Below are 113,096 nucleotides of genomic sequence, written 5' to 3'. Positions count from 1 at the left end.
AAACCCCACTTGCTGATTTCCGGGTCGGCGGTGGGATGGTACGGCGATGGCGGCGAGCGTGAGTTGACCGAGGATTCGCCACCGGTCAGCGAGGACTTCGCCAGCCAGCTGTGCATCGCCTGGGAAGAGACCGCACAACGCGCCGAGGCCCTGGGCCTACGCGTGGTGCTGGTGCGGACCGGGCTGGTGCTGTCGGCCGAAGGCGGCTTTTTGTCGCGCCTGCGCCTGCCCTTCAAAGCGGGGCTGGGCGGGCCTATCGGCAATGGCCGGCAGTGGATGTCATGGATTCATATCGACGATCAAATCGCGCTGATTGATTTTCTTCTGCATCAGAATATGGCCAGCGGTCCTTATAATGCCTGCGCGCCAAAACCGGTGCGCAATCGCGAATTTGCCAAGACGCTGGCCGGTGTCCTGCGCCGTCCGGCTTTCATGCCCCTGCCATCGTTCGTGTTGAAGGTCGGGCTCGGTGAGTTGTCGCTGTTGCTGTTGGGCGGCCAGCGGGTGACCCCGATGCGGTTACTGGCGGCAGGCTTCACCTTTCGTTTCACTGATTTGCGTGCGGCTCTGGACGACTTGTCCAGCCGCCTTTGAAATAGGACGTTGCATGACCGATCACGCGTTGCTCCTGGTCAACCTGGGTTCACCCGCTTCCACACAGGTAGCGGACGTGCGCAGCTACCTCAATCAATTCCTGATGGACCCTTACGTCATTGACCTGCCGTGGCCGGTGCGGCGCCTGCTGGTGTCGTTGATCCTGATCAAGCGCCCGGAACAGTCGGCCCATGCCTACGCCTCGATCTGGTGGGACGAAGGCTCGCCGCTGGTGGTACTCAGCCGACGTTTGCAGCAGGCCATGAAGGCGCAGTGGACCCAAGGCCCGGTCGAACTGGCGATGCGCTACGGCGAGCCGTCGATCGAGACGGTGCTGACTCGCCTGGCTGCCCAAGGCATCAAGAAAATCACCCTGGCGCCGTTGTATCCACAGTTTGCCGACAGCACCGTGACCACGGTGATCGAGGAGGCCAAGCGGGTAGTGCGCGAGAAAAAACTCGAGGTGAGGTTCGCGATTCTCCAGCCGTTCTACGACCAACCGGAATACCTCGACGCCCTGGTGGCCAGCGCCAAACCGTACCTGGCGCAGGACTACGACCATCTGTTGTTGAGTTTTCACGGCCTGCCGGAGCGGCACTTGAAGAAGCTCAATCCGGGTCATTGCTTTGAAGGTAATGGCGATTGCTGCGCCGCAGCGCCGGCAGAGGTGCTTGCCACCTGTTATCGCGGCCAGTGCCTGCGTACGGCAGCTGCGTTTGCCGAGCGCCTGGGCTTGCCGGAAGGCACGTGGTCGGTGTCGTTCCAGTCGCGCCTGGGGCGTGCCAAATGGATCGAACCCTACACCGAAGCGCGTCTCGACGAGCTGGCGAAAAGTGGGGTGAAGAAGATTCTGGTGATGTGCCCGGCGTTTGTCGCCGACTGCATCGAAACCCTGGAAGAGATCGGTGACCGTGGCCTGGAGCAGTTCCGCGAGGCGGGGGGCGAGGAGTTGGTACTGGTGCCGTGCCTCAACGATGAGCTGCAGTGGGCGCAGGCGTTGAACACCCTGTGTGAAAGGGCGCCAGTGGTTTTGTAGAAGGCCAAAAGCATCGCGGGCAAGCCATGTTCCTGTAGGAGCAAGGCTTGCCCGCGATAACGTTCTTTCAGGCAGTAAAGCCCTTAGAGCAGCGGCTCATCCGGCTGTTTTTTCTTCCAGCCGTCGTTGCCCGGCAACAGCAGGTTCAACCCGATCGCGACAATCGCGCACAGGGCGATGCCCTTGAGGCCGAAGTCGTCGGGGCCGGTGCCGGTGCCGATCAGCACACCGCCGATCCCAAACACCAGGGTGACCGAGACAATCACCAGGTTGCGCGCTTCGCCCAGGTCGATCTGGTGGCGGATCATGGTGTTCATGCCCACCGCGGCAATCGAGCCGAACAACAGGCACAGGATCCCGCCCATCACCGGTACTGGAATGCTTTGCAGCAGCGCACCGAACTTGCCGACAAACGCCAGGCTGATGGCGAAGATCGCCGCCCAGGTCATGATTTTCGGGTTGTAGTTCTTGGTCAGCATCACCGCGCCGGTAACTTCGGCGTAGGTGGTGTTGGGTGGGCCGCCGAGCATGCCGGCTGCCGTGGTAGCGATACCGTCGCCAAACAGGGTGCGATGCAGGCCCGGTTTTTTCAGGTAGTCGCGACCGGTCACGCTGCCGACGGCGATGACCCCGCCGATGTGTTCGATGGCCGGGGCCAGCGCCACCGGGACAATGAACAGGATCGCCTGCCAGTTGAACTCCGGTGCCGTGAAGTGTGGCAAGGCAAACCAGGGCGCGGCAGCGATCTTCGCGGTGTCGACGACACCAAAGTAGAACGCCATGCCAAAGCCCACCAGCACCCCGGAAATGATCGGCACCAGGCGGAAGATGCCTTTGCCGAACACGGCCACGATCAAGGTGGTCAGCAGCGCCGGCATCGAGATCATCATCGCCGTCTGGTAATGAATCAGCTCGCTGCCGTCACCGGCCTTGCCCATGGCCATGTTCGCGGCAATCGGCGCCATGGCCAGGCCGATCGAAATGATCACCGGGCCAATCACTACCGGAGGCAGTAGGCGGTCGATGAAACCGGTGCCCTTGATCTTCACGGCCAGACCCAGGAAGGTGTAGACAAAACCTGCCGCCATCACGCCGCCCATGGTTGCCGCCAGGCCGAACTGGCCCTTGGCAAGAATGATCGGGGTGATGAAGGCAAAGCTCGAAGCCAGGAACACCGGCACTTGGCGCCCGGTAACGAGCTGGAACAGCAGAGTCCCCAGGCCCGCCGTGAACAGCGCGACGTTGGGGTCGAGGCCGGTAATCAGCGGCATCAACACCAGCGCGCCGAACGCCACGAACAGCATCTGGGCGCCCGACAGGACCTGGCGCCAGAGCGGGTCGTTGAACTCATCCTGCATGCTCACGCGTCCTTCTGCTTGGTGCCGAAGATCTTGTCGCCAGCATCGCCGAGGCCCGGAATGATGTAGCCGTGTTCATTGAGTTTTTCGTCAATCGAGGCGGTGTAGATGGTCACGTCCGGGTGAGCCTTCTCGACAGCCGCGATCCCTTCGGGGGCTGCGACCAGGACCATGGCGCAGATGTCCTTGCAGCCGGCTTTTTTCAGCAGGTCGATAGTGGCAACCATGGAACTGCCGGTGGCGAGCATCGGGTCGATGATCATGGCCAGCCGTTCGTCGATTTCTGGAACCAGTTTTTCCAGGTAGGTGTGGGCTTCGAGGGTTTCCTCGTTGCGGGCCACGCCCACGGCGCTGACCTTGGCGCCCGGGATCAGGCTCAGGACACCTTCGAGCATGCCGATGCCGGCGCGCAGGATAGGGACCACGGTAATTTTCTTACCGGCGATTTTCTCGACCGATACGGTACCGCACCAGCCTTCGATGTCGTAGGTTTCCAGGGGCAGGTCCTTGGTTGCCTCGTAGGTCAACAGGGCACCGACTTCCTGAGCGAGCTCACGGAAATTCTTCGTGCTAATGTCGGCGCGGCGCATAAGGCCAAGTTTGTGTCGGATCAGCGGATGGCGGATCTCACGGATGGGCATAGGGAAAGGCTCCGGCGGCGGGCAAAAAAACCGGCCTAGATTAATCTATCCGGGGTTGTTGTCCTATAGACATTCAGAACGTTAGTCCAGAAACGCTTGATTCGACCGGTCGGGATGCGTACCTTTGCTCGCTTTTCCGAATCCGCCACCCCTTGGAGAGCACCATGTCCGCTGATCTCGAGCATATCCGTCAAATCATGCGAGAGGCTGACTGCCTGTACACCGAAGCTGAAGTCGAGGCGGCTATCGCCCGTGTCGGTGCGCTCATCAATGAACAGCTGGCTGACAGCAATCCCGTGGTGTTCTGCGTGATGAACGGCGGGCTGATCTTCTCTGGCAAGTTGCTCACCCATCTGCATTTCCCGCTGGAAGCGTCCTATCTGCACGCCACGCGCTATCGCAACGAAACCAGCGGCGGCGATCTGTTCTGGAAAGCCAAGCCGGAAGTTTCGTTCATCGACCGTGACGTGCTGATCATCGACGACATCCTCGACGAAGGGCACACCCTGGGCGCGATCATCGACTTCTGCAAACACGCCGGTGCCCGCAAAGTGCACACCGCGGTACTGATCGACAAGGACCACGACCGCAAGGCGCGTCCGGACCTGAAGGCCGATTTCGTCGGGCTGCCTTGCATTGACCGTTACATCTTCGGCTACGGCATGGACTACAAAGGCTACTGGCGCAACGCCAACGGGATTTTTGCCGTTAAAGGTATGTAAGCCGGAACGCCCCGCAGCTTTCTCGATCAGGCACTCGTTGCTCAATGGGTCGAGAAGGCTGCACCACCGGACGCAGGCTGCGTCAGCTGCTACAGTGCTGGGCCCGATTCTGGAGCCCGTCATGAGCCTTTTGATCCGCAGTTGCGCCGTTCTGTTGCTGAGCCTCAGCCTGCCACTGGCGGCCGCGCCTGCGGTCATGCACGGGCAATTCCTGCCGCCCGACGACCTGACCCTGCGCGACACCTCGCCCGAGCAGCAGCAACTGTTGCAGGTCACCGAGTATTCGGTGGTGGTTGGCAGCCAGCGCCAGTCCAATCAGCAGCCGATCCCGGTGACTTCGCCGGTGCTGATTCGCCTCAAGGGCAAGCCCCTGAACAAGGGGGCCACCATCAGCCAGGTGCTGGTGAATTTCGACGGCGAAAGCAAAAGCCTGAAAAAGCCGATCTACGACGCCAATACCCGCACCCTCACCCTGTTTTACCCCATGGCCCAGTACCGGGTGGTGCTGGACCTGTTGCGCAACGACACGGTCTATTGTCAGTTTCTCAGCTACGCCAATGGTCACATTTGGGCAGACCTGCACACGGGTGCAGTGAAGCGTGGTCGTTGAGGCATCGGGCAGGGCGGGGGTAAACTGCCTGCCCCGTGAAATGTCTGCGAGCTGGAGTCGGCAATGCGTAAAGATAAGAAACAAGTGATTGGTGACGAGATCGGCGATGAGCAGATCAAGTTGTTCCTCGATTTCGAACCGGTTGACGCGACTTCACCGTCCCAGCACAAGTTGATCAAGGCTTATCGCGGCCTGCGCATCGACGATTTCGAGCGTTTCCTGACGTTCTTTGTCGAAGCCGGCTACGACCTGGACGGCAAGGATGAGCATGGCCAGACCTTCGCCGAAGTGATCAAGGACCAGCGCAACAGCGCCGAGTACATCGAGCTGATCGAAAAAGCCCGCGGCTGAGCTTTTCCCGGCCATAAAAAAACGCCCCGTTCTCATTGAGAGCGGGGCGTTTTTCATGGGCGAGGATCAAGCGAAGCTTGGAGTCTCGCTGCTGGCTTCCACCAGCTCCAGGGCGACGTTGTTCTGCGCGTTGATCTTGCGATACAGCGCAGCGTCGGTTTCCAGGACTTTTTCACGGGCCGGGAAAATTTCCGCGAGTTTGCCAGCCCATTCGCCCTTGGTTTTGCCCGGGAAGCATTTCTCGATCAGCTCGAGCATGATCGAAACGGTCACCGAAGCACCTGGCGAAGCGCCGAGCAGGGCGGCCAGCGATCCGTCCTTGGCTGCGACCAGTTCGGTGCCGAACTGCAGCACGCCGCCTTTTTTCGGGTCTTTCTTGATGATCTGCACCCGTTGGCCGGCCACTTCCAGGCGCCAGTCTTCGGCTTTCGCTTCAGGGTAGAAGCGACGTAGCGACTCCAGGCGTTGTTCCATGGATTGCATCACTTCGCTGACCAGGTACTTGGTCAGGTCCATGTTGTTCTTGGCCACGGCCAGCATCGGTCCGATGTTACCGGCACGTACCGACAGCGGCAGGTCCATGAAGGATCCGTGCTTGAGGAACTTGGTGGTGAAACCGGCGTATGGCCCGAACAACAGGGACGTCTTGCCATCGACCACACGGGTGTCCAGGTGCGGTACCGACATGGGCGGCGAACCTACCGCGGCCTGGCTGTAGACCTTGGCCTGGTGATGCTTGACCACTTCCGGGTTGTCGCAACGCAGCCACTGGCCACTGATCGGGAAACCGCCGAAACCTTTGCTTTCCTCGATGCCCGAGGCCTGCAGCAACGGCAAGGCCGCGCCGCCGGCGCCGAGGAACACGAACTTGGCGTCGACTTCACGGCTGTTGCCGCTGTTGACGTCCTTGATGCTGACGGTCCAGCCGTTGGCATTGCGCTTGAGACCGGTCACGCGCTTGCAGTACTTGACCTGGGCATCGCCGGCGCTGGTCAGGTGCTTGAGCAGTTGATTGGTCAGGTTGCCGAAGTTGACGTCGGTGCCGTTGATCACGCGGGTCGCGGCGAGGGTCTCGCCAGCGTCACGCCCAGGCATCATCAAGGGCATCCACTCGGCCATCTTGGCCTTGTCTTCGGTGTATTCCATGTCGGCGAAGGCATGGTGCTTCTTCAGCACGTTGAAGCGTTCCTTGAGGAACGACACGCCAGCGTCACCCTGCACGAAGCTCAGGTGCGGGACCGGGCTGATAAAGGATTTCGACGAGCCGAAGGTGCCTTTGCGGGTCAGGTAGGACCAGAACTGCTTCGACACCTCGAACTGGGTGTTGATGTGCACGGCCTTCTTGATGTCGACGCTGCCGTCAGCGGCCTGTGGTGTGTAGTTCAGCTCACACAGGCCGGCGTGACCGGTACCGGCGTTGTTCCACGGGTTGGAACTCTCCGCGGCCCCGGAATCCATCAGCTCGACGACTTCCAGCTTGATCGCGGGGTCGAGCTCTTTGAGCAGTACAGCGAGGGTGGCACTCATGATGCCGGCCCCAACCAGTACTACGTCGACTGCTTCGTTATGCGCCATTTAACGCGTCTCCAAAATCTGCAGCACCAAATTGTCGGCATAGCTGCCAGGAGTTACGGGGCATGCTCTGTAGAGCCCCAGGTCACCCATGGCCAGGATCGCCATGTCCGAATCTTCGCAATTTATCGCAACTTCGACAGACGTTACCTACTGGCCTCAGGGTTCCCATGAACTCATTTCAGCGCGCGGCAGGCAATTCGACTTATGGTCGATACGTCCGTTTGTGCAACCAAATCCGTAGCGGACAGGCTTCAGGCTCCGGTATTCGAGGCGTATCCGGTCCTGTGTCGTTGGGCTGTTGTAGACGCTAATGGTGCATATTCAGACGCAAAACTATTCATTTGCTCGCCACACTCTTGTGAAGTTGTGAAAACCCGTTTTTTCACGCTCTTTTGAAGACGTGAACCTCAAAAAGGGCTATCTGCGCCTGGCACCGGACCCGCGTTAAAAACGGGCAAACAGCTCAGTGGCCGAGCGTCATGACAGCTCTGCAGATTCGCGAAAAGTGGTGGTTTGCAAGATAAACAGCAAGCTCGCCAGCTTCACTCGATCTGTGTGGGCGGCTCTCTGTGGGCGGTGCGGGGGTGCCAATACGCAGGTATCAGCGGTGCTGCGAGGCCCGATCAGGAGACGTCCTTATAATCGGGGGGAGATTGTAGCGAAGAAACGCAGGGAAATGGTCGTGTTTAATGACTTTTATTAGCCGTTCGGTCAGCCGGCCAGTGCCGAGTGCAACCTGAGGCGACGAATGCGCGGGCTCAGGCGGGCGCTGGCGGGCAGTGGCTGGTGCAACCAGTGGGGGCGAATCTCGTTGATTTCGACCCAGCCATCGCCCATCGGAGGCATCTGGCAGTGCTTGAATGCTAGGCAGCGTTCGGCGCTGTCGAGTCGGGCGAAGTAACGATAGGTGCGGCGTGGAGCGAAAAGCGACCAGAGAAAATGCATGGCGATGCCCTCGTTCAGTGACAGCGTTGAAGTTAGCAGTGTGGCATGACACTCCCGTGACCGAGCAGTCGCGCGCGATGACATTGCACAAGTCTTCAGCCGGTGTTCAGGGTTGCTGGTTTGCAGCCGGTGCCGACCGCTATACTGCGCGTCTGTCTGTGCCTGATTCTGGAGAGAAACGCATGTTGCAACGCCTGTTGTTCGGTTTGATCACTGTGACCAGTTTGACCCTGGTTGGCTGCGCCCACAGCCCGCAACAACTCGCCCCGGAGCCGAAGCTGACGACTCAGTTGGCACCGGTCGGGCGTGGCCAGCCGGTGGTGGTGAAGGTGGTGGACGGTCGTCCGTCGCCGACCCTGGGCACCCGTGGTGGTTTGTACCCTGAAACCAGCGCGATCACAGTGCAGAGCGCGCAGATCCTGCCCAAGCTACAGGCCCAGGCCGAAGCAGCTGTGCGGCTGCTGGGCTTCACCCCGACCGCCAATGCGCTGAATGCCCCGCAGTTGACGGTGACCCTGGCGGAACTGAAGTATCAGTCGCCCAAGGAAGGCATGTACGTGACCGAGGCCACCATTGGCGCGACCTTCCGCTCTGATGTGCAGAACGCCGGTCGCCGTTACAGCGGGCGTTACGGTGCCTCGCTGGACCAGCGCTTTGGCATGGCGCCGAACCAGGAGACCAACACCAAGCTGGTCAGCGATGTGTTGAGTGATGCGTTGACCCGCCTGTTCAAGGACCCGACTGTGGGTCAGATCCTGGCCGAGTAACGCTTTGTAGTGCGTTTACCAAACCCGGTGCCAGTCATGGCCCGGGTTTTTTAATGTCTGTGGGAGCCGCTCACGCTGCCTGCGAATAGAAATCCAGCACGCTCACTCCGGTCAGCAGGTCGGTTTCCGGCAAGTCGGCATGCTGGTGTCCGCCCAGGGCGCAATACACCAGCCAGTGACGATCCTGGACATTGAAGGCCAGGCTGCCGACGAGGGCCTGTTGTTCGTCGGTTGGGGTGATGAGGTACAGGCGGTCCTGGTTTTCGGCGTGCAGCATGACAAGCTCCGTGTCGGTTTCGAGGGGCGACAGACTGGCGTATTTAGATGACGAAGCCGTGACGCAGAACATTAGTCAGGCAGATGTTTCGTTTTTTGTCGGAAAGCCCGGGCAGACAGTGCGGGTTTGGGTAGAATTCGCGCCGCGCATGCCCTGTTTCGATTGAGGTCCACGATGTCACTGCAACTCTGGTCGCTGTTTTCCGCTCATCCCGCCAAGCTGATCAACCTCCTCGCACTGCTGTTCGCCTGCCCGGGTGGTTGGCTGCTTCACTCGACCCGTCGCCGCGAGCAACAGGCGCGGGCCAGCCTGGCAGCCCAGGCCGGGCGTGCCAGTGCCGACAACCAGATGCATCTGGCGAGCATCGCCACCTTGCGCATGAATCGGGTCTTCTATGCTTTTGGTTTCGCCTGCCTGGGCCTGGCGCTGCTGGTGTCGTGGATCAGCACCCGGGTCTGATGCACAGATAAAAAAACGGCGCTCAAGGCGCCGTTTATTATTGCCGGCAGAGCCCTACAGGGGGAGCCCGGCCTTGACCCGATACTGGTTACGCACAGGGGTGGCGTACTGCAGCACCAGGAACGGACGGTGCTCCTCGGGGCACGCCGCGAGGCGGTCTTGCCATTCTTGCCGGGCCTTGGCCAGTTCGTCGGCCGGGAACAGCTCGGCGGCACTCGGCACGCTCAATTGTGGGTCGGCGTCCTGCCACTGGGCGTAGGCCAGGTGGTGCACCGGGAACAGGCGGTAGCCACCGAGAATCTGCCGGTCCATCTCGATTGCCAATTGCTTGGTGTCTTCGAATCGCTCGCTGATCGGCGCGGCAAAGTTCACGTGGACCCGGCCCTTGTAGCCGGTAATGCCCTTGGCGATGCTTACGTCATCTTCGCCGGGCTCCTTGGTGTAGCTGCCGGTGGTGGCGCGGATGTACAGCTCGCGAGCCTTGGCCTGGTCGCACGGGTCGTACTCGTAGCTGATCGAGACCGGGGTCAGGTTCAGCGACAGGATCACCTCGGCAAACGGCTCGTCCTTGCGGCTCATGTGGAACATCTTGAGGATTGCCGATTCGGTACGGTCGTCACCGTCCTTGGCGCGGCCTTCGGCCTGGGCGATCCAGATCGATTGGCAATCGTTGCGAATCGAGTGGTTGATATACGCCGACAGCAATTGATAGGCCGCCATCTTCTCCCGTCGACCGCTGATGGAGCGGTGCACGATGAAGCTCTTGTTCAGGCGCATCAGGTCGCTGACGAAGGGCTTTTGCAGCAGGTTGTCGCCAATCGCGATGCGCGGCGTGGGCAGGCCTGCGTGATAGATCGCGTAATTGACGAAGGCCGGGTCCATCACGATGTCGCGATGGTTGGCCAGGAACAGATAGGCACTGCCGGACTTGAATTGCTCGACACCGGTATAGGTCACGCCGTCGGTGGCGCGCTCGATGGTGTGGTCGACATAGAACTCGACTTTGTCCTGCAAAGTGGCAACCGAGCTGACACCCGCGAACTCACGGCGCAGCCGATGAGCTATAAGGGGTTTGAGCATCCAGCCCAAGGCGCCGGCAAACCGCGGAAAGCGAAAGTGGGTGAGGATATCTAGAAACGCCTTGTCGCTCAGCAGCCGTGCCAGCACCGCTGGGACTTCGCTGTCGTCGTAAGGTCGGATGGCATCGAATTCGCCCATCATGCTCTCTTGTTAGAAACGGCTAGGGTAAGTAATGGATTGGATCAAATCCACACAGGGTACGGTCTGAAAAATCTGCTCAAACAAAAATAGCCCTGCAAATAGACCGGCGATTATACGCACAAGTCACTTGGGAGACCGCGATGCTGGAAACCGAGCACTATGAGTGCCCTTATTGTGGTGAAGACGCCGAAGCGGTCCTGGATTTGTCCGGGGGCGACCAGACGTATGTCGAGGACTGCCCGGTGTGTTGTCGGCCGATAGTGTTCACGCTGCAGACCGATGGTCAGGAATGGATGCTCGAAGTTCACAGTGAAAACGAGTGAGGAGTGGCCTCTATGCAGCGCATCTACGAGCCGGAAAACCTGATGGAAGGTGAGTTGCTGCAAGGGATGCTGGCCAGCGAAGGGGTCGAGGCCCATCTGGTGGGGCGTGATCTGCTCGGGGCGGCAGGGGAGTTGCCGGTGTTCGGCCTGCTGGGCCTGGCGGTGGATAATGATCAGGCGCAATACGCCCGTGAGCTGATCGCCGCGTACAATGCGGCGTTGCCGATGCCCGGCGACGAACCGGATAGCTTCCCGGGCGTGCTGGTCTGTTAGGCTGACGTTCGTTTGATCAAGAGTCGTGTTGCCCCATGTGTGGACGTTTTGCCCTGTTTCGCTGGAACCCCGCGTTCGCGGCCTTGCCCGGTTTTCCGGCCGATCAGCAGGCGCAGTGGAATATTTCGCCGAATGCTTCGGTGCTGATCCTGCGTGCCGAAGCCGGTGAGCGCACGTTGGCACGTGCCCGTTGGGGTTTGACGCCGCCCTGGCTGACTGACCTGTCGAAGACGCCGGCCCATGCCCGGGCGGAAACTGTCGCCGAACAGCCGATGTTTCGTGAGGCCTTCCGTCAGCGGCGCTGCCTGCTGCCGGCCAACGGTTTTTACGAATGGCGCGGCACCGCGCGCAAGCGCCCGTATTGGCTGACTCCGGGTGAGGGATCGTCGCTGTTTTTTGCGGCCATCTGGGAAGCCTATCCAGTGCAGGAACAACTGTGGTTGAGCACGGCGGTGATTACCCAACCGGCGGCCAGCCAACGGCGACCATTGATTCTCGACGCAGCCGGCCAGGAGGCCTGGCTTGACCCGCAGACTCCGCTGCATGCCCTGCAGGCACTGCTTGCCAGCGAGCCCGCGGCCCTGCGTGAGCGGGTCCTGGCGAACCTGGTCAATGACCCCAAGCTCAATGCCCCGGAGTGCCTGACCCCAGGTTGAGTCGCTGCGCCACGTTTCACTCGGTAAATGATGGGTTGCGCGTCTGTTACATCTGGCGCCGACTCCCGCCACCGCCTACGATACGCGCCATGTTTTCAGGGAGTGTATTCATGAACAAGAATTGGGTTGTGTGCGCGCTGGGCGTCAGTCTGTTGCTCAGTGGTTGTCAGTCGGTCAACACCACCAGCGGTGGGGCCGTGGGCGTAGAGCGCTCGCAGTGGATGTTCAGCATGCTGTCGACCGATGAGGTCAACCAGATGTACGCCCAGTCTTACCAGAAGACCGTGGGCGAGGCGGGCAGCAAGGGCGTGCTGGACAGGACCAGCAGTGATGCCAAACGGGTCCAGGCCATCGCCACTCGTCTGATCGCCCAGGCGCCGGTATTCCGTCCGGATTCGGCGCAGTGGAAGTGGGAAGTCAACCTGATCAAGAGTGATGAACTCAACGCCAACTGCGGTCCTGGCGGCAAGATCATTTTCTACACCGGGCTGATCGATACGCTGAAACTTAACGACGATGAAATCGCCGCGATCATGGGCCATGAAATCGCCCACGCCCTGCGCGAGCATGGCCGTGAAGCGATGTCCAAGGCCTATGGCATCGAAATGGCCAAGCAGGGCGCGGGTGCCTTGCTCGGTCTGGGCCAGGACACCCTGGCCCTGGCCGATACCGTGGCCAACTACGGCATGACCTTGCCCAACAGCCGGGCCAACGAGAACGAAGCCGACCTGATCGGCCTGGAGCTGGCGGCCCGTGCCGGCTATGACCCGAACGCCGCGATCACCTTGTGGAACAAGATGAGCAAACTGAACGAGGGCGCGCCGCCGGAGTTCATGAGTACGCACCCGGCCTCGGCCAGCCGGATTTCCTCGTTGCAGGCGGCGATTCCGAAAGTCATGCCGCTGTATCAGCAAGCCAAGAAGTCCTGAGGAGTGTGCGGCGCTTGTAGCGCCGCGCCATCCGTCTTAAACCCAGCCACTGCTCTGCATCGCCTTGTACACCGCGACGATCGCCAGGATCAGGAATGCCGATGCCGCCAGGCGTCGGATCAGGGTCAGGGGCAGTTTGTCTGCGGCAAAGTTGCCCGCCAGCACCACCGGTACGTTGGCGATCAGCATGCCGACGGTGGTGCCGATGATCACCAGCCACAGTTCAGGGTATTGCGCTGCGAGCATCACCGTGGCGACCTGGGTCTTGTCCCCCATCTCCGCCAGGAAGAACGCGATCAGCGTGGTCAGGAACGGCCCGAACTTGCGGGCGGTGCTGGTCTCGTCGTCATCCATCTTGTCCGGCACCAGGGTCCACAGCGCGGTGGCGGCAAAGCTGGCGGCGAGAATCCAGTGCAGGGTCGCATCCGAGAAGAAGCTGCCGAACCAGGCACCCACGGCGCCAGCGGCGGCGTGGTTGGCCAGGGTCGCGGCGACAATGCCGGCGATGATCGGCCAGGGTTTGCGGAAGCGGGCGGCGAGAATAAGCGCGAGCAGTTGCGTCTTGTCGCCGATTTCGGCCAAGGCAACGATTGCGGTAGGAACGAGTAGCGAATCCAGCATCAGGGTTTTCCTAAGGGGCGGGTCGACACGGCTATGACACGTACAGCCTTCCCGCCCCGGGTAAGGTGTGCGTGTCATAGGTCTTGTCAAACCCTGCGGTCCGTCTGTGCGGACGCTTGGGTCGCATACGCCATGGCCTGTTGACCAAGTATGTTGACGTATGCCGGACGAGCATGGCGCTCGTGGGAGACTACTCCCCTAGGACGGAGCGGATTCTGCCTAGGCAAAATCCATTCGGCAAGCCTTCTTTTTCATCCGGTGTTTCAGCCGCGCTTGGCCCGGTAGATGCGGAAACCCTGTCCTTCGGCCTTGATCGAGCACTGCCCCAAGTGCTCTTCGATCAGCGGCTGGTACTTCAGGAAACTGTTGGCTACCAGTCGTAGTTCGCCGCCAGTTTTCAGATGTTTAACCGCTTTTCGCAGCAAGTTTTCCGTGGCGAAGTAGTCCGTGTGGACACCTACATGGAACGGTGGATTGCTCAGGATCGCACTCAATCCCATGGGGGCAGCGTCGATGCCATCGCCGGTCAGGACTTCGGCTTCAAGACCATTGGCTGCCAGGGTCAGGCGGCTGCTGGCGGCGGCAAAGGCGTCGACGTCGAGTAGGGTCACGGTGTTGTGCGGATAACGGCGCTTGACCGCCGCGCCCAGTACGCCGGCACCACAACCGAAGTCCAGCAGATGGCCGCTGGGCAGCTTGTCGAGATGCTCGAGCAGCAGGGCACTGCCGCGATCCAGTCGACCGTGGCTGAACACGCCCGGCAGGCTAATGACCGTCAACGGGCCTTCGGCCAGCGGCAACTCATACGTCTGTGCCAGGCTTTCCAGGGACTTGGCTTGAGGTGCATTGGCCACGGTCACTTGCCACAACTGGCAGTGCCGCGCGCTGTCGAGCTTGCGTGGTTTACCGAATGGGTTGAGCTGCTTGGCGGCGCCTTCGATGCCGCTGCGTTTTTCCCCCACCAGGTACAGTTCACAACCGGCCAGGCGCGAGGCGAGGGCGTTGAGGATGTAGTCGGTCAGGTCCTTGGACTTGGGCAGGAACAGCACCGCCGTTGCAAACTCACGCGTGGGCGCGTTCACCCCGAAATGGCTGCGCTCGGCAAAACGCGCGTCCAGGGCCGCCTGATCGCCGGCGTGCCAGCACCAGCCATGGGCGTCGGGCAACTTTCCCAGCAAGTCGTCGGCAGGCAAACCGGCCAGCAGCACGTTGCCTTGAAACAATTCAGCCTGTCGAAGCAGTACTTCACTGCGCGGATCCATACTCTGCTCCTAGAAAAAAAGTGCGGCAGTTTATCAACTGACGACCCGCAGCGGTGTACCGCTGAAAAAGCCCCGGGCATTTTCGCGCAACTGGCCGACGATCCGCTGGCGCGCTTCGCGGCTGCCCCAGGCGTTGTGCGGGGTGACGATCAGGCGCGGGATATCGCTGGCCAGCAGCGGATTGCCGGCGGTCGGCGGCTCGACGCTCAGCACATCGCTGGCTGCCCCTCCCAGATGGCCACTGCGCAAGGCATCGGCTAACGCCTGTTCATCGATCAGGCCTCCGCGCGCCGTGTTGACCACGAAAGCGCCGGGCTTGAGCAGCGCCAGTTCGCGGGCGCCAATGAAGTGGCGAGTGTGTTCGTTGAGCGGGCAGTGCAGGGTCAGGGCGTCGACCTGGGGCAGCAACTCATCCAGCGGCATCCGGTCGATCCGGGCTGGGCGGCCGGGAAGCTGGCCCGAGACCACCCGCATGCCAAAGGCTTCGGCCAGTCGCGCCACCGCACCGCCCAGTTCGCCGTGGCCGAGCAGGCCGAGGGTTTTGCCCTGCAACTCGACAATCGGGTAGTCCAGCAGGCAGAACTGTTTGGCCTGCTGCCAGCGGCCTGCGTCGACGGCTTTGCGATAGTCACCCAGGCGGGTAGCCAGGTTGAGCAGCAGCATGATCGTGTGCTGGGCCACCGACGGTGTGCCGTAGCCCTGGCAGTTGCACACGGTAATCCCCTGGGCGCGGGCGGCGGCGAGGTCGACGTTATTGGTACCGGTGGCGGTGATCAGGATCAGTTTCAGGTCCGGATTGGCGGCCATGGCACTGGCATCGATCATTATCTTGTTGGTGATCGCCACCGTGGCGCCTTGCAGGCGTTCGGCCACTTGTCCGGGTTCGGTCTGGGCGAACAGTTGCAGTTCGCTGAAGCAGTCGCGCAATGCACTGAGGTCGAGGTCGCCCAAGTCCAGTGATGGGTGATCAAGGAAAACGGCGCGGCGATTGTTCGTCATTAACTGTACCTTTTGCGCGTGAGTCTGAAGGCGTAATCTGCCGAGCCTACCAGATGAAATAAATAGTTACGCTTGCCCTCAAGGAGCTCCAATGTACTGGACAGAGTTTTTGACCGTTGCCCTGATTCACCTGCTGGCCGTCGCAAGTCCCGGTCCGGACTTTGCCGTGGTGGTGCGCGAGGCCGTGACCCACGGTCGGCGCGCGGGTACCTGGACGGCGTTGGGGGTAGGCAGCGCGATCTTCCTGCACGTGGGTTACTCGTTGCTGGGCATCGGCTTGATCGTGTCGCAGTCGATCGTGCTGTTCAACGCCCTGAAGTGGCTGGCGGCGGCCTACTTGCTGTACATCGGCTACAAGGCCCTGCGCGCGCAGCCGGCCAAGCCAGCCACTGAAGACCTGCACAAGGAAGCCGGCGTTCGTACGGCGCGCGGCGCCTTTACCTCGGGCTTCGTCACCAACGGCCTGAACCCCAAGGCCACGCTGTTCTTCCTGTCCCTGTTCACCGTGGTGATCAACCCGCATACGCCGCTGTCGATTCAGGCCGGCTATGGCATCTACCTGGCCGTGGCGACTGCCATCTGGTTCTGCCTGGTGGCGATGCTGTTCAGCCAGCAGCGAGTGCGCGCCGGTTTTGCCCGCATGGGGCACTGGTTCGACCGCATGATGGGGGTGGTGCTGATCGCCATCGGTGTGAAGCTGGCCTTTACCGAGATGCATTGATCGCGCTGAGCTGATTCAGCGCGCCGAGGTATTCCCGGGGGTTGTGCCCCAGCAACCGCCGGAACATCGCGCTGAAGGCTCGGGCACTGCCATAGCCCAATTGATCGGCAACGCTCTGCACGCTTTGCCCGGCGATCAGTCGCGGCAGGGCTTCCATCAGGCGCAGTTGCTGGCGCCAGGCGTTGAAACTCATCTTCAACTGTTGCTGGAACAGTCGCGCCAGGGTGCGTGAACTGGCGCCGACCTGTTGCGCCCAATCTTCCAGGGTATTGGGATGGTCGGGAGTTTGCAGCAGGGCCATGCAGATCCCTTGCAAGCGTCGGTCCTCGGGCATGGGGATGTGCAGCGGGAGGTTTTCCAGGCCGGCAATTTCTTCGAGCATCAACTGTTGGATCAGCGGGTTCTTTGCATGGCGGGGGGCTTGCACCGCCTTCAGGATCAGCTCGCGCAGCAACGGGGTGACGGCCAGTACGCAGCATTGGCTGAGGTTGGCGGGCGACAGTTCGGGGTCAATGAACAGCGAGCGCATGCACACCTTGCCCGACATGAAGATCTCGTGCTCGATCCACGGTGCAATCCACACCGCCCGTGTCGGCGGAATCACCCACGCACCTTGGGCCGTGACCACGCGCATGGTGCCGCACATGGCGTACAGCAATTGCGCCTCGCGATGGATATGTCGCTCCTGATGCGCGCCATCCGGGTAATCCCGCGGATGGGCGCTGACCGGGCCATGGTGGAAGTGGCTGATTAACATTGTCTGATTCGATGAGTTTGTTGTCAGGAATGCGTGTTATTGCCAACTTAGCATAACGCCACACCCTCAACGAATAGTGTGCCGCCATGCATCAACCCAGAAATGTCATCCGCTACATCAACGCCGCCCATGTGATCGACCACATGTTCATGCTGATTTTCCCCGCCGCCGTGCTGGGCATGACCGAGGTCTTTGGCCTGGACTACGCCGCCATGATCGGCCTGTCCCTGGGTGGGTTCATTGCCTTTGGTGCCTGTTCGCTGCCGGCGGGTTGGCTGGGCGACCACTGGAGCCGACGCCAGATGATGCTGGTGTTTTTCTTCGGGATTGGCGCCTCGGCGATTTTCACCGGTCTGAGCAGCTCTGCGCCGATGCTGGTCCTGGGGTTGACGCTGATCGGGGTGTTTGCTGCGATTTATCACCCGGTGGGCACTGCGATGCTGGTGGCCTACGCCCAGAACCGAGGCCGGGAAATTGGCATCAACGGCATGTGGGGCAATCTGGGGGTGGCGTTTTCGGCCTTGGTCACCGGTTTGCTGGTGGCGCAGTTTGGCTGGCGTTCGGCGTTTATCCTGCCGGGTGTCGCCGCCATCGCCCTGGGCATCGGCTTTGCCTTGCAGGTACGCGAGGAGCCGATTCCCGTGCGCGCCCATGCCCCGCTCAAGGGCGCCGCGGGCCAGCGGATCTCCATGGTCATGGTGTTCGGGGTACTGGCCCTGGCTACCGCCACGGGTGGCGTGGTGTTCAATGCCACGACCATGACCTATCCGAAGTTGTTCCAGGAACGCCTGCATGACCTGTTCGCCTCACCGCAAACCCTTGGGGTGGTGGTCAGCCTGGCTTACGCCTTTGGCGCGGTGGCGCAGTTGAGTATCGGTCGGGTGTTGCATCGCTTCAGCCTGAAATGGCCGTTCATGCTCCTCACCCTGTGCCAGGCCCCGCTGTTGTTTGCCATGGCTTATGTCGAGGGCTCGGCCGTCATAGTGCTGGGTGCCGCCTTCATGTTCGTGGTGTTCGGGCAGGTCACGGTGAATGACGCGATGGTCGCCAACTTCGTTGCGCCGCAATGGCAATCGCGGGTGTTCGCCTTGCGCTACTGCCTGTCCTTCGGTGCCAGCGCCACGGCCATCCCATTGATTGCCTTTGTCGAGCCCCGCCAGGGTTTTGTCGGGCTGTACCTGATCCTGGCCGGTTTTGCTGCTTTGACCTTCCTCTCGGCGCTGATATTCCCACGCACACCGGCCGAGGCAGCAGTAGGACAAGCGGCCTGACGGAGGGCGTCTTTTCCACAGCGGTGCTGGCTTAGAGCCAGCATTTGCCCTGTTCTCAAATCATTCCTTTGGCTGATTTAGCGCGCGTCCAGGCTGACTAAAGTGCAGTCTTTACGCCAAGACCGTGCAGTCAGATGAAAGGGATGCTTATGTTGCAGACTCGCGTTATTCCGCCAGCCGAAGGTGCTTATCGATACCCGCTGTTGATCAAGCGATTGCTGATGTCGGGCAGTCGGTATGAGAAAACCCGCGAGATTGTCTACCGCGACCAGTTGCGCTACAGCTATCCGACCCTGATCGAGCGCGTCGCGCGGCTGGCCAACGTGCTGACGGCGGCAGGGGTCAAGGCCGGTGATACCGTGGCGGTGATGGACTGGGACAGCCATCGTTACCTGGAATGCATGTTCGCCATCCCGATGATCGGCGCGGTGATCCACACCATCAACGTTCGCCTGTCGCCTGAGCAGATCCTCTACACCATGAACCACGCCGAGGACCGCTTCGTGCTGGTCAACAGTGAGTTCGTCGGGTTGTACCAGGCCATCGCCGGGCACCTGACCACGGTGGAGAAAACCCTCCTGCTCACCGACTTGCCGCAAAAGACTGCCGAGCTGCCAAACCTGGTGGGTGAGTACGAGCAACTGCTGGCGGGGGCGAGCCCGCAGTACGATTTCGCCGACTTCGATGAGAACTCGGTAGCGACTACCTTCTACACCACCGGCACCACCGGCAACCCCAAGGGGGTGTACTTCACCCACCGGCAACTGGTGCTGCACACCATGGGCGTGTCGACGATCATGGGCAGCATCGACAGCGTGCGCCTGCTGGGGACCAACGATGTGTACATGCCCATCACCCCGATGTTCCACGTCCACGCCTGGGGCCTGCCTTATGTGGCCACCATGCTTGGCCTCAAGCAGGTCTACCCTGGCCGTTACGACCCGGAATACCTGGTGGAGCTGTGGCGCAAGGAAAAAGTCAGCTTCTCCCACTGCGTACCGACCATCCTGCAAATGCTGCTCAACTCCAAGGCGGCGCAAAACACCGATTTTGCGGGCTGGAAAATCGTCATTGGCGGCAGCGCGCTGAACCGTGCGCTGTACGAAGCGGCCAAGGCCAAGGGGATTCAGCTCACTGCGGCCTACGGCATGTCGGAAACCGGGCCGCTGGTGTCCTGTGCCCACCTCAACGATGAGTTGATGGCCGGTACCGAGGACGAACGCACCACCTACCGGATCAAGGCCGGGGTGCCGGTGCCATTGGTGGATGCGGCAGTAATCGACGCCGAGGGTAACTTTCTGCCGGCCGATGGCGAGTCCCAGGGCGAGTTGGTGCTGCGCGCACCGTGGCTCACCGAAGGTTATTTCAACGAGCCGCAGAAGGGCGCAGAACTCTGGGCCGGGGGCTGGCTGCATACCGGGGACGTCGCGACCCTGGACAGCATGGGAGTGATCGACATCCGCGACCGGATCAAGGACGTGATCAAGACCGGCGGCGAGTGGATCTCGTCCCTGGACCTCGAGGACTTGATCAGCCGGCACGTGGCGGTACGTGAAGTAGCAGTAGTGGGCATTCCCGATCCGCAGTGGGGAGAGCGCCCGTTTGCCTTGTTGGTGATCCGTGAGGGCCACGTGATTGGGGCCAAGGAACTCAAGGAGCACCTCAAGCCATTCGTCGAATTGGGCCACCTGAGCAAGTGGGCCATCCCGAGTCAGATCGCCCTTGTTACGGAAATTCCCAAGACCAGTGTCGGCAAGCTCGACAAGAAACGCATTCGCCTCGACATCACACAGTGGCAGGCCAACAACAGCACCTTCCTGTCGACGCTTTAAGTCTCCTGTGTCGTGCCCGAAAGGGCACGACACGCCCACCAAGCAAGCGCTTGGCTTGTTAATTCCGAATTTTCAGCCATCCTTGCCGTGCCGGCATCTGCCGGACTGGCAGAAGGACCGTTCCAGAGTGGTTGGGGGCTGCAAATCACACTTTAGAGGGATCAAGCAGTACAGCCTGCTGGATATAGTCCGTTCAAGGATTTTTAAGAGCGAGACGCACGCACGAACAGGGGCGATGCAACTTTGGATGACTTCGCGAGCGCATGGCTCACTGTCCTCCAGAGCGTTTTTAAAAGTGCTCACTGCCATAACAATAAAAGCACATGGAGTAGCGTCGATGACATCAGTAAACCAGTTCTGGCGCCGGGCGAAACTGCCCTTGGCGGTCAGTCTCGCCTCTACGCTCGCCGGGCCTGCATTCGGCGTCAGTTTCAACGTTGGTGAAATCGAAGGTCAATTCGACTCGTCCCTCTCGTTGGGCATGAGTGTGTCGACCCAATCGCCAAACAAGAACCTCATCGGCGTCAACAACGGTGGGCACGGTCTGTCCCAGACCTCCGATGACGGCCACTTGAACTTCAAGAGCGGGCAAGCGTTCTCGAAGATCTTCAAAGGCATTCATGACCTTGAACTGAAGTACGGTGACACCGGCGTGTTTGTCCGGGGCAAGTACTGGTATGACTTCGCGCTGCAGAACGAGGAGCTGGAATTCAAGGACGTCAGCAACGACAACCGCAAGGAAGGCGCCAAGTCCTCCGGCGGGCAGATCCTCGACGCCTTCGTCTACCACAACTACGCGATTGCCGATCAGCCGGGCTCCGTGCGTCTGGGCAAACAGGTGGTCAGTTGGGGTGAGAGTACCTTCATCGGCGGCGGCATCAACTCCATCAACCCGATCGATGTGTCCGCATTCCGTCGTCCGGGTGCCGAGATCAAGGAAGGCCTGATCCCGGTCAACATGTTCTACGTGTCCCAGAGCCTGACCGAAAACCTCTCGGCCGAGGCGTTCTATCAACTGGAATGGGACCAGACCGTTGTCGATAACTGCGGCACCTTCTTCTCCCAGCCGGACATCGTCGCCGACGGTTGCGACAACAACCTGCGCGTACTGAACAAGCGCTCGACCCTGCCGGCTGCAGCCCTGGGCCCAGCAGCTGCACTGGGTGTCGACGTCAACGAGGAAGGCGTGCTGGTACGTCGCGGTCCGGACCGCGATGCACGGGACAGCGGCCAGTGGGGCGCATCCTTCAAGTACATGTTCGACCCGCTGGACACCGAGTTCGGTGCTTACTTCATGAACTACCACAGCCGGGCACCAATCTTCAGCGCCACCGGTGGCCCGCAATCGATTTACAACCTTGCCTCGTCGCTTCAGGGGCCGATCGCCCGTCTGGCGCCATTGCTGGTAGCAGGTAACTCGCAGTATTTCATCGAGTATCCGGAGGATATTCGTCTGTACGGCCTGAGCTTCTCCACCACTTTGCCAACCGGTACGGCGTGGCAAGGCGAGGTCAGCTACCGTCCTAACGCACCGGTGCAACTGAACTCCACGGATATCCTCTTTGCCGGTGTGACGCCGTTGCCGGGCTATCAAAACGCATCGCTCTTGCAGGGCACTCCGGGTAGTGACCTGCACGGCTACCGCCGCAAGGAAGTGACTCAGTTCCAGACTACCTTGACGCACTTCTTCGACCAGGTCATGGGCGCCAGCCGCCTGACCCTGGTGGGTGAAGTCGGCGTGACCCACGTTGGCGGGCTGGAAAGCACCTCGGACGTGCGTTATGGCCGTGACCCTGTCTACGGTCCGGGCGAACTGCCAGGCGGCACTTGCCAGGCCCTCAACGCCAGCACCATTGCCGGTGCAGGTCCGGGTGCTGCGACCAACAACGCCACGCGCAATTGCACCGACGAAGGTTTCACCACCTCGACCTCCTGGGGCTACCGTGGTCGTGCGATCTGGGATTACAACGACGTATTCGCCGGGGTCAACCTCAAGCCGAACGTGGCCTGGTCCCATGACGTCAGCGGCTACTCGCCTGGTCCTGGCGGCAACTTCGAGGAGGGTCGCAAGGCCGTCAGCCTGGGTCTGGATGCCGAGTACCAGAACACCTACACCGCGAGCCTGGCCTACACCAACTTCTTCGACGGCAAGTACACCACCGTGGATGACCGTGACTTCGTCGCGCTCAGCGTCGGCGTGAACTTCTAAGCACTGCTTCTTCAGGACGAACAAGAAATGAAAATAACCAAGAATCTGGTGTACGTCGCAGGACTGGGGCTTTCGTTGCTGGCGACCGGCGTCATGGGCGCCGTTCCGGCAGCCGAAGCCGATAAGCTGGGCAAGAGCCTGACGCCGATGGGCGCAGAAATGACCGGCAATGCCGACGGCTCGATTCCGAGCTGGAAACCCCTGGCCAAGAATGCCGGCACGGTAGACAGCAAGGGCTTCCTGTCCAATCCCTATGCCAGCGAGCAACCGCTGTTCACCATCACCGCGCAGAACGTCGACAAGTACAAGGAAAAGCTGGCGCCGGGCCAATACGCGATGTTCAAGCGTTACCCGGAAACCTTCAAGATGCCGGTGTACACCTCTCACCGTGGCGCCACCGTGCCGCCTGAAGTGTTCGCGTCCATCAAGCGCAACGCCACCAACACCACCCTTGTATCGGGTGGCAACGGCCTGGAAAACTTCGAAACGGCCGTGCCGTTCCCAATCCCGAAAACCGGTGTGGAAGTGATCTGGAACCACATCACCCGCTACCGTGGTGGCAGCGTGACCCGCCTGGTCACCCAGGCCACGCCGCAAGCCAACGGCTCCTACAGCCTGGTGTACTTCCAGGACCAGTTCGTGTTCCGCGACAAAATGAAGGACTACGACCCGAAAAACCCGGGCAACATCCTGTTCTACTTCAAGCAGAAAGTAACCGCGCCGGCGCGTCTGGCTGGTGGTGTGCTGCTGGTCCACGAGACCCTCGACCAGGTCAAGGAGCCGCGTTCGGCGTGGGTCTACAATGCCGGCCAGCGTCGTGTGCGCCGTGCCCCGCAAGTGTCCTATGATGGCCCGGGTACTGCAGCCGACGGCCTGCGGACCTCCGACAACCTGGACATGTTCAACGGTGCACCGGACCGCTACGACTGGAAGCTCGAAGGCAAGAAAGAGATGTACATCGCCTCCGACAGCTACAAGCTTGACGATCCTAAGCTCAAGTACTCCGACATCATCAAGGCCGGGCACATCAACCAGGACCTGGCCCGCTACGAGCTGCGCCGCGTGTGGCATGTGGTTGCGACCCTGAAGGAAGGCCAGCGTCACATCTACGCCAAGCGTGACTTCTACATCGACGAAGACACCTGGCAAGCCGCGGTAATCGACCACTACGACGGTCGTGGTCAACTGTGGCGCGTGGCCGAAGCCCATGCCCAGGACTACTACGACAAACAAGTGCCGTGGTATGCCCTGGAAACCCTCTACGACCTGCAGTCCGGCCGTTACCTGGCACTGGGCATGAAGAACGAAGAGAAACAGGCTTACGACTTCGGCTTCACCGCCACCACCAGCGATTTCACCCCGGCCGCACTGCGTCAGGAAGGTGTTCGCTAATACGCTGCACCAGAGGCCGCATCCTCGAAAAACGCCCCGACTGGTTCGGGGCGTTTTTTTTGCCTTGGATAAAGTGATCGACACCCACCGAATCGGTGACGACGCCAGAGGGCGCTCAGACTTTTTGTAGCCATTTGTAGCAATTGCCTTCAAACCCTGGCGGTTTGCCGCTAGTCTGCGGACATCTGCAATGCCGACAACAGCACTTCAATAAGAGTTGGCTATGACTGACCTGTTCCGAATCCACAGCCCTCCTGGCCCGGCCGTACCGATGCTGGAAGGACGCTTTTACCGCCCCCCCTTGCCCGACGGCCACATTCTGCGGCCGCGGTTGTGCGAGCGGCTGAGTGCCGGTTTGACCGGGCGACTGCTGTTGGTCAGCGCCCCGGCCGGGTTTGGTAAAAGCTCACTGGCGGTGGAGTTCTGCCAGAGCCTGCCGGACCACTGGCAAAGCCTGTGGCTGGGACTCAGCCCGCGAGACAATGACCCGGGGCGTTTTCTCGAGCGGTTGCTCGAAGGCCTGCAGCACTATTTCCCTCGGCTGGGCGCCCAGGCCCTGGGCCTGCTGAAAATGCGCCAGCGTCATCAACCGTTCGCCTTCGAAGAGTGGCTGGACGGGCTACTCGACGAATTGGCGGTCCAGCTCTCGCCCAGCGCCCCATTGTTGCTGGTGCTGGATGACTATCACCTGGCCCAGGGCCCGGTGCTGGACCGCTGCCTGCAGTTTTTCCTCAATCACCTGCCCGATGGCCTGCTGGTGCTGGTGACCAGTCGCCAGCGGCCAGACTGGCACCTGGCTCGTTTACGCCTGTCGCGGCAATTACTCGAACTGCACGAGCAGGACCTGCGCCTGACGCACGACGAATCCCTGGCCCTATTGAACCGGCACAGCAGTTCGCTGCGTGGCGAGGCGCTGGAAAGCCTGATTGAGCGCAGCGAAGGCTGGGTGGCGGGGCTACGCTTCTGGTTGCTCGCGGCGTCGGAAGCCGGCAATGGCGCAACACTGCCACCGCCACTGCACGGTGGTGAAGGGCTGATCCGCGACTACCTGCTCGAAGAAGTCATTGATTGCCTGCCCGCCGAGGTCCAGGCCTTCCTCTACGACACCGCGCCCCAGGAGCGCTTTTGCAGCGAACTGTGCGACGCGGTGCGCGAAGCCCACGACAGTGCGCAAATCCTGCGTTACCTGCTGTCCCACCAGGTGTTCCTGGTCCCGCTCGACGAGCAGGGGCACTGGTTCCGCTATCACCACCTGTTTTCCGACCTGCTGCGCAGCCGCCCGACCGTTAACGCCATGGTGCCCGTCGCCAGCCTGCACCTGCGGGCGTGTCGCTGGTTCAATGCCCAGGGCCTGCTCGACGAAGCCGTAGAGCAGGCCTTGCGGGCCGGGCACTTGGATGTGGCGGCGAACCTGGTGCAAAACCTGTCCGAAGAACAACTGCTGGCCGAACAGAACGTCGGCATGTTGCTGCGCTGGAAAATGGACTTGCCCGACAGCCTGCTGGTCAGCACCCCACGGCTGATCGTGCTGTACAGCTGGGCCCTGGGCCTGGCCTGCCAGCTGGATGCTGCGCAAGAGTTGGCCAGCCACCTCAGCCGGTTCCTGCCGGCGCCTTCGGCCACTGCGCAAAAATCCATGTTGGCGCAATGGTTGGCCTTGAGCGGGATCATCGCCCGTGGCCGCGGCCAGCGCGACTTGACCTTGCTGTACTGCACCGAGGCCCTGCAAAGCCTGCCGCACAAACGCTATGGCCAGCGGCTGATGTGCCTGTCGACCCTGTCCAACCTGGCCATCGCCGACGCCGACCTGTGGCGTGCCCGAGAGCTGAACCGCGAATCCCTGGAGCTGGCACAACGGGTCGGCAATCCCCTGTTCGAAGCGCTGGCCCATTACGACCGCGCCCGGGTGCTGCAGGCGCGAGGGGAAATCCTGCGCGCCCTGGACGAAGTCCACCAGGGCCAGCAACGCTTGCAGGGCCTGTCGCCGCAACGGCTGTATGCGGTGCGCGCGCGCCTGACCCTGTACGAAGGCTTCCTGCTGGTCCTGCGCCTGCAACCCGAACTCGGGCTTGCCCGCCTGCACGCCGGCCTGACGGAAGCACGGGCCTGCCGCGACATCAGCGTGCTGATCGGCCACAGTGTGATCGCCCGGCTGGAAGGCAGCCGGGGCGAGTTTGCCAAGGCGTTCGCCGAACTGGCCGAGGCCGAGCGGCTGATGCACATCTGGGACGTGCCGCCGATCTACTACCTGGCCATGCTGACCTTGGTCAAATGTGAACTGTGGCTGGCCCAGGGGCGTACCGACCTGGCCGGCGCCTGGCTGACACGCCTGGGCCAGACCTACAACGGAGAACAGGCCGCGGCGCCCCCCGAATTCCACCCGCAAATGCCCCTGCACATCGAGTTGCAGCAAGCCCTGCTGGAGTCGATGCAAAACCAGCCAATGCTGGCCGAAGGGCGTCTCAATGTCTTGTTCGAGCATGGGCAAAAGAGTGGGCGGCAGATGCTCAGCGTGATGGCGCTGATTCAGAAAGTCAGCCTGTTGCTGGGCCATGGGCGCGAGCCAGAAGCACGTCGGGCCATGGCCCAGGCGTTCGAGGCCGCCAGCGGTGGCGTGTTGCAGCCTTTTGATGGGTTATTGCGCGAGCGACCGGACTGGCTGCGTGAGCAACTGGCCCACTGTCCACCCACGGCTCTGCGCCAGAGCCTGATGGAACACTTGCCTCACGTCGCGATTCGCGAAAGCGTTGAGAGCCAACCCGGCGGCGAAGCCCTCAGTGTTCGTGAGCAAGCGGTGCTGCAACTGATTGCCCGGGGCTGTTCGAACCAGGAAATCAGCGATCAGTTGTTCATCTCGTTGCACACGGTGAAAACCCACGCCAGCCACATCAACAGCAAGCTCGGCGTCGAGCGTCGCACCCAGGCCGTGGCCCGGGCGAAAGAACTGGGACTGTTGGCCTGACCAGGGCTCGTCACATCAGGCCGATCCCAGGGCCTTGGCCGTCAACTGCTCCCGGCAGTAATCGGCAAACAACTGCGCCGGCTTGGTCAATTGCCCGCGCTTGAGCCAGGCGGCCACCAACCCGGAACCGGTGACGTCTTCGACGATGTCCACGCACACCACTTTTTGTCCATCGTAGGTGCATTGCGAATGTGGCCGGGTGACCAGGATCGAAAAACCGAAACCTTGGCCGACCATGCCACGCACCATCTCGATCGAGGGTGAGCTGAAGGCGATTCGTGGGGTCAGCCCCAGCTCATCGAACAGGCTGACGAAGTAGGTCCGGCTCGGCTGCACATCCAGCAGAATCATCGGCTCCAGGCACAGGTCGCGCAGTGACACCTGGGCCTGCTGGGCGAAGCGGTGATCGGCCGGCAGCAGGGCATAAGGGCGTTGCGCCGGCATCAAGGGTTCGGTCTGGATGGTGCCATCCAGGTCGTGCTCATAGAGGATCGCCAGGTCAAAGGCGCCCGACGTCAACCCCTGCACCAGCTCCTGCTGTTCGCCATCGCGAATACGGATCTCCACCCCCGGGTACAGCGCCGAAAACCCGGCCATCAGTTGCGGCAGGTACAACGGTGCCACCGTCTCGAAGCAGCCGATGTCGATCTGCCCGGACACCACATCGTTGTCGGCCAGGGCGTTCTGCTCGAACTCCTTGGCCATGCGCAGCAGCTCCTGGGCCTTGCGATAGAAGCGTGCGCCGCTGGGGGTGAGGGAGACGCCCTGGGCGTGATGGCGGATCAGCAACTGCACCCCGAAGCTGTCTTCCAGGCCCTTGATGGCCGTGGAGATCGACGGCTGGGCGATGTACAGCTTGCGCGAGGCCTCGGCGACGCTGCCGCATTCCACGGTAGTGATGAAGTACTTCAGTTGACGCAGATTGTAGGCAGCCACGGCAAACCTCGGGGTGATGGGGCAGGTGTCGGTCTCGACCGCTGATCCCAAGCAATTTGCGCACCGCCCAGGTCCGCGTGGGCGACGATTGGGTCATGCCTGAACAATAACCACATGACGCGCGCATGGGGGAAATCGCTGCCTAGTTTTTTCATCGCCTGCGAACACATTTTTACTATTTTTGCCCTGCGGGTACCTGGGCCACTATCGATCACCACAACGGAGAACTGGCGATGACCACCCCACGTGAAACCCGCGACTACCAGGCCGCCGACGCTGCACATCACATCCACGCGTTCGTCGATCAGAAAGCCCTCAACGACGAAGGGCCGCGCGTGATGGTGCGAGGCGAGCGCCTGCACCTGTGGGACAACGACGGGCGGCGTTACCTGGATGGCATGTCGGGGCTGTGGTGCACCAATCTGGGCTATGGGCGCAAGGACCTGGCCGCCGCGGCGACCCGGCAACTCGAGCAGTTGCCGTACTACAACATGTTTTTCCACACTACCCACCCGCAGGTCATCGAGCTGTCGGAGCTGCTGTTCAGCCTGTTGCCGGGGCATTACAGCCACGCGATCTACACCAACTCCGGTTCCGAAGCCAACGAAGTGCTGATCCGCACCGTGCGCCGTTACTGGCAAGTGCTCGGTAAGCCCGAGAAGAAGGTGATGATCGGCCGCTGGAACGGTTATCACGGTTCGACCCTGGCGGCCACGGCGCTCGGCGGCATGAAGTTCATGCACGAGATGGGTGGCATGCTGCCGGACATCGCGCACATCGACGAGCCGTACTTTTTTGCCCATGAAGGCAACCTGACCCCGGCCGAATTTGGCCTGCGGGCGGCGCAACAACTGGAGGCCAAGATCCTCGAACTGGGGGCCGACAAGGTTGCCGGATTCATCGCCGAACCCTTCCAGGGCGCGGGCGGGATGATCTTCCCGCCAGAGAGCTACTGGCCGGAAATCCAGCGCATCTGCCGCCAGTACGACGTGTTGTTGTGTGCCGACGAAGTGATCGGTGGCTTCGGTCGCACTGGTGAATGGTTCGCCCATGAGCACTTCGGATTCGAGCCCGATACCCTGTCGATCGCCAAGGGCCTGACCTCGGGTTACATCCCCATGGGCGGGCTGATCCTGTCGAAGAAAATGGCTCAGGTGCTGGTGGAGCAGGGCGGGGTATTCGCCCACGGCCTGACCTATTCCGGGCACCCAGTGGCCGCCGCGGTGGCGATCGCCAATCTCAAGGCACTGCGCGATGAAGGAGTGGTCACTCGGGTCAAGGAGGACATCGGGCCTTACCTGCAACAGTGCCTGCGCGAGGTGTTCGGCCAGCACCCGCTGGTGGGCGATATCCAGGGCGTGGGCATGGTCGCGGCCTTACAGCTGGCCGAGGATCGGGGCAGTCGTAAACGGTTTGTCAACGAGAATGACATCGCCTGGCGCTGCCGAACCCTGGGCTTTGAAGAGGGAGTGATCATCCGCTCCACCCTGGGGCGCATGATCATGGCCCCGGCGTTGATCGCCAGCCGCGAAGAAGTCGACGAACTGGTCGCCAAGACACTGCGGGCACTGGATCGCACGGCGCAGGAGTATGGCCGGCTCTAACCCTTTCTGAAGGTCTTGTCGCGGGCGAGCCTTGCTCCTACAGTTCACCTCGGTCTTGTCGCGGGCCTCCTGTCCGCCAGGAAAATTCAAACGCAAGAAACGTAGTTCTTGCGTTTGAACCCTGGATTACCCTGAATACGTTCTCTGACAACTCAACGACCGCACCTGAACAGTCGGATCCAGGAGTCACCCATGTCATACGTATTCAAACGGATGCCGTCACCGGTCGGCACCCTGACCCTGATCGCCAGCGGCGACAAACTCTGCGCGATCCTCTGGGAAAACGAACGCCTCAACCGCGTGCGCATCGGCCCGCTGCAGGAAGATATCCACAGCCCGCTGCTGCAGGAAACCGAACGCCAGCTGCAGCAGTACTTCGCCGGTGAGCGCGAGCACTTTGACCTGCAACTGGACTTTGTCGGCACCGAGTTCCAGCAAAAGGTCTGGCAGGCCCTGCTGACCATCCCCTTCGGCGAAACCCGCAGCTACAGCCAGATCGCCCAACAGATCGGCAACCCCAAGGCCGTCCGCGCGGTGGGCGCCGCCAACGGCAAGAACCCGATCTCGATCGTCACCCCCTGCCACCGGGTGATTGGCGCATCAGGCAGCCTGACCGGGTTTGCCGGCGGCCTGGAGGCCAAGCAGTACCTGTTGGGGCTGGAGGGGAAGGAGACGTTGCAGTTGGCGTTTTGAGAGGGGATTAGATACGCGGCCCTTCGGCTACGGGTGTCGACGCCGCCACTCATCGACCACATCGCCCAGGGTTGCAGGCGTTCCGCTGCGGATCCAGGCCATGAAGTCGCGGTCGAAGCGGAAGTCTGCGCCGCAGTGCTCGTGCATGAAGCGACGGACGTTCTGGGTGTTTTTGTAGTGTTTGTCGAGCGGGGTTGCGGTTGTCAGTAGTTCGCTGTGCCAGTTGAACGTCATGGGTGTGTCCGTGTTGGGGCGGCAGTTCAGGCATTGGCGAATGCCAGGGCCGGGGGCGTTTTGTTACCGGCCTGCCATCGGCGATTGTCGCGGGCTGTGCCAGAATAGCCGATCCATTTTTTCCAGGAACATCCATGGACGCTGCCAAACCCGCGCTGATCCGCGAAACCTTCCCCGTCGGCCCGTTGCAGTGCAACTGCACGATCATTGGCGACCCGATCACCAAAAAGGCCATCGTCGTCGATCCGGGTGGCAATCATGAATTGATCCTGGCGCGCCTCGAGGCCCTGGGCCTGAAGGTGGTGAGCATCATTCATACCCATGCGCACCTGGATCATTTCCTGGCTTCGGGCCAGTTGAAGGAAAAAACCGGTGCTACCCTGCATCTGCACAAGGAGGATCAGTTCCTCTGGGACAACCTGGAGATGCAATGCCAGATGTTTCGCGTGCCCTATACCCCGGTGCCGTCTCCGGATCGCTGGCTGGATGATGATGAAGAGCTGGCGTGCGGCTGTGGTGTCGCGTTGCACACACCAGGTCACACACCGGGCTCCATGAGTTTCTGGTTTGCAGAGGCTAAGCTGCTGATAGCCGGCGACACCTTGTTTCGGCGTGGGGTAGGGCGCACGGATTTGTGGGGCGGTGACCAGGCGACTATCGTGCGCTCGATCAAGCAACGCCTGTACACCCTCGATGAAGAGGCGACGGTGGTCACCGGGCATGGTCCCGATACCCGCCTGGGCGACGAGATGCGTGAAAATCCGTTTGTCCGCGCCTAGGACTGCCGGTGTTACAGGTCGCCACGGAATTTTTGTCGGTTGCCGTGTTCCAACGCCCGCAGGGGTCCATTGCTAACGTCCGCTGCACCACAGAATGTAAAAGTAGGAGCTCTCCATGTTCACCTCGCGTCGTTTGATTATTGTCGCAACTGCCGTGGCCTTGTTGTCGGGCTGTGCGTCCCCTAACCCTTATGACAACCAGGGTCAGGCCGACGGTGGCTCCACGGGCATGAGCAAAACCGCCAAGTACGGTGGCTTGGGAGCCCTGGCTGGCGCCTTGGCGGGTGCTGCCATCGACCACAACAACCGTGGCAAGGGGGCGCTGATCGGCGCCGCCGTGGTCGGTGCTTCCGCCGCCGGTTATGGCTACTACGCCGACCAGCAGGAAAAGAAACTGCGCGCCAGCATGGCCAACACCGGGGTTGAAGTGCAGCGCCAGGGCGATCAGATCAAGCTGATCATGCCGGGCAACATCACCTTCGCCACCGATTCGGCGAACATCGCTCCAAGTTTCTACCAGCCGCTCAACAACCTGGCCGGCTCGCTGAAAGAGTTCAACCAGAACCAGATCGAAATCGTTGGCTACACCGACAGCACCGGCAGCCGCCAGCACAACATGGACCTGTCCCAGCGTCGTGCGCAAAGCGTGGCGACCTACCTGACGTCCCAGGGCGTCAGCGGTGCCAACCTGTCGGCACGTGGCGCAGGCCCGGACAACCCGGTTGCCAGCAACGGCGACGTCAACGGTCGGGCGCAGAACCGCCGTGTCGAGGTCAACCTCAAGGCAATTCCTGGCCAGCAGTATGGCGGCCAGCAGCAAGGGCAAGTGCAGCAGTACCCATGAACATCTGACTGAACCCCAGGTGTCAGACAAGCCCGCCCGGTCCTGGTGACCGGGCGGGCTTTTTTATGGCCATTGACGGCCTCTCGTGGGCAAGACCCACAGGCACAAAAAAGCCCCCGGGCAATCACTCGTCCGGGGGCTTTTGGCGATCGCCTGAAAGCGTATTACTTCTTCAGGCCGTAATGCTCATCGAGCATGCCCGGTGCGTTGGGCGTTTTTGGCGCGTAGTCGCGAGGTGGTTCCTGGTCGCGCGGTGGCGTCAGGCGTTCCCGTGGGGCCTGGGCGGCATCGGCGTGCAGCGCGGCCAGCAGGCGTTGGCGAGTCTGCTCGTCCAGGGCCAGCCGGTTGGCACCCTCGGCGAGGTGGTCTTGTACTTCCTGGTAGCTCTGGGTGAGTTTTTTCACCAGCGTTGCGGTGCTGTTGAAGTGGGTGACCACTTCATTCTGATAGCTGTCAAAACGTTCCTGAATGTCATCCAGCTGACGCTGCGTGCTGTTAGGCACGGCATTGGGCAGCAGACGCGCAACCAGGAATCCAATAGCGACACCGGCAACCAGGGCAAGAGTCGGCAACAACCAAACTAAGAGCGAGTGTTCCACGAGTCCTTCCTCTATAAACGGCTTTGCTTTACGTTAACGGCTCGGACCTGCGCTGTATACCGCGACGAGATCGCAATCATGCCAGGCGCAGACTTTTAGCTAGACGAGTCGACCCTTCGAGAGGTCACGGAGTTCCTTCCTTGCTTATGCGTGAAACCCCTGTAGAGATTGCTGGCCCGGTGGGTCAATTGGAAGCCTTGTACCTGGATTCCCCCGAACCACGTGGCCTGGCGCTGATCTGCCATCCCAATCCGGTGCAGGGCGGCACCATGCTCAATAAAGTGGTTTCGACCCTGCAGCGCACCGCGCGCGATGCCGGCTTTATTACTTTGCGATTCAACTACCGTGGCGTGGGTGCCAGTGCCGGCAGCCATGACATGGGCACTGGTGAAGTCGATGATGCCCAGGCGGCTGCCCAATGGCTACGGGCCCGGCACCCTGACTTGCCCCTGACCTTGCTCGGTTTTTCCTTCGGCGGTTTTGTCGCGGCCAGCCTCGGTGGGCGCCTGGAGGCCAAGGGCGAACCCCTGGCCCGGCTGTTCATGGTGGCACCGGCGGTGATGCGCCTGGGGGATCAGGACCCGTTGCCGCAGCACGGCGCCCTGACCCTGATCCAGCCGGAAACCGACGAAGTGATCGACCCGCAGCTGGTTTACGATTGGTCCGCGGCCCTTGATCGCCCCCATGAGCTGCTGAAAGTGGCAGAATGCGGACACTTTTTTCACGGCAAGCTGACCGATCTCAAGGATCTGCTGCTGCCGCGCCTTTCGAATTGATAGCAGTCTGATAAGCGATTACCCATGACTACTCGTACGCGCATCCTCACCGGCATCACCACCACCGGCACCCCGCACCTGGGCAACTACGCCGGGGCGATCCGCCCGGCGATCGTCGCCAGCCGCGACAGCAATGCCGATTCGTTCTATTTCCTGGCCGACTACCACGCCTTGATCAAGTGCGACGACCCGCTGCGTATCCAGCGCTCGCGCCTGGAAATCGCCGCGACCTGGCTGGCCGGTGGCCTGGATGTGGACCGGGTAACCTTCTACCGTCAGTCCGATATCCCGGAGATTCCTGAGCTGACCTGGCTGCTGACCTGCGTCGCGGCCAAGGGCCTGCTCAACCGTGCGCACGCCTACAAGGCGTCGGTGGACAAGAACCTGGAGACCGGCGAAGACCCGGACGCCGGCATCACCATGGGCCTGTACAGCTACCCGGTGCTGATGGCCGCGGACATCCTGATGTTCAACGCGCACAAGGTGCCGGTCGGCCGCGACCAGATCCAGCACGTGGAAATGGCCCGCGACATCGGCCAGCGCTTCAACCACCTGTTCGGCCAGGGCAAGGAGTTTTTCACCATGCCCGAGGCGCTGATCGAAGAAAGCGTCGCCACCTTGCCCGGCCTGGATGGGCGCAAGATGTCGAAAAGCTACGACAACACCATTCCGTTGTTCACCAGCGCCAAGGACATGAAGGATGCGATCTCGCGCATCGTCACCGACTCCCGCGCCCCAGGCGAAGCCAAGGACCCGGACAACTCGCACCTGTTCACCCTGTTCCAAGCGTTCGCCACTGCGGCCCAAGCCGCTGAGTTCCGCAGCGAACTGTTGCAGGGCCTGGGTTGGGGGGAAGCGAAAAATCGTCTGTTCCAGCTGCTCGACAGCGAACTGGGCGAGTCCCGCGAGCGTTATCACCAACTGATTGCGCGCCCATCGGACCTGGAAGACATCCTGCAGGTCGGTGCGAAAAAAGCCCGCGCCGTGGCCACCCCGTTCCTCAACGAACTGCGTGAGGCGGTCGGCCTGCGTTCTTTCGTCAATCAGACGCAAGTCGCTGCCAGCACCAAGAAAAAAGCCGCCAAGGCCGCGCGTTTTGTCAGCTTCCGTGAAGACGACGGCAGTTTCCGCTTCCGTCTGCTGGCGGCCGATGGCGAGCAACTGTTGCTGTCGCGCAACTTTGCCGATGGCAAAGCCGCAGGGCAGGTGACCAAGCAGCTGCAATCCGGCCAGGCGCTGGATGTGCGCAGCGACGACCTGGGTTTCAGCGTCTGGCTCGAAGGCGCGTGCGTCGGCGACAGCCCGGCCTTTGCCGACAGTGCAGCGCGGGACCTGGCCATCGACGCCCTGCGGGTCGCTCTGATGCCAGTCCAGGAATAATCAGCGGCGCGGCCCGACCAAGGGCCGATTGCCATTCTTTCGGGCCGTCGCTACAGTGACGGCCCGTTTTTGTTGCCTTGCTAACGAATTATGACGCCCCTAGAACGATATCAAGCTGATCTCAAACGTCCGGAGTTCTTCCATGACGCCGCCCAGGAAACTGCCGTGCGTCATTTGCAGCGCCTGTACGACGACCTGGTTGCAGCCTCGCAGAACAAGCCGGGCCTGCTCGGCAAGCTGTTCGGCAAGAAAGACCAGGCGCCGGTCAAGGGCCTGTACTTCTGGGGCGGCGTAGGTCGCGGCAAGACTTACCTGGTCGACACCTTCTATGAAGCACTGCCGTTCAAGGAAAAGACCCGGACCCACTTCCACCGCTTCATGAAGCGCGTGCACGAAGAGATGAAGACCCTCGGTGGCGAGAAGAACCCGCTGACCATCATCGCCAAGCGTTTTTCCAACGAGGCGCGGGTCATCTGCTTCGATGAGTTCTTCGTTTCCGATATCACCGACGCGATGATCCTCGGCACCTTGATGGAAGAGTTGTTCAAGAACGGCGTGACCCTGGTCGCGACTTCCAACATTGTGCCGGACGGCCTGTACAAGGACGGTCTGCAACGTGCGCGGTTCCTGCCGGCGATTGCGCTGATCAAGCAGAACACCGACATCGTCAACGTCGACAGCGGCGTCGATTACCGTCTGCGTCACCTTGAGCAAGCAGAGCTGTTCCACTTCCCGCTCGACGAAGCGTCCCACGAGAGCCTGCGCAAAAGCTTCCGCGCGCTGACACCGGAATGCACGGCCGCGGTGGAAAACGACGTGCTGATGATCGAGAACCGCGAGATTCGTGCCCTGCGTACGTGTGACGACGTGGCCTGGTTCGACTTCCGCGAACTGTGCGACGGCCCACGCAGCCAGAACGACTACATCGAACTGGGCAAGATCTTCCATGCCGTGCTGCTCAGTGGCGTGGAGCAGATGAGCGTTACCACCGACGACATCGCCCGACGTTTCATCAACATGGTCGACGAGTTCTACGACCGTAACGTGAAACTGATCATTTCTGCCGAAGTCGAGCTCAAAGACTTGTACACCGGCGGTCGCTTGAACTTCGAGTTCCAGCGCACCTTGAGTCGCCTGCTGGAGATGCAATCCCACGAGTTCCTGTCGCGGGCGCATAAGCCGTAAGGTGTTTCGGAATATAAAAAAGGGCCTGCGATTGCAGGCCCTTTTTTGTCAGCGCAAATCCTCCGCCCACAGGTTTGTACATTGTTTTGAAGTCAAATATCTTCGTTGAGATACTGCGCAAGCTCGTGCTGCCGTTGGCAACCAAGCAGCAACCAAAGCAGAATTCTGGCTTTTCGCGGACATAGAAAACCCGCCATCGATGCCCCCTTGCGGATCAAGTCCATTTCACCACCGCCAAAACCGTAAGAGGCACGTGCGGTGGAGCCGGAGCCGGTTCGGGTCGCAATGATCACCGGGATTCGTTTGGCAATATGCTCAATCGTTGTCGCCCAGCGCTGCGAGATGTGGCCAGCGCCGAAACCGCCGATCACCAGCCCGTCGTAATCGAGTGCGAGAATATTTTCCAGTAGCAGGGTGTCGGCCGAAAGTGAGGCCTCAAGTAGTGCAACTTTCTGTGTGGTCCGTTGCGGCATCGGTAACACCGTGCGCGGCCCCGGCGGGCGCAGGTAGCGAACACGGTCTTCCACCAGTAGGCCCGCGGGCCCCACGACTGGAGAGGAAAACGCCTGCAATGCCAGCGAATCGGTTTTGCGTACGCTGCACGCTTGATGAATCTGTCCGTTCATTACGACCTGGACACCGCGCTGCCGGCTGTTCTGCGCCAAGGCAACGCGACATGCATCCAGTAGATTGGCCGGTCCATCGGCACCTGGCTGCGCTGCGGAACGCATGGCACCGGTCAGCACCAAGGGGGTGTCGTAAGGCCACAGGTAATCCAAAAACACCGCGGCTTCTTCGAGTGTGTCGGTGCCCTGGGTTATCACGACCCCAACGGCGCCCTGTTTGACCTGAAACTCAGCCCAGGACAATACGTTCAGCAAAAACTCGAAATCCAGGGACGCACTGGGCAGCAGGCCGAGGGTCTCGACGGTGACTCCGGCCAGTGTCGTCAGTTCCGGTATGGAAGTCAGCAGGGCTTCGCCGCTGACGGTCGGGATGACGCCTTCACCGGCATTGCTCGCTTGCATGCTTACCGTGCCGCCAAGTGCCGCGATGGACAGTTTGGGCAGGTCCATGGGATACCTCGCTTGTTTGTAATGGAAAGTGGCTGTATCCGCTATTGAGGCCGCGATACAGCCGAATGGCTGGGGCATTAATCAGCGATCAGAAAACCGATCAGCGGCACGATCAGCAGTGTACTGATGGCCATCGACAGTACATTGGCGATGTAGGCATGCATGTCGGCCGGTAATTTCCTGGCAATCACACAGGCCAGCGGTGGTGCGAGCAATGCCCCCAGCAGTGCACTTGAGACGATTATCTGCCAGCTGCCGCCATAGGCCAGGATCGCCGCGGGCACCACTGAAACCAGCGGGATGTAAGTGGGATACCAGCCGCGCAACATCCATTGTCGACGCCAGATCAGCACGCCGATGGCCGAGGCTAATGCCTGCGCGCCAATGATGTGCAGCAACAGGCCTGATCCGTACGCGGGGCTTGAAGGGTTCAAGCTGTACGCCAGCAGTGCACCCAGTATCAGGCCAAGGCTGGCCAGCTCATTGCCGAAGAACGGTGCTTCGGAAAAGTCCGCCAGAATCCGGCGCAGGCTCCAGATAACGCCATAGTCGGGCGCCTTGGCGGGGGCTATGGAGGCGGGTGGCGTTTGCGACGACCTGGATTTCACCAGGTTCGGCCAATAGCGGCAGAGCAGAAACGCCAGGACGCTGGCAACCGCCATGCCCAGCACATTGCCAATCACTGCAGGCAAGGCCAGGGGTTGGCACACGTAGTTGACGATCAGTAGGCACATCGGTGTGACGAGTACGGCGCCCATGAGTGCGCCGTTGATCGTGACCTTCCAGCCTCCGCCAAACATCAGCACCATCGCCGCTGGCAGCGAGACGAATGCTACGAATGTGGGTTGCCAGGTTGTGGCTGTCACCGTCCAGCCCCACAGCAGATTGCTCAGCAGCAGCCCGAGCAACGAACTGGTGACCAGCCAGGGCCAAAGTCCCGTTCCATAGGAGATGGCAAACCCTTGCCAGGATTTCCCCGTTCGATTCGCCCAGTAAGCCAGATAAGCGCCCGCCAGCAGGCCGATCGAGGCGAACTCGTGCTTGTAGAAAGCCACCTCGCTGATGTCACCTAACACCCAACGCAACCAGGCACTCGGTTCGGGTAGCAGCGATACCATGTCGCCGTACCCGGGCCAATGCGCTCCCCAGAAAGTCCGGTTGCTGAAAGAAAGCCAGACGATCAGCAGTGTCGCGCCGATCATTAGCAGGGCGACGGCTGTATCAATCGGTGATTTGCGCGATGGTTGGTTTTTGTCGGTTGTAACTTCCATGCGATAGGCCTCCTGATCAACGTGGGAGGCAAGGGTGTTGGGTGTAGCCGAGCATCTGATCGTAAAGATCGGCCCGACGATCGCGATGCAGATCGTTCAGGTTGTTCCAGATGGGCGCACTGCGGGAGCTGGTCAGGTCGACATCGGCAAACAGGATTTCCTGCCTGTCTGCCGAAGCCACGGCGCCAATCGGCCAGCCGTTGGTTCCGGCAATCAGCGAGCAACCCAGATAGCGTGCGCCGCGCTCCTCGCCGATCCGGCTGGCGGCAGCGATAAACACGTTGTTGACGTGAGCGGCGGTCATCGTCAGATAAGACGCCATGCACTTACCGGCATCGTCGAACAGCGGCGGCGGTGTCCAGACCCAGTTGTTCAGGCTGCAAATGATGTCTGCGCCTTGTTGGGCGAGGATCCGTGGCACCTCCGGGAACCAGATGTCCCAGCAGATCAATAGCCCGATGCGGCCGATCGGTGTGTCGAAAACCGGGAAACCCAGGTCGCCGGGGGTGAACCAGAGCTTCTCCAGATTCCACAAATGGGCTTTGCGGTATTTGCCGATAAAACCATCTGGTCCCACCAGAACGCCGGTGTTGAAGAGTCGCATGCCGTCGCGTTCGGCGAGACCGGCCACGAGGTAAACGTTGTGCTCGCGGGCGAAGTCGATCCAGCTCTGCACGCTTGGCCCGTCAGGAACCGCTTCGGCATGGGCGAAGGCATCCTGTCGATTGCTGAAGAAATAGCCGGTATTGGAAAGTTCGGGCAGAACGATGAGATTCGCACCTCGGTTTACCGCTTCAAGCGCCAATTCCAGGCTGCGACGCAGATTACCTACACATTTTTCGATGCCGACTTGTGGATCGAATTGCACGACTGCTACACGAACAGGGCTTGTTGGCTCATTCATTTTCGTCGTTCCTCTTTTTATTGTTTTTCAAGCTGTTAAATGGCGTGTGTATGAGAGAGGAATCAGGAATGGGGTGTAAGTCAGCTACTTCCGTTTAGGTCGTAGTCCTTGTCCGAAAATGGATCAGAGTGATGTTTGATGGCCCTGGGTAGTCGGCGCGAGAGGTAGAGCCATGTATTGCGTGCATGGCTCTGAAACGGGGGGATCAGATTTTGATTTGGTAGTGCGGGTAGTCGCTCAAGGAAAATCCGCCATTGAACGTCGCGGCGGTTTTGTTGCAGATATGAATCACTGCATCGACAGCACCGCGAAAACATGGCTCCGTCCAACCGGCATCGACGGAAAATGACTCGCCGGACAAATACAAGCCTGAAACATGAGCAAAGTCCCGGTTGTACTTCATCAGGCTGACGGCATCGTAGTAGGTGCCCGGTCGGTAAAGCTTGGCACAGCCCAGAGCATTTTTATCAGTGATCCAGCGCTGAACCACGGCTTGCTCAATGCCGATGTAGGGAGAGATTTTTTCCTGGACGTTGGCAGAGTTCATGAGTATGCGATCCAGCTCTTCGGCGCATCTTGATACCAGCTCCTTATCGCTGAATGAGGCGAGTTTGGTTGCGTCATCTTCCCAGGTATAACTCAGCAGGATGCAGTCATAGCTGTAATTGTCGTTGTAGCGGTAGGTATAGACATCGTGGATGAAACTGTCGGTTACGATGGCTTGCGGGATGTTTTTGTTTTTCGAGAGAAATGATTTTTTCAGCGGTGCAAACACTTTGCAGCTAGTTTCCCAGTGTGCGGTTTTGTAGGCGTTAATCGTCTCGAAAGGCAGCATCTCCCGGGTGAAATTTTCGAGCTTGATTCGAGTTTCAATCAGCCAGGAGGGTAGTGTCATGATGACCGAGTCAAAGTCATCAAATTGCTCCTGGATTTGCTCGGGTTGATTGTGTTTCCAGTTGTAATGGACGCGTATTTTTTGATTGGTCAGCTTTTCCAGTTTTGTAACGGATGAGTCGGTGAGAAGCCCATTGCTTCTTTCGAGGCAATGTTCGTAGATGGACTTTCCGGTTTCATCGGTTTTCACAAACAGCAGGCATTCGTCCAAAGCGGCGAGACCGATGTAGCGGGGCTTGTCAAAACTCTGCCCCATTGAGTCAAAAACGGCTTCGCTATTCAGGTAGGGCGAATCCAGTGGATCGCCGTTTGAGTCCACACGACCATGGATCAGTTGCAATTGGCTGCTGAAACCGAAAATCGCAGTACGCAGAGGGTAGAGGCAGCAGACGTCATAAAAAGCTCCCCAGCTACCGTCACCTATACCTATTGCGTAAAAAATTGCGGACTCTTGCGCAGACATTCCCATTCCGCCGAAATCCCCGGGTGAGCGGGCATCCCAAGCTTCCAGTGCTGGCATGCTGACCAGGTCGCGGAACGAGACACTCTCGTATTTTTCAACGATAGAAGCCCATATGGCTTCCCATTCCTGGCTCGCGTAGAGCTCAGCAACGTGGCGGGTCATGCGATCGGCAAAGGCTTTCCATTTGGAATAAACCTTTTGCAACTCATCGCCGGGAGGCGGTGTGACGCCGTCTTCGTTTTTCCATATCAACATTTGCGGCGCCGATCCGCCGCCCATGCTGCCCTCCCGGAGATAGATGCCTGTCGAGTTAACCCATTGGCTGCCGGGGTTGGCGAAGTCTGAAAACGCCAATTCAAATTGATTGGCGTAGTAAGCCATCAGCGACCGACCTTCTGTCGGTGGCTCATCCGCCCATTTCAAACGGTGTATGGCTTGCTGTCGAGTTTCGGCTGCCGGGAACGGTCAGATGCCTGCCGCCGATGCGCCTGGATTGCTCGATGAGAGTGATATGGGTAAAGCCGCAGCGATAGAGCTCTCTGGCGGCGGTCAGGCCTGTGACGCCGGCGCCGATGATGCAGATTTTATGTTGCGGGTCAGTTGCCCTGGCGATGCCGTTTTCCTGCTCTACCAGTGCACGATAGTCAAAGCACAAATCCGGCGGATTGGGAAAGCGAGCCGCCCATTTATTTTTAGCCGAGCGCTTTGTTCGGTCGGTCTCCTTGGCGATGTATGAAGGGTAGTTGTAGCTTGATCCGATAGTCATGTTTGATCTTCCCTGATGGTCTGCAGGGAAGATGTTGAAGTTTTTAAGGGGTTGCGTCTGTGGGTAGGGTTGGGTTCTCCGGCGCTATGTATTCCGCTTTTTGCGTAGGAAAATGCACAGCGAAAGAACTGCGTGGCCGGCGCAAGATTCTGTGTGGAAGCGAGCAGGCTCGCTTCCACATTCGGTTGGTGTTCGGCTACGCCGCCTGCTGAAACTGCTGCCGGTACTGGTTGGGCGACAATTCGGTGTGCTGGCGGAACAGTCGGGCGAAGAAGCTCGCATCGTCGTAGCCGACTTCGTAGCTGATGGTCTTGATGCTCTTGCGGCTGCCGGACAGCAAGCCCTTGGCGGTTTCGATGCGCAGGCGTTGCAGGTAGTGCAGCGGCTTGTCGCCGGTGGCGGTCTGGAAGCGACGCATGAAGTTGCGGATGCTCATGCCGTGCTCGCGGGCGACGTCTTCGAAGCGGAACTTGTCGGCAAAATGCTCTTCGAGCCAGTGCTGGATCTGCAGGATGATTACGTCCTGGTGCAGCTTCTGTCCGCCGAAGCCGATGCGGCCGGGGGAATAGCTGCGTTGCACCTCATACAGGATGTCGCGGGCCACGGCCTGGGCCACATTGGCCCCGCAGAAGCGCTCGATCAGGTAAATGTAGAGGTCGCAGGCCGAGGTGGTGCCGCCGGCACAAAACAGGTTGTCGGCGTCCGTTAGGTGCTTGTCCTTGTTGAGCTGGACCTTGGGGAAACGCTCTTCGAAAGTGTTGAAAAAGCGCCAGTAGGTGGTCGCTTCCTTGCCATCGAGCAAGCCAGCCTCGGCCAGCCAGAACACCCCGGTGGCTTCGCCGCAGAGCACTGCGCCCCGTGCATGCTGCTCACGCAGCCACGGCAACACCTGTGGATAACGCTGGCACAACGTGTCGAAGTCGTCCCAGAACGCCGGGAGGATGATGATATCGGCATTTTCCAGGCCGCCGTCCACCGGCATCAGCACATCGCTGAAGCTGTTGACGGGCTTGCCGTCGGGGCTGACTACACGGGTTTCAAAGCCGGGGGTCAGGCCCTGGCCCTGTTGCTTGCCGTACCGCAGGCTGGCCAGGTGGAAAAAATCCTTGGCCTGCATGAGGGTGTAGGCAAACACCCGGTCGATCGCCAGGATGCTGACGCGCCGCAACGGCGCAGAAGATTGGATAGACATAATTCAATTTATTCTTATAGGGGAAAGTGGTCACCAAGCGGCTGGATCGTCTTATTTTTTGGCGGATGTGTCCAGTGTCCCGTTACAGGTGGTGGGATTAGTCTCTGGCATACATTTTCGTTCAACAATAACGACAGGTGCCCCGATGATCCCTAGAACCTTGTTCAGCTCCGAGCACGAATTGTTTCGCGATAGCGTGCGCACCTTCCTCGAAAAGGAAGCCGTGCCGTTTCATGCTCAATGGGAAAAACAGGGCTACATCGACCGCAAGCTGTGGAACAAGGCGGGGGAGGCGGGGATGCTCTGCTCCCATCTGCCGGAGGAGTACGGCGGCCTGGGGGCGGACTTTCTCTACAGCACGGTGGTGATCGAGGAAGTCGGGCGGCTGGGCTTGACCGGCATCGGCTTCTCCCTGCATTCGGACATCGTTGCGCCGTATATCCTGCATTACGGCAGTGAGGCCTTGAAACACAAATACCTGCCCAAGCTGGTTTCGGGCGAGATGGTCACGGCCATTGCCATGACCGAGCCGGGCGCGGGGTCCGACCTGCAAGGGGTGAAGACCACCGCGGTGCTGGATGGCGACGAATATGTGATCAACGGCTCGAAGACCTTTATCACCAACGGCTACCTGGCGGACCTGGTGATTGTGGTCGCCAAGACCGATCCCAAGGCGGGGGCCAAGGGCACCAGCCTGTTCCTGGTGGAAGCCGACACCCCGGGCTTTGCCAAGGGCAAGCGCCTGGAAAAGGTCGGCATGAAGGCCCAGGACACCTCCGAGCTGTTCTTCCAGGACGTCCGGGTGCCCAAGGAGAACCTGCTGGGGCAGGCCGGGATGGGCTTCGCCTATCTGATGCAGGAGTTGCCACAGGAGCGCCTGACGGTGGCCGTAGGCGGCCTGGCGTCGGCGGAGGCCGCCCTGCAATGGACCCTGGATTACACCCGCGAGCGCAAGGCGTTCGGCAAGTCGATTGCGGACTTCCAGAACACCCGCTTCAAGCTGGCGGAAATGGCCACTGAGATCCAGATTGGCCGGGTGTTTGTCGATCGCTGCCTGGAACTGCACCTGCAAGGCAAGCTAGACGTGCCGACGGCGGCGATGGCCAAGTACTGGGGCACTGACCTGCAATGCAAGGTGCTCGACGAATGCGTGCAGTTGCATGGCGGCTACGGCTTCATGTGGGAATACCCGATCGCCCGGGCCTGGGCCGATGCGCGGGTGCAGCGGATTTATGCGGGGACCAACGAGATCATGAAGGAGATCATTGCCAGATCATTGTAGGAACAGCTCGCTCGCGATGGTCGTCAACGATAGCGTTGAAAGCCTGGCACCCAGGGTGTGCTCAGGCTTTTCGCGAGCAAGCTCGCTCCTACAAGTGGGGGTTATGGCGCCGGGTTCGGGTGATCCTGGTGGATCGCCTCGATCCCCGCCAGCACTTCATCCGACAGCTTCAGGTCGAAGCTGGCAATGTTGCTGTCCAGTTGTTCGATCGTGGTCGCCCCGATGATGTTGCTGGTGACGAACGGTTGCTGGGTGACGAAGGCCAGGGCCATTTGTGCCGGGTCCAGGCCGTATTCACGGGCCAGCGCGACATAACGGCTGCAGGCAGCTTCCGATTGCGGGTTGAAATAGCGACTGAAGCGACTGTAGAGGCTCAGGCGGCCTTTTGCCGGGCGCGCGCCACCTTCGTATTTGCCTGACAGGAAACCGAACGCCAGCGGCGAGTAGGCGAGCAGGCCGCATTGTTCGCGGATGGCGATTTCCGCCAGGCCCACTTCAAAGCTGCGGTTGAGCAGGTTGTAGGGGTTCTGGATGGTCACCGCACGCGGCCAGCCACGGGCTTCGGCCAGGGCGAGAAAACGCATGGTGCCCCATGGGGTTTCGTTGGATAGGCCGATGTGACGGATCTTGCCGGCCTTGACCTGTTCATCCAGGGCTTGGAGGGTATCCTCAAGCGGCGTCAGGTTGACTTCGCTCTTGTGCTTGTAGCCCAGTTGGCCAAAAAAGTTGGTGCTGCGCTCTGGCCAATGCAACTGGTAGAGGTCGATCCAATCGGTTTGCAGACGCTTGAGGCTGGCGTCCAGGGCCTGGACGATGTGTTCGCGGTTGTGCTTGAGGTGACCGTCGCGAATATAGTCGATGGTGTTGCCGGGGCCAGCGATCTTGCTGGCCAGGATCCAGTCGGCTCGGTCGCCACGGCTCTTGAAGTAGTTGCCGATGTAGCGTTCGGTGCTGGCGTAGGTTTGCGCCTGGGGTGGGACCGGGTACATCTCGGCGGTGTCGATGAAGTTGATCCCGGCGCTCTTGGCTCGCTCGATCTGCGCGAAGGCCTCTGCCTCGCTGTTTTGCTCGCCCCAGGTCATGGTTCCGAGGCAGATGGCACTGACATTCAGGTCGGTGCGGCCTAGCTGGCGATAGTCCATCGGGTGCTCCCTTGGCAAAACAATCATAAAAGCAGGTTGAAAAATTTTTCGCAATCTGCATAATTGCGCACCTCTTTCTGCAGTGGAAGTGATGCGCCGCCGCCGAAGAATCTTGCCGTTGAACGGACGCGCCGACCCGAGCCCCCGATAGCGTCTGTACCCGGCTGCCTTTGACTTGTCAAAGTACGCACTATTCAGTAAGATCCGCCGTCTAATTTACAGGGCGGCCCCTGAGGCTATAAAGAATGAAAACTTTTACTGCTAAACCGGAAACAGTACAGCGCGACTGGTTTGTCGTCGACGCTGCAGGTCAGACCCTGGGTCGTCTGGCCACCGAAATCGCGAGCCGTCTGCGTGGCAAGCATAAAGCTGAGTACACTCCTCACGTTGACACCGGCGACTACATCGTCGTTATCAATGCCGAGCAGATTCGTGTAACCGGTGCTAAAACCACCGACAAAATCTACTACTCCCACTCCGGTTTCCCGGGCGGCATCAAGTCGATCAACTTCGAAAAGCTGATCGCTAAAGCCCCTGAGCGCGTGATCGAGACCGCGGTTAAAGGCATGCTGCCTAAGAACCCACTGGGTCGCGACATGTATCGTAAGCTGAAAGTCTATGCGGGCGCTGTTCACCCTCATACTGCTCAGCAGCCCCAAGAACTGAAGTTTTAACGGAATAGTTCATTATGTCGGCGACTCAAAATTACGGCACTGGCCGTCGCAAGACCGCAACCGCACGCGTTTTCCTGCGTCCGGGCACTGGTAACATCTCCATCAACAACCGTTCGCTGGAAAATTTCTTCGGTCGCGAAACTGCCCGCATGGTAGTTCGTCAGCCGCTGGAATTGACTGAGACTGTCGAGAAGTTCGACATCTACGTCACCGTGATCGGTGGTGGTGTAAGTGGTCAAGCTGGCGCAATCCGCCACGGCATCACTCGCGCTCTGATGGATTACGACGAAACTCTGCGCGGTGCACTGCGTAAAGCTGGCTTCGTAACCCGTGACGCGCGTGAAGTTGAACGTAAGAAAGTTGGTCTGCGTAAAGCGCGTAAGCGTCCGCAGTACTCGAAGCGTTAATTCGCTTTCGCGTTCAAAGCGCCCAGTCTCCTCGCGGAGCTGGGCGTTTTTTATGGGCGATGATTTTTGGTGTGACAACTTGCCACATCCGCAGAAGCCCTATACTACAAGGCTTGGCGGTACCCATGGGTGGTAATTACCTTGTCAGAATTGGGGCTTTTCATTACCATTCTGCAAAATTTTTATAAGTTCAGATTTTTACTTAGTAGATGCCTGATTTAACAGGCCACAAAGCTGATGGGAGAGGACTGGATGAGCAATGACGGCGTGAATACAGGCCGGCGTCGCTTCTTGGTAGCAGCCACATCCGTGGTGGGTGCTGCAGGAGCGGTGGGGGCTGCGGTCCCGTTCGTGGGGTCGTGGTTTCCCAGTGCCAAGGCGAAAGCCGCAGGTGCACCGGTGAAAGTGAATGTCAGCAAAATCGAGCCAGGTCAGCAAATGATTGCCGAATGGCGCGGTCAGCCGGTATTCATCGTCCGCCGCACCCAGGAGATTCTGGGGAACCTGACGAAGATCGAGGGGGATCTCTCCGATCCGGACTCCAAGGCCTCGGTACAGCCGACCTATGTGGATCCCAAGACGCGTTCGATCAAGCCGGAAGTGCTGCTGCTGATCGGTATCTGCACGCACCTGGGCTGTTCACCGACCTTCCGTCCAGAAGTGGCGCCGGCCGACCTCGGTCCAAAATGGGTGGGCGGCTACTTCTGCCCTTGCCATGGCTCCCACTACGACCTGGCTGGCCGTGTCTTCAAATCGCAGCCTGCGCCTTTGAACCTGCCAGTTCCCCCGCATTCCTATGAGTCGGACGACATCATTGTCGTCGGCGTCGATACGGAGAACGCGTGATGAGCAAGTTCATGGATTGGGTTGATGCGCGCTTTCCTGCGACCAAGATGTGGGAAGACCATCTCAGCAAGTATTACGCTCCGAAGAACTTCAACTTCTTCTACTTCTTTGGCTCCCTGGCACTGCTGGTTCTGGTTAACCAGATCGTTACCGGTGTCTGGCTGACCATGAGCTACACCCCGTCGGCGGAAGAGGCGTTTGCCTCCGTCGAATACATCATGCGCGACGTCGAGTACGGCTCGATCCTGCGTCTGCTGCACTCCACCGGCGCTTCGGCGTTCTTCGTCGTGGTCTATCTGCACATGTTCCGTGGCTTGCTCTACGGTTCGTACCAGAAGCCGCGTGAGCTGGTGTGGGTGTTCGGCATGCTGATCTACCTGGCCCTGATGGCGGAAGCCTTCATGGGTTACCTGCTGCCGTGGGGCCAGATGTCCTACTGGGGTGCCCAGGTGATCATCTCGCTGTTTGGTGCGATTCCGGTCATCGGCGACGACCTGACCCAGTGGATCCGTGGTGACTACCTGATTTCCGGGATCACCCTGAACCGCTTCTTCGCCTTGCACGTGGTGGCCTTGCCGATCGTCATTCTTGGCCTGGTAGTGCTGCACGTCCTGGCGCTGCACGAAGTCGGTTCGAACAACCCGGACGGCGTCGACATCAAGAAATACAAAGACGAAAACGGCGTACCGCTGGACGGCATTGCCTTCCACCCGTACTACACCGTGAAAGATATCGTCGGCGTGGTGGTGTTCCTGTTCATCTTCTGCTCGATCGTGTTCTTCTTCCCGGAAATGGGCGGTTACTTCCTCGAGAAGCCGAACTTCGAAGTGGCGAACGCCTTCAAGACCCCAGAGCACATCGCTCCGGTCTGGTACTTCACCCCGTTCTACGCGATCTTGCGTGCCGTTCCCGACAAGCTCCTGGGCGTTATCGCCATGGGCGCCGCGATCGCCGTGCTGTTCGTCCTGCCATGGCTTGACCGTAGCCCGGTCAAATCCATGCGCTACAAGGGCTGGATGAGCAAGATCTGGCTCTGGGTGTTCTGCATTTCGTTCGTGATCCTGGGTGTGTTGGGTGTTCTGGCGCCAACGCCAGGTCGTACGCTGTTGTCGCAGGTATGTACCTTCCTGTACTTCGCCTACTTCATTCTGATGCCGTTCTACACCCGGCTCGAGAAGACAAAACCGGTTCCGGAAAGGGTGACTGGCTGATGAAAAAGCTATTTGCTGTACTGATTCTTGCTGCTTTGCCTGTGTTCTCGTTCGCATCCACCGCGGGCGGTCCTGAGCTGGAAAAGGTCGACATCGACGTCTCCGATAAAGCGGCAATGCAAGATGGCGCACGTACCTTCGCCAACTACTGCATGGGCTGCCACAGTGCCAAGTTCCAGCGCTATGAGCGCGTTGCCGACGATCTGGGGATTCCTCACGATCTGATGCTCAAGAACCTGGTGTTCACCGGCGCCAAGATCGGCGACCACATGAACATTGGCATGCAGCCGGCAGACGCCAAGGCCTGGTTCGGCGCTGCGCCGCCTGACCTGACCCTGGTAGCTCGGGTGCGTGGCACTGACTGGCTCTACGGCTACCTGAAGTCGTTCTACGAAGATCCGTCGCGTCCTTGGGGCGTGAACAACAAGGTGTTCCCGAACGTCGGCATGCCCAACGTGCTGGTCGGCCTGCAAGGTCGCCAGGTCGTAGGCTGCAAACAGGTGCAGATCGTCGAGGACGGCAAGAAGCAATATGATCCGCTGACCGGTACGCCGCTGACTCATGAAGCGTGCGATCAGTTGACCATCGTGCCGAAGTCCGGTGCCCTGACCGAAGAGCAGTTCGATGAGAAGGTCAAGAATCTGGTAACCTTCCTCGCTTACTCGGCTAACCCGGTTAAGCTGGAGCATCAGCGCATTGGTACCTACGTACTGTTGTACCTGGCGTTCTTCTTCGTATTCGCTTACTTGCTCAAGCGCGAATACTGGAAAGATGTGCATTGATCTAGCTTCAAGCATTTGCTGTTAATCGCGCGCGCCCAAGGGCGTCTCTGTAAACGTAACGAATCTGGTCATCCAGGCGTTACGGGAGACGCCCTCTGGGCGCGCTCGTTTTTCCGCTTTCAATAATTTCAACAAGCGAGGAGGACCGCCATGGGCGTGACCAACCGGTTGGCCTGTTACTCCGACCCCGCCGACCACTATTCCCACCGAGTGCGAATCGTACTGGCAGAGAAGGGTGTCAGCGCCGAGATCATCAGTGTGGAGGCGGGCCGTCAGCCGCCAAAGCTGATCGAAGTGAACCCTTACGGCAGCTTGCCCACCCTGGTCGATCGTGACCTGGCGTTGTGGGAGTCGACCGTGGTGATGGAATACCTGGATGAGCGTTATCCCCATCCACCTTTGCTGCCGGTTTATCCGGTGGCGCGGGCCAATAGCCGCCTGCTGATCCATCGCATCCAGCGTGACTGGTGTGGCCTGGTGGATCTGATTTTGGACTCACGGACCAAGGAGCCAGCACGCGTGCAGGCGCGCAAGGAGCTGCGAGAGAGCCTCACGGGTGTCTCGCCGTTGTTCGCCGACAAGCCGTTTTTCCTCAGTGAGGAACAAAGTCTGGTGGATTGCTGCCTACTACCGATACTCTGGCGTTTGCCGATCCTGGGTATTGAACTGCCGCGGCCGGCCAAGCCGCTGCTTGATTATATGGAGCGCCAGTTTGCGCGTGAGGCATTCCAGGCGAGCCTGTCTGGTGTCGAACGCGATATGCGCTAAGGCTTAAGGAGCCGCTATGAACTCCAGTCGTCCTTATCTCGTCCGTGCGCTCTATGAGTGGATTGTCGATAACGATTGCACCCCGCACATGCTGGTCAACTCCGAGTTTCCTTCGGTGCAGGTGCCACAAGGATTTGCCAGTGACGGACAGATTGTCCTGAACGTTTCGCCCGCTGCCGTGCGTCATCTGCACATGGATAACGATGCAGTGAGCTTTGAAGGTCGCTTCGGTGGTGTGCCGCACACCCTGTACGTGCCTATAGCTGCAATCCTGGGTATTTACGCTCGGGAGAATGGCCAGGGTATGGTGTTTGACTTGGAGTCGCCGGTAGAGGGCGAGGACGAGTTCGAGCCCGAAGATGATCTGCCGCCACCCGACAACGAGCCGCCGCGCCCTAGCGGACGGCCAAGCTTGAAGGTGGTGAAGTAATAAAAAAGGCGATCCATTCGGATCGCCTTTTTTATTACTTGCAGGAGCCGTGCTCCTGCAGGAGAGCGTGTCAGTCAATGTACTCAAACAGTTTCACGATCTTCTGCACCCCGGAAACGCCCTGCACCAGGTTGGTGGCCTGGGCCGCTTCCTGCTTGGTCAGCAAGCCCAGCAGGTAGACGATGCCGTTTTCAGTCACGACCTTGATGCGCGAGCCGGGAATGCTGGCGTCGGTGAGCATCTGGGTCTTGATCTTGGTGGTCAGCCAGGCGTCGTTGTTGCGTGCCAACAGTGACGAGGGTTGCATGACCTGCAGTTCGTTGTGCACCGTCTTGACCCGCTGCACAGCGGCAGCGGCCTGCTCGGCCTGGGCCTTGAGGTCGGCGCGGGGCGTTTGCCCGGCCAGCAGCACCACGCCGTTGAAGCTGGTGACGACGATGTGTGATTGGGTGTCCAGATCCGGGTTGGCCTTGGCCACGTTCACGCCAACCTTGGTTTCGATCAACGAGTCGTCGATCTTGCTGCCGAAGGTGCGAGTGCCACGGTCATCCTGGATGGGGCTTTCACGGCTGGCGTTCACCACCGAGGTGCATCCGCTGATGCCGAGGCACAGCGTCAGGGCCAGTAGGCCTAGGCGATTAGGGGTCATTCTTCACTCCCGAACAATTGGCTGTCGATCAAGTCGCAGAGGCAATGGATCGCCAGCAGGTGGACTTCCTGAATGCGTGCGGTGACGTTGGCCGGTACGCGAATCTCCACGTCTTCCGGCAATAGCAGCGACGCCATGCCGCCGCCATCGCGACCGGTCAATGCTACGACAATCATTTCGCGATCATGTGCGGCCTGGATCGCTTGAATTATGTTGGCCGAGTTGCCGCTGGTGGAAATCGCCAGCAGGACGTCTCCGGGCTGGCCCAGGGCGCGGATCTGCTTGGAGAAGATTTCGTTGTAGCTGTAGTCGTTGGCGATCGAGGTGATCGTCGAGCTGTCAGTAGTCAGGGCGATGGCCGGCAGGCTGGGGCGTTCGCGCTCGAAGCGGTTGAGCAGCTCGGAGGAAAAGTGCTGTGCGTCACCGGCCGAACCGCCGTTGCCACACGAGAGCATTTTGCCTTCGTTGAGCAGGGCGTTGACCATCACTTGGCTGGCTTGCTCGATGTGCGGTGCAAGTACGTCCATCGCCTGTTGCTTGGTATCGATACTGGCCTGAAAAAGCTGGCGAATTCGGGATTGCATGTCCATCTGTGTGACCTTAAGTGGCGCGGCCTGGTGGCACAGCAATGTGCGGCCCGCAAAGCAAAGAGCAAAAGTGTTGGGTGAAAATCGGTCCTGCCCGACAGCGGTCAGCTATCAAAGGCATTCCGTAGCCAGTTCAGATGCGCTGCAGTGCTGTCTATGGCAACCACATCAAAACGGCAGGGGGAGTCGGCCCAGCGTGACTCGCTCTGCAGGAAATACTGCGCGGCGAGTACCAGTTTTTGACGCTTGCGCGCATCGATACTGCCGAGCGCGCCACCCCATTGGGTGTTTTTTCTGTAGCGGACTTCGACGAATACTACTGTATCGCCGTCAAGCATGACCAGATCAAGCTCGCCGCGTTTACACAACCAGTTCTGCGCCAGCAGGCGCAGTCCCTGTTGCTGGAGATGCTGGAGCGCCTGGCTTTCAGCATCTCGACCGCTTTGCTGGCGTGACCTGTCGGGCATCAGCGCGGGGTGTCCGGCAGGCGTTGGACCTGGCCGTTGACGAATTGCGCCCAGGGCAGCTGGCGTTGAACCCGTTGCGTCGGGCTCATGCTCAGGTTGCCGGACTGGCCTTCGATGGTGCTGTCCGGCAGGGCCTTGAGTTGACCCAGGCGCGGGGCCAGGCGGTAGGCGTCGACGCCCATGGCGTACAGCCGACCCAGGCTGCTATTGGCTTGTGGCCATTGTGCAGTCACTTGCTGGCGCAGCGGGTCGCTGGTGTTGAGCAGCCATGGGGTTTCGCAGAAGCGCACGCCGTTCATGTCGTTGTACTGGTTCTGGTCGCCACTGGCGCTGTACACGTGGGACGTGGCGTAGACCGGCACGTCACCCGCGTATTGGAAGTTCAGCGTGGGTTTGATCTGTTGCGCCTGTTGTGGGGTCGAGGCGAGGAAGATGAACTCGATGTCCTGGCGGCGCGACGGCTGTGCGGCGATCTGCGAGCCGACGGTGCTTTGCAGGCTCTTGGCGCGACCTTCGCTCTGGCGCAGTTGGAACAGGTCGGCGATCTGCTGGGCCAGTTGCACGGGTTGGTCTACACGTTCGACACCGATGATGCTGCCGCCATTGGCTTGCCAGTCCTGGCTGAAGGCCTTGAGGACGCGGTCGCCCCATTCGCCTTTAGGTACCAGGACCGCAGCGCGATGCAGGCCGTCGGCACGTGCGCGACGGGATACTTCGCGCGCCTCGTCCTCGGCCGCGAGGCCGAACTGGAACAGTTGGGCCGGGCCTTGGTCGCCTTCGCTGTAGTTCAGCGCCAGGGTGGTGATCGGCAGTTGAGGGCGCGCGTTGAGTTGCTTGACCAGGGGTTTTTCCAGCGGGCCGACTACCAGTTGCACGCCATCGGCTTGGGCCTTGCGATAGAAGTCGTCCAGCGAGGTCAGGCGCGAGCTGTCATAGAACTCGATGGCGGGTGGGTTCTGTCCGGCCTGTTGGGCCTGGTAGTGAGCAGCCATGAAACCTTCGCGCAGGGCCTTGGCCACCGAGGCCAGCGGACCTTCCTGGGGCAGCAGCAGGGCGATCTTGCCGAGCGGCTGGCTGGCCAGTTGCTTGAGTTGGGTCAGTGGCAGTGGCAACTGCAGGGCAGCAGGATGCTTCGGGTGCTGGGCTTTCCAGTTGTCGATGGCGGCCTGTTGCAGTTCCAGGGTGCCGGCGGTTTTTACCGCCACGGCCAGGCTCATCCAACCGCCGAGCACGTCGTCGGTGATCGGTTGCAACTGGTCGGTGGGCAGCGAGGCAATCAGCGCCCAGATCGCCTCGTGGTTCTTGTTCGCGGCTTCGCCTTCGAGCATCGGCGCGATGGCAATCCGCTCGCGGGCGGCGGCCAGCGTCTGGCCGTCGGCTTCGAGGGCGCGGGCACGCACGGTGCCGGTGCGAACCTGTTGCTCGTCCGGCAATTCGCTCAGGCGCTGCAGGCTTGGGTGGCTCAGGGCGGTCAGTGCCGCCTTGGGCTGGTTGCGGGTCATCGCCAGTTCGGCGGCCAGGGTGCTGGCATAGACCTGTTGGCCCGGCTTGAGCGTTTCCAGCGGAACCTGTTGCAGGATTTGCGCGGACTGGCCGGCGTTACCCTGGCGATACGCCAGGTCGGCCGCGCTCAGGCGCAGCAGGGCAGCCTTTTCCGGATTGGTGCTGGTGGCAGCCTGTTCGAGCAGTTGCTCGATACTGGCATCGGCCGTCCGTGGAAGGTCGCCAAGGCTGGACGAGGGCGAGCTGGCGCAAGCCGCCAACAGGGCAGCGAGGCAGAGGGCAGTGAACAGCCGCAGGCAAGCGATCATGTAAGTGTTCCTGATACTCGATCAAATTAGCGTGGAATTGTACCCAAGCACTGGCCGGGGCGCGATGTTACTGGCGTGAATCGTGCAATTTAGGTCGTGTAAATGTTGCCGTGCTCACGAAAAGGTAGTGCGTCCTGATGACAGTGGTGCGCATCCAGCGGGCTTCTACGCGCTACAATGGCGCTTTTACCGATCATGAGGTGTGCGCTTTGACTGCTCCAGGTGCTTTGAATTCCGCTGCTGGCTCGCTTTATGTGGTGGCGACGCCCATCGGCAACCTGGATGACATCAGTGCCCGCGCGCTGAAGATCTTGCGTGAGGTGGCGTTGATCGCCGCCGAAGACACGCGCCACTCCCTGCGGTTGCTGCAACATTTCGGTATCGCTACGCCCTTGGCTGCTTGTCACGAACACAACGAACGCGACGAAGGCAGTCGCTTCATCACGCGGTTGCTGGCCGGTGACAATGTTGCGCTGATTTCCGATGCCGGCACGCCGCTGATTTCCGATCCGGGTTACCACCTGGTGCGTCAGGCACGCGCTGCCGGTATCAATGTAGTCCCGGTTCCCGGGGCGTGCGCGCTGATCGCCGCATTGTCGGCGGCGGGATTGCCGTCCGACCGGTTTATCTTCGAAGGTTTCCTGCCGGCCAAGGCCGTTGGCCGGCGCGCGCGCCTGGAGTCCATTAAGGAAGAGCCGCGGACCCTGATCTTTTATGAGGCGCCTCACCGGATCCTCGAATGCCTGCAGGACATGGAGTTGGTGTTCGGCCCCGAGCGGCCAGCCTTGTTGGCGCGCGAGCTGACCAAGACCTTCGAGACCCTTAAGGGCCTGCCCCTGGCCGAGCTGCGTGCGTTCGTCGAGGGCGACAGCAATCAGCAGCGTGGCGAGTGCGTGGTGCTGGTGGCGGGCTGGACCGCGCCAGAGACTGAGGAGGCGGTCAGCAGCGAGGCCATGCGCATCCTCAATCTGTTGCTCGAGGAGATGCCGCTCAAGCGTGCCGCGGCGTTGGCGGCGCAAATTACCGGTGAGCGCAAGAATGTGCTCTATCAAGTGGCCCTGGAAAAACAGAAGGGCGAGTAAAAACGGGGCCTGCAGAGCGGCAAAAGGCTTTTATTGCTTGTTCTTCGGGCGCTGTGCCGTTAACCTTCGCGGCGGAGAGTCGATTGGACAGTCGCTGCCCTCTATGAAAATTAGGGGGGGGAGGAAAGTCCGGGCTCCATAGGGCGAAGTGCCAGGTAATGCCTGGGAGGCGTGAGCCTACGGAAAGTGCCACAGAAAATAACCGCCTAAGCGCTTCGGTGCCGGTAAGGGTGAAAAGGTGCGGTAAGAGCGCACCGCACGACTGGCAACAGTTCGTGGCTAGGTAAACCCCACTTGGAGCAAGACCAAATAGGGTCCCAAGGCGTGGCCCGCGCTGGGACCGGGTAGGTTGCTAAAGGTGTCCAGTGATGGCCATCGTAGACGAATGACTGTTCAAGACAGAACCCGGCTTATAGATCGACTCTCCACCTTTTTTCGCTTTTGTGCTTGAATCACCGGCACAGGGGCTTGGTATTATCGGTTCACCGCCCGCAGCATGTTGTGGGCACGTGTTACTTGATATCGATATGCCATCATCTCGTTTGACCCCCTTGTAGAGGCGCGCGTGTAGTAGCAATTACCCACCCTGCTGAATCAATAGCAGAAGCGCTTTCGTAATACCGAAAAAATCTTACTCTTAACAAATTACTTTAACTTCTGAACGTAGCCTCCTGCGCTGCTTCAAGTTATTGAGCTGAATCATCCGCCAAATACTCGTAACCCCTTCTTTTGTACCGCTAAATCTCCGATCTGTAAGGGTTTTCCTTTACTGCGCGCCTTGACGGTGCGGTAGGCGCATTCCTATAGTGTGCGCAAGTGGCGGAAAGTGGCATGAAGTGGGTTTTTTGAGCGTAAAACGCTAGAATTTGGAGAAACGCTGACGTGTTTCGCGGAGCTAACGCTATCAGTCTCGATGCAAAAGGCCGTCTCGCTATGCCGAGCCGGTATCGTGACGAGTTGGTTTCGCGCAGTTCCGGGCAACTGATCGTGACCATTGATGCGGTTGATCCTTGTTTGTGTGTTTACCCCCTCGATGAGTGGGAGCTGATTGAAACCAAACTGCGCGCACTGCCTTCGCTTCGCGAAGAGAACCGTCGCCTGCAACGTTTGCTGATTGGTAATGCCGTCGACCTCGAACTCGACGGCAGTGGTCGTTTTCTGGTTCCGCCGCGTCTGCGTGAATATGCCAAGTTGGATAAGCGCGCGATGTTGGTAGGCCAACTGAACAAGTTCCAATTGTGGGACGAGGATGCCTGGGATGCAGTGTCTGCTGCTGACCTGGCTGCTATTCAACAACCGGGCGCTATGCCTGATGAACTGCGTGATTTGATCCTGTGACTATTGATAGCGGCTTTAACCACATCACCGTACTGCTTGACGAAGCCGTCGAGGCTCTCGCCGTACGCCCTGATGGTTGCTATCTCGATGGCACGTTCGGGCGCGGCGGCCACAGCCGCCTGATACTCAGCCAGCTCGGTCCTGATGGCCGGTTGCTGGGGTTTGACAAAGATCCTCAAGCGATTGCCACCGGGCAAACGCTAGCGGCCGAAGACGGCCGCTTTGTCGTTGTGCAGCGCAGCTTTGCCGAACTGGGTTCGGAAGTTGCCGAGCGCGGCCTGGCCGGCAAAGTCAGCGGTGTGCTGCTCGACCTGGGCGTGTCTTCGCCCCAGCTAGACGACCCTGAGCGTGGCTTCAGCTTCCTCAATGACGGCCCCCTGGACATGCGCATGGACCCGTCCCGCGGGATCAGTGCTGCCGAGTTCGTCAACACCGCGCCCGTCGAAGAAATCGCCCGGGTGTTCAAGGAATATGGCGAAGAACGTTTCTCCGGGCGCATGGCCCGTGCCGTGGCTGAGCGTCGCGACATCAAGCCGTTCGAGCGCACTGGTGACCTGGCAGAAGTGCTGAAAGTCGCCAACCCGGCGTGGGAAAAAGGTAAGAACCCAGCTACCCGTGCCTTCCAGGGCCTGCGAATTCACGTCAACAATGAACTGGGCGATCTCGAAGCCGGCCTCGAAGCAGCACTCGAGGCGCTGGAAATCGGCGGCCGCCTGGTAGTGATCAGCTTCCACTCGCTGGAAGATCGCATCGTCAAGCTGTTCATGCGCAAACTGGTCAAGGGTGAAACCGACAACCTGCCGCGCAACCTGCCGGTACGTTTCGAAGCTTTTGTGCCGAAAATCAAAGTCCATGGCAAAGCGCAGTTCGCCGGCGAAGCCGAACTCAAAGCCAACCCACGTTCCCGTAGCGCTGTCATGCGTGTCGCGGAGAAGCTGCGGTGAGCAAGCTTTTCGCCAAGCCTCTTCCAGGCGGCAGCTTTATCATGCTGCTGCTGTTTATCGGCGTGCTGGTTTCCGCGATCGCGGTGTCCTACAGCGCCCACTGGAATCGGCAATTGCTCAACTCGCTGTACGGCGAGTTGAGTGTGCGCGACAAGGCGCAGGCGGAGTGGGGGCGGTTGATTCTCGAGCAGAGCACCTGGACCGCTCATAGCCGTATTGAAGTGCTGGCCACCGAACAACTGAAGATGCGCATTCCCGGCGCGGCAGAAGTTCGGATGGTGGCGCCATGATGAAACTCGAGGGGGCACTCTTTCCGTGGCGGTTTCGCTTGGTCGTGGGCTTGCTCGGGATCATGGTGGCGGCGATTGCCTGGCGCATCATTGACCTGCAAGTGGTCGACCGTGCCTTCCTCAAGGGCCAGGGTGACGCGCGCAGCATGCGCCACATCCCGATTCCCGCGCACCGTGGCCTGATCACCGATCGTAACGGCGAACCTTTGGCGGTCAGTACTCCGGTCACCACCCTGTGGGCCAACGCCAAGGAAATGCAGAGCGCCAAGGACCGCTGGCCGGCCCTGGCTGCTGCATTGGGCCAGGACCCGCGTGCGCTGACCGAGCGCCTGGAAGCCCAGGCCAATAAAGAATTCATCTACCTGGTGCGCGGCCTGACGCCGGAGCAAGGCCAGGTGGTGCTCGACCTGAAAGTGCCTGGCGTCTATGGCATCGAAGAGTTCCGGCGCTTCTACCCGGCCGGGGAAGTCACCGCCCACATGGTCGGCTTTACCGATATCGACGACCATGGCCGCGAAGGCGTGGAGCTGGCCTATGACGAATGGCTGGCCGGGGTCCCCGGTAAACGCCAGGTCATCAAGGACCGGCGCGGCAGACTGATCAAAGATGTTCAGGTCACCAAAAACGCCAAGGCCGGCAAGCCCTTGGCGTTGTCGATTGACCTGCGCCTGCAATACCTGGCCAACCGCGAACTGCGCAACGCGATCATCGAGAACGGTGCCAAGGCTGGCAGCCTGGTGATCATGGACGTCAAGTCCGGCGAGATCCTGGCCATGGTCAACCAGCCGACCTACAACCCGAACAACCGTCGCAACCTGCAGCCGGCGATGATGCGTAACCGCGCGATGATCGACGTGTTCGAGCCGGGCTCGACCATGAAGGCCATCTCCATGAGTGCCGCGCTGGAAACCGGGCGCTGGAAGCCGAGTGATCGGGTCGAGGTCTATCCGGGCACCCTGCAACTGGGCAAGTACACCATTCGTGACGTGTCCAGGAGCGAAGGCCCGGTGCTTGACCTGACCGGGATCCTGATCAACTCCAGTAACGTGGGCATGAGCAAGATCGCCTTCGATATTGGCGGCGAGACTATTTTCCGCCTGGCTCAGAAAATCGGCCTGGGCCAGGACACTGGCCTGGGCTTCCCGGGCGAGCGCGTCGGCAACCTGCCCAACTACCGCGAATGGCGCAAGGCCGAGACGGCCACGCTGTCGTACGGCTACGGTCTGTCGGTAACCGCGATCCAGTTGGTCCACGCGTTCTCGGCATTGGCCAACAACGGCCGTATCGCGCCCCTGACCCTGGTCAAGACCGACAAGCTGCCGCAAACCACCCAGGTGATCCCGGAAGACGTCGCCAAGACCATGCAGGGCATGCTGCAGCAAGTGATCGAGGCGCCGCGCGGGGTATTCCGTGCGCAGGTTCCGGCCTATCACGTGGCCGGCAAGTCCGGTACTGCACGTAAGACTTCCGCTGGTCTCAAGGGCTACGCCGTCAATTCCTACCGCTCGCTGTTTGCCGGTTTCGGCCCGATGAGCGACCCGCGTTTTGCCATCGTCGTGGTGATCGATGAACCGAGCAAGGCCGGCTACTTCGGTGGCCTGGTTTCGGCACCGGTGTTCAGCAAAGTGATGTCGGGCACCCTGCGCCTGATGAACATCTCGCCGGACAACCTGCCGCCGACCCAGCAAGCCAATGCCACCCCGGCGATCCCACTCAAAGCCAACGGAGGGCGCGGCTGATGTCTCTGAGCCTGAACAAGATTTTCGCCCATGCCGGCCGCGACCTGTTGATTCGCGAACTGGCCCTGGACAGCCGCAATGTGCGCGCCGGGGACCTGTTCCTCGCAGTGCCTGGTGGCAAGTTCGATGGCCGTGCGCATATCGCCGATGCCCTGCAACGCGGTGCGGCAGCCGTGGCCTATGAAGTCGAAGGGGCGACCGTCCTGCCGATTACCGATGTGCCGCTGATCCCGGTCAAAGGCCTGGCCGCGCAACTGTCGGACATCGCTGGACGCTTCTATGGTGACCCGAGCCGGCATCTGAACCTGGTCGGTGTCACCGGCACCAACGGCAAAACCAGTGTGACCCAGTTGGTTGCCCAGGCCCTCGATTTGCTCGGCCAGCACTGCGGCATCGTCGGCACTCTGGGCAGTGGTTTCTACGGCGCGCTGCAAAGTGGCCTGCACACCACGCCCAACCCGATCGACATGCAAGCCACCCTGGCCGACCTGAAAAAGGCCGGTGCCAAGGCGGTGGCCATGGAAGTTTCTTCCCACGGCCTGGATCAGGGACGCGTCAGCGCGCTGGCCTTCGACGTGGCAGTGATGACCAACCTGTCCCGCGATCACCTGGACTATCACGGCACCATGCAGGCCTATGGTGAAGCCAAGGCCAAGTTGTTCGCCTGGAATGACCTGAAGTGCCGGGTGGTCAACCTCGACGACGAATTCGGTCGCCAACTGGCCGCCGACAAGGGCGAATCGCGGCTGATCACCTACAGCCTGGAAGACGCCAGCGCCTACCTGTATTGCCGCGAAGCGCAGTTCGACGACGAGGGTGTGCGTGCCACGCTGGTAACGCCTCAGGGCGAACACCATTTGCGCAGCGCCTTGCTCGGTCGTTTTAACCTGAGCAACGTGCTGGCCGCGGTCGGTGCCTTGCTCGGCCTGGACTATGCGCTGGACGAAATCCTCCGTGTGCTGCCCAAGCTCGAAGGCCCGGCCGGTCGCATGCAGCGCCTGGGTGGCGGCACCCAGCCATTGGTGGTAGTCGACTACGCCCATACCCCCGATGCCCTGGAAAAAGTCCTGCTGGCCCTGCGTCCCCACGCCAAGGGTCAGTTGTTGTGCCTGTTCGGCTGCGGCGGCGATCGCGATCGTGGCAAGCGTCCGCTGATGGCCGAAGTGGTCGAGCGCCTGGCCGATGGCGTTCTGGTGACCGATGACAACCCGCGCAGCGAAGACCCACTGCAGATTTTCGACGACATCCGCGCCGGTTTCAGCGCGGTGGATAACGTACGTTTTGTCGCCGGTCGTGGTCAGGCGATTGCCGAAATTGTTGCTGGCGCCAGCGCCGATGACGTGATCGTCCTGGCTGGCAAAGGTCATGAGGACTATCAGGAAATCAATGGCCAGCGCCATGCCTTCTCTGACCTGGTGGAGGCCGATCGCGCCTTGACCGCCTGGGAGGTGAACCATGCTTAAGGCCCTGCAATTGAGCGAAGTGGCGGGTCCACTGGGTGGCCACCTGGTCAGCACCGACAGCCGCTTCGAGGGCGTGAGCATCGACAGCCGGGCCATCGTGCCGGGCCAACTGTTCGTGGCCCTGGCCGGTCCGCGTTTCGACGGGCACGACTACCTCAACGAAGTGGCCGGCAAAGGTGCGGTCGCAGCCTTGGTCGAGCGTGCAGTGGCCAACGCCACCTTGCCGCAACTGCTGGTCAAGGACACTCGGCAGGCCCTGGGTCAACTGGGCGCCCTGAACCGTGCGGCCTTTACCAAGCCGGTCGCGGCAATCACCGGTTCCAGCGGCAAGACCACGGTCAAGGAAATGCTCGCGAGCATCCTGCGCACCCGCGGTCCGGTGCTGGCGACCCGTGGCAACCTGAACAACGACCTCGGCGTGCCCCTGACCCTGCTGGAACTGGCGGCCGAACACAGTGCTGCGGTGATCGAGCTGGGCGCCTCGCGCATCGGCGAGATCGCCTACACCGTGGCCATGACCAAGCCCCACGTAGCCGTGCTCAACAATGCCGGGACCGCCCACGTCGGTGAGTTCGGCGGGCCGGAAAAAATCGTCGAGGCCAAGGGCGAGATTCTCGAAGGGCTGGACGCCGATGGCGTCGCCGTACTGAACCTCGACGACAAGGCATTCGCCATCTGGAAGGCCCGCGCAGCCGGGCGCCAGGTGCTGACCTTCGCCCTGCACGACAGCCAGGCCGACTTCCATGCCAGCGACCTGGATCGCGACGCACGGGGCTGTCCGTCCTTCAAGCTGCACAGTCCACTGGGTGTCGAGCACGTCCAGTTGAACCTGCTGGGCACCCACAACGTGGCCAACGCCCTGGCGGCCGCCGCCGCTGCCCACGCCCTCGGGGTGTCGCTGTTCGGCATCGTCACCGGCCTGAACGCCGTGCAACCGGTCAAGGGACGCGCGGTGGCGCAACTGGCGAGCAATGGCATGCGGGTCATTGATGATTCTTACAACGCAAACCCCACCTCGATGTGCGCTGCGGTTGATATACTTGCCGGCTTTTCCGGCCGCACCGTCCTGGTGCTCGGAGATATCGGCGAGTTGGGCGAGTGGGCGGAGCAGGGGCACCGCGAAGTTGGCGCGTATGCCAGCGGCAAGGTTTCTGCACTTTACGCCGTAGGGCCGTTGATGGCGCATGCCGTCGCCGCCTTCGGTGAGCAGGCCCGTCACTTTGCCACTCAGGCCGACCTGATTGCGGCGCTGGGCGCCGAACACGATTCAAACACCACTATTTTGATCAAGGGCTCGCGCAGCGCGGCGATGGAAAACATCGTTGCGGCTCTGTGCGGTTCGAGCGGGGAGAAACATTAATGCTGCTGCTGCTAGCGGAGTATCTGCAACAGTTCTACAAAGGCTTCGCGGTCTTCCAGTACCTGACCCTGCGCGGGATTCTGGGTGTACTGACCGCGCTGTCGCTGTCGCTGTGCTTCGGGCCGTGGATGATCCGCACCCTGCAGAATCGTCAGATTGGCCAATCGGTACGTAACGACGGGCCGCAATCGCACCTGTCCAAGTCCGGCACCCCGACCATGGGTGGCGCGCTGATCCTGTCCGCCATTGGCGTCAGCACCCTGCTGTGGGCCGACCTGACAAACCGATATGTCTGGGTCGTGCTGCTGGTGACCCTGCTGTTCGGCGCCATCGGCTGGGTCGACGACTACCGCAAAGTCATCGAGAAGAACTCCCGTGGCTTGCCGAGCCGCTGGAAGTACTTCTGGCAGTCGGTGTTTGGCCTGGGCGCGGCGATCTTCCTTTATATGACCGCCGCCAGTCCGGTGGAAACCACCCTGATCCTGCCGATGCTCAAGGACTACAGCATTCCGCTGGGTGCCGGCTTCATCGTCCTGACCTACTTCGTGATCGTCGGCTCCAGCAACGCCGTCAACCTGACCGATGGCCTCGATGGCCTGGCGATCATGCCGACCGTGATGGTCGGCGGCGCCCTGGGGATCTTCTGCTACCTGTCGGGTAACGTGAAATTCGCCGAATACCTGTTGATCCCTTATGTCCCGGGCGCGGGTGAACTGATTGTGTTCTGCGGCGCGCTGATTGGTGCCGGCCTGGGCTTCCTGTGGTTCAACACCTACCCGGCGCAAGTGTTCATGGGCGACGTCGGCGCATTGGCGTTGGGCGCGGCCCTGGGCACCATCGCAGTGATCGTGCGCCAGGAAATCGTGCTGTTCATCATGGGCGGCGTGTTCGTGATGGAAACCCTGTCGGTGGTGATCCAGGTCGCGTCCTTCAAGCTGACCGGTCGCCGGGTGTTTCGCATGGCGCCGATCCACCACCACTTTGAACTCAAGGGCTGGCCCGAGCCACGCGTGATCGTCCGATTCTGGATCATCACCGTGATTCTCGTGCTGTTCGGCCTTGCCACCCTGAAGCTGAGGTAGAACGAGTGTCTCTGATCGCTTCTGACCACTTCCGCATCGTTGTCGGCCTCGGCAAGAGCGGCATGTCCCTGGTTCGCTTCCTGGCGAACCGGGGCGTGGCGTTCGCTGTGGCTGACACGCGGGACAATCCACCGGAGCTGGTCACGCTGCGCCGTGACTACCCGCACGTGGAAGTGCGTTGTGGCGAGCTGGATGTCGAGTTCCTGTGCCGTGCCGACGAGCTCTACGTGAGCCCCGGCCTGGCGCTGGCTACACCAGCCCTGCAGGCGGCGGCTGCCCGTGGCGTGAAACTGTCCGGTGACATCGAGCTGTTCGCGCGTAACGCGAAAGCGCCGATCGTGGCCATCAGCGGCTCCAACGCGAAAAGCACGGTGACCACCCTGGTCGGCGACATGGCGGCTGCGGCCGGCAAGCGTGTGGCCGTGGGCGGCAACCTCGGAACGCCGGCGCTCGACCTGCTGAGCGACGATGTCGAGCTGTACGTGATGGAGTTGTCCAGCTTCCAGCTCGAAACCACCGATCACCTGGGCGCTGAAGTGGCCACCGTGCTCAACGTCAGCGAAGACCACATGGACCGCTACAGCGGCCTGCCTGCCTACCACCTGGCCAAGCACCGGATCTTCCGCGGCGCGCGGCAAGTGGTGGTCAATCGCCAGGACGCCCTGAGCCGGCCGTTGATGGGCGAGGGCCTGCCGTGCTGGACCTTCGGCCTCGGCAAACCTGACTTCAAGGCCTTTGGCCTGCGTGAAGAGAACGGCGAGAAATACCTGGCCTTCGAATTCACCAACCTGATGCCGGTGCGCGAGCTGAAAATCCGTGGCGCCCACAACCAGTCCAACGCCCTCGCGGCCTTGGCGCTGGGGCACGCCGTCGGCCTGCCGTTCGACGCCATGCTCGCCACCCTGCGTACCTTCGCCGGCCTCGAGCACCGCTGCCAGTGGGTGCGTGACCTGGACGGCGTGAGCTACTACAACGACTCCAAGGCCACCAACGTCGGTGCCGCCCTGGCGGCGATCGAAGGCCTGGGCGCCGACATCGACGGCAAACTCGTGCTGATTGCCGGCGGCGATGGCAAGGGCGCCGAATTCAAGGACCTGCGTGATCCGGTCGCGGCAAACTGCCGTGCGGTGGTGTTGATGGGCCGTGACAGCGAGCTGATCGGCCAGGCCATCGGCGACGGTGTACCGCAGATTCGCGTCGACTCGCTGCTCGAAGCGGTCGCGCAATGCCGCGCCGTGGCCCAGCCCGGTGATGCCGTGCTGCTGTCGCCGGCCTGCGCCAGTTTCGACATGTTCAAGAACTACGAAGAGCGTGGGCACCTGTTCGCCCAGGCCGTGGAGGACTTGGCATGAACTTGAGAAACATCATCAAGCCTTACCCGTCGCCGATCATCACCGGGCGCGGTATCGACCTCGACTTCCCGATGCTCGCCGGGTGCCTGGCGCTGATCGGCCTGGGGCTGGTGATGATTGCATCGGCCTCCACTGAAGTGGCAGCCGTGCAGTCGGGCAGCGCCCTGTATTACATGATTCGTCACCTGATCTACGTCCTGCTTGGCCTTGGGGCCTGCATCGTCACCATGATGATTCCGATCGCCACCTGGCAACGCCTGGGCTGGCTGATGCTGATTGGTGCGTTCGGCCTGCTGGTGATGGTGATCATCCCGGGGATCGGCCGCGAAGTGAACGGCTCGATGCGCTGGATCGGCTTCAGTTTCTTCAACGTCCAGCCTTCGGAAATCGCCAAGGTGTTCGTGGTGATCTACCTCGCCGGTTATCTGGTGCGCCGGCAAAAAGAAGTGCGTGAAAGCTGGATGGGCTTCTTCAAGCCGTTCATCGTGCTGCTGCCGATGGCGGGCCTGTTGCTGATGGAACCGGACTTCGGGGCCACCGTGGTGATGATGGGCGCGGCGGCAGCGATGCTGTTCCTCGGCGGGGTCGGGCTGTTCCGCTTCTCCCTGATGGTGGTCCTGGCCGTGGCGGCCGTGGTGCTGTTGATTCAGGTGCAGCCGTATCGAATGGCGCGCCTGACCAACTTTGCCGATCCATGGGCCGATCAGTTCGGCGCCGGTTACCAACTGTCCCAGGCCCTGATCGCGTTTGGTCGCGGTGAGTGGCTGGGAGTTGGCCTGGGCAACAGCGTGCAGAAGCAGTTCTACCTGCCGGAAGCCCACACCGACTTCGTGTTCTCGGTCCTGGCTGAAGAGCTGGGCGCCATTGGCTCGCTGTGCACCGTCGCACTGTTCACCTTTGTCTGCATCCGCGGCATGTACATCGGTTATTGGGCCGAGAAGTCCAAGCAGTTCTTCGCCGCCTACATCGCCTACGGCTTGTCGTTCCTGTGGATTGGTCAGTTCCTGATCAACATCGGGGTGAACGTCGGCCTGCTGCCAACCAAGGGCCTGACCTTGCCGTTCCTCAGCTATGGCGGCAGCTCGCTGGTGATCTGCTGTGCGTGCCTGGGGCTGTTGCTGCGTATCGAGTGGGAGAGTCGGACCCACCTGGGCAGCGAAGAGATGGAGTTCAAGGAGAGTGATTTTGCCGAGGAGCCAACCCATGGGCGCTAATGTGCTGATCATGGCGGGCGGCACCGGTGGCCACGTGTTCCCGGCACTGGCCTGTGCCCGCGAGTTCCAGGCGCGCGGCTACACCGTGCACTGGCTCGGCACGCCCCGTGGCATCGAAAACGAGCTGGTACCCAATGCGGGCCTGCCGTTGCACCTGATCAACGTCAGTGGCCTGCGCGGCAAGAGCAAGTTGTCCCTGCTCAAGGCACCTTTTGTGCTGCTCAAGGCGGTGTTCCAGGCGCGGGCAATCATTCGTCAGCTGAAGCCGGTGTGTGTCCTTGGTTTTGGCGGGTATGTCACCGGCCCTGGTGGCGTAGCAGCCAGGTTGGCCGGCGTGCCGGTGATCGTTCACGAACAGAATGCCGTGGCCGGTACCGCCAATCGGTTGCTGGTGCCCTTGGCCGCGCGAGTCTGCGAAGCTTTCCCGGACACCTTTGCTGCCCGTGGCAGCCGGCGGACCACCGGTAACCCGGTGCGCGCCGAGTTGTTCCTCGATACGCCGCGCCCGGCCCTGGCCGGACGCCAGGCGCGTTTGCTGGTCCTGGGCGGAAGCCTGGGGGCAGAACCCTTGAACAAATTGCTGCCTGAAGCCCTGTCGCAGGTTCCCGTCGAACTGCGCCCGGAAGTGTTCCACCAGGCTGGCAAAAACCACGATGAAGTGACTGCCGAGCGCTACCGCGCTGCCGGTGTCGAGGCGCAAGTGCAGCCGTTCATCAAAGACATGGCCCAAGCCTACGGCTGGGCCGACCTGGTGGTCTGTCGCGCAGGTGCGCTGACTGTCAGTGAGCTGGCTGCTGCCGGTCTGCCCTCGATGCTGGTGCCTCTGCCCCACGCGATCGACGATCACCAGACCCGCAATGCCGATTATTTGGCTCGTGAAGGCGCTGCCTTCCTGATGCCGCAAAGAACGACCGGCGCCGCAGAACTGGCTGCGCGCCTGACCGAGGTCCTGATGCAACCACAACGACTCAACGACATGGCTGGCGCAGCTCGTCGCCTGGCCAAACCGGATGCCACCCGTAACGTGGTCGATATCTGCCTGGAGGTGGTTCATGGTTGAGAATCAGAAAGCCATGCCGCAGCCGGAAATGCGCCGTATCCGTCGTATCCACTTCGTCGGCATCGGCGGTGTGGGCATGTGCGGGATCGCCGAAGTGTTGCTGAACCTGGGCTATGAAGTGTCCGGTTCCGACCTCAAGGCTTCCCCCGTGACGGAGCGCCTGGAATCCTTTGGTGCACAGATTTTCCTCGGCCACCGCGCCGAGAACGCCGCGAATGCCGATGTACTGGTGGTCTCCAGTGCCGTGAACACCTCCAACCCGGAAGTGGCGACCGCGCTCGAGCGCCGTATCCCGGTGGTGCCGCGTGCCGAGATGCTGGCCGAGCTGATGCGCTACCGCCACGGCATCGCCGTCGCCGGTACCCATGGCAAAACCACCACCACCAGCCTGATCGCCTCGGTGTTCGCCGCCGGTGGCCTGGACCCGACCTTCGTCATCGGTGGCCGCCTGAATGCAGCAGGTACCAATGCCCAGCTCGGCACCAGCCGCTACCTGATCGCCGAAGCCGATGAAAGCGACGCCAGTTTCCTGCACCTGCAGCCGCTGGTGGCCGTGGTCACCAACATCGACGCCGACCACATGGCGACCTACGACGGCGACTTCAACAAGTTGAAGAAAACCTTCGTCGAGTTCCTGCACAACCTGCCGTTCTACGGTCTGGCGGTGGTGTGCCTGGACGATCCGGTGGTTCGCGAGATCCTGCCGCAGGTCAAGCGCCCAACCGTCACCTACGGTTTCAGCGAAGACGCCGACGTGCGCGCAATCAATGTTCGCCAGCAGGGCATGCAGACCTTCTTCACCGTGCTGCGCCCTGATCGCGAGCCGCTGGATGTGTCGGTGAACATGCCGGGCAACCACAATGTGCTCAACTCCCTGGCGACCATCTGTATCGCCACTGACGAAGGCGTCAGCGATGAAGCCATCGTCCAGGGCCTGTCGGGCTTCCAGGGTGTCGGCCGCCGCTTCCAGGTCTACGGCGAGCTGCCGGTCGAAGGCGGCAGCGTGATGCTGGTGGACGACTACGGCCACCATCCGACCGAAGTGGCCGCGGTAATCCAGGCCGTGCGTGGTGGCTGGCCGGAGCGTCGCCTGGTGATGGTCTACCAGCCGCACCGCTACAGCCGCACTCGTGACCTGTATGACGACTTCGTCAATGTATTGGCCGACGCCAACGTGCTGCTGCTGATGGAAGTCTATCCGGCCGGCGAAGAGCCGATCCCGGGCGCCGACAGCCGCAAGCTGTGCAACAGCATTCGCCAGCGCGGCCAGCTTGACCCGATCTACATCGAGCGTGGCGTCGACCTTGCGCCGCTGGTCAAGCCGTTGCTGCGTGCCGGTGACATCCTTCTGTGCCAGGGCGCCGGTGATATCGGTGGCCTTGCACCCAAATTGTTGAAAAGTTCGTTGTTCGCAGGTGCCGTTGCCGCGCCTAGCGAGGGGAAGTTGAAATGACTGCAGCCTACGCCAACCTGTTCTCGACTATCGCCCCGCAAGACTTCGGGCGTGTCGCCGTGCTGTTCGGTGGCAAGAGCGCCGAACGCGAAGTCTCGCTGAAATCCGGCAATGCGGTGCTCAGTGCCCTGCAGAGCGCCGGTGTGGATGCGTTCGGGATCGACGTCGGTGACGACTTCCTGCAGCGCCTGCTCGATGAAAAGATCGACCGTGCGTTCATCATTCTCCACGGTCGCGGCGGTGAAGACGGCAGCATGCAAGGCCTGCTCGAGTGCCTGGGCATTCCGTACACCGGCAGCGGCATCCTCGCTTCAGCCCTGGCCATGGACAAACTGCGCACCAAGCAGGTCTGGCACACCCTGGGTATTCCGACCCCGCGTCACGCCGTGCTGAGCAGCGAAGCTGATTGTATTTCGGCAGCGACGGAACTGGGCTTCCCTTTGATCGTCAAACCGGCGCATGAAGGTTCAAGTATCGGTATGGCCAAAGTGACATCAGCGTCTGAATTGACCGACGCCTGGAAAGCGGCCAGTACCTACGATTCGCAAGTGTTGGTCGAGCAATGGATTCAAGGTCCGGAGTTCACCATCGCCACGCTGCGCGACCAGGTGTTGCCGCCGATCGCCCTGGGTACGCCGCACACTTTCTACGACTACGACGCCAAGTACCTGGCTTCCGATACCCAGTACCGGATCCCGTGTGGCCTCGACAGTGCCAAGGAACAAGAACTCATGGACCTTACGGCGAAAGCCTGTGAGGCGCTGGGTATCGCCGGTTGGGGACGGGCTGACGTGATGCAGGACGCCGAAGGGCAGTTCTGGTTCCTCGAAGTCAACACCGCACCGGGTATGACCGATCACAGCCTGGTGCCGATGGCGGCCCGGGCAGCCGGCCTGGATTTCCAACAGTTGGTGTTGGCGATCCTGGCTGCAAGCATTGAGCCGCGAGGGTAAGTCCATGCAAGGCGCCCAGCTACGTCATCAGCCACCCGCTCCCGGCCGTAAGCCGGTACCGCGGGGTGCCAGCCGAATGGTGGCCAAAGAGCCGATGTCGGTGCGCCTGCCGAAAGCCAATTTTGGTTTTCTCAAAGCGGTGTTCTGGCCGGTGCTGCTGGTGGCGTTGGGGTTCGGTACCTATGAGGGTGCCCAGCGCCTGATGCCGTACGCGGACCGCCCGATCACCAAGATCAACGTGCAGGGCGACTTGAGCTACATCAGCCAGCAAGCGGTACAGCAGCGGATCGCCCCCTACGTGGCGGCGAGCTTCTTCACCATCGACCTGGCGAGCATGCGCACCGAACTGGAACAGATGCCCTGGATTGCCCACGCCGAAGTGCGTCGCGTCTGGCCTGACCAGGTGGTGATTCGCCTGGAAGAACAACTGCCCGTGGCCCGTTGGGGTGACGAGGCCTTGCTGAACAACCAGGGCCAGGCGTTTACCCCGCGTGAACTGGCCAATTACGAACATTTGCCACAGTTGTTCGGCCCGCAGCGGGCCCAGCAGCAAGTGATGCAGCAGTATCAGGTGTTGAGCCAGATGCTTCGGCCACTGGGTTTCTCCATCGCCCGGCTGGAGTTGCGTGAACGCGGCAGCTGGTTCCTGACCACAGGTGCCGGCAGTGCGGGGCCGGGGATCGAGTTGTTGTTGGGCCGCGGCAACCTGGTGGAAAAGATGCGCCGCTTCTTTGCCATCTACGACAAGACGCTTAAAGAACAGATTACGAACATTGCGCGCATCGACCTGCGTTATGCCAACGGCCTTGCCGTCGGCTGGCGGGAACCTGTAGCGCCCACGACGGCCCAACCCGCCGTCGCGAAGAATTGAGAAGAGGCAGGACCATGGCAAACGTGCAAAGCGGCAAAATGATCGTCGGTCTGGATATCGGTACCTCCAAGGTGGTGGCACTGGTAGGCGAGGTCGCGGCCGATGGCCAACTGGAAATCGTCGGGATCGGTACCCATCCTTCCCGCGGCCTGAAGAAGGGCGTGGTGGTGAACATCGAGTCCACCGTGCAGTCGATCCAGCGCGCCATCGAAGAAGCGCAACTGATGGCCGGTTGCCGGATCCACTCGGCGTTCGTCGGCGTGGCGGGTAATCACATCCGCAGCCTGAACTCCCACGGCATCGTCGCGATCCGTGATCGTGAAGTCAGCTCCGCCGACCTCGAGCGCGTGCTCGATGCTGCCCAGGCAGTGGCGATCCCGGCCGACCAGCGGGTCCTGCACACCTTGCCGCAGGACTACGTGATCGATAACCAGGAAGGCGTGCGCGAGCCTCTGGGCATGTCCGGCGTGCGCCTGGAAGCCAAGGTCCACGTGGTCACCTGCGCGGTCAATGCGGCACAGAACATTGAAAAATGCGTGCGTCGCTGCGGCCTGGAAATCGACGACATCATCCTCGAGCAACTGGCTTCGGCGTACTCGGTACTGACCGATGACGAGAAAGAGCTGGGTGTGTGCCTGGTGGACATCGGTGGCGGTACCACCGACATCGCGATCTTCACCGAAGGCGCGATCCGCCATACCGCGGTGATCCCGATTGCCGGTGACCAGGTGACCAACGACATCGCCATGGCGTTGCGCACCCCGACCCAGTACGCCGAGGAAATCAAGATTCGTTACGCCTGCGCCCTGGCCAAGCTGGCCGGTGCCGGTGAAACCATCAAGGTGCCAAGCGTTGGTGACCGTCCGCCTCGCGAGCTGTCCCGCCAGGCCCTGGCCGAAGTGGTCGAGCCGCGTTACGACGAGCTGTTCACCCTGATCCAGGCCGAACTGCGTCGCAGCGGCTACGAAGACCTGATCCCGGCCGGCATCGTGCTGACTGGTGGCACGTCGAAGATGGAAGGCGCGGTCGAACTGGCCGAAGAGATTTTCCACATGCCAGTCCGCCTGGGCGTACCCCATGGCGTCAAGGGCCTGGACGATGTAGTACGCAACCCGATTTATTCAACCGGTGTTGGTTTGCTGATGTATGGCCTGCAAAAGCAGTCCGACGGCATTTCCTTCTCGGGGATCAGCAGCAGCCGCGATAGCTACAGCAACGAAGAGGCCAAGAGCCCGTTGCTCGACCGCATCAAGAGCTGGGTCCAGGGTAATTTCTAAAGCTTTACCGCAACACCGTTACAAGCAGTAGGCGCAGTAGGCGAAAAAAACTAGAGAATTGAAGGAGAGGGAAAATGTTCGAACTCGTAGACAACATCCCCGCAAGCCCGGTCATTAAAGTCATCGGTGTTGGCGGAGGCGGCGGCAACGCTGTCAACCACATGGTCAAGAGCAACATTGAAGGCGTTGAGTTCATCTGCGCCAACACTGATGCCCAGGCACTGAAAAGCATCAGCGCGCGGACCATCCTGCAACTGGGCACCAGCGTAACCAAAGGCCTGGGCGCCGGCGCGAATCCTGAAGTCGGTCGTCAGGCCGCCATGGAAGACCGTGAGCGCATCGCCGAAGTACTGGCGGGCACCAACATGGTGTTCATTACCACCGGCATGGGTGGTGGTACCGGTACCGGTGCTGCACCTGTAATCGCCGAAGTGGCCAAGGAAATGGGGATCCTCACCGTTGCGGTGGTGACCCGTCCGTTCCCGTTCGAAGGTCGCAAGCGTATGCAACTGGCCGACGAAGGTATTCGTCTGCTGTCCGAAAGCGTCGACTCGTTGATCACCATTCCCAACGAGAAGCTGCTGACCATCCTCGGCAAGGACGCCAGCCTGCTGTCGGCTTTCGCCAAGGCTGACGACGTGTTGGCCGGTGCCGTGCGCGGTATCTCCGACATCATCAAGCGTCCGGGCATGATCAACGTCGACTTCGCCGACGTGCGTACCGTGATGAGCGAAATGGGCATGGCGATGATGGGCACTGGCTGCGCCAGCGGTCCGAACCGTGCACGTGAAGCGACTGAAGCGGCCATCCGCAACCCGTTGCTCGAAGACGTCAACCTGCAAGGTGCGCGTGGCATCCTGGTGAACATCACCGCCGGTCCTGACCTGTCCCTGGGTGAGTACTCCGACGTGGGTAGCATCATCGAAGCCTTCGCTTCCGAGCACGCGATGGTCAAGGTCGGTACCGTTATCGATCCAGACATGCGCGACGAACTGCACGTGACCGTTGTTGCTACCGGTCTGGGCGCGAAAATCGAGAAGCCGGTCAAGGTCATCGACAACACCGTCCACACTTCCATGACCAGCGCCCCGGCTCCTTCTGCCGCTGCCGCACGTCCGGAAATGCCGTCGGTGAACTACCGCGACCTGGACCGTCCAACCGTGATGCGCAACCAGGCTCAGGCCGGCGCAGCGGCGGCGGCAAAGCTCAATCCGCAAGACGATCTGGATTACCTGGACATCCCGGCATTCCTGCGTCGTCAGGCCGATTGATGAAATGTATCAGGCGTATTAAGTTGATTGGTGTTCAGCAAAGGTCTGGTCTGCTATTATCGCCAGCCTTTGTTGATACCAGTTCGCACTTTGCGCTGAAGCGGCCCATGCCATGATTAAACAACGCACCCTGAAGAATATTATCCGTGCCACAGGTGTCGGCCTGCACTCCGGGGAGAAGGTCTACCTGACCCTCAAGCCTGCACCTGTCGACACTGGCATTGTGTTTTGTCGTGCCGATCTCGACCCTGTGGTGCAGATTCCTGCTCGCGCAGAAAACGTTGGCGAAACCACCATGTCGACCACTTTGGTCAACGGTGACGTCAAAGTGGACACGGTGGAGCACTTGCTCTCGGCCATGGCTGGCCTGGGCATCGATAACGCCTACGTCGAGCTCTCCGCGTCCGAAGTGCCAATCATGGATGGTAGCGCTGGACCTTTTGTATTCCTGATTCAATCGGCTGGCCTGGAAGAACAGGATGCCGCCAAGAAGTTCATCCGTATCCTGCGTGAAGTGACAGTGGAAGATGGCGACAAGCGCGCCACTTTTGTCCCTTTCGAAGGTTTCAAGGTGAGCTTCGAGATCGATTTCGATCACCCGGTGTTTCGTGACCGCACCCAAAGTGCCAGCGTGGATTTTTCCAGCACTTCGTTCGTAAAAGAAGTCAGCCGCGCCCGGACCTTTGGTTTCATGAGTGATATCGAGTACCTGCGCAAGCACAACCTCGCACTCGGCGGTAGCGTTGAAAATGCCATCGTGGTCGATGCGGACGGTGTATTGAACGAAGACGGCCTTCGCTACGAAGACGAATTCGTCAAGCACAAGATCCTCGACGCCATTGGCGACCTCTACCTGCTGGGCAATAGCCTGATTGGTGAGTTCAAGGGCTTCAAGTCCGGCCACGCACTGAACAACCAGCTTCTGCGCAAATTGATTGAGCAGACAGATGCTTGGGAAGTCGTGACTTTTGAAGACGCCAGCACTGCTCCGATCTCTTACATGCGCCCAGTTGCGGCAGTGTAAGTAAAAACCTCTCTAGTTTTTAAAGGCTGCCTTCGGGTGGCCTTTTTTTATGCCTGGCGCAAATGCCGGACCTACTCCTGCGCACTGACCACGCAGTTGCGTCCCCGATGCTTGGCCTGGTACAGCGCCTTGTCAGCGGTGTACATCAGGTTTTCCAGGCTCTGGTTCGGTTGCCCCGTGGAGGTACTGAGGCCGATGCTGACGGTCATGGGCGATTCGTCGGCGGCAAAGGGCGGTAGTCGTTCGACCGCCGCACGAATGTTTTCGGCGATGCGCAGTGCACCGGCGGTATCGGTTTCGGGCAGCACCGCGGCGAACTCTTCGCCGCCATAGCGTGCAGCGAGATCAGCCGGGCGGCGGATATTTTCGCTGATGACCCTGGCCAGCACGCGCAACGCATCATCCCCGCCTTGATGACCATGCCGGTCATTGAAGGCTTTGAAGTGATCGGCGTCGATCATCAGCACCGACAGCGGTTTCCCCGAGCGATGGGCACGCGACCATTCGCGATTCAATACCGTATCCAGGGTGCGGCGGTTGGCCACTCCGGTGAGCGAATCAATGGCCGCCTGCTGGGCGAGTTCCTGCTCGGCGTGCTGGCGCAAACGCAGTTCGCGACACAGCAGTAGGGCCAGCCACATCAGGCCGATGCACAGCACACCGGTGGCGCCACTGATCACATAGGCGGTGCGTTTCCAGGTGGCGAAGACTTCGTCCATGGACAGCGCCACGATCACCGTCAATGGAAGATTGCCGACGCGCGAGAAGGTGTACAGGCGATTGCGGTGGTCCATGCTTGAGACACTGCTGAAACTGCCTGTGCCTTCGCGCATGATTCGAACCACATTGGGGCGGTTGCCGAAGCTCTTGCCGATGCTGTTGTCACGCAGCATGGGTTTTTGCGCGAGCAGAATACCGTCCTTGTCGAGCACATTGAGGGTGCTGTCGTTGCCGATGTTCAGGCTCTTGAACAACTCGTCGAAATACGCGAGACGCATGGACGCCACGGCCACGCCGAGAAACTCGCCGGAGGGTGAAGAGATGCGCCGGCTGAAACTGATGCGCCACTGCTCGCTGTCGGGGCACTCACAGCGGGGTTTGAAAGGACGGCTGATAAACATCCCGGTGTCATCGTTGAACGCATGAGCCAGGAAGTAATCACGGTCGGCGAAGTTCCCCGGCTTCGGGGTCACCAGGGAGGAGTCGGCGATCACGTTGCCATACTTGTCCAGCAACAGCAGGTCGCCTTTGAAACGTGCGGTGCTGGAGCGATCGAACAGCACCAGGTGACGGATCTGTGCCGACACCTGTTGCAGGTCGTCACGCTGGGCGGCGGCAATCAGGCCTTGCAGTGACAGGTCATAGAGTTCGACGTTGCGCAGCACATCCGCGTCGATCAACTGCACGATATTGGTCGCGCTGCGAGTCGCCGCCTGCATCGCGTTGGCGTGCTCGCGTATCAGCAGGAAAGTGACGATGGCGATGATGGCAATGACGGTCAGCGAGCTGCCCAGAATCAGCATGAATTCGGGGCGGCGGGTGTTACCCGTCAAGTGGAGGTGCGTACGGCTTGCACTCATGGTTCTGATTTCTGCAGAGGGACATCATCAGCGTAGTTCCCGAACGGACCGGGCGGCATTGCAGATATCAGTTCGTTGATCGTTAGCTTGGTTGCATATATAGATCCCAGGCGCAAAAAACGCCAGCCCCGCGATGAAGCATTATGTAGGAGCGAGCTTGCTCGCGATGGACGTGAACGAAAACGCACGAATGCCGTGAACATCCGGCGCTCTGCGGTTCATCGCGAGCAGACGGAGGGCCGCCCGGCTCATTCCCATAGGTATGCGCAGGCGCGCCTTAGAAAACGTTCAGCGGGTAGTCGAGGATCACCCGGTACTCATCGGTGTCGTTGTCCAGTGCGCCATAGCCGTTGCCACCCCGGTTGGTTGCCCATTGCAGGCGCACGGCGAGGTTTTTCGCCGTGCCGTCCTGGACCACGTACTGCAGGTCGAGATCGCGCTCCCAGTGTTTGGCGTGCTGGCCGTCCGCGTTGTACCAGGCGCCATAGCCGGGGCTGTGCGGATCGACTTTGCGCAAGTCGAGGGTGCCGCGCGAATAGGACAGGGCCGAGGTCAGGCCGGGCATGCCCACAGCGGCAAAATCATAGGCGTACTTGAGCTTCCACGAACGCTCGTTGGGGCCGTTGAAGTCCGAGTATTGCTGCGAGTTGTCGAGGTAGACGCTGTCGCCCTGGGCGATGTAGTCAAACGGGGTATTACCGTTCACCCGCTGGTACGCCGCCGTGACGCTGTGATAACCGACACCGAGGGTCAAATGCAGGCTGTAGGTGTTGTTGTCGATCGCCCCCAGCAGCGCCTCGCCACTGTCCTGGGTGTGATAGTAGTGCAGGCCAGGGGTCAGGCTGACGTGCTCGTTCAGCGCGTAGCGGTAGTCGAGGTCGTAGTAGTACTGGTTCCACACGTCCTTGAGCTCGGAGGCATACAGGCTGCTGCTAAGCCCTGGCACCGCGCTCCAGGCCACGCCGGCCCAGTTCAGGTGGCGGCTTTCGTCACCCTCGGCCAAGGTCCCGTAGGCGGTGCCGATGCGCTGGTGCCCGCTCTGGTTGTAGGGCTTGGTGAAACTGGCCTGGCCACCTTCGAGCAGCCAGCCGTCGAAGCTGTGGTTGCTCAAGCTGACGCCGCGAAAGGTCTGCGGCAACATGCGGCTCATGCCGCCGGCGATCACCGGGTTATTGAGGAACAGGTCACCGGCCTTGAGCTCCGTGTCCATGGCGCGCATTTTCAGGGTCGCGCCGCTGGTGGAAAACGACCCCGGGGCTTTGCCGTTGCCATCGCCGGTCGGCAGGATGCTGGAGCCGTCGGTGCCGCCCCCGCCATCGAGTTTCAGCCCGAGCATGGCATTGGCGTCCAGGCCAAAACCCAGTGGCCCCTGGGTGTAACCCGACTCGAATTGTCCGAGAAAACCCTGGCCCCACTCGATGTTGTCATCAGCCTGCTGCAGGCGATTGCGGTTCATGTAGTAGTTGCGGGCACTGAGGTTGAGGCTGGAACCCTCGACAAAACCTTCGTGCGGGGAGTTTTCGGTGGCCTGGGCGGCGGTGGGGATCGTTGCGGCGATTGCAATGAACAGAGGGCACAGTTTGACGGTGATACTCACGTGGGGTACAGCTCCTTGGCGCAATGACCTGTAGGGTCATTGTTTGAAATCCGGTGTTTCTTATTAAGGGGGACGTGCGCGCGCGGGGCAAAAACACAATAAAAAAAAGCCGCTGATAGCAGCGGCTTTTAAGACAACTTCACTTGGGAAAGAGCCGAGTAAAGTGTCGAGGGAAACTCGAAACGCCGATCAATCAGCTGTCTTTCTCAACCTGCGGCTGAGCCTGGACAGTCGCTGCTTGCGGGGCGTGCTCAGGGTTTTGCGCCTTGGCGGTCAGTTCGTTCTGGGCCTTGTCGAAGGCGGCTGCACGCGCGGCATTCTGCGCGATAAAGGCTGGCGACTCTTCGGCCATGGCCAATGGCGAGAGGAACAAGGACGACAAAACGAAAGCGCTGGCAATACCCATACTGTTGGACATCTGAAAAACCTTCTTGCTTGGCAAGTGCTGTTTGGTGCGGGCAAAGATAAGGGGCGCGGGTAAAAGGAAACAGAGCGGATTACAGAAAGGACTGTTGCGGGAACAGCAATAGTTGGTGCCGCGCCCAGCCTGCGGATGCCATTAGATGGGCAGGTAGATACCGAAGGTATTGACCCCTTCGTCACTGCGCACAAACACATCGCCGCCGTGCATCAGCGCAATTGCTTTGACGATGGCCAGCCCCAGGCCGTGGTTGGCGCCACTGTTGCTGCGCGAGGCGTCGACCCGGTAGAAGCGTTCGAACAGGCGCGGCAGGTGTTCGCTGGCAATCGGCTCGCCGGGGTTGGTCACTCCAAGGCGAACCTGATGGTGTTCGGCGTCGATCCGCACCTCGATCACCTGTCCGGGTGCGGTGTGTTGTACCGCGTTGTTCAGCAGGTTGATCAAGGCCCGGCGCAGGTGGGCGATTTCAATCCGCACCTGGGCGTCACCGCTAACCCGGACCTGGACCTGGGCATCCTCGAGGATGAAGTCCAGGTAATCCAGGGTGGTCGCCACTTCATCGGCCAACGAGGTGCTGGTGAGTTTGGTGGCCTTGCTGCCCTGGTCGGCGCTGGCCAGGAACAGCATGTCGTTGATGATCGAGCGTAACCGCTCGAGCTCTTCCAGGTTCGATTGCAGCACTTCGAAGTAGTGTTCCGCCGAGCGTCCGCGCGTCAGGGCTACCTGGGTCTGGCCGATCAGGTTGGTCAGCGGTGAACGCAGTTCGTGAGCGACGTCGGCGTTGAACGATTCCAGGCGGGTATAGGCCTGTTCGACCCGCTCTAGGGTCGAGTTGAACGAGGTGACAAACTGATCGAGTTCCGGCGGCAAGGGCGACAGTTGCAAGCGCGCCGACAGCAGCGGTGGGGCCAGACGTTGCGCTTCCTGGGATAACTTGATCAATGGCTTGAGGCCAATTCGCGCGACCCAGTAACTCAATGCGGAGGCCAGCAGTACACCTATGATCGCCAGGCTGATCAGGGCGATCAGCAGGTGATGCTGGGTTTCATAAAAAGTCTGCGTGTCGATGCCGATCATGAAGCGCAACGGCGGGCGCTGATCCTTGGCCGGGAACTGGCTGACCAGCACTTTCAGTGGGTAGGGCTGCTCTGGTAGCTGCAGGTCGCGCATGCCCAGCGGGCCTGCGGCGAAGGCGCGGATCTGTGGGGTGATAGCGCCGTATTCGTAACGGCTATCGCCGCTGATGATCCAGAAACTGATGCACTTGTCACCTTCGCCCAGCAGATTGAGTTTGTTGTTGATCTTGACCCAATGTTCCGGGGTGCCATGACTGCCCACCGTGGATTCGAGCACTCTGTAGCGCGCATCCAGCTCCGCTTCCGGCAATAGGCCCAGAGCCTTGTCGACCTGCTGGTACAAGGCCCAGCCGATCACCAGGAACACCAGCGCGGCCACCAGGGTGAACATCGCGCTCAGGCGCAGGGCGATCGAGTTACGAGGCACGACGGCTCTCCAGCACATAGCCCATGCCACGGATGGTGTGCAGCAGTTTCTCGTCGAACGGGCCGTCGATTTTCGCCCGCAGGCGCTTGATCGCCACTTCAACGACATTGGCATCGCTGTCGAAATTGATGTCCCAGACCATTTCGGCAATCGAGGTTTTCGAGAGGATTTCACCTTGGCGCCGGGCCAGCACGCTGAGCAACGAGAATTCCTTGGCCGTCAGGTCCAGACGGGTACCGGCGCGGGTGGCCTTGCGGCTGAGCAGATCTATCCACAGGTCGGCCACGCTCACCTGCACCGGTTCATGCCCGCCACTGCGGCGGGTCAAGGCCTGCAGGCGGGCCACCAGTTCGAGGAACGAGAAGGGCTTGCCCAGGTAATCGTCGGCACCCTCGCGCAGGCCGCGGATCCGGTCCTCGACCCGCTCGCGGGCGGTGAGCATGATCACCGGCGTCTGTTTGCGTGCCCGCAAGGCCCGCAGCACGCCGTAGCCATCCAGCCCCGGCAGCATCACGTCGAGGACAATCACCGCGTAGTCGCACTCCAGTGCCAGGTGCAGGCCTTGGATGCCATCGGGGGCGACGTCCACGGTGTAGCCTTGTTCCGTCAGGCCGCGATACAGGTAGTCTGCGGTTTTTTCTTCGTCTTCAACGATCAGGACACGCATGACCCGCCTCAGTGTGTAGTCGCCAGCGCAGGTGCTGGTGTAGGCCGATGAAACAGCCGTTCAAGCCACAAGTATATGACGGGCGTGGTAAACAGCGTCAGCGCCTGGCTCACCAGCAAGCCGCCGACCACGGCAATCCCCAATGGCTGGCGCAATTCGGCACCGGGGCCGTGGCCCAGCATCAGCGGCAGGGCGCCCAGCAAGGCGGCGAGGGTGGTCATGATGATTGGCCGAAAGCGCGTGATACAGGCCTGATAAATCGCGTCCTCGGGCGTAAGCCCACCCTTGCGCTGGGCATCGAGGGCGAAGTCGATCATCAGGATGCCGTTTTTCTTGACGATGCCGATCAGCAACACCAGGCCGATCAGCGCCATGATCGAGAAGTCCTGGCCCAGCAACCACAACATGATCACGGCGCCGAGGCCCGCCGAGGGCAGGGTAGAGATGATCGTCAGCGGGTGCACGAAGCTCTCATAAAGCACCCCGAGAATGATGTACACCGCCACCAGCGCCGCCAGGATCAACCAGGGCTGGCTGGCCAGCGAGCTTTGGAATGCCTGGGCTGCGCCCTGGAAGTTGCCGTTGACCGAGGTCGGCATGCTGATTTCGGCTTTCGCCTGGTTGAGCAGGATCACCGCATCGCCCAGGGCCACACCAGGCGCCAGGTTGAACGACAGGTTGGCGGCGGGGAACATGCCGTCGTGGGCGATGGACAGCGGGCCGATGGTCGGTGCGTCGAAGCGGGCCAGCGCCGACAGCGGCACCATCTCGCCGCTCAGGGGCGAGCGCAGGTAGAAATACGCCAGGCTTTCGGCCTTGCCCCGTTGCCGGGTGTCCAGTTCGAGGATCACGTTGTACTGGTTGATCTGGGTCTGGAACTCATTGACCTGGCGCTGGCCGAAGGCGTCATAGAGTGCTTCGTCGACATCACTGGCGGTCAGCCCGAAACGCGCGGCCGCCGCTCGGTCGATGGTGATATGGGTGATGCTGCCGCCCAGTTGCAGGTCGTTGGAAATGTCGCGGAAAGCCGGGATGCCGCGCAGTTTTTCCGTCAGGCGTTGGGTCCATAGGTTCAACGTCGGGCCGTCGTTGCTCTTGAGTACGTACTGATACTGTGCCCGGCTGGGGCCGGAACTGAGGTTGATATCCTGACCAGCCCGCAGGTAGAGGACGATGCCGGGGACGTTCATCAGCTGTGGGCGAATCCGGTCGATGAACTCACTGGCCGACACATCGCGCTCGCTCCGAGGTTTGAGGGTGATCCAGAAGCGGCCGTTGGCGATGGTCTGGTTGCTGCCCGAGACGCCCACTGAGTGGGAGAACACCTCCACGGCCGGGTCGGCGGCGACGATCTTGGCCATTGCCAGGTGTTTTTTCACCATGTCGTTGTAGGAGATGTCGGCGGCGGCTTCTGTAGTGCCGAAGATGAAGCCGGTGTCCTGAATAGGAAAGAAGCCCTTGGGGATAAACACATAACCGGCGACGGCCATGCTCAGGGTCAAACCGAAGACCCCGAGCATCAACTTTTGGTGGGCCAGGGCGCGACGCAGTCCTTTTTCATAGAGCGCCAGCAGGTACTCACCAAAGCCAGGCTTGGCGTGGGCGTCATGTTTGGGGGCACGCATGAACAGCGCTGCCAGCGTGGGCGCCAGGGTCAGGGACACCACCACCGAAATCAGGATGGTCGAGGTGGCCGTCAAGGCAAACTCCTTGAACAGGCGCCCGACCACCCCGCCCATGAACAGCAACGGAATGAACGCGGCCACCAGCGAGAAGCTGATCGAGACCACGGTGAAGCCGATCTCGCTGGCGCCCTTGATCGCCGCCACGCGTTGGTCGTCGCCGGCCTCCAGGTGGCGGTGAATGTTCTCCACCACCACAATCGCATCGTCGACCACGAAGCCGACCGAAATCACGATCGCCACCAGTGTCAGGTTGTTGAGGCTGAAGCCCATCACATACATCAGGGCAAAACTGGCGATCAACGACACCGCGAGCACGCTGGAGACGATCAGCGTCGCCGACAGCTGGCGCAGGAACAGCGCCATCACGGCCACCACCAGCAACACCGCGATCAACAGCGTCAGTTCTACCTCGTGCAGCGAGGCGCGGATGGTCTGGGTACGGTCGATCAGCACCTTGACCTCGACCGACGCCGGCAGCATCGCCTGCAGGCTGGGCAACGCGGCCTGGATACGGTCGACGGTCTCGACGATATTGGCCCCCGGCTGGCGGAAAATCACCAGGTTGACCCCCGGCTGCGTGCCGGACCAGGCCTGCACGTAAGCGTCCTCAGCGCCGTTGACCACCCGGGCGACATCGCGCAGGTGCACCGGTGCGCCGTCTTTGTAGGAGACGATCAGTTCGCCGTATTCCTCGGGGTGGAACAGTTGGTCGTTGGTCGCCAGGGTGGAAATGCTCGACTCGCCGTACAGTGCGCCCTTGGCCAGGTTGAGGCTGGTCTGTTGGATGGCCAGGCGAATGTCGGCCAGGGTCAGGCCGATGGCAGCGAGCTTGTCGGCCGAGGCCTGGACCCGGATGGCCGGGCGCTGCTGGCCGGTGATGTTGACCTGGCCGACGCCGTCGACCTGGCTCAGTTGGCGCCCGAGCAGGGTTTCGGCGTAGTCGCTGAGTTCGGTGCCGGGCATTTGTGTCGAACTGACGCTGAGGATCAGCACCGGGCTGTCGGCCGGGTTGACCTTGCGCCAGGTTGGCAGGGTCGGCATGTCCTTGGGCAGTTTGCCCGCAGCGGTGTTGATCGCGGCCTGGACTTCCTGGGCGGCGGTGTCGATGCTCTTGTCGAGGGTGAACTGCAAGGTCAGGTTGGTCGAACCAAGGGCACTGCTGGAAGTCATCTGGGTCATGCCGGGGATGGCGCTGAATTGCACCTCCAGGGGCGTGGCCACCGACGAGGCCATGGTGTCCGGGCTGGCACCGGGCAGCAGGGCGTTGACCTGGATGGTCGGGAACTCGGCTTCCGGCAGGGGCGCAATCGGCAATCGCGGGAAGGCGATCAGGCCCAGCAGCACCAAGGCGAAGGTCAACAGGACGGTGGCCACCGGGTGATCGATGCACCAGGCGCTGATCCCCCTGCGGGCCGTCATGGCTGCTGCTCCGAAACGGTGGCCTGGGTCAGTTCCGGTGGTTCGTCGAGGATCTGCACGCGGCTCCCCGGCTTGAGTCGCGACTGGCCATCGCTGACCAGGACATCACCGGCCTGCACGCCCTTGATGATGTTCAGATCGCTGTTCTGATAGACCATCTGCACCGGCACCGATTCGACCTTGCCATCCGTCACCCGGTACACAAAGTGCTGGTCCAGGCCGCGCTGGACCACCGTCGGCGGTACTACCAGGGCCGCCTTGTCCAGCGCGGTCTGGATCTTGATCGTCACCAGTTGCCCGGGCCAGAGCTTTTGCCCGGGGTTGTTGAATTCGGCCTTGGCGCGAATGGTGCCGGTGTTGGCGTTGATCTGGTTATCGATCAGCGTCAGGTGGCCTTCCCCGAGCAAGTTGCCGGTCTGGCCGTCGGTATCGGCTCCCAGATAGGCGTCGACCGCGGCTGCGGGCGTCGCGCCGATCAGGCCTTGCAAGGTCGGTAGCATCTGCTGTGGCAGGGAGAACTCGACGGCGATCGGGTCGATCTGGGTCACTGAGAACAACCCTTGGGTATCGCTCATGCGCAGGAAGTTGCCCTCATCCACGGTGCGAATCCCGACCCGCCCGGTCACCGGTGAACGTATTTGGGTGTAGGAGAGTTGCACCTGCGCCGCGTCGATGGTGGCCTGGTTGCCCAGCAGGGTGGCTTTCAACTGATTGACCAGCGCCTGCTGCTGGTCGTAGGTCTGTTTCGACACCCCGTCATCGGCGCTCAGCAGCTTGTAGCGCTGCAGATTGACCTGGGCCACCTGCAACTGGGCCTGGCTTTCGCCCTGTTGCGCGCGGGCCTGATCGAGGCTGGCGCGGATCGAGCGATCGTCGATGGTGGCCAGTAGGTCGCCGGCTTTGACCCGTTGGCCTTCCTTGACCAGCAGGCGGGTGAGGATGCCGTCGATCTGCGGGCGAATGACCACGCTGTGCAACGACAACACCGAGCCGATGCCGCTGACATATCGCGGTACATCGCGCTGCGCGACGCTGACCACCCGCACCGGCACCGCCGTCGACGCGGCGAGTTTGCTCGAAGCTGGCCGGAGCAGGGTCCAGGTCCCGGCGGCGACAAGCACGACGAGGGTAGCGACAAGCAGGAGCGTGGTTTTTTTGCTGGGCATCAGGTCAATCGCCGGGGCCGGTGGGTCGGATAGGTAGCCAGTATGCCTCCGTTATAGCCCCACGATCCGGTCAGCAGGGTGACGGCTAACTGACAGGGCGGACAGCTTGGCGCTTGAAGCTTGCAGCTTGCCGCGGCTCTTCCCGCTATACTGCCGGCTTTTCGCGACCCATCATCCGGGCGCGACTCAACGCTACACCCGGAGCATTCATGACTTCCCCGACACAAGCGCCTGCGGCTGACGACCAGGCTGACCTGCCAGACAGCGTCGACTCCAGCGCCGACAGCGACAGCAACGCCGCGATCCCGGCCTTCAAGTTCCCGTTCAAGCCAGGTGCACTGGCTGCCGCCAAGGCTGGTAATCAGCCGTGGTACAAGAATGGCGCCAAGAATGGCCACACCAAGGTTCCGGGCGCTGCGCCGCCAGGTACCCGTCGCTCGATGGGCAAACGCTGATTTGCTGAGCTTGCGCAGTGGTCATCAGGCCACTGCCATTGCGGCCTAGGCCGCCTGCAACGAGATAAAGGCGTAATTCAGGGGCTGCGCAGTCGTCACCCGCGCTCCGGCGGCCTGCACCTGATCGGCCAGCGCTGCCCCCGACAGATGAAACTGCCATTGCCCGACCGCAGCCAATTGCGGTTCGGCCTGAATCTGGTCGATGGCGGCGGCAAACGCGGCCATATCTGGCAAATAGGCGGTAAAACCGTCGCCCTTGAGGGCTGCGGTGCAAATTCCCAGCTGTGTGCAAATCCCTTCCTTGGCTTGAATGTCGTCCCGATCGGCCTGGCGCGAATCTTCGATCAGGCTTGCCAGCGCCGGGTCGACCAATTGACCGCCGACGATCAACTCAGGCCCCTGCTGCCATGACTCGGGCGGGCAGTCCTTGGCTCCCGGTGTCAGGGGGATGTGTGGGTTGATCTCCATCGGGTAGATCCGGCACACCAGCGGCCGACGTTCATAGATCCGGCACAGGTTGTCTTCGTCAAGATTCCGGCAGCGGCCCGCATTGAAGGCGGCGAAGGTAATCGTCACGTAGGCGTGGGTGTCACCGCTGGGCACCACCACTGAACGGCGGCGGGCGTGTTCGCGCTGCACGGCCGGCAGGCCCAGGCCGTTGTCCAGGAACCCTTCGACCAGCACGATCACTGCGCCGCCATCCGCTGCCCACATGCGGGCTTCGGCGAGAGTCAGGGGCACATGGTGGTCATTGCAGCATTTGCCGCAGCCTACGCAGGAAAACGATGTGTTCATGGGGGCGTTCACAGTCCGAAAGCGTCAGCGCTGACAAAAAAACAGCGCCGGGGCCTGGTGCGAAGCAAGTTGTGCGCCAGTCATTGGCCCTGGGTGGCCGGGCGCACCGAGTCCCATTCTGTGACATGGGCGGTCTTGCTTTTCTTGTGGTAGAGGCACAGCTCCGTGCCCCGCTGTCCCTTCATGTGCTTTTGCGGGTACTGGCCCTCAAGCAGCAAGGCGCTGTAGCCGACGCGATCATCGAACAACGCGGCATTACCCACCGGCTTGGCGTGGCTCAACTGGCTGGCCTTGGTGCAACTGGCGAGTACGACCTTGTCGTAGGCGGCCCAGGCGTCGGGGCTCGAGGCCTGGGCGTGGAGTGCGAGGCTGGTCAGGGCGATGAAGAGCAGGGCAGGGGATCGCATGGCAGGACTCCAGATAGGTCGGATAGGGAGTATGCCTGATGCAGTTGTGGGGGGCGTTCTCAGTCGGGCACGGGTTCCCGGCGCACCAGGCGCATGCCGCAACTGTCATACAACTGCCGAGCCCGATGGTTGTCCTCCAGCACCTTCAAATCGACAAACCCTTCGCGACGCTGCTGGAAAACGTTGAAGGCATGCAGCAGCAACGCCCGTCCCAAGCCCTGCCCCCGGGCGCGGGGATGCACCACCAGGTGCTTGATGTAGGCGCTGGTCCAGCACTGGATCACGCCGACCAGGCCCTGGGCGTCGGAGGCGATGAAGCACAGTTGCGGATCGTATTCGGGGTCGCGCTCAAAACGTTCGCGCCAGGTAGCCAGAGCCGAGACCTGACCGCCGCCCTGGCGATAGCCGGCCTCTAGCAACTGATGCACCGCCTCGGCCATCGCCGGTTGGTAGCTGGTCAGGCTGATACCCGCCGGCCAGGCGCAGGGCGCGAGGGGGCCGGCCAGTTCGCGGCGCAATAATAGGCAGTAAGCCTGGGCCACGGCTCAATGACCCTGCTGCGCCACCGCTTTGGCGGCGTCGATCAGGCATTGGGTCAGCTCCGGCGAGGAGAATTTGGTCAGCACCGCATTGGCTCCGGACAGTCGGGCTTTTTCACTGTTCATCGCGCTGTCCAGGGAGGTATGCAGCAGCACGTAGAGGTGGGCAAAATCGGGGGTTTCGCGCAGGGTCCGGGTGAAGGCGTAGCCGTCCATTTCCGACATCTCGATGTCCGAGACAATCAGGTTGATCTGCTGCGCGGTGCCTTGCAGTTCCAGCAGGCAGTCGATGGCCTCCTTGGCACTGCGGGCGGTGTGGCATAACAGCCCGAGGTGACGCAGGGTATGTACCGACTGTTGCAGCGCCACCTGGCTGTCGTCGACCACCAGGATGCGCGCGTTGCCCAGCAACTCGGCATCTTCCATGCTCAACTCGGTGGGCGCCATTTGCACCGGCTCCGGGGCAATGCCGTGGATGACCTTCTCGATGTCCAGCACCTGCACCAGCGTGCCATCGACCGAGGTCACGCCAGTGATGTACGAACGTCCGCCGCCCGAGCCATACGGCGGCGGGCGAATATCGGAGGTCAGGCAGTGCACGATCTTGCTCACCGCCTGCACGTGCAGGCCCTGTTTCGAGCGGCTGACGTCAGTGACGATCAGGCAGCCACCGTCCGGGTCCGCCAGGGGCCGCTCGCCGATGGCGCGGCTCAGGTCGATGACCGACAACGAGTTGCCGCGCAGGGTGGCGATGCCTTTGACGTGGGGGTGCGACTCCGGTAGCCGGGTCAGCGGCGGGCAGGGGATGATTTCACTGACTTTCAGCAGGTTGATCGCCATCAGCTTGCCACTGCGCAAGGTAAACAGCAGAAGCGAAAGTGAATCTGCGCGGGCTTTGGTGGAGGACATAAAAACCTTCTGTGGAAAAGGTGGCGGAGGATCGCGGGAGCGCCGACAACTATTGATAACGGGTTATCGACTTGTCGGCGGCAGGCTTTAGGACCGGTACAACCTTTGTCGCCGCTGCCGAGCCCGCGAGGCTGCGTCAACGGCTGCAGGACGTTCATTTGGCTTGGCAATACCGTTGGGGGCGATCACTTCATGCCCAGCCGCTTGGCCATTCGCCCCAGGTTCGCCCGGTCCAGGCCCAGTTCGCGGGCGGCGCTGGCCCAGTTGTGCTGGTGGCGCTCCAGGCACGCGCTGATCAGTTGGCGCTGGTACTGCTCGGTGGCCTGGCGCAGGTCGCCGTTCATCTCCAATGCTGGCGCAGGTGCGGCGGGCGCAGGCACTGTGCTGATCTCAAGGGTGTCGTGGGGCAAGTCCAGGTCGATCGCACTGAGGCTGAGGATCTTCGGCCGCTCGCGGGAATTGCCCAGCGCCTTCAAGGCACTGCGACCGATCAGGTGTTCCAGTTCGCGGACATTGCCCGGCCAGCTGTAAGCCAGCAGCGCGGCCTGGGCATCGCTGGACAGGCGCAGACTGTTGAGGCCCATGCGCGAGCGATTCTGTTCGAGGAAATAGCCACTGAGCAGCAGCACATCGCGCCCGCGATCACGCAGGGCCGGCACCAGCAGTGGATACACGCTCAGGCGATGATAGAAGTCGGCGCGGTAGCGGCCACTGCGCACTTCTTCGGCGAGGTCGCGGTTGGTGGCGGCGATCAGGCGCACGTCGACCTGATGCTCCTTGTCCGACCCCAGGCGCTGCAGCTGGCCGCTTTGCAGGACGCGCAGCAACTTGGCCTGCACTGTCAGGGACAACTCGCCGACTTCGTCGAGAAACAGGGTGCCGCCATTGGCCAGTTCAAATTTGCCGCGGCGGTCACTGGTGGCGCCGGTGAAGGCCCCGCGCACATGGCCGAACAGCTCGCTCTCCACCAGGGTATCGGGCAGGGCGGCGCAGTTGAGGCTGATGATCGGCTTGTGGGCCCGCGCTGATGCGGCGTGAATTGCCTGGGCCACCAGCTCCTTGCCGACCCCGGTTTCCCCGGTGATCAGCACCGTCAGGTCGCTGCCGCCCACCAGTTTGATCTCCTCCACCAGGCGCTTGTGCGCCTTGCTCTGGCCGATCATTTCGCGGTCCTGCTGGCCGCTGGCCTGCCGATAGACCTCGGCCCGCTGGTGTTCGTCTTCGACCCGATTGGCCAGCCGCTCAATGCGCTCGGCGGCGTTGACCGTGGCGGCTGCCAGGCTGGCGAAGGCCTGCAGGGCATCCAGTTCGATGGGTTCGAAGCGTTCCGGGTCCAGCGCATCCAGGGTCAGCAAGCCCCAGGGCCGCTCATCGATAAACAGCGGGCAGCCCATGCAGTCGTGGACCTCCAGGTGCTCGTCGAGGCCATCGACCAGGCCGTCATAAGGGTCCGGCAGCTCGCTGTCGGCGGCAAAGCGTGTCGGGCCAGGGCTGCTGAGCAGCGCCTCGAAGCGCGGGTGCTCGCTGACCTTGAAGCGCCGGCCCAGGGTGTCGGTACTCAAGCCGTCGACCGCCAGCGGCACCAGCCATTCGCCATCCAGGCGCAGCAGGGCGGCGGCATCGCAGGGCAGCAGGGCACGCATGGCTTCCAGCAGGCGCCGGTAGCGCTCACCTTCGGGCAGTTCGCGGGACAGGTCAGAGACCAGCGGCAGCAGGGTGGTCAGCAGGGATTTTGCAGTCATATTGACTCCATGTAGTCGAGGTGACTATAAAACCCCAAGGGTCGTTATGACTACATATTAATCAAATCATTGATTTTATAACGATTTAATACTTGGCATGGAAACTGATACCCAAAGGGTAATCCATTAAAAGCAGTCGTTCAGGAGTTCATCCCCTTATGCTTAGCGCTCAAGACCGTGCCATCGTCAAATCCACTGTGCCACTGCTGGAAAGCGGTGGTGAAGCCCTGATCACCCACTTTTACCGCATGATGCTCAGCGAATACCCGCAAGTGCGCCCGCTGTTCAACCAGGCGCACCAGGCCAGCGGCGACCAGCCCCGGGCCCTGGCCAATGGCGTGCTGATGTATGCTCGGCACATCGACCAGCTCGACCAGTTGGGCGATCTGGTGGCGAAGATCATCAACAAGCATGTGGCCCTGCAGATTCTTCCCGAGCACTATCCGATTGTTGGCAGCTGCCTGTTGCGCGCCATCAGTGAAGTGCTCGGTGACGAGATCGCCACGCCCGAAGTGATGAATGCCTGGGGCGCGGCCTATGGCCAACTGGCTGAGATCCTGATCGGTGCCGAAGCCGCGATCTACGACCAGAAAGCCGAAGCTGTCGGCGGTTGGCGCGGGGCGCGCGAGTTCATCCTGGCCCAGCGGGTCGAGGAGAGCGCGGAAATCACCTCGTTCTACTTTGAACCCGCGGACAAGGGCCCGATCCTTGCCGCAGAGCCAGGCCAGTACATCGGCATGAAGCTGCTGCTGGACGGTGAAGAGATTCGTCGCAACTACTCGCTGTCGTCCCTGGGTACCGACGGCCAGTACCGCATCAGCGTCAAGCGCGAAGCCGGCGGCCGCGCTTCGAATTACCTGCATGACCAGTTCCAGGTCGGTGCCCGCATCGAACTGTTCCCGCCTGCTGGCGACTTTACCCTGACGGCCAGCGACAAGCCGCTAGTGCTGATCAGCGGCGGGGTGGGCATCACCCCGACCCTGGCCATGCTCGAAGCGGCCCTGGCAACCGAGCGGCCGGTGCACTTTATCCATTGCGCGCGTAATGGCAGGGTGCATGCCTTCCGTGACTGGATCGACGCCCTGGCCGCGCGTCATCCGCAACTCAAGCGCTTCTACTGCTACGCCGAAGATGACGGGATCAGCCCAGCGGCCGACCAGGTCGGGTTGCTGAGCCAGGAGCAGTTGGGCCACTGGTTGCCCGAGCAACGGGACCTGGATGCCTACTTCCTGGGGCCCAAGGGTTTCATGGCGGCGATCAAGCGTCACCTCAAGGCGTTGGGTGTGCCGGAGAGCCAGAGCCGTTACGAGTTCTTTGGGCCGGCTGCGGCGCTGGAATAACGGCAATGGGGCGATTTGGTCAGACCGAGTCGCCCCTATCGCGGGCAGGCTCGCTTCCACCAGTCTTTAGTCGAGGCAAGGTCAATTGTGGGAGATTCTATGGTGTTGAGGGTCTGTGGGAGCTGCTGAAGGTTGTGATCTTTTGATCTTGGATTTGAGGTATATCCATTGCTGCGGTTGTGGCGGCTAATGGTTCCGCCCTTACGGCGGGTCACTTTGGCAAACGCCCCAAAGTAACCAAAGGTCTTTGCCCCAGGCGTTCGGCCCCTCGCTAAGGCTCGGGGTCCCTTCGCTACGGTATCCATCCGGGGGCATCGCCTCCGGTTTGCTTCGCAGCACCTCCTCTCGATGTATGCGGCTTCGCCGCACGGCGCTCCGCGCCTCCCCCCTGATGGACACCTTCGCTCAGCCTGCCGATGGGGCGGGTGGATCAAGAGCAAAAGCACGGCGACCTGCCGGTCGGCCTGAGTGGCAAGGGCAGGCGAGGCGGCCTACCGGCCGGCCTGCTTTCCTGCGTTGGAGTATCTTTGTGGGAGCGGGCTTGCCCGCGATGAGGCCGGCATAGCCAACATTTATGCCCCCTGACCCACCGCCATCCCGGGCAAGCGGAGCGCCGCCTGGCCTGGTCCCACAGATTCACTGTGCGAGCTTGCTCGCGATGGCGTCATGCGCGTCAACACAGATTCCACGGGTTAATCCGCTGTTAATACCCCCCACCGTTAATTCCCAGCGAAAGGTCCGACACCACGCCACGTGCTGCATACGCACGCCTGGCGTGTAAACTGGCGGCCATAGCCTGATTTATGACGAAGGAAACGGGAATGAACGAGGATTCGATGCGCCTGGGCCGTGAGCGGCGCTTTCTGGTGTTGTTGGGCATCATCTGCCTGGCGCTGATCGGGGGCGCGCTGTACATGCAGATCGTGCTGGGCGAAGCCCCGTGCCCACTGTGCATCCTGCAGCGTTATGCATTGCTGCTGATCGCTCTCAGTGCGTTCGCCGGCGCGGCCATGCGCACCCGACGCAGCATCACGGTGTTCGAGACCCTGGTGGTGATCTTTGCCCTGGCGGGGGCGGGCACCGCGGCCCATCACGTCTACACCCAGTTCTATCCATCGGTGAGCTGCGGTATTGATGTGCTGCAGCCGATTGTCGATGGTTTGCCACTGGCGAAGATCTTCCCGCTGGGCTTCCAGGTCGACGGTTTCTGCTCCACGCCTTATCCGCCGATCCTCGGCCTGTCGCTGGCGCAATGGGCCCTGGTGGCCTTCGTCCTGACCGTGGTCCTGGTGCCGCTGCTGGTTTCGCGCAACCGCAAACAGCTGAACTGAGGCCGACACCCTCAACCACCGTCGTTGCACAAAAAACGCCCTGGTCCTCGAAAGAGGCCGGGGCGTTTGACGTTTCAGCGCGCCAGTAAAAAGTTCGTGATGTGGGGCAATCGAGGGTGCGGCGAGTGTGCGACATGTTGTCACAGCTCAAGTGTCGCAACTCATTTCAAGCTTCGTGTTTTGGCATGAAAAGATACAAAGATCTGCCCGGCGCCGGTCTTGGCCAAAAGCCAGCAAGAATGCCGCGACAGGCAGTTTTAACAGGCTTCGGCGAATCGCCACAGGCCTTGTGAAAAGGGGGCTTTGGCGAGCATGGCGGACCGAGCTTGGGCCTGGAAGCTGTCTGAACTGCGCACAGTAGGCCTACAATTTTTGGGGTTCTTGTTGAGAATGAATCGCGATAAAATCGGCAATCTTTACAGGATTGGTTAATGATTGTTGCCGTATCCGATAAAAATTATTTCGAGATGAGACATGGTTTATAAAACGTTACATATCTACAATCGCCCGCACTGAAATTCCGGCACTGCTCACCCCTGAGCAGAGAAGGGTGGTCGAGGAGCGGTTCGATAGCTTCGTGCGACCCCAGGTGTCGGTGCCTTTCCAATTATCCGCACCAAATGGAATTGGTCTGTAACAAGGCCTTTGACCACGAATTCGAATAAGAACTCACCGCTGGCCCAGGATGTGTCAATCAGCGTTTAACGCGTGACGGGCAAGCCCTTATTCAATCCAAGAAAAATGCCAACCCTTGGCAGGGTGAAGTGTTGGCGATCGAAACCCAACTGCATTGCGCAAGCTGCTTTAGAGGTCGTGAGATGAGTAAAAACAGGTACCCCAGACTACTAGGCTTATTGCCGCTGCTCGGCACGCTGTTGCTGGGAGGCTGCAACATGACCTTGCTCGATCCCAAGGGCCAGGTCGGCCTGGACGAGCGAAACCTGATCATCACCGCAACGCTGCTGATGCTCCTGGTCGTGGTTCCGGTCATCGTCATGACCTTCCTGTTCGCCTGGAAGTACCGTGCGTCCAACACCAGCGCCACCTACACGCCCAAGTGGAACCACTCCACCAAGATCGAAATCGCAGTGTGGGCTGTCCCGGTTCTGATCATCATTGCCCTGGGTTACGTCACCTACAAATCGACCCACGCCCTGGACCCGTACCGTCCGCTGGAGTCCGACGTCAAGCCTGTGACCATCGAAGTGGTCGCGCTGGACTGGAAGTGGCTGTTCATCTACCCGGAACAAGGCATCGCCACGGTCAACAAGATCGTGTTCCCGGCGCACACGCCAATCAACTTCAAGGTGACCTCGGACGCCGTGATGAACTCGTTCTTCATCCCGGGCCTGGGCGGCCAGATCTACGCGATGGCGGGCATGCAGACCAAGCTGCACCTGATCGCCAACCAGAACGCTGAAATGGACGGTATCTCCGCCAACTACAGCGGCGCTGGTTTCACCGGTATGAAATTCAAGGCAATCGCCACCACCCAGGAAGAGTTCGACGCCTGGGTAAGCGAAGTCAAAAAGGCACCTAAACAGCTTGAACAAGCTGAATACGCAGCCCTTTCCAAGCAGAGCCAGAACAACCCAGTCGAGCTCTACTCCTCGGTTACACCGAACCTGTTCCAGATCATCGTCGACAAGTACGAAGGGATGAAACCGGGTCCGAAGGTCAAGCACGAGAAGAAAGAGAAAGAAGTGGCCGCTACGGACATGGAATCGCATTCAGCTGCCGGGGCAGAGGAGTAAACGATGTTTGGTAAATTAAGTTGGGAAGCGGTCCCGTTCCACGAACCGATCGTGATGATTACCATCGCCATGATCGCGCTCGGTGGTCTGGCGCTGTTCGCTGCAATCACCTACTTCAAGAAGTGGACCTACCTGTGGACCGAGTGGTTGACCTCGGTCGACCACAAGAAAATTGGCGTGATGTACATCATCGTCGCCATGGTCATGCTGCTGCGCGGTTTTGCCGACGCCATCATGATGCGTACCCAGTTGGCCATGGCCACCGAGGGTTCGCCGGGCTACCTGCCTCCTGAACACTATGACCAGATCTTCACCGCTCACGGTGTGATCATGATCATCTTCATGGCGATGCCATTCTTCACCGGCCTGATGAACCTTGCAGTGCCGCTGCAGATCGGCGCGCGTGACGTTGCCTTCCCGTTCCTGAACTCCTTGAGCTTCTGGTTGCTGGTTTCCGGCGTGGTGCTGATCAACCTGTCCCTGGGCGTTGGCGAATTCGCCAAGACCGGTTGGGTTGCCTATCCGCCGCTGTCGGGCCTGCAATACAGTCCGGGCGTGGGGATGGATTACTACATCTGGGCGCTACAGCTATCCGGGCTAGGTACGACGCTGACGGGGGTCAACTTCCTGGCTACCGTGCTGAAAATGCGTACCCCGGGCATGAAGCTGATGGACATGCCGATCTTCACCTGGACCTGCACCTGGGCCAACGTCCTGATCGTCGCTTCGTTCCCGATCCTGACCGCTACCCTGGCACTGCTGACGCTTGACCGTTACATGGATTTCCACATTTTCACCAATGAACTTGGTGGCAATCCGATGATGTACGTCAACCTGTTCTGGGCCTGGGGTCACCCCGAGGTGTACATCCTGATTCTGCCGGCGTTCGGGATCTTCTCCGAAGTCATCTCGACCTTCACTGGCAAGAAACTGTTCGGCCACCATTCGATGATCTACGCTTCGGGCGCGATCTCGATCCTCGGCTTCATGGTCTGGCTGCACCACTTCTTCACCATGGGTTCGGGTGCCAGCGTCAACGCCTTCTTCGGCCTGGCGACGATGCTGATTTCGATCCCCACGGGTGTGAAACTATTCAACTGGCTGTTCACCATCTACCAGGGCCGCCTGCGTTTCACCAGCCAAGTGCTGTGGACCCTGGGCTTCATGGTGACCTTCGCCATTGGCGGCATGACCGGCGTACTGCTGGCCATCCCGGGTGCTGACTTCGTCCTGCACAACAGCCTGTTCGTGATCGCGCACTTCCACAACGTGATCATCGGCGGCGCCGTGTTCGGCTACATCGCAGGTTTCGGCTTCTACTTCCCGAAAGCGTTCGGCTTCAAGCTGCACGAAGGCTGGGGCAAGGCTGCATTCTGGTTCTGGATCACCGGCTTCTTCGTCGCATTCATGCCGCTCTACGTCCTGGGCTTCATGGGCATGACCCGTCGCCTGAACGCCACCACCAACCCGGAATGGGTACCGTACCTGTACGTCGCCATGTTCGGCGCCGTGATGATCGCTGTCGGCATCGCCTGCCAGTTGATCCAGCTGTACGTCAGCGTGCGTGATCGCAACAAGCCAGAAAACATGTGCGAACACGGTGACCCGTGGAATGCCCACACCCTGGAATGGTCGACCTCCTCGCCACCACCGTTCTACAACTTCGCCGTACTGCCAAAAGCCGATGTGATCGATCCGTTCACCGAAGCCAAGGAAAACGGTACTGCATACCAGGCGCCAAGCCGTTACGAACCGATCCACATGCCAAACAACACCGCCACCGGTGTGGTCATGGGCGCACTGTTGACAGTGTTCGGTTTCGCGATGATCTGGCACATCTGGTGGCTGGCCGCCTTCGGTCTGGTCGGCACCGTGGTGTACTTCGTGATCCACGCTGCGCGTGATGATCAGGGCTATATGGTGCCGGTCGACGTGATCGAGCGCATCGAAGCCGAGCAGCACAAGCGTCTGGTAGCGGCCGGGAAAGTTCCAGCCACCGCCACCCGTGTTGAAACCTCGTTGGAACAGGCTTAAACCATGTCGAACTTAGTGACCAATGCTGGACACACCCATGTCGATGGACATGGGCATGATGACCATCACCACGACTCGGGCGAGATGACCGTATACGGCTTCTGGCTCTACCTGATGACCGACTGCATCCTGTTTGCGTCGATCTTCGCGGTATACGCGGTACTGGTAAACAACGTCGCCGGTGGCCCGTCGGGCCACGACATCTTCGAACTGCCGTATGTACTGGGCGAAACCGCTCTGCTGCTGTTCAGTTCGATCACCTACGGCTTCGCCATGCTGGCGTTGTTCAAGGGCAAGAAGAGCCAGGTCCTGGGCTGGTTGGCCATGACCTTCATGTTCGGCGCCGGCTTTATCGCCATGGAGATCAACGAGTTCCACCTGCTGATCTCCGAAGGCTACGGCCCTAGCCGTTCCGGCTTCCTGTCCGGGTTCTTCACCCTGGTCGGTACCCACGGTCTGCACGTGACCAGCGGTCTGATCTGGATGGCGATCATGATGTACCAGGTGCAGAAAAACGGCCTGACGGCGACCAACAAGACCCGTCTGAGCTGCCTGAGCCTGTTCTGGCACTTCCTGGACGTCGTGTGGATCTGCGTATTCACCGTTGTTTATCTGATGGGGACTATGTAAATGGCTAACACATCACATTCCCACGACGACGCCGGTCACGGCAGCGTCAAGTCCTACGCCATCGGCTTCATCCTCTCGGTAATCCTGACGGTGATTCCTTTCGGCCTGGTGATGTACCCATCGCTGCCGAAGTCGATCACCTTGTGGATCGTCCTGGCATTCGCCGTGATCCAGGTGCTGGTGCACCTGGTGTACTTCCTCCACCTGGATCGTTCGCAGGCTCAGCGTAACAACGTGATCGCGTTTGTCTTCGCCGCACTGGTAATTGTCCTGCTGGTGGGTCTGTCGCTGTGGATCATGTTCAGCATCCACACCTTCATGATGGCGAAGTGAGGTAAGTCCGGATGTCCTTTAAGCACTTTATCCAAATCACCAAACCGGGGATCATTTTCGGTAACGTGCTTTCTGTGGCAGGCGGATTTTTCCTGGCCTCGAAGGGGCATGTCGATCTGGCCATTTTCCTGGCCGCGATGATCGGCACGTCCCTGGTGGTGGCCTCGGGTTGCGTGTTCAACAACTGCATCGACCGTGACATCGACCTGAAGATGGAGCGCACCAAGAACCGGGTGCTGGTGCAGGGCCTGATCTCCCTGAAACTGGCACTGGTCTACGCGACTGTCCTGGGTGTTGCTGGCGTGGCCCTGCTGTACAAGGTGGCCAACCCGTTGGCGGCGCTGTTCGCGGTGATCGGGTTTGTCATCTATGTCGGCTTCTACAGCCTGTATCTCAAGCGCAAGTCGGTACACGGCACGCTGGTGGGCAGTCTGTCGGGGGCGATGCCGCCGGTGATCGGTTATGTGGCTGTGAGCAACAGCTTCGACATGGCTGCGCTGACCCTGCTGGTGATGTTCAGCCTGTGGCAGATGCCGCACTCCTATGCGATCGCGATCTTCCGTTTCAACGACTACCTGGCGGCATCGATTCCGGTGTTGCCGGTCAAGCGTGGGATCCAGGTGGCGAAGCGGCATATCCTGCTCTACATCCTGGCGTTTCTGGTGGCGACCTTGATGCTGACCTTCAGTGGTTATGCGGGGATGAGTTATCTCGCGGTTGCGGCGGCCATGGGCATGTACTGGTTGTATATGGCCTGGACCGGCTACAAGGCGGTGGATGACACGGTGTGGGCACGCAAGCTGTTTGTGTTCTCGATCTTCACCATCACTGCGTTGAGCGTGATGATGTCGTTGGATTTCAAGGTGCCGAGTGAGTTGTTGCTGACTTACGCGCCTTGAGGTTTGCCGCTGTAACTGGAGCCCCGCCTTTGTGAGAAGTGCGGGGCTTTTTGTTGGGCTGGTTTTGCTCGGCGATTACTGGGCCGCGATGCTGTAGCCGGCAAACGCGGTCTGCTGTTGCAGGGCGGTGATGATGGCTTTGCGGGTGGCCGGTTGTTCGGTGCCGCTGGCGTCGAGGAAGGTTTCGTTTTCCAGTTCCAGTTCGTCGCCTTCGCCGACGAAGGTGAAGCCGAGGAATTCATAGGCTTGGCGATCGACGCTGGGTTTCGAGCGTGGGGTGCGCAGGGGCAGGGTCACGGTGAGGCCGTCCTTGCTGATGCTGAACACTTCGACTTCTTTCTTCGCGCGGGCGGCCTTGCCCTTGCTGCCGCTTGGGTTGCTGATGGCCTGGTGGGTCTGGTTGAGGACTTTCAGGGCCAAGCCGTAGACCAGCTCCTGGAAGCTTGGGTCGTCCTTGAAGCTGGACAGGATGCGGCTGATCGGGAACTTGCTGCTCAGGTCTTCGAGGGCGGCGATGTCGGCGGCCTCGGCGTCCTTGAGCTGCTTGAGCTGGCCCATCAGTTCGTACGCCTGGTCGTCGTCGAAGCGGTCATGGGCCTGGCGGATGGCCGTGCGCAGCTCGCGAATCTGGTCGCTTTCCTTGGAAGTGTGGAAGGCGTCCAGGACCATCTCGCTGATGGTTTTGGCCTGGGGCACGTGTTGTGAAAGATTGATGGAGTTTTCGTATTCCGCTTTGGACGACAAGGTGACTACGGATTCAGCGGTATTGGAATCTGGCATTGAAATTTCACTACTTCTTTAAACTTGAATTGAGGCGAGAAAGCACGACGGCCTTTTCAGGCCGCCTAATCTATTGGACCGGGGCGGTGTTGTCACGGGTGTTGAAGCCTTTGCGCTCGTTTGTCGACCAGGTGCTGGACCACCAGGCGTCCAATCAGCACCAATAGGGTCAGGCTGATCAGCAGCACCGAGATGGCGGCCACGCTTGGGTCGACGTTGTCGCGCAAGCCGCTCCAAATGCGTTTGGGCAGGGTGTCGACGTTGACGCTGGTGATGAACAGGGTCACCGCCACTTCTTCCCATGACAGGGCAAAGCCGAGCAGGGCGGTGGATGCCAAGCCCAGTTTGAGGTTGGGCAGGATCACCATGAAGGTGGTCTGCATCAGGCTGGCGCCGAGGTTGCGCGAAGCCAGTTCAATCCGGCGGTCGATCTGGCTGAGGGCCACGAGCATGGTCACCACCCCGTACGGCACCACCATGATCACGTGGGCGATCACCACCCCGGTCAGGGTGTCGTAGCCCATGCCCGGGGCGAAGCGGCCGAGCTTGGTTTCCATGAAGTACAGCACCAGCGCCGAAATCACCGGCGGGACCGCCATGGGCAACAGCACCAGGCCGATCAGCGCGGTGGCCAGTTTCGAGCGCATGTACCAGATGCCGAGGCTGAAGCTGGCCGCCAGCAGGGTCGCGATGATACTGGTGGCAAAGGCAATGGTCAGGCTCTGGCTGATGGCATGGAACCAGTCCGGGTTGCTCACCAGCGCCTCGTAATGGCGCAGCGACCAGTTGCCCTCGGGCATCGACAGGAAGCGCTTGCTGGTGAACGACACCGGTATCACCGTCAGCAGCGGGAACAGCATGAACGCCATGGCGGTCACGGCCAGCAGGCGGGTACTCAGGCTTGTACGATGGGTGTTCATAGATAACCTCAGCCTACCAGGCGGTTCACACGGGTCATTTTCAGCAGGACCCAGATCAATGCGCTGACCAGCAACAGCAGCACCACGCTCAAGGCAGCTCCCAGGCCCCAGTTACTGGTCTGGAACATTTGCAGGAACACGTACTCGGCGATCATCACCGTCTGCCCGCCACCCAGCAGTACCGGGGTAATGAAGAAGCCCAGGCAGAACACGAAGACCATGATGAAGGCACCCAGCACACCCGGTAGGGTCTGGGGCAGCAACACTTGCCAGAAGGTGCGCAGTGGCCCGGCGCCCAGGCCGCGGGAGGCCATGAGGATGCGCTGGTCCAGCTGGCGCATGCTCGACAGCAGCGGGAACACCGCATACGGAATCATCACGTGGAGCATGCCGATCACCACCCCGATTTCGTTGCGGCTCAGTTGCAGCGGTTGATCGATCAGGCCCATGCCCATCAGCCCATTGTTGAGCACTCCGTTGCTGCGCAGGGCGATCAACCAGCCAAACGCCCGCACCAGCACCGAGATCCAGAACGGGATGAAGATGCAGATCTCCACCACCCGCTGCCAGAACGGCGGGCTGAACACCCAGCAGTAAGCCAGCAGGTAACCGATCACCAGGGCCAGGACGCTGACGGTCAGGCACAGGCGCAGGGTGCGCCAGAGCATGTCGTGGATGGCCGGGTCGGTGGCGATGCGTTCGTACTGGTCCAGGCCCGGTGTCGGCAACGAGAAACTCCAGCCAACCACGCCGATAAACGGCAGCACGTAGAAGATCAGCAGCAACACCGGCAGCGGGAACAGCAGCAAGCTGCGTTCCAGCGCCGGCGAACTGAACCGCGGCTTGGGTTTGCTCAGGGTCAAGGTCATGGTCATGATCGATGGCTCACTTGGACAGCCGCGTGAGGTACTGCTCCAGGGCGTTGGAGTAGTTATCGGCGTACCACTGGGCGTTGAGCGCGATCTGTTTTTTCAGGTTCTCTTCTGACGCGCAGTTGGCTTGCAGTTGTTCGGCCGACATCAGCTTCTCGGTCGCGCTGTTGGACGGCCCGTTACCCAGCAGTTCGAAGAGCTTGAGCTGGCCTTGCGGTTGCAGGGCATGCTGGATGAACTGCATCGCCGGCTGGCTGCCCGCCGGGTTGCCCGACAGCACGGCCCAACTGCTGGAGTTGATGAAGCCGTTGTCGAAGCTCCAGCGCACGCGGCCTTCGGTGTCTTCGCTGAGCAGCTTGGCGCGGGTGTGCCAGATAGCGCCCACCGAGACTTCGCCATCGACCATCAGTTGCTGGCTTTCGGCGCCCGAACTCCAGAACGACAGCACGTGGGGCTTGATCTCGTCGATCTTGTTCAGCGCGCGCACTACGTCCAGCGGGTAGAGCTGATCGGCCGGTACGCCGTCGGCCAGCAGCGCCGCTTCGAGCATGCCGTTCATCCACTTATAGAGGGTGCGTTTGCCAGGGAATTTCTTCACGTCCCAGAAATCGGCCCAGGTTTTCGGCCCGTTATCGCCGAACTTCTCGCTGTCCCAGGCCATCACGTAGCTGAACTGGTAGCTGGCGATCCCGTGGTCGGAGGCCAGTACCGGCGCCACCTGGTCACGCTTGATCACGTTGTAGTCCAGCGGCTGCAGGATCTTTTCCTTGCCCAGGACGATTGCGCTGTAGCTCTCGACGTCGACTACGTCCCAGCTGGGCTGACCGCTGGCCAGTTGCGAGCGGATCGCGCCCTCGGTGGGGCCGGCGCCGTCGATGCGCACCTGGATCCCGGTGTTCTTGGTGAAGGTGTCGGTCCAGGCCGAGCGGAAGGCGGTCAGTGCGTCGCCGCCCCAGTTGACCACCACCAGCGGCTTGTCGGCCGACCAACTGATACCGCTGCGCAGCGCCAGGGGCACTGCCGCCAACAGGCCCATGGCCTGGATGAAGGTGCGTCGGTTGATCTGCCCGCCACGGGCCTTTTCGATAAGCACTTCAATACAGTCGCGTTGATGATCCTGGCTCATGGGCAAGTCCTCAGATGGCGGGTGTCCGTTGGGACAAGGGCCTATTGTTGTCGTTAGGAGAGAGCTTTGTGACGCACGTAATTCAGGGGTCAGGCTTGCAGCAGGAAGCTTTGCTGGACCGGCCAGCTCAGCCACACCGGGGCGCCGCTGGGCATCAGGGCTCCCGGATGATTACCGGGAACCGAGAGGTTGATCGGCAGGGCGTCGCCCCCGACCGTCAGCGAAAGGTGAGTGCTGGAACCCTGGTAGACCTTGTCGGTGAGTTGCGCCGGGATCACGTTGTAGCCGTCGCGGTTCGGGCGTTCGCTGTGCAGGTCCATGTGTTCGGGACGCACCGCCAGCACGCTCGGCTGTTTGCTCAGGGGCGCGGGGGCCTGGGCGTGCAGCAGGTTGTCGCCACAGCGGCCGCTGGCGGTCGGGCCGTTGCGGGTCAGGTCCAGCAGCGGGAACAGGTTCATCTTGCCAAGGAACTCGGCGACAAACCGGCTCTCGGGGCGGTTGTAGATGTTTTCCGGAGTGTCGACCTGGGTCAGCTTGCCGTGGTTGAAAATCGCGATGCGCGATGACAGCGCCAGGGCTTCGTTCTGGTCGTGGGTGACGAACACGAAGCTGGTGCCGACCTGGCGGTGGATGCGTTGCAGTTCGGTCTGCAGCTGTTCGCGCAGGTTCTTGTCCAGTGCCGACAGGGGCTCGTCGAGCAGCAGCAGGTCCGGTTCGAACACCAGCGCCCGGGCAATCGCCACGCGCTGTTGCTGACCGCCGGACATTTCGGCGGGCTTCTTGTGCATGTGCGCGCCGAGGCCGACCACCTCGAGAATGTGCTTGACCCGGCGTTGGCGTTCTTCGGCGGCGACTTTGCGGATGCGCAGCGGGTAGGCCACGTTGTCCGCCACCGTCATGTGCGGGAACAGCGCATACCCCTGGAACACCATGCCGTAGTTACGTTTTTCCGCCGAGCGCTTGATGATGTCGACGCCCTGTTCCATCAACTTGCCGGACGTCGGGCTGAGGAAGCCCGCGAGGATCATCAGCAAGGTGGTCTTGCCCGAACCGGAAGGCCCCAGCAACGTCAGGAACTCGCCTTGGCGAACGTCCAGGTCGACGTTATCCAGCGCTGCGAAGCGACCGTAATACTGGCTGATACCTTGTGCGCTGAGCTGAATCGCTGAACCGCTGGACACGATGGAGTTCCTCTTTTTATTGCCCATAAGACGTACGAGGACGGATGCAAATCCGAAATGGGCTTTGGGTTTATTATTGTTAAAAGTATCGCTACATCAATGGAATTATTTTGTGGGTATTGGTTAGTAAAATTACTCAATTACCCGCTGACTCCGCCCTATGAAAGAGCGGAGCTTGCCGCCACGTCAGAGGGTGTCTTGCCAGGTCTGGTGCGAGGACTGCAACTGAGTCTTGACCCAACTGCTAAAGGCCTGGACCACCCGCCGCTCGGCTTTTTGCGGGTCGGTTGCCAGGTAGTAGCCGCGGTGCAGGTCGATGGTGATGTCGAATGGGCGCACCAACAGTCCCTTGGACAGCGCGTCGCCGCTGATCAGGTTGTCGCCGATGGCGATGCCCTGGCCGGCAATGCACGCCGACTGCGCGCAGTGGGCGTCGGAGAACAGGATTCCGCTCATGGCATTGACGCCCGAGGCGCCGGCGGCGGTCAGCCAGACGCGCCAGTCCGAGTAGTCGGTCATGTGCAGCAGCGGGTAGGCGCTGAGTTCCTGCGGGTTCTTCAGGCCGCTCAAGGCGTTGATCAGGCGCGGGCTGCACACCGGGAAAAAGCGTAGCGCGACGATTTCCTCGACGTGCATTTCTGGCCAGTCGCCAATGCCGTAGGCGATAAACAGGTCGACGTTGGTGTTGTGGGTGTCGTCCGGCGACTTGGGGGAGATCAGCTGCAACTGCACCTGCGGGTACTGGCGCAGGAACGCGCCAATGTGGTGGCACAGCCAGTAAGTGGCGAACCCCGGCGCGCAGCTGACACACAGCCGTCCCGAGACTTCCTGGTCGTCAACCGGCTGGCCGGCGTCGAGCAGGTTCAACAAAATCCCATGCACTTCGCGGGCATAACGCTCGCCCTGGTAGGTCAGGCCGATCCCGCGGCCGATGCGCTCGGTCAGGGCAAACCCCACGCACTCTTCCAGCTTGCTGATCTGGTGGCTGATGGCGCTGCGGGTCAGGTTCAGTTCGCGGGCGGCGACCGACACGCTGCCCAGCCGGGCCACCGCATCCAGAGCCCGCAGGGCTGTCATCGAAGGAAAGCGCATAAAGAATCCTGTCTTTAAGGGAGCTGAGTGTTGAATCGTATGGTGACGTAAATCGAACGATTAAGCCAAAAAAAATCGATTGTTGTATTGGTTGATTCAACAATACTAGTGCCATTCGTCAGGGTCACCGAAGCCAAACGTGCGCGGAAGACCCTTCACCCGCACTGAACTCGAAGGTGGCTTGCATGGCTGAGTCCGACAACTTTTCCTCTACCCATTCTGCGCAAGGGACCTATGCCGACCTGATCCTTGGCAACGGTCGCATCTATACCCAGAACCCTGCGCAGCCCTGGGCTGAGGCCGTGGCCATTCGCGGCGGCAAGTTGGTAGGGGTTGCCAGCCTGGCCGAGCTGCAAGGGTTCAAGGGCCCGAACACCCTGGTGCATGACCTGCAGGGCGCCTTCTGCATGCCGGGCCTGCACGACATGCACACCCACCCTGACCTGGCCCTGGCCCCGCGCTACAGCGACGACCTGGATGTCGGCATCGAAGACCCGACCCCGGAACAGTTGCGCGCGAGCATCCTGGCCTATGCCGATGCTCACCCCGGCGACGGTTGGATCTACGGGCAGTACTGGGTGCGCTACACCTTCCGCGAAGCCGGCCTGACCCCGGGCCGGGCGTGGCTCGACAGCGTCATGCCGGATCGCCCGGTGGCCCTGCTCGATCGCATGTGGGGCACCATGATGGTCAACTCCAAGGCCCTGGAACTGGCGGGCATCGACCGCCACACCGCCGACCCGCGCAATGGCTACCTGGAGCGCGACGAGCTGAGTGGCGAACCCAACGGCCTGATGATCGACGGTGCCTACGCGATGATCCACGCCGCCATGCCGCCGACCCCGGTCAGCGTGCTGCGCCGCGCTTACCGTGATGGGGTGCATTTCCAGAGCTCGCGTGGCGTCACCGCGAGCAAATACGTACACGTCTGCGAGCAACGCCTGCAGGCGCTGAAAGAGCTGGATGACAGCGGCGAACTGACGGTGCGCATTGAAGCCGCCATCAGTTGGCAGGACGACATCTTCCCGGTGCGTCGCCGCTGGGAGCTGCTCAGTGGTGAGCGTCACTACTACCGCAGCGCGCGCCTGAGCGCCAACGCGGTGAAATTCCACTTCGACGGCACCGTGGAGCCGAAGTCCTCGTACCTGCTGACCCCCTGGCCAGAAGAGTCGAGCTGGCGCGGCAAGCTCAACCTGACCCCCGAGCACATCACCGACATGGTGGTGGACATGGACAGCCGCGGCATCCGCGTCATCGCCCACTGCACCGGTGACGGCGCTTCCGATGTGTTCCTCGATGCCGTCGCCGAGGCCCGGCGGCGCAACGGCTTCAGCGGTGTGCGCCACCAGTGCGCCCACAGCACCTTGCTGCACCCCGGCAACCTGCCGCGCTTCAAGGAACTCAACGTGATCGCCGAATTCTCCCCGGCGGCCTGGTACCCGACGCCATTCGCCAGCGGCGCACGTTCGGGCTACGGCCAGGAGCGGCTCAAGCGCATCTACGATTTCAAGGGCGTGCTCGAAGCCGGCGGCACTGCGGTGATGGGCACTGACTGGCCGGTGGCGTCCATCGACCCGTGGCTGGCGCTGGAAACCATGGTCACCCGGCAAAACCCGTGGAATGACGATCCGTCCTGCTTCGGCGATCCGATCAGCCTCGAGCAGGCGCTGAACGTGATCACCCTCAACGGTGCCGTGGCCATGGGCCTGGAGCAGTCGACCGGCAGCCTGGAAGTCGGCAAATCGGCGGACTTGATCGTCATCGATCGCGACCTGTTTGCCCAGCCGGCGCGCAATTACATTCACCAGACCCAGGTGCTGTTGACCTTCGTCGACGGGCAACTGGTCTATGACCGCAACGGCGCACTGGCCGACGCCGGCCTCAAGGCCGTGTGGACAGGTGAACCACCGGTGCTGGAGGGCAAGGCCCAATGAACCCTCAGCGCATCGCGGTAACCGTGGTCTCGGGGTTTCTCGGGGCCGGCAAGACCACCTTGCTCAACCGCATGGTGCGCCGCGCCGAAGGCAGTCGGTTGGCGGTGATCGTCAATGATTTTGGTGAGCTGAACATCGATGCGGCGATCGTTTCCGAGGTCACCGATGCGGTGTACAGCCTGCAGAACGGCTGCATCTGCTGCACGGTGCAGGAAGACCTGCTGGCGCAGTTGAGCAGCCTTGCGCAATTGCAGCCACGGCTGGAGCGCATCGTCATCGAGTGCAGCGGGGTATCCGATCCACAGCGCATCGTGCAGACCCTGGCCTACCCGCAACTGCGCAGCCAGATGCAACTGGACATGGTGATCACCGTGGTCGATGCCACCGGTCATCTGCAGCTCGACGGCGAGTACGCCCGCCTGGCCCGGGCGCAAGTGGCGGCCGCCGACCTGCTGCTGTTGAACAAGACCGACCTGGTGGACGCCGTCCAACTGCAAGCATTGCGTAACGCACTGGGCCTGCGGACCCGGATCCACGAAAGCGTCCAGGCGCAACTGCCCGACGCGCTGTGGCTGGATTCGGATCTGGACCTGCAGACGCGCACGCTCAAACCCTTGACCCTGGTTGCCAGTGACGACCACGGTGAAATGTTCAGCAGCTTTCTCTGGCAGAGCCCAACGCCCTTGAACGTCGAGCGCCTGCGCGGCTGGTTGCAGGCGTTGCCCCGCGATGTGTTTCGGGTCAAGGGCCTGGTGCTGCTGGATCAGGGCACCAAGGCGCACTGGCTGCAACACGTCGGCACCCGTAGCCAGTTCCTTGCCGCCACCGACGAGGCCCAGGCCACGGGCTCGCGCCTGGTGTTCATCGGCCGCCGCGGCTTCAGCGGCTGGGCCGCGCTGGTCGAGGGCCTGGAGCAGTGCCAGTGATCAACCCGATCGAACAGCAATTGCGTGAGGAGTTGGCGGCCTGCTACCGCTTGATCGCGCACTTTCGCATGACCGACCTGATCTTCACTCACATCTCGGTGCGCCTGCCGGGGCCTGAACATCATTTCCTGATCAACCCTTATGGGTTGATGTTCGACGAAATCAGCGCCTCGAACCTGGTCAAGATCGGGCTCGACGGACGTGCGGTGGAGGACAGTCCCTACCCGGTCAATCCGGCCGGCTTCGTGATCCACAGCGCCCTGCACGCGGCCCGCGAGGACGCCCAGTGCGTGCTGCACACCCACACCCGGGCTGGCTGTGCGGTGGCGGCGCTGGCCTGCGGCTTGTTGCCGGTGAATCAGATGTCCATGGAGTTCTATGGCCGTGTTGCCTATCACGATTACGAAGGCATCGCCCTGGACCTGGCCGAGCAAGCGCGGCTGGTGGCGGACATGGGCGACAAGCCCGTGCTGATGCTGCGCAACCACGGTCTGTTGACTGTCGGCAGCAGCGTGGCCCAGGCGTTCCTGCGCATGTACTACCTGGAAAAGGCCTGCGACATTCAGTTGGCCGCCCAAGCCTGCGGTGACCTGGTGCTGCCTCCGACAGCGGTCTGCGAACACACCGAACGCCAGTTCAACCAGCCGCAGCGCCCCTTGGCCGCAGGCGAACTGAGTGATCCGGACGCCCTGGACCTGGCCTGGAAAGCCCTGCTGCGCCTGCTCGACCGAGTGGCGCCCGGCTACCGCGACTGACTGCAGGTATCTGTGGGCACCACAAAACCATCGTGGGAGCGGGCTTGCCCGCGATGAGGCCGCCACATTCAATATCCATGGCGCCTGACACACCGCCATCGCGAGCAAGCTCGCTCCCACAGGGTTTGTGGCGTGTATGCGGGATCTGTGGGCACCACAAATCCATTGTGGGAGCGGGCTTGCCCGCGATGAGGCCGCCACATTCAATATCCATGGCGCCTGACACACCGCCATCGCGAGCAAGCTCGCTCCCACAGGGTTTGTGGCGTGTATGCGGGATCTGTGGGCACCACAAATCCATTGTGGGAGCGGGCTTGCCCGCGATGAGGCCGGCACATTCAGTATCCATGGCGCCTGACATACCGCCATCGCGAGCAAGCTCGCTCCCACAGGGTTTGTGGCGTGTATGCGGGATCTGTGGGCACCACAAATCCATTGTGGGAGCGGGCTTGCCCGCGATGAGGCCGGCACATTCAGTATCCATGGCGCCTGACATACCGCCATCGCGAGCAAGCTCGCTCCTACAGGGCTGGCGATGCAGTCGCCTCTGGTCCGTCAGGCTTGTCCCGGTGTATTGAGGTTCATCGAGCGCACTGCCAGGGCCGTGGCCGTTGCTTCGTCCACCGCCAGGGAAAAGCACAGGGTCGCGCCCTGGCCGGGGACATCCAGCAGTCGTACCTGGCGCCCATGCAGTTCGAGGATCCGCTGCACAATCCGCAAGCCCAAGCCACCATCGCGCCGTGCGCCGCCAATATTGAACGGACGCAGGAACAGTCCTTCGCGCAGTTCGGCGGCGATCCCCGGGCCGCTGTCGCTGACGGTGATTTCGACGAATTTGCCCTGAGGTTCCAGGCGGATCTCGACCACCCCGCCGACTGGGGTATAGCGCAGGGCGTTGTCGAACAGGTTGGTCAGCACCCGTTCGATCAATCCGAGGTCGGCGCACACCCCCGAGACGCTCGGCGCAAAACTGGCCTTGAGTTGCACCTGCCGGGCCTCGGCGTTCAGCTCGAATTTCTGGAAGATGTCCTGCACCAGGTCGGTCAGGGAAAAACGCTCCAGCACCGGCTGGACAAAACCGTGCTCCAGGCGCACCAGTTCCAGCAGCGATTGCGCCAGGCCACCGACCTTGCGGCTCTGGTCCAGGGCGATGCCCAGGTAACGTCGGCGTTCGTCCGGGGTCAGGCTGGCGTCCTTGAGCGACAGGGTTTCCAGGTAGCCATGCAACGAAGCCAAAGGCGTGCGCAGGTCGTGGGAAATGTTCGCCACCAGCTCACGGCGCTCCTGGTCCTGGCGGGTCAGGGAGCGCCATTGTTCGCCCAGGCGGTTCTGCATCTGCCGGAACGCGGCAGCGAGTACGGCAATTTCGTCCTGGCTGGTGGGCGGCTCCACAGGGGCGGGCGCCGTGGTGGGGATGCCGTCGATGTCGAAGCCCTTCACGTTGTCGGTCAGGCGCCGCAGGGGCCGGGTGATCAGGGTGAACGCAGTCAGGCCGGCAATCAGGCACAGCAACGCCACCAGGCCAATCGACCATAGGGCGGTGTTCAGCGCCGCACTGGTGGCGCCGCGCGCGGCCAAGCGATCACGTTCTTCGCTGAGCAGCACCACATACAAATAACCGGCCTGCTGGCCGTTGACCTTGAGCGGCGCGGCGCTGAATACCTTGCGCCCGTCGAGGCTGCGCGGGTCGTCGCCGAGAATCGGCAGGGTCTCGTCGTTGAGCAAGCGCTGCAATGGCGCCAGGTCAACCTGTTCGCGGCGCAGATGGCCCTCGGGCGCGGCATCGCCGATCACCCGGCCCTGGTTGTCCAGCAGGTACACCTCGACACTCGGGTTGACCAGCATCAGTTGGCTGAACAGGCCACGCAGGGCTTCGGGTTTCAGGCCGTTGGCATCCATCAACTGAGTGTCGCGGGCGATGTGCTGCGCCAGGTCGCGGGACAAGCCTTGCACCACTTCCAGCTCGTGCATCTGGTTGGCGCGCACCTGCATCCACACCGAGCTGCCACTGCAGATCAGCAGGAGCAAGGCGAACACCAGCGACAGGCGTTGGCTCAGGGTCAGCCTCATGTCGGCTCCTGCGCGCTGGCGAATTTATAGCCGCGGCCCCAGACCGTGAGAATGCGCACCGGCTGCGCCGGATCGGCCTCGATCTTGGCGCGCAGGCGGTTGATGTGGGTATTGACCGTGTGTTCGTAGCCTTCGTGGCTGTAGCCCCATACCGCATTGAGCAGGTCCATGCGCGAGAACACTTTGCCCGGCTGGCGGGCAAAGAAATACAGCAAGTCGAACTCACGTGGCGTCAGGTCCAGGCGTTTGCCGTGCAGTGTCACTTCGCGGGTGATCGGGTCGATGAACAGGCCGTCGCTGCTGAGGCTGCCGGCGTCCATCTTCAGATTGCGCGCCATGGCATCGACCCGGCGTAGCAGGGCCTTGACCCGGGCCACCAGCTCGAGCATGGAAAACGGCTTGGCGAGGTAGTCGTCGGCACCCAGTTCCAGGCCGAGGATGCGGTGCATTTCGCTGGAGCGCGCGCTGGTGATGATGATCGGCGTGTAGCGCGCCATGGCGCGGGCGCGGCGGCAGATTTCCAGGCCGTCGACACCCGGCAGCATCAGGTCGAGGACCAGCGCGTCCCAGTTGCCCTGTTCGAGCAGGTGCAGGCCCTGGTTGCCATCGGCGCTGTGCACCACCTCGAAGTGTTCGTCGCGCAGGTGCAGGCAGATCAGGTCGGCGATGTGGCTGTCGTCCTCGACCACCAGGACACGTTTAGGCTGGTCCATAAAGCTCCGATCCGGTTGCGTAGTGCGGCCATTGTGCGGCTTTTCCCGACGCTCAGTTATCACGAATTGTTTAACAGTGCGTGAGGATTTGGCGATCACCTCAAGCCTAGGCTGTGTTCCAGAAAACACAGTGAAGGAGAGGGACCATGTACTCACGGCGACAGTTTCTTCTGGCCGGCGGCGGGCTGGGTGTTGCGGCGCTGGTGGCCGGGGTCTTGACCCGGCGGGTGGCGCCCCCGGCGTTGATCGGTGCGGCGCAGGCGGCCGAGACTTTCGAGGTCAGCCATAGCGAGGCCCAATGGCGCGCCCTGCTGAGCCCCGAGCAGTACCACATCCTGCGGGAGGAGGGCACCGAACGCGCCTACAGCAGTGCACTGAACGACGAGCATCGGGACGGCACCTTTGCCTGCGCCGGCTGCGAGCTGGCGCTGTTTACCTCAAGCCGCAAGTTCGACAGCCACACCGGCTGGCCCAGTTTCTGGGCACCGCTGCCCAACGCCGTGGCCACCCGCCAGGACCGCAGCTTCGGCGTGCTGCGCGAAGAGGTGCATTGCCGGCGTTGTGGCGGGCACCTGGGCCATGTGTTCGACGACGGCCCGCCACCGACCGGACTGCGTTACTGCATGAACGGCCTGGCCATGACCTTTGCCGCCTGACCCCGGTTTTTTACTTCCGTCAGTGGCCGCACCGCCAGCCGCAAAATTTCCCCATCTGGAGTACCTACCATGAATCGCCGATTGACCTGGCGTCACACCTTGTTCGGCCTGGCGCTTGCCGGCGTGGTCGGGCAGTGCCTGGGCTTTTCCCTGGGCGCGAGCGAAGAAGCAGTCGTCCTGGCAGCGCCAGTGGTCGACGAAGTGCCGAACACTGCGAGCGAAACCGCGGTGTTCGCCGGTGGTTGTTTCTGGGGCGTGCAGGGGGTGTTCCAGCACGTCAAAGGGGTGACCAGTGCGGTGTCTGGCTACGCCGGGGGCACGGCCGAAACAGCCCGCTACGAACGTGTCGGCGAGGGCGATACCGGTCACGCCGAAGCGGTACGAGTGACCTTCGACCCGGCCCAGGTCAGCTACGGCAGCTTGTTGCAGATCTATTTTTCGGTGGCCCATAACCCCACTGAACTCAACCGCCAGGGGCCCGACCGCGGCACCCAGTATCGTTCGGCACTGTTCGTGGAGGATGCCCGGCAACAAAAGGTCGCCCAGGCCTACATCGCCCAGTTGGACGCGGCCCATGCCTTCAACGCACCGATTGTGACCAGCATCGAGCGCGACAGCGGTTTTTACCCGGCGGAGGATTACCATCAGGACTTTCTGACCGAGCACCCCAACCACCCCTACATCGTGATCAACGACCTGCCGAAAGTGGCGCAACTCAAACAGCTGTACCCGCAGCGGTATTCGGCGCAACCGGTGTTGGTGAAGGCCGGGAACTAGCCCGGCTCATCCGGAAATCACATTTTTGCCGACGATCTTCGAGCGGTACAGCGCCTGGTCGGCGCGGGCCAGCAGGCCGCTCTTCTGTTCGTCGGCGAAGCGCTCGACCACGCCAAAGCTCATGGTCACCTGGTAGTCGCCCACGGGGGCCAGGCTTTCCAGTTCAAACCGAATGGTTTCGGCCAGGACCTGGGCGGTGGTGACGGGGGTATTGGGCAGCAGCATGATGAACTCGTCGCCCCCCCAGCGGGCCAGCAAGTCGCCTTCGCGCACGCAGCGCTTGATGGTTTCCACCACGTGCACCAACGCCGCATCACCCAGGGCATGGCCGTAATGGTCATTGATGACTTTGAAATCATCGATGTCCATGGCGATCAGCGACAGCGGCTGGCGAAATCGCTCGGCGCGTTCGCATTCCAGGGGCAGGGCGGTTTCCAGGCGGTAGCGGTTGGCGATGCCGGTGAGGCTGTCGCTCTCCGCCAGCTTGCGGTTCTCCTGCAACTGCACCTGCAACTGTTGATTGACTCGCGACAGCTCGCGGGTGCGTTCGTCGATGATCGCTTCCAGGGACTTGTTGCGTTGCTCCAGTTGCTCCACCAGGCGCTGCTTGTCTTCAATGCTGCGATGGGCGCCGATCATCCGCGCGACCGAGCCATCGGCGTTGCGGGCGACCACATAGCCGTGGTCTTCGATCCGGGTGTAGGAGCCGTCCTGCATGCGGCAGCGGTATTGCGCCAGGTAACGCGGCGAGCGCTGCTGTAGATGGTCATCGAACAGTTGCATCACCCGCGGGAAATCTTCCGGGTGGATCAGGTTTTCCCAGGTCAGCACACTGTTTTCCAGGCCGTGGGGGGCGTAGCCAAGCATTGCGTACCAGCCACGGTTGCGGTAGACGAAGCCGGTGTTGGCGTTCCAGTCCCAGATGCCATCGCTGGTCAGGTCGAGAATCGCCTGCAGCATGTCTTCATTGAGGTCCACCGGATGGACCTGTAATGGCTCGAATTCAGACGCATCCCCCATGATCGCTCTCCCTGCTGTGCTAATGCCGAAGTGGCCCCTGCGCCGCTGAGACTAGCCCAAGGTACAGTGCCGCTCCAGTGCCGGAAGTCGCCGCGCAGGTGTAGCCTTCTGAGGCTACATCTCGAAAAGTAGCCTCAGGAGGCTACAGTGCCAGGATCCGCGTCACCGCCAGCCCGATGGCGATACTCATGGTGAAACTCAACAAGGTGCCCAGCAGCACGTATTCGCTCAGTGAGCGGACCTTGGCCCCCTGGATTTCATTGAAGCGCAGGATACTTTTGGCGGTGATCAGGAAACCCACGGCCTCCCATTGCTGCAACAGGACGAAGGTCAGGATCAACACCCGCTCCAGATTGCCAATCAGCGCACCGGCATTGGCCAGTGAGCCGAGCTTGTCGATTTCCCTGATCCACGGGGCGAGGGCGGCCCCGATCAAGCTGGAAGTGGGGCGCAACACCAGCAGGTAGGCCAGGGCGATCAACAGGTTTGGCGGGCTCACCAGCCCCCTCAACCAGGCGTGCCAGGGCAGCGCGGCACCCTCGATCACGGCCCAGACCCCGAGGATCGCCAGCACGCATAGTCCCTGCTCCAGGATAAAACGGCGCACCGGATGGGGCGCGGGCCGCGGTAGTAATCCATGCAGCGCCGCGCGTGCCACGGCCAGCGACAGCGCGATCAGTGCAGCCCAGGGGAGCGGGTTGGCAGTCAGCGCCAGCGCGCTAAAGTAGCCCAGCCCGGCGACCGCGACATAGCCCGTCAGCGCCCGCGCTCGATGTAAACCGGTGGCAGCATCGCTGAACCAGCGTTTCCACGGCAGGGAGAAGTCGGCCAGCACATGGATCAGTAGCAGTATCAGCAACAGGGTGCTCGGCTCAGCCATGTTGCAACTCCTCGATCCACTGGTGGGTGCGTTCCAGGAAACGATCAAGCAATCGTGCCTGGGCCCGTTGCAACGCCTTGTTGACCGTGACCCGGGATTTGCCCAGGTAGTGGGCGGTACTCGATTGATCGCCCTGGCTGGTCAGGTGTACGCCGTAGGTCTGGGCCTCCACCTGGGTCCATTGCTCGATGATGGCGCCGACAAACTCGGTCACCAGCTCTGTGCGCTCGAGAAACTGCCCGTCGCTGCTGAAAACCCCCAGGGTCGATTTTTTCATGCTGTCCAGGCCTTGCCCGGAAAGCACAAAGACTTCGCCGTAGCCTTGGTCTGCTTGCGCCGTTCCGAGGCCGATGGCGACCCGGGCGTCCCAACGCTCGCCTTTGGGACTGGCGGCAATCAGCCCGGCCCGCAAGGCCAGCGCACAGTCGAAGGCCAGCGCCGGTTGCCCGAGCACCAGTTGAAAGCCATCGCCACGGAAGGTTTCAGCGCTGGCGCCGTAGCGCTCGCTCAAGGTCGCCAGCACTGCTGCAAGCCCCTCGATGTACGCCAGGGTGTCGTGGGAGTGCTGGGAATGAATCAGATCGCCGGTCAGGACTGCCTTGATCGTCATGCAGGTGCCTAGAGGAAAGACGTAGTGCTTAAAAGTAGCCTCTAAAGGCTACATTTGCAAAAGTAGCCTTTGGAGGCTAATCCATAATGTGATTCGACTACGCGCTGTTGTAGGAGCAAGGCTTGCCCGCGTGGCGGCCTCTGGGGTGTTGGATTAGGCGGAGTACATATCCATTTTTGCGGTAACGGCCTCCTATGGTTCCGCCTGACGGCGGCTCACTTTTGAGAAGCGCAAAAGTAAGCAAAACGCTTTTCCCCACCACTCGGTGCCTCGCTTAGGCTCGGCATGCCCGTACTCCGACATTGATTTGGGGGGCCGCCGCAATGGGCCCTCCCTGGCCCAGTGCGGCTAAACCGGCGTCCTGCCGGTTTACCCCCCAAATCAATATCG

107 protein-coding genes, 1 other RNA gene, 1 pseudogene and 1 riboswitch (1 of these 110 running past the window's edge) are annotated in these 113,096 nt (G+C 61.1%); of the genes and pseudogenes, 63 read left to right on the top strand and 46 right to left on the bottom strand.

The window, feature by feature from the left end:
• Together CKW24_RS15180 and hemH are read left to right on the top strand one after the other, a co-directional pair.
• A protein-coding gene (locus tag CKW24_RS15180) for a TIGR01777 family oxidoreductase (RefSeq protein WP_095168995.1) crosses the window boundary here: on the top strand, positions 1 to 594 show its 3' portion. The gene continues 309 nt to the left of window position 1, outside the view; the window shows 594 of its 903 coding nt (coding positions 310-903); its start codon lies beyond the left edge, outside the window; it ends in the stop codon at positions 592 to 594.
• A gap of 13 nt (positions 595 to 607) precedes the next feature.
• Positions 608 to 1,630: a ferrochelatase gene (gene hemH, locus CKW24_RS15175; RefSeq protein ID WP_095168994.1), complete on the top strand. Its 1,023-nt coding sequence runs from the start codon at positions 608 to 610 to the stop codon at positions 1,628 to 1,630.
• Between the two features lie 83 nt (positions 1,631 to 1,713).
• Here hemH and CKW24_RS15170 read toward each other — a convergent pair whose 3' ends face one another.
• Positions 1,714 to 2,988: a uracil-xanthine permease family protein gene (locus CKW24_RS15170; protein ID WP_095168993.1), complete on the bottom strand. Its 1,275-nt coding sequence runs from the start codon at positions 2,986 to 2,988 to the stop codon at positions 1,714 to 1,716.
• Positions 2,989 to 2,990: 2 nt separating this feature from the next.
• Positions 2,991 to 3,629, bottom strand: a complete 639-nt coding sequence (gene upp, locus CKW24_RS15165) for a uracil phosphoribosyltransferase (RefSeq protein ID WP_095168992.1) — start codon at positions 3,627 to 3,629, stop codon at positions 2,991 to 2,993.
• Positions 3,630 to 3,793: 164 nt separating this feature from the next.
• Between upp and CKW24_RS15160 the strand changes: the two genes are divergently transcribed.
• The 3 genes from CKW24_RS15160 (at position 3,794) to CKW24_RS15150 (ending at position 5,312) form a co-directional block, all read left to right on the top strand.
• Positions 3,794 to 4,351: a hypoxanthine-guanine phosphoribosyltransferase gene (locus tag CKW24_RS15160; RefSeq protein ID WP_095168991.1), complete on the top strand. Its 558-nt coding sequence runs from the start codon at positions 3,794 to 3,796 to the stop codon at positions 4,349 to 4,351.
• 121 nt (positions 4,352 to 4,472) lie between these two features.
• The gene (locus CKW24_RS15155; RefSeq protein ID WP_095168990.1) at positions 4,473 to 4,961 is read left to right on the top strand and encodes a hypothetical protein; all 489 of its coding nucleotides are present in this window, start codon (positions 4,473 to 4,475) and stop codon (positions 4,959 to 4,961) included.
• A gap of 63 nt (positions 4,962 to 5,024) precedes the next feature.
• On the top strand, positions 5,025 to 5,312 hold the full coding sequence (locus tag CKW24_RS15150; RefSeq protein WP_095168989.1) for a PA4642 family protein: 288 nt from the start codon (positions 5,025 to 5,027) through the stop codon (positions 5,310 to 5,312).
• Between the two features lie 66 nt (positions 5,313 to 5,378).
• Here CKW24_RS15150 and mqo read toward each other — a convergent pair whose 3' ends face one another.
• Both mqo and CKW24_RS15140 read right to left on the bottom strand, forming a co-directional pair.
• Complete coding sequence (gene mqo / locus CKW24_RS15145; protein ID WP_095168988.1) at positions 5,379 to 6,887, bottom strand: malate dehydrogenase (quinone); 1,509 nt, start codon at positions 6,885 to 6,887, stop codon at positions 5,379 to 5,381.
• Positions 6,888 to 7,598: 711 nt separating this feature from the next.
• On the bottom strand, positions 7,599 to 7,832 hold the full coding sequence (locus tag CKW24_RS15140; RefSeq protein WP_095168987.1) for a hypothetical protein: 234 nt from the start codon (positions 7,830 to 7,832) through the stop codon (positions 7,599 to 7,601).
• A gap of 182 nt (positions 7,833 to 8,014) precedes the next feature.
• On the opposite strand from CKW24_RS15140, the gene CKW24_RS15135 reads away from it, so the two are divergent.
• A complete protein-coding gene (locus tag CKW24_RS15135) occupies positions 8,015 to 8,599 on the top strand; it encodes a YajG family lipoprotein (RefSeq protein ID WP_095168986.1) in 585 nt (194 codons plus the stop codon).
• A 70-nt stretch (positions 8,600 to 8,669) separates the two neighbouring features.
• Here CKW24_RS15135 and CKW24_RS15130 read toward each other — a convergent pair whose 3' ends face one another.
• Positions 8,670 to 8,876 (bottom strand): hypothetical protein, encoded by a 207-nt coding sequence (locus CKW24_RS15130; protein WP_095168985.1) that lies wholly within the window; start codon positions 8,874 to 8,876, stop codon positions 8,670 to 8,672.
• A 174-nt stretch (positions 8,877 to 9,050) separates the two neighbouring features.
• On the opposite strand from CKW24_RS15130, the gene CKW24_RS15125 reads away from it, so the two are divergent.
• Positions 9,051 to 9,335 (top strand): hypothetical protein, encoded by a 285-nt coding sequence (locus CKW24_RS15125; protein ID WP_095168984.1) that lies wholly within the window; start codon positions 9,051 to 9,053, stop codon positions 9,333 to 9,335.
• A 54-nt stretch (positions 9,336 to 9,389) separates the two neighbouring features.
• On the opposite strand, the gene CKW24_RS15120 is transcribed toward CKW24_RS15125, so the two are convergent.
• The gene (locus CKW24_RS15120) at positions 9,390 to 10,556 is read right to left on the bottom strand and encodes a 1-acyl-sn-glycerol-3-phosphate acyltransferase (protein ID WP_095168983.1); all 1,167 of its coding nucleotides are present in this window, start codon (positions 10,554 to 10,556) and stop codon (positions 9,390 to 9,392) included.
• 140 nt (positions 10,557 to 10,696) lie between these two features.
• Here CKW24_RS15120 and CKW24_RS15115 point away from each other — a divergent pair, with 140 nt between their 5' ends.
• The 4 genes from CKW24_RS15115 (at position 10,697) to CKW24_RS15100 (ending at position 12,737) form a co-directional block, all read left to right on the top strand.
• On the top strand, positions 10,697 to 10,879 hold the full coding sequence (locus tag CKW24_RS15115) for a CPXCG motif-containing cysteine-rich protein (protein WP_095168982.1): 183 nt from the start codon (positions 10,697 to 10,699) through the stop codon (positions 10,877 to 10,879).
• Between the two features lie 12 nt (positions 10,880 to 10,891).
• Positions 10,892 to 11,152 (top strand): putative signal transducing protein, encoded by a 261-nt coding sequence (locus tag CKW24_RS15110; RefSeq protein ID WP_095168981.1) that lies wholly within the window; start codon positions 10,892 to 10,894, stop codon positions 11,150 to 11,152.
• 35 nt (positions 11,153 to 11,187) lie between these two features.
• Complete coding sequence (locus tag CKW24_RS15105) at positions 11,188 to 11,808, top strand: SOS response-associated peptidase (RefSeq protein ID WP_095168980.1); 621 nt, start codon at positions 11,188 to 11,190, stop codon at positions 11,806 to 11,808.
• Between the two features lie 110 nt (positions 11,809 to 11,918).
• Positions 11,919 to 12,737 carry a M48 family metallopeptidase gene (locus CKW24_RS15100; protein WP_095168979.1) on the top strand — a complete coding sequence of 273 codons (819 nt, stop codon included), beginning with the start codon at positions 11,919 to 11,921 and terminating at the stop codon, positions 12,735 to 12,737.
• Between the two features lie 36 nt (positions 12,738 to 12,773).
• Here CKW24_RS15100 and CKW24_RS15095 read toward each other — a convergent pair whose 3' ends face one another.
• The 3 genes from CKW24_RS15095 to CKW24_RS15085 form a co-directional block, all read right to left on the bottom strand.
• Complete coding sequence (locus tag CKW24_RS15095; protein WP_095168978.1) at positions 12,774 to 13,358, bottom strand: TMEM165/GDT1 family protein; 585 nt, start codon at positions 13,356 to 13,358, stop codon at positions 12,774 to 12,776.
• A gap of 89 nt (positions 13,359 to 13,447) precedes the next feature.
• Positions 13,448 to 13,569: riboswitch (yybP-ykoY riboswitch) on the bottom strand.
• A gap of 52 nt (positions 13,570 to 13,621) precedes the next feature.
• Entirely contained in the window at positions 13,622 to 14,620 is a 999-nt protein-coding gene (locus CKW24_RS15090; protein WP_095168977.1) for a class I SAM-dependent methyltransferase, read from the bottom strand.
• 33 nt (positions 14,621 to 14,653) lie between these two features.
• Positions 14,654 to 15,619: a 2-hydroxyacid dehydrogenase gene (locus CKW24_RS15085; protein ID WP_095168976.1), complete on the bottom strand. Its 966-nt coding sequence runs from the start codon at positions 15,617 to 15,619 to the stop codon at positions 14,654 to 14,656.
• Positions 15,620 to 15,710: 91 nt separating this feature from the next.
• On the opposite strand from CKW24_RS15085, the gene CKW24_RS15080 reads away from it, so the two are divergent.
• Complete coding sequence (locus tag CKW24_RS15080) at positions 15,711 to 16,340, top strand: LysE family translocator (RefSeq protein WP_095168975.1); 630 nt, start codon at positions 15,711 to 15,713, stop codon at positions 16,338 to 16,340.
• Here the strand turns inward: CKW24_RS15080 and CKW24_RS15075 are convergent.
• Entirely contained in the window at positions 16,324 to 17,097 is a 774-nt protein-coding gene (locus CKW24_RS15075) for a helix-turn-helix domain-containing protein (protein ID WP_095168974.1), read from the bottom strand. The two genes, CKW24_RS15080 and CKW24_RS15075, sit on opposite strands and share 17 nt — an antisense overlap.
• An 86-nt stretch (positions 17,098 to 17,183) precedes the next feature.
• On the opposite strand from CKW24_RS15075, the gene CKW24_RS15070 reads away from it, so the two are divergent.
• The 5 genes from CKW24_RS15070 (at position 17,184) to CKW24_RS15050 (ending at position 26,763) form a co-directional block, all read left to right on the top strand.
• Entirely contained in the window at positions 17,184 to 18,368 is a 1,185-nt protein-coding gene (locus CKW24_RS15070) for an MFS transporter (protein WP_095168973.1), read from the top strand.
• 149 nt (positions 18,369 to 18,517) lie between these two features.
• Entirely contained in the window at positions 18,518 to 20,200 is a 1,683-nt protein-coding gene (locus CKW24_RS15065; RefSeq protein ID WP_095168972.1) for a fatty acid--CoA ligase, read from the top strand.
• Positions 20,201 to 20,537: 337 nt separating this feature from the next.
• Entirely contained in the window at positions 20,538 to 22,409 is a 1,872-nt protein-coding gene (locus CKW24_RS15060; protein WP_095168971.1) for a DUF1302 domain-containing protein, read from the top strand.
• Positions 22,410 to 22,436: 27 nt separating this feature from the next.
• Complete coding sequence (locus tag CKW24_RS15055; protein WP_095168970.1) at positions 22,437 to 23,801, top strand: DUF1329 domain-containing protein; 1,365 nt, start codon at positions 22,437 to 22,439, stop codon at positions 23,799 to 23,801.
• Between the two features lie 223 nt (positions 23,802 to 24,024).
• Entirely contained in the window at positions 24,025 to 26,763 is a 2,739-nt protein-coding gene (locus CKW24_RS15050; protein ID WP_095168969.1) for a LuxR C-terminal-related transcriptional regulator, read from the top strand.
• A gap of 15 nt (positions 26,764 to 26,778) precedes the next feature.
• Here the strand turns inward: CKW24_RS15050 and CKW24_RS15045 are convergent, their stop codons facing one another.
• Positions 26,779 to 27,699, bottom strand: a complete 921-nt coding sequence (locus CKW24_RS15045) for a LysR family transcriptional regulator (RefSeq protein ID WP_095168968.1) — start codon at positions 27,697 to 27,699, stop codon at positions 26,779 to 26,781.
• Between the two features lie 233 nt (positions 27,700 to 27,932).
• Here CKW24_RS15045 and CKW24_RS15040 point away from each other — a divergent pair, with 233 nt between their 5' ends.
• Entirely contained in the window at positions 27,933 to 29,303 is a 1,371-nt protein-coding gene (locus CKW24_RS15040; protein WP_095168967.1) for an aspartate aminotransferase family protein, read from the top strand.
• Between the two features lie 192 nt (positions 29,304 to 29,495).
• Positions 29,496 to 29,996 carry a methylated-DNA--[protein]-cysteine S-methyltransferase gene (locus CKW24_RS15035; RefSeq protein ID WP_095168966.1) on the top strand — a complete coding sequence of 167 codons (501 nt, stop codon included), beginning with the start codon at positions 29,496 to 29,498 and terminating at the stop codon, positions 29,994 to 29,996.
• A 27-nt stretch (positions 29,997 to 30,023) separates the two neighbouring features.
• On the opposite strand, the gene CKW24_RS15030 is transcribed toward CKW24_RS15035, so the two are convergent.
• Complete coding sequence (locus tag CKW24_RS15030; RefSeq protein ID WP_095168965.1) at positions 30,024 to 30,230, bottom strand: DUF6434 domain-containing protein; 207 nt, start codon at positions 30,228 to 30,230, stop codon at positions 30,024 to 30,026.
• A 134-nt stretch (positions 30,231 to 30,364) separates the two neighbouring features.
• Here CKW24_RS15030 and CKW24_RS15025 point away from each other — a divergent pair, with 134 nt between their 5' ends.
• Positions 30,365 to 31,009, top strand: a complete 645-nt coding sequence (locus tag CKW24_RS15025; RefSeq protein WP_095168964.1) for an MBL fold metallo-hydrolase — start codon at positions 30,365 to 30,367, stop codon at positions 31,007 to 31,009.
• Positions 31,010 to 31,124: 115 nt separating this feature from the next.
• A complete protein-coding gene (locus tag CKW24_RS15020; protein ID WP_095168963.1) occupies positions 31,125 to 31,853 on the top strand; it encodes an OmpA family protein in 729 nt (242 codons plus the stop codon).
• 164 nt (positions 31,854 to 32,017) lie between these two features.
• Here the strand turns inward: CKW24_RS15020 and CKW24_RS15015 are convergent, their stop codons facing one another.
• Positions 32,018 to 32,452: a YhcB family protein gene (locus CKW24_RS15015; protein ID WP_095168962.1), complete on the bottom strand. Its 435-nt coding sequence runs from the start codon at positions 32,450 to 32,452 to the stop codon at positions 32,018 to 32,020.
• Positions 32,453 to 32,598: 146 nt separating this feature from the next.
• On the opposite strand from CKW24_RS15015, the gene CKW24_RS15010 reads away from it, so the two are divergent.
• The 3 genes from CKW24_RS15010 to zapE all read left to right on the top strand — a co-directional run bounded on the left by CKW24_RS15010 (position 32,599) and on the right by zapE (position 35,793).
• Positions 32,599 to 33,228: an alpha/beta hydrolase gene (locus tag CKW24_RS15010; RefSeq protein ID WP_095168961.1), complete on the top strand. Its 630-nt coding sequence runs from the start codon at positions 32,599 to 32,601 to the stop codon at positions 33,226 to 33,228.
• Between the two features lie 24 nt (positions 33,229 to 33,252).
• The gene (locus CKW24_RS15005) at positions 33,253 to 34,608 is read left to right on the top strand and encodes a tryptophan--tRNA ligase (RefSeq protein WP_095168960.1); all 1,356 of its coding nucleotides are present in this window, start codon (positions 33,253 to 33,255) and stop codon (positions 34,606 to 34,608) included.
• Between the two features lie 90 nt (positions 34,609 to 34,698).
• Positions 34,699 to 35,793 carry a cell division protein ZapE gene (zapE, locus tag CKW24_RS15000; protein ID WP_095168959.1) on the top strand — a complete coding sequence of 365 codons (1,095 nt, stop codon included), beginning with the start codon at positions 34,699 to 34,701 and terminating at the stop codon, positions 35,791 to 35,793.
• Between the two features lie 92 nt (positions 35,794 to 35,885).
• On the opposite strand, the gene CKW24_RS14995 is transcribed toward zapE, so the two are convergent.
• The 5 genes and pseudogenes from CKW24_RS14995 to CKW24_RS14975 form a co-directional block, all read right to left on the bottom strand.
• Positions 35,886 to 36,869 (bottom strand): asparaginase, encoded by a 984-nt coding sequence (locus CKW24_RS14995; protein WP_095168958.1) that lies wholly within the window; start codon positions 36,867 to 36,869, stop codon positions 35,886 to 35,888.
• A gap of 77 nt (positions 36,870 to 36,946) precedes the next feature.
• Positions 36,947 to 38,140, bottom strand: a complete 1,194-nt coding sequence (locus CKW24_RS14990; RefSeq protein ID WP_095168957.1) for a hypothetical protein — start codon at positions 38,138 to 38,140, stop codon at positions 36,947 to 36,949.
• Positions 38,141 to 38,156: 16 nt separating this feature from the next.
• On the bottom strand, positions 38,157 to 39,044 hold the full coding sequence (locus CKW24_RS14985) for a nitrilase family protein (protein WP_095168956.1): 888 nt from the start codon (positions 39,042 to 39,044) through the stop codon (positions 38,157 to 38,159).
• A gap of 205 nt (positions 39,045 to 39,249) precedes the next feature.
• Positions 39,250 to 41,167: pseudogene (locus tag CKW24_RS14980) on the bottom strand (flavin monoamine oxidase family protein).
• Positions 41,168 to 41,363: 196 nt separating this feature from the next.
• Positions 41,364 to 42,260 (bottom strand): GlxA family transcriptional regulator, encoded by an 897-nt coding sequence (locus tag CKW24_RS14975; RefSeq protein ID WP_174244637.1) that lies wholly within the window; start codon positions 42,258 to 42,260, stop codon positions 41,364 to 41,366.
• 244 nt (positions 42,261 to 42,504) lie between these two features.
• Here CKW24_RS14975 and CKW24_RS14970 point away from each other — a divergent pair, with 244 nt between their 5' ends.
• Complete coding sequence (locus CKW24_RS14970; protein WP_095168954.1) at positions 42,505 to 43,641, top strand: acyl-CoA dehydrogenase family protein; 1,137 nt, start codon at positions 42,505 to 42,507, stop codon at positions 43,639 to 43,641.
• Positions 43,642 to 43,742: 101 nt separating this feature from the next.
• Here the strand turns inward: CKW24_RS14970 and CKW24_RS14965 are convergent, their stop codons facing one another.
• Entirely contained in the window at positions 43,743 to 44,783 is a 1,041-nt protein-coding gene (locus tag CKW24_RS14965) for an NADP(H)-dependent aldo-keto reductase (RefSeq protein ID WP_095168953.1), read from the bottom strand.
• A 245-nt stretch (positions 44,784 to 45,028) separates the two neighbouring features.
• Here CKW24_RS14965 and rplM point away from each other — a divergent pair, with 245 nt between their 5' ends.
• The 7 genes from rplM (at position 45,029) to CKW24_RS14930 (ending at position 49,901) form a co-directional block, all read left to right on the top strand.
• Positions 45,029 to 45,457: a 50S ribosomal protein L13 gene (gene rplM / locus CKW24_RS14960; RefSeq protein WP_007905295.1), complete on the top strand. Its 429-nt coding sequence runs from the start codon at positions 45,029 to 45,031 to the stop codon at positions 45,455 to 45,457.
• 14 nt (positions 45,458 to 45,471) lie between these two features.
• Positions 45,472 to 45,864, top strand: coding sequence for a 30S ribosomal protein S9 (gene rpsI, locus CKW24_RS14955; protein WP_008080273.1), 393 nt, complete (start codon positions 45,472 to 45,474; stop codon positions 45,862 to 45,864).
• Between the two features lie 252 nt (positions 45,865 to 46,116).
• Complete coding sequence (petA, locus tag CKW24_RS14950) at positions 46,117 to 46,710, top strand: ubiquinol-cytochrome c reductase iron-sulfur subunit (RefSeq protein ID WP_095168952.1); 594 nt, start codon at positions 46,117 to 46,119, stop codon at positions 46,708 to 46,710.
• The gene (locus CKW24_RS14945) at positions 46,710 to 47,921 is read left to right on the top strand and encodes a cytochrome bc complex cytochrome b subunit (RefSeq protein ID WP_095168951.1); all 1,212 of its coding nucleotides are present in this window, start codon (positions 46,710 to 46,712) and stop codon (positions 47,919 to 47,921) included. Before petA ends, CKW24_RS14945 begins: the two co-directional genes overlap by 1 nt.
• Complete coding sequence (locus tag CKW24_RS14940) at positions 47,921 to 48,703, top strand: cytochrome c1 (RefSeq protein ID WP_095168950.1); 783 nt, start codon at positions 47,921 to 47,923, stop codon at positions 48,701 to 48,703. The genes CKW24_RS14945 and CKW24_RS14940 overlap by 1 nt, the downstream gene beginning before the upstream one ends.
• A 150-nt stretch (positions 48,704 to 48,853) precedes the next feature.
• Positions 48,854 to 49,471, top strand: coding sequence for a glutathione S-transferase N-terminal domain-containing protein (locus CKW24_RS14935; RefSeq protein WP_095168949.1), 618 nt, complete (start codon positions 48,854 to 48,856; stop codon positions 49,469 to 49,471).
• Between the two features lie 16 nt (positions 49,472 to 49,487).
• A complete protein-coding gene (locus tag CKW24_RS14930) occupies positions 49,488 to 49,901 on the top strand; it encodes a ClpXP protease specificity-enhancing factor (protein WP_095168948.1) in 414 nt (137 codons plus the stop codon).
• A 70-nt stretch (positions 49,902 to 49,971) separates the two neighbouring features.
• Here CKW24_RS14930 and CKW24_RS14925 read toward each other — a convergent pair whose 3' ends face one another.
• The 4 genes from CKW24_RS14925 to CKW24_RS14910 form a co-directional block, all read right to left on the bottom strand.
• Positions 49,972 to 50,550, bottom strand: coding sequence for a BON domain-containing protein (locus CKW24_RS14925; RefSeq protein ID WP_095168947.1), 579 nt, complete (start codon positions 50,548 to 50,550; stop codon positions 49,972 to 49,974).
• On the bottom strand, positions 50,547 to 51,140 hold the full coding sequence (locus CKW24_RS14920; RefSeq protein WP_007904374.1) for a phosphoheptose isomerase: 594 nt from the start codon (positions 51,138 to 51,140) through the stop codon (positions 50,547 to 50,549). The genes CKW24_RS14925 and CKW24_RS14920 overlap by 4 nt, the downstream gene beginning before the upstream one ends.
• 101 nt (positions 51,141 to 51,241) lie before the next feature.
• A complete protein-coding gene (locus CKW24_RS14915; RefSeq protein WP_095168946.1) occupies positions 51,242 to 51,604 on the bottom strand; it encodes a YraN family protein in 363 nt (120 codons plus the stop codon).
• Positions 51,604 to 53,415: a penicillin-binding protein activator gene (locus CKW24_RS14910; protein WP_095168945.1), complete on the bottom strand. Its 1,812-nt coding sequence runs from the start codon at positions 53,413 to 53,415 to the stop codon at positions 51,604 to 51,606. The genes CKW24_RS14915 and CKW24_RS14910 overlap by 1 nt, the downstream gene beginning before the upstream one ends.
• Before the next feature lie 209 nt (positions 53,416 to 53,624).
• Here CKW24_RS14910 and rsmI point away from each other — a divergent pair, with 209 nt between their 5' ends.
• The 18 genes from rsmI (at position 53,625) to lpxC (ending at position 73,188) form a co-directional block, all read left to right on the top strand.
• Positions 53,625 to 54,497, top strand: a complete 873-nt coding sequence (gene rsmI / locus CKW24_RS14905) for a 16S rRNA (cytidine(1402)-2'-O)-methyltransferase (RefSeq protein WP_095169036.1) — start codon at positions 53,625 to 53,627, stop codon at positions 54,495 to 54,497.
• Between the two features lie 75 nt (positions 54,498 to 54,572).
• An RNA gene (gene rnpB / locus CKW24_RS14900) (RNase P RNA component class A) lies at positions 54,573 to 54,926 on the top strand.
• A 453-nt stretch (positions 54,927 to 55,379) separates the two neighbouring features.
• Positions 55,380 to 55,835 (top strand): division/cell wall cluster transcriptional repressor MraZ, encoded by a 456-nt coding sequence (mraZ, locus tag CKW24_RS14895; protein WP_019693566.1) that lies wholly within the window; start codon positions 55,380 to 55,382, stop codon positions 55,833 to 55,835.
• Entirely contained in the window at positions 55,832 to 56,779 is a 948-nt protein-coding gene (gene rsmH / locus CKW24_RS14890) for a 16S rRNA (cytosine(1402)-N(4))-methyltransferase RsmH (RefSeq protein WP_162530210.1), read from the top strand. The genes mraZ and rsmH overlap by 4 nt, the downstream gene beginning before the upstream one ends.
• Positions 56,776 to 57,069: a cell division protein FtsL gene (gene ftsL, locus CKW24_RS14885; RefSeq protein WP_095168944.1), complete on the top strand. Its 294-nt coding sequence runs from the start codon at positions 56,776 to 56,778 to the stop codon at positions 57,067 to 57,069. Before rsmH ends, ftsL begins: the two co-directional genes overlap by 4 nt.
• Entirely contained in the window at positions 57,069 to 58,808 is a 1,740-nt protein-coding gene (locus CKW24_RS14880; protein WP_177440661.1) for a penicillin-binding protein 2, read from the top strand. Before ftsL ends, CKW24_RS14880 begins: the two co-directional genes overlap by 1 nt.
• Positions 58,808 to 60,271 carry a UDP-N-acetylmuramoyl-L-alanyl-D-glutamate--2,6-diaminopimelate ligase gene (locus CKW24_RS14875; protein ID WP_095168942.1) on the top strand — a complete coding sequence of 488 codons (1,464 nt, stop codon included), beginning with the start codon at positions 58,808 to 58,810 and terminating at the stop codon, positions 60,269 to 60,271. The genes CKW24_RS14880 and CKW24_RS14875 overlap by 1 nt, the downstream gene beginning before the upstream one ends.
• Entirely contained in the window at positions 60,264 to 61,631 is a 1,368-nt protein-coding gene (gene murF / locus CKW24_RS14870) for a UDP-N-acetylmuramoyl-tripeptide--D-alanyl-D-alanine ligase (RefSeq protein ID WP_095168941.1), read from the top strand. Before CKW24_RS14875 ends, murF begins: the two co-directional genes overlap by 8 nt.
• Positions 61,631 to 62,713, top strand: a complete 1,083-nt coding sequence (mraY, locus tag CKW24_RS14865) for a phospho-N-acetylmuramoyl-pentapeptide-transferase (protein WP_095168940.1) — start codon at positions 61,631 to 61,633, stop codon at positions 62,711 to 62,713. The genes murF and mraY overlap by 1 nt, the downstream gene beginning before the upstream one ends.
• A gap of 5 nt (positions 62,714 to 62,718) precedes the next feature.
• Positions 62,719 to 64,065, top strand: coding sequence for a UDP-N-acetylmuramoyl-L-alanine--D-glutamate ligase (gene murD, locus CKW24_RS14860; RefSeq protein WP_095168939.1), 1,347 nt, complete (start codon positions 62,719 to 62,721; stop codon positions 64,063 to 64,065).
• Positions 64,062 to 65,279 carry a putative lipid II flippase FtsW gene (gene ftsW, locus CKW24_RS14855; RefSeq protein ID WP_095168938.1) on the top strand — a complete coding sequence of 406 codons (1,218 nt, stop codon included), beginning with the start codon at positions 64,062 to 64,064 and terminating at the stop codon, positions 65,277 to 65,279. The genes murD and ftsW overlap by 4 nt, the downstream gene beginning before the upstream one ends.
• A complete protein-coding gene (gene murG / locus CKW24_RS14850) occupies positions 65,269 to 66,339 on the top strand; it encodes an undecaprenyldiphospho-muramoylpentapeptide beta-N-acetylglucosaminyltransferase (protein ID WP_095168937.1) in 1,071 nt (356 codons plus the stop codon). The genes ftsW and murG overlap by 11 nt, the downstream gene beginning before the upstream one ends.
• Entirely contained in the window at positions 66,332 to 67,792 is a 1,461-nt protein-coding gene (gene murC / locus CKW24_RS14845) for a UDP-N-acetylmuramate--L-alanine ligase (RefSeq protein WP_095168936.1), read from the top strand. Before murG ends, murC begins: the two co-directional genes overlap by 8 nt.
• Entirely contained in the window at positions 67,789 to 68,745 is a 957-nt protein-coding gene (locus CKW24_RS14840; protein WP_095168935.1) for a D-alanine--D-alanine ligase, read from the top strand. Before murC ends, CKW24_RS14840 begins: the two co-directional genes overlap by 4 nt.
• A 4-nt stretch (positions 68,746 to 68,749) precedes the next feature.
• Positions 68,750 to 69,616, top strand: coding sequence for a cell division protein FtsQ/DivIB (locus CKW24_RS14835; protein WP_095168934.1), 867 nt, complete (start codon positions 68,750 to 68,752; stop codon positions 69,614 to 69,616).
• A 14-nt stretch (positions 69,617 to 69,630) separates the two neighbouring features.
• Positions 69,631 to 70,893, top strand: coding sequence for a cell division protein FtsA (gene ftsA / locus CKW24_RS14830; protein ID WP_095168933.1), 1,263 nt, complete (start codon positions 69,631 to 69,633; stop codon positions 70,891 to 70,893).
• Between the two features lie 74 nt (positions 70,894 to 70,967).
• Positions 70,968 to 72,164, top strand: a complete 1,197-nt coding sequence (gene ftsZ, locus CKW24_RS14825; protein ID WP_095168932.1) for a cell division protein FtsZ — start codon at positions 70,968 to 70,970, stop codon at positions 72,162 to 72,164.
• Between the two features lie 112 nt (positions 72,165 to 72,276).
• A complete protein-coding gene (lpxC, locus tag CKW24_RS14820; protein WP_007939852.1) occupies positions 72,277 to 73,188 on the top strand; it encodes a UDP-3-O-acyl-N-acetylglucosamine deacetylase in 912 nt (303 codons plus the stop codon).
• Between the two features lie 71 nt (positions 73,189 to 73,259).
• On the opposite strand, the gene CKW24_RS14815 is transcribed toward lpxC, so the two are convergent.
• The 7 genes from CKW24_RS14815 to CKW24_RS14785 form a co-directional block, all read right to left on the bottom strand.
• Positions 73,260 to 74,768 carry a sensor domain-containing diguanylate cyclase gene (locus CKW24_RS14815; protein ID WP_095168931.1) on the bottom strand — a complete coding sequence of 503 codons (1,509 nt, stop codon included), beginning with the start codon at positions 74,766 to 74,768 and terminating at the stop codon, positions 73,260 to 73,262.
• 277 nt (positions 74,769 to 75,045) lie between these two features.
• A complete protein-coding gene (locus tag CKW24_RS14810) occupies positions 75,046 to 76,365 on the bottom strand; it encodes an OprD family porin (RefSeq protein ID WP_095168930.1) in 1,320 nt (439 codons plus the stop codon).
• 193 nt (positions 76,366 to 76,558) lie between these two features.
• A complete protein-coding gene (locus tag CKW24_RS14805; protein ID WP_095168929.1) occupies positions 76,559 to 76,783 on the bottom strand; it encodes a hypothetical protein in 225 nt (74 codons plus the stop codon).
• 141 nt (positions 76,784 to 76,924) lie between these two features.
• Positions 76,925 to 78,289 carry a heavy metal sensor histidine kinase gene (locus CKW24_RS14800; RefSeq protein WP_095168928.1) on the bottom strand — a complete coding sequence of 455 codons (1,365 nt, stop codon included), beginning with the start codon at positions 78,287 to 78,289 and terminating at the stop codon, positions 76,925 to 76,927.
• Complete coding sequence (locus tag CKW24_RS14795) at positions 78,279 to 78,956, bottom strand: heavy metal response regulator transcription factor (protein ID WP_095168927.1); 678 nt, start codon at positions 78,954 to 78,956, stop codon at positions 78,279 to 78,281. Before CKW24_RS14795 ends, CKW24_RS14800 begins: the two co-directional genes overlap by 11 nt.
• Positions 78,957 to 78,964: 8 nt before the next feature.
• Positions 78,965 to 82,060 (bottom strand): multidrug efflux RND transporter permease subunit, encoded by a 3,096-nt coding sequence (locus CKW24_RS14790; protein WP_095168926.1) that lies wholly within the window; start codon positions 82,058 to 82,060, stop codon positions 78,965 to 78,967.
• Positions 82,057 to 83,226, bottom strand: coding sequence for an efflux RND transporter periplasmic adaptor subunit (locus tag CKW24_RS14785; protein ID WP_095168925.1), 1,170 nt, complete (start codon positions 83,224 to 83,226; stop codon positions 82,057 to 82,059). Before CKW24_RS14785 ends, CKW24_RS14790 begins: the two co-directional genes overlap by 4 nt.
• Positions 83,227 to 83,435: 209 nt before the next feature.
• Between CKW24_RS14785 and CKW24_RS14780 the strand changes: the two genes are divergently transcribed.
• Positions 83,436 to 83,681, top strand: coding sequence for a hypothetical protein (locus tag CKW24_RS14780; RefSeq protein WP_095168924.1), 246 nt, complete (start codon positions 83,436 to 83,438; stop codon positions 83,679 to 83,681).
• 45 nt (positions 83,682 to 83,726) lie between these two features.
• Here CKW24_RS14780 and CKW24_RS14775 read toward each other — a convergent pair whose 3' ends face one another.
• The 5 genes from CKW24_RS14775 to norR form a co-directional block, all read right to left on the bottom strand.
• On the bottom strand, positions 83,727 to 84,476 hold the full coding sequence (locus CKW24_RS14775) for a YkgJ family cysteine cluster protein (protein ID WP_095168923.1): 750 nt from the start codon (positions 84,474 to 84,476) through the stop codon (positions 83,727 to 83,729).
• Positions 84,477 to 84,556: 80 nt separating this feature from the next.
• On the bottom strand, positions 84,557 to 84,883 hold the full coding sequence (locus tag CKW24_RS14770; RefSeq protein WP_095168922.1) for a hypothetical protein: 327 nt from the start codon (positions 84,881 to 84,883) through the stop codon (positions 84,557 to 84,559).
• Between the two features lie 59 nt (positions 84,884 to 84,942).
• The gene (locus tag CKW24_RS14765) at positions 84,943 to 85,425 is read right to left on the bottom strand and encodes an N-acetyltransferase (protein WP_095168921.1); all 483 of its coding nucleotides are present in this window, start codon (positions 85,423 to 85,425) and stop codon (positions 84,943 to 84,945) included.
• A 3-nt stretch (positions 85,426 to 85,428) separates the two neighbouring features.
• Positions 85,429 to 86,331, bottom strand: a complete 903-nt coding sequence (locus tag CKW24_RS14760) for a chemotaxis protein CheV (RefSeq protein WP_095168920.1) — start codon at positions 86,329 to 86,331, stop codon at positions 85,429 to 85,431.
• 185 nt (positions 86,332 to 86,516) lie between these two features.
• Entirely contained in the window at positions 86,517 to 88,073 is a 1,557-nt protein-coding gene (norR, locus tag CKW24_RS14755) for a nitric oxide reductase transcriptional regulator NorR (protein WP_095168919.1), read from the bottom strand.
• A 158-nt stretch (positions 88,074 to 88,231) separates the two neighbouring features.
• Here norR and hmpA point away from each other — a divergent pair, with 158 nt between their 5' ends.
• The 7 genes from hmpA to cyoE all read left to right on the top strand — a co-directional run bounded on the left by hmpA (position 88,232) and on the right by cyoE (position 96,394).
• Entirely contained in the window at positions 88,232 to 89,413 is a 1,182-nt protein-coding gene (hmpA, locus tag CKW24_RS14750) for an NO-inducible flavohemoprotein (RefSeq protein WP_095168918.1), read from the top strand.
• A gap of 821 nt (positions 89,414 to 90,234) precedes the next feature.
• Entirely contained in the window at positions 90,235 to 90,744 is a 510-nt protein-coding gene (locus CKW24_RS14745; protein WP_095168917.1) for a disulfide bond formation protein B, read from the top strand.
• A gap of 818 nt (positions 90,745 to 91,562) precedes the next feature.
• The gene (gene cyoA / locus CKW24_RS14735; protein ID WP_095168916.1) at positions 91,563 to 92,498 is read left to right on the top strand and encodes a ubiquinol oxidase subunit II; all 936 of its coding nucleotides are present in this window, start codon (positions 91,563 to 91,565) and stop codon (positions 92,496 to 92,498) included.
• Positions 92,499 to 92,501: 3 nt separating this feature from the next.
• Positions 92,502 to 94,532 (top strand): cytochrome o ubiquinol oxidase subunit I, encoded by a 2,031-nt coding sequence (gene cyoB / locus CKW24_RS14730; protein ID WP_095168915.1) that lies wholly within the window; start codon positions 92,502 to 92,504, stop codon positions 94,530 to 94,532.
• A 3-nt stretch (positions 94,533 to 94,535) separates the two neighbouring features.
• Positions 94,536 to 95,162, top strand: coding sequence for a cytochrome o ubiquinol oxidase subunit III (locus CKW24_RS14725; protein ID WP_095168914.1), 627 nt, complete (start codon positions 94,536 to 94,538; stop codon positions 95,160 to 95,162).
• On the top strand, positions 95,163 to 95,495 hold the full coding sequence (cyoD, locus tag CKW24_RS14720; RefSeq protein WP_095168913.1) for a cytochrome o ubiquinol oxidase subunit IV: 333 nt from the start codon (positions 95,163 to 95,165) through the stop codon (positions 95,493 to 95,495).
• An 11-nt stretch (positions 95,496 to 95,506) separates the two neighbouring features.
• Positions 95,507 to 96,394: a heme o synthase gene (gene cyoE / locus CKW24_RS14715; protein WP_095168912.1), complete on the top strand. Its 888-nt coding sequence runs from the start codon at positions 95,507 to 95,509 to the stop codon at positions 96,392 to 96,394.
• Between the two features lie 75 nt (positions 96,395 to 96,469).
• On the opposite strand, the gene CKW24_RS14710 is transcribed toward cyoE, so the two are convergent.
• The 6 genes from CKW24_RS14710 to CKW24_RS14685 form a co-directional block, all read right to left on the bottom strand.
• A complete protein-coding gene (locus tag CKW24_RS14710) occupies positions 96,470 to 97,174 on the bottom strand; it encodes a hypothetical protein (RefSeq protein WP_095168911.1) in 705 nt (234 codons plus the stop codon).
• A 92-nt stretch (positions 97,175 to 97,266) separates the two neighbouring features.
• A complete protein-coding gene (locus tag CKW24_RS14705; protein WP_095168910.1) occupies positions 97,267 to 98,094 on the bottom strand; it encodes an ABC transporter permease in 828 nt (275 codons plus the stop codon).
• 8 nt (positions 98,095 to 98,102) lie between these two features.
• Positions 98,103 to 98,969 carry an ABC transporter permease gene (locus tag CKW24_RS14700; RefSeq protein WP_095168909.1) on the bottom strand — a complete coding sequence of 289 codons (867 nt, stop codon included), beginning with the start codon at positions 98,967 to 98,969 and terminating at the stop codon, positions 98,103 to 98,105.
• Between the two features lie 10 nt (positions 98,970 to 98,979).
• The gene (locus tag CKW24_RS14695) at positions 98,980 to 100,092 is read right to left on the bottom strand and encodes an ABC transporter substrate-binding protein (RefSeq protein ID WP_095168908.1); all 1,113 of its coding nucleotides are present in this window, start codon (positions 100,090 to 100,092) and stop codon (positions 98,980 to 98,982) included.
• 89 nt (positions 100,093 to 100,181) lie between these two features.
• Positions 100,182 to 101,273: an ABC transporter ATP-binding protein gene (locus CKW24_RS14690; RefSeq protein ID WP_095168907.1), complete on the bottom strand. Its 1,092-nt coding sequence runs from the start codon at positions 101,271 to 101,273 to the stop codon at positions 100,182 to 100,184.
• 186 nt (positions 101,274 to 101,459) lie between these two features.
• Complete coding sequence (locus CKW24_RS14685; RefSeq protein WP_095168906.1) at positions 101,460 to 102,365, bottom strand: LysR substrate-binding domain-containing protein; 906 nt, start codon at positions 102,363 to 102,365, stop codon at positions 101,460 to 101,462.
• A 185-nt stretch (positions 102,366 to 102,550) separates the two neighbouring features.
• On the opposite strand from CKW24_RS14685, the gene CKW24_RS14680 reads away from it, so the two are divergent.
• From CKW24_RS14680 to CKW24_RS14670, 3 genes are read left to right on the top strand one after another with little or no spacing between them, the layout of a single operon-like run.
• On the top strand, positions 102,551 to 104,299 hold the full coding sequence (locus CKW24_RS14680) for an amidohydrolase (protein WP_095168905.1): 1,749 nt from the start codon (positions 102,551 to 102,553) through the stop codon (positions 104,297 to 104,299).
• Positions 104,296 to 105,225, top strand: a complete 930-nt coding sequence (locus CKW24_RS14675; protein ID WP_095168904.1) for a GTP-binding protein — start codon at positions 104,296 to 104,298, stop codon at positions 105,223 to 105,225. The genes CKW24_RS14680 and CKW24_RS14675 overlap by 4 nt, the downstream gene beginning before the upstream one ends.
• Complete coding sequence (locus CKW24_RS14670; RefSeq protein WP_371917594.1) at positions 105,222 to 105,980, top strand: class II aldolase/adducin family protein; 759 nt, start codon at positions 105,222 to 105,224, stop codon at positions 105,978 to 105,980. Before CKW24_RS14675 ends, CKW24_RS14670 begins: the two co-directional genes overlap by 4 nt.
• Positions 105,981 to 106,535: 555 nt before the next feature.
• Here the strand turns inward: CKW24_RS14670 and CKW24_RS14665 are convergent.
• On the bottom strand, positions 106,536 to 108,050 hold the full coding sequence (locus CKW24_RS14665; protein ID WP_095168903.1) for a HAMP domain-containing sensor histidine kinase: 1,515 nt from the start codon (positions 108,048 to 108,050) through the stop codon (positions 106,536 to 106,538).
• Positions 108,047 to 108,763, bottom strand: a complete 717-nt coding sequence (locus CKW24_RS14660) for a response regulator transcription factor (RefSeq protein WP_095168902.1) — start codon at positions 108,761 to 108,763, stop codon at positions 108,047 to 108,049. The genes CKW24_RS14665 and CKW24_RS14660 overlap by 4 nt, the downstream gene beginning before the upstream one ends.
• 146 nt (positions 108,764 to 108,909) lie before the next feature.
• Between CKW24_RS14660 and msrB the strand changes: the two genes are divergently transcribed.
• Both msrB and msrA read left to right on the top strand, forming a co-directional pair.
• A complete protein-coding gene (gene msrB, locus CKW24_RS14655) occupies positions 108,910 to 109,419 on the top strand; it encodes a peptide-methionine (R)-S-oxide reductase MsrB (protein WP_095168901.1) in 510 nt (169 codons plus the stop codon).
• Between the two features lie 69 nt (positions 109,420 to 109,488).
• Positions 109,489 to 110,196: a peptide-methionine (S)-S-oxide reductase MsrA gene (msrA, locus tag CKW24_RS14650; RefSeq protein ID WP_095168900.1), complete on the top strand. Its 708-nt coding sequence runs from the start codon at positions 109,489 to 109,491 to the stop codon at positions 110,194 to 110,196.
• Between the two features lie 6 nt (positions 110,197 to 110,202).
• Here the strand turns inward: msrA and CKW24_RS14645 are convergent, their stop codons facing one another.
• The 3 genes from CKW24_RS14645 to CKW24_RS14635 all read right to left on the bottom strand — a co-directional run bounded on the left by CKW24_RS14645 (position 110,203) and on the right by CKW24_RS14635 (position 112,706).
• Positions 110,203 to 111,216: a sensor domain-containing diguanylate cyclase gene (locus tag CKW24_RS14645; RefSeq protein ID WP_095168899.1), complete on the bottom strand. Its 1,014-nt coding sequence runs from the start codon at positions 111,214 to 111,216 to the stop codon at positions 110,203 to 110,205.
• Between the two features lie 142 nt (positions 111,217 to 111,358).
• Positions 111,359 to 112,096, bottom strand: a complete 738-nt coding sequence (locus CKW24_RS14640; RefSeq protein WP_095168898.1) for a DUF3307 domain-containing protein — start codon at positions 112,094 to 112,096, stop codon at positions 111,359 to 111,361.
• Entirely contained in the window at positions 112,089 to 112,706 is a 618-nt protein-coding gene (locus CKW24_RS14635) for a hypothetical protein (RefSeq protein ID WP_095168897.1), read from the bottom strand. The genes CKW24_RS14640 and CKW24_RS14635 overlap by 8 nt, the downstream gene beginning before the upstream one ends.
• Between the last annotated feature and the right edge of the window lie 390 nt (positions 112,707 to 113,096).

The sequence above is a fragment of the Pseudomonas sp. Irchel 3H3 genome (genome assembly GCF_900187635.1).
In the GTDB taxonomy this organism is placed as follows: Bacteria; Pseudomonadota; Gammaproteobacteria; order Pseudomonadales; family Pseudomonadaceae; genus Aquipseudomonas.
Note: the sequence above shows the minus strand (reverse complement) of the source record. Positions and strands in the feature narration are given on the sequence as shown.

Coding starts and splice junctions, on each gene's coding strand:
- hemH (WP_095168994.1), top strand. CDS start 608: ATGACCGATCACGCGTTGCTCCTGGTCAACCTGGGTTCACCCGCTTCC.
- CKW24_RS15170 (WP_095168993.1), bottom strand. CDS start 2,988: ATGCAGGATGAGTTCAACGACCCGCTCTGGCGCCAGGTCCTGTCGGGC.
- upp (WP_095168992.1), bottom strand. CDS start 3,629: ATGCCCATCCGTGAGATCCGCCATCCGCTGATCCGACACAAACTTGGC.
- CKW24_RS15160 (WP_095168991.1), top strand. CDS start 3,794: ATGTCCGCTGATCTCGAGCATATCCGTCAAATCATGCGAGAGGCTGAC.
- CKW24_RS15155 (WP_095168990.1), top strand. CDS start 4,473: ATGAGCCTTTTGATCCGCAGTTGCGCCGTTCTGTTGCTGAGCCTCAGC.
- CKW24_RS15150 (WP_095168989.1), top strand. CDS start 5,025: ATGCGTAAAGATAAGAAACAAGTGATTGGTGACGAGATCGGCGATGAG.
- mqo (WP_095168988.1), bottom strand. CDS start 6,887: ATGGCGCATAACGAAGCAGTCGACGTAGTACTGGTTGGGGCCGGCATC.
- CKW24_RS15140 (WP_095168987.1), bottom strand. CDS start 7,832: ATGCATTTTCTCTGGTCGCTTTTCGCTCCACGCCGCACCTATCGTTAC.
- CKW24_RS15135 (WP_095168986.1), top strand. CDS start 8,015: ATGTTGCAACGCCTGTTGTTCGGTTTGATCACTGTGACCAGTTTGACC.
- CKW24_RS15130 (WP_095168985.1), bottom strand. CDS start 8,876: ATGCTGCACGCCGAAAACCAGGACCGCCTGTACCTCATCACCCCAACC.
- CKW24_RS15125 (WP_095168984.1), top strand. CDS start 9,051: ATGTCACTGCAACTCTGGTCGCTGTTTTCCGCTCATCCCGCCAAGCTG.
- CKW24_RS15120 (WP_095168983.1), bottom strand. CDS start 10,556: ATGATGGGCGAATTCGATGCCATCCGACCTTACGACGACAGCGAAGTC.
- CKW24_RS15115 (WP_095168982.1), top strand. CDS start 10,697: ATGCTGGAAACCGAGCACTATGAGTGCCCTTATTGTGGTGAAGACGCC.
- CKW24_RS15110 (WP_095168981.1), top strand. CDS start 10,892: ATGCAGCGCATCTACGAGCCGGAAAACCTGATGGAAGGTGAGTTGCTG.
- CKW24_RS15105 (WP_095168980.1), top strand. CDS start 11,188: ATGTGTGGACGTTTTGCCCTGTTTCGCTGGAACCCCGCGTTCGCGGCC.
- CKW24_RS15100 (WP_095168979.1), top strand. CDS start 11,919: ATGAACAAGAATTGGGTTGTGTGCGCGCTGGGCGTCAGTCTGTTGCTC.
- CKW24_RS15095 (WP_095168978.1), bottom strand. CDS start 13,358: ATGCTGGATTCGCTACTCGTTCCTACCGCAATCGTTGCCTTGGCCGAA.
- CKW24_RS15090 (WP_095168977.1), bottom strand. CDS start 14,620: ATGGATCCGCGCAGTGAAGTACTGCTTCGACAGGCTGAATTGTTTCAA.
- CKW24_RS15085 (WP_095168976.1), bottom strand. CDS start 15,619: ATGACGAACAATCGCCGCGCCGTTTTCCTTGATCACCCATCACTGGAC.
- CKW24_RS15080 (WP_095168975.1), top strand. CDS start 15,711: ATGTACTGGACAGAGTTTTTGACCGTTGCCCTGATTCACCTGCTGGCC.
- CKW24_RS15075 (WP_095168974.1), bottom strand. CDS start 17,097: ATGTTAATCAGCCACTTCCACCATGGCCCGGTCAGCGCCCATCCGCGG.
- CKW24_RS15070 (WP_095168973.1), top strand. CDS start 17,184: ATGCATCAACCCAGAAATGTCATCCGCTACATCAACGCCGCCCATGTG.
- CKW24_RS15065 (WP_095168972.1), top strand. CDS start 18,518: ATGTTGCAGACTCGCGTTATTCCGCCAGCCGAAGGTGCTTATCGATAC.
- CKW24_RS15060 (WP_095168971.1), top strand. CDS start 20,538: ATGACATCAGTAAACCAGTTCTGGCGCCGGGCGAAACTGCCCTTGGCG.
- CKW24_RS15055 (WP_095168970.1), top strand. CDS start 22,437: ATGAAAATAACCAAGAATCTGGTGTACGTCGCAGGACTGGGGCTTTCG.
- CKW24_RS15050 (WP_095168969.1), top strand. CDS start 24,025: ATGACTGACCTGTTCCGAATCCACAGCCCTCCTGGCCCGGCCGTACCG.
- CKW24_RS15040 (WP_095168967.1), top strand. CDS start 27,933: ATGACCACCCCACGTGAAACCCGCGACTACCAGGCCGCCGACGCTGCA.
- CKW24_RS15035 (WP_095168966.1), top strand. CDS start 29,496: ATGTCATACGTATTCAAACGGATGCCGTCACCGGTCGGCACCCTGACC.
- CKW24_RS15030 (WP_095168965.1), bottom strand. CDS start 30,230: ATGACGTTCAACTGGCACAGCGAACTACTGACAACCGCAACCCCGCTC.
- CKW24_RS15025 (WP_095168964.1), top strand. CDS start 30,365: ATGGACGCTGCCAAACCCGCGCTGATCCGCGAAACCTTCCCCGTCGGC.
- CKW24_RS15020 (WP_095168963.1), top strand. CDS start 31,125: ATGTTCACCTCGCGTCGTTTGATTATTGTCGCAACTGCCGTGGCCTTG.
- CKW24_RS15010 (WP_095168961.1), top strand. CDS start 32,599: ATGCGTGAAACCCCTGTAGAGATTGCTGGCCCGGTGGGTCAATTGGAA.
- CKW24_RS15005 (WP_095168960.1), top strand. CDS start 33,253: ATGACTACTCGTACGCGCATCCTCACCGGCATCACCACCACCGGCACC.
- zapE (WP_095168959.1), top strand. CDS start 34,699: ATGACGCCCCTAGAACGATATCAAGCTGATCTCAAACGTCCGGAGTTC.
- CKW24_RS14995 (WP_095168958.1), bottom strand. CDS start 36,869: ATGGACCTGCCCAAACTGTCCATCGCGGCACTTGGCGGCACGGTAAGC.
- CKW24_RS14990 (WP_095168957.1), bottom strand. CDS start 38,140: ATGGAAGTTACAACCGACAAAAACCAACCATCGCGCAAATCACCGATT.
- CKW24_RS14985 (WP_095168956.1), bottom strand. CDS start 39,044: ATGAATGAGCCAACAAGCCCTGTTCGTGTAGCAGTCGTGCAATTCGAT.
- CKW24_RS14970 (WP_095168954.1), top strand. CDS start 42,505: ATGATCCCTAGAACCTTGTTCAGCTCCGAGCACGAATTGTTTCGCGAT.
- CKW24_RS14965 (WP_095168953.1), bottom strand. CDS start 44,783: ATGGACTATCGCCAGCTAGGCCGCACCGACCTGAATGTCAGTGCCATC.
- rplM (WP_007905295.1), top strand. CDS start 45,029: ATGAAAACTTTTACTGCTAAACCGGAAACAGTACAGCGCGACTGGTTT.
- rpsI (WP_008080273.1), top strand. CDS start 45,472: ATGTCGGCGACTCAAAATTACGGCACTGGCCGTCGCAAGACCGCAACC.
- petA (WP_095168952.1), top strand. CDS start 46,117: ATGAGCAATGACGGCGTGAATACAGGCCGGCGTCGCTTCTTGGTAGCA.
- CKW24_RS14945 (WP_095168951.1), top strand. CDS start 46,710: ATGAGCAAGTTCATGGATTGGGTTGATGCGCGCTTTCCTGCGACCAAG.
- CKW24_RS14940 (WP_095168950.1), top strand. CDS start 47,921: ATGAAAAAGCTATTTGCTGTACTGATTCTTGCTGCTTTGCCTGTGTTC.
- CKW24_RS14935 (WP_095168949.1), top strand. CDS start 48,854: ATGGGCGTGACCAACCGGTTGGCCTGTTACTCCGACCCCGCCGACCAC.
- CKW24_RS14930 (WP_095168948.1), top strand. CDS start 49,488: ATGAACTCCAGTCGTCCTTATCTCGTCCGTGCGCTCTATGAGTGGATT.
- CKW24_RS14925 (WP_095168947.1), bottom strand. CDS start 50,550: ATGACCCCTAATCGCCTAGGCCTACTGGCCCTGACGCTGTGCCTCGGC.
- CKW24_RS14920 (WP_007904374.1), bottom strand. CDS start 51,140: ATGGACATGCAATCCCGAATTCGCCAGCTTTTTCAGGCCAGTATCGAT.
- CKW24_RS14915 (WP_095168946.1), bottom strand. CDS start 51,604: ATGCCCGACAGGTCACGCCAGCAAAGCGGTCGAGATGCTGAAAGCCAG.
- CKW24_RS14910 (WP_095168945.1), bottom strand. CDS start 53,415: ATGATCGCTTGCCTGCGGCTGTTCACTGCCCTCTGCCTCGCTGCCCTG.
- CKW24_RS14880 (WP_177440661.1), top strand. CDS start 57,069: ATGAAACTCGAGGGGGCACTCTTTCCGTGGCGGTTTCGCTTGGTCGTG.
- CKW24_RS14875 (WP_095168942.1), top strand. CDS start 58,808: ATGTCTCTGAGCCTGAACAAGATTTTCGCCCATGCCGGCCGCGACCTG.
- murF (WP_095168941.1), top strand. CDS start 60,264: ATGCTTAAGGCCCTGCAATTGAGCGAAGTGGCGGGTCCACTGGGTGGC.
- mraY (WP_095168940.1), top strand. CDS start 61,631: ATGCTGCTGCTGCTAGCGGAGTATCTGCAACAGTTCTACAAAGGCTTC.
- ftsW (WP_095168938.1), top strand. CDS start 64,062: ATGAACTTGAGAAACATCATCAAGCCTTACCCGTCGCCGATCATCACC.
- murG (WP_095168937.1), top strand. CDS start 65,269: ATGGGCGCTAATGTGCTGATCATGGCGGGCGGCACCGGTGGCCACGTG.
- murC (WP_095168936.1), top strand. CDS start 66,332: ATGGTTGAGAATCAGAAAGCCATGCCGCAGCCGGAAATGCGCCGTATC.
- CKW24_RS14840 (WP_095168935.1), top strand. CDS start 67,789: ATGACTGCAGCCTACGCCAACCTGTTCTCGACTATCGCCCCGCAAGAC.
- CKW24_RS14835 (WP_095168934.1), top strand. CDS start 68,750: ATGCAAGGCGCCCAGCTACGTCATCAGCCACCCGCTCCCGGCCGTAAG.
- ftsA (WP_095168933.1), top strand. CDS start 69,631: ATGGCAAACGTGCAAAGCGGCAAAATGATCGTCGGTCTGGATATCGGT.
- ftsZ (WP_095168932.1), top strand. CDS start 70,968: ATGTTCGAACTCGTAGACAACATCCCCGCAAGCCCGGTCATTAAAGTC.
- lpxC (WP_007939852.1), top strand. CDS start 72,277: ATGATTAAACAACGCACCCTGAAGAATATTATCCGTGCCACAGGTGTC.
- CKW24_RS14815 (WP_095168931.1), bottom strand. CDS start 74,768: ATGAGTGCAAGCCGTACGCACCTCCACTTGACGGGTAACACCCGCCGC.
- CKW24_RS14805 (WP_095168929.1), bottom strand. CDS start 76,783: ATGTCCAACAGTATGGGTATTGCCAGCGCTTTCGTTTTGTCGTCCTTG.
- CKW24_RS14795 (WP_095168927.1), bottom strand. CDS start 78,956: ATGCGTGTCCTGATCGTTGAAGACGAAGAAAAAACCGCAGACTACCTG.
- CKW24_RS14790 (WP_095168926.1), bottom strand. CDS start 82,060: ATGACGGCCCGCAGGGGGATCAGCGCCTGGTGCATCGATCACCCGGTG.
- CKW24_RS14785 (WP_095168925.1), bottom strand. CDS start 83,226: ATGCCCAGCAAAAAAACCACGCTCCTGCTTGTCGCTACCCTCGTCGTG.
- CKW24_RS14780 (WP_095168924.1), top strand. CDS start 83,436: ATGACTTCCCCGACACAAGCGCCTGCGGCTGACGACCAGGCTGACCTG.
- CKW24_RS14775 (WP_095168923.1), bottom strand. CDS start 84,476: ATGAACACATCGTTTTCCTGCGTAGGCTGCGGCAAATGCTGCAATGAC.
- CKW24_RS14770 (WP_095168922.1), bottom strand. CDS start 84,883: ATGCGATCCCCTGCCCTGCTCTTCATCGCCCTGACCAGCCTCGCACTC.
- CKW24_RS14760 (WP_095168920.1), bottom strand. CDS start 86,331: ATGTCCTCCACCAAAGCCCGCGCAGATTCACTTTCGCTTCTGCTGTTT.
- norR (WP_095168919.1), bottom strand. CDS start 88,073: ATGACTGCAAAATCCCTGCTGACCACCCTGCTGCCGCTGGTCTCTGAC.
- hmpA (WP_095168918.1), top strand. CDS start 88,232: ATGCTTAGCGCTCAAGACCGTGCCATCGTCAAATCCACTGTGCCACTG.
- CKW24_RS14745 (WP_095168917.1), top strand. CDS start 90,235: ATGAACGAGGATTCGATGCGCCTGGGCCGTGAGCGGCGCTTTCTGGTG.
- cyoA (WP_095168916.1), top strand. CDS start 91,563: ATGAGTAAAAACAGGTACCCCAGACTACTAGGCTTATTGCCGCTGCTC.
- cyoB (WP_095168915.1), top strand. CDS start 92,502: ATGTTTGGTAAATTAAGTTGGGAAGCGGTCCCGTTCCACGAACCGATC.
- CKW24_RS14725 (WP_095168914.1), top strand. CDS start 94,536: ATGTCGAACTTAGTGACCAATGCTGGACACACCCATGTCGATGGACAT.
- cyoD (WP_095168913.1), top strand. CDS start 95,163: ATGGCTAACACATCACATTCCCACGACGACGCCGGTCACGGCAGCGTC.
- cyoE (WP_095168912.1), top strand. CDS start 95,507: ATGTCCTTTAAGCACTTTATCCAAATCACCAAACCGGGGATCATTTTC.
- CKW24_RS14710 (WP_095168911.1), bottom strand. CDS start 97,174: ATGCCAGATTCCAATACCGCTGAATCCGTAGTCACCTTGTCGTCCAAA.
- CKW24_RS14705 (WP_095168910.1), bottom strand. CDS start 98,094: ATGAACACCCATCGTACAAGCCTGAGTACCCGCCTGCTGGCCGTGACC.
- CKW24_RS14700 (WP_095168909.1), bottom strand. CDS start 98,969: ATGACCATGACCTTGACCCTGAGCAAACCCAAGCCGCGGTTCAGTTCG.
- CKW24_RS14695 (WP_095168908.1), bottom strand. CDS start 100,092: ATGAGCCAGGATCATCAACGCGACTGTATTGAAGTGCTTATCGAAAAG.
- CKW24_RS14685 (WP_095168906.1), bottom strand. CDS start 102,365: ATGCGCTTTCCTTCGATGACAGCCCTGCGGGCTCTGGATGCGGTGGCC.
- CKW24_RS14680 (WP_095168905.1), top strand. CDS start 102,551: ATGGCTGAGTCCGACAACTTTTCCTCTACCCATTCTGCGCAAGGGACC.
- CKW24_RS14675 (WP_095168904.1), top strand. CDS start 104,296: ATGAACCCTCAGCGCATCGCGGTAACCGTGGTCTCGGGGTTTCTCGGG.
- CKW24_RS14665 (WP_095168903.1), bottom strand. CDS start 108,050: ATGAGGCTGACCCTGAGCCAACGCCTGTCGCTGGTGTTCGCCTTGCTC.
- CKW24_RS14660 (WP_095168902.1), bottom strand. CDS start 108,763: ATGGACCAGCCTAAACGTGTCCTGGTGGTCGAGGACGACAGCCACATC.
- msrB (WP_095168901.1), top strand. CDS start 108,910: ATGTACTCACGGCGACAGTTTCTTCTGGCCGGCGGCGGGCTGGGTGTT.
- msrA (WP_095168900.1), top strand. CDS start 109,489: ATGAATCGCCGATTGACCTGGCGTCACACCTTGTTCGGCCTGGCGCTT.
- CKW24_RS14645 (WP_095168899.1), bottom strand. CDS start 111,216: ATGGGGGATGCGTCTGAATTCGAGCCATTACAGGTCCATCCGGTGGAC.
- CKW24_RS14640 (WP_095168898.1), bottom strand. CDS start 112,096: ATGGCTGAGCCGAGCACCCTGTTGCTGATACTGCTACTGATCCATGTG.
- CKW24_RS14635 (WP_095168897.1), bottom strand. CDS start 112,706: ATGACGATCAAGGCAGTCCTGACCGGCGATCTGATTCATTCCCAGCAC.